The organism is Microbacterium yannicii (assembly GCF_024055635.1).
Lineage (GTDB): Bacteria > Actinomycetota > Actinomycetes > Actinomycetales > Microbacteriaceae > Microbacterium > Microbacterium yannicii.
This window is the reverse complement of the sequence record NZ_JAMXMB010000036.1, coordinates 56575-171917: the sequence shown is the minus strand read 5'-3', so window position 1 is coordinate 171917 and position 115343 is coordinate 56575. Positions and strand designations below refer to the sequence as shown.

General features: G+C 71.1%; 103 protein-coding genes and 1 riboswitch (2 of these 104 only partly in view). Of the genes, 39 read left to right on the top strand and 64 right to left on the bottom strand.

Going from position 1 to position 115343, the window contains the following annotated elements; all coding sequences use genetic code 11:
• On the bottom strand, positions 1–703 hold the 5' portion of the coding sequence (locus NCG93_RS15300) for a GntR family transcriptional regulator (RefSeq protein ID WP_194413732.1). Its footprint begins 77 nt before the window's first position; only the first 703 of its 780 coding nucleotides appear in the window; it begins with the start codon at positions 701–703; its stop codon lies off the left edge, out of view.
• Between the two features lie 164 nt (positions 704–867).
• On the opposite strand from NCG93_RS15300, the gene NCG93_RS15295 reads away from it, so the two are divergent.
• From NCG93_RS15295 to NCG93_RS15280, 4 genes are read left to right on the top strand one after another with little or no spacing between them, the layout of a single operon-like run.
• On the top strand, positions 868–1791 hold the full coding sequence (locus tag NCG93_RS15295; RefSeq protein ID WP_194412625.1) for an ABC transporter ATP-binding protein: 924 nt from the start codon (positions 868–870) through the stop codon (positions 1789–1791).
• Complete coding sequence (locus NCG93_RS15290; protein WP_194412624.1) at positions 1788–3407, top strand: ABC transporter permease; 1620 nt, start codon at positions 1788–1790, stop codon at positions 3405–3407. Before NCG93_RS15295 ends, NCG93_RS15290 begins: the two co-directional genes overlap by 4 nt.
• 17 nt (positions 3408–3424) lie before the next feature.
• A complete protein-coding gene (locus NCG93_RS15285; RefSeq protein ID WP_252787573.1) occupies positions 3425–3895 on the top strand; it encodes a GbsR/MarR family transcriptional regulator in 471 nt (156 codons plus the stop codon).
• A gap of 10 nt (positions 3896–3905) precedes the next feature.
• Positions 3906–4436 (top strand): ribonuclease H family protein, encoded by a 531-nt coding sequence (locus tag NCG93_RS15280; protein ID WP_194412623.1) that lies wholly within the window; start codon positions 3906–3908, stop codon positions 4434–4436.
• Positions 4437–4597: 161 nt separating this feature from the next.
• Here NCG93_RS15280 and NCG93_RS15275 read toward each other — a convergent pair whose 3' ends face one another.
• The gene (locus NCG93_RS15275) at positions 4598–6064 is read right to left on the bottom strand and encodes an aminotransferase-like domain-containing protein (RefSeq protein ID WP_194412622.1); all 1467 of its coding nucleotides are present in this window, start codon (positions 6062–6064) and stop codon (positions 4598–4600) included.
• A gap of 19 nt (positions 6065–6083) precedes the next feature.
• Here NCG93_RS15275 and NCG93_RS15270 point away from each other — a divergent pair, with 19 nt between their 5' ends.
• Positions 6084–6464, top strand: coding sequence for a hypothetical protein (locus tag NCG93_RS15270; RefSeq protein ID WP_194412621.1), 381 nt, complete (start codon positions 6084–6086; stop codon positions 6462–6464).
• Between the two features lie 419 nt (positions 6465–6883).
• Here the strand turns inward: NCG93_RS15270 and NCG93_RS15265 are convergent, their stop codons facing one another.
• The 7 genes from NCG93_RS15265 to rlmN all read right to left on the bottom strand — a co-directional run bounded on the left by NCG93_RS15265 (position 6884) and on the right by rlmN (position 16158).
• On the bottom strand, positions 6884–7246 hold the full coding sequence (locus tag NCG93_RS15265; RefSeq protein WP_194412620.1) for a VOC family protein: 363 nt from the start codon (positions 7244–7246) through the stop codon (positions 6884–6886).
• 108 nt (positions 7247–7354) lie between these two features.
• Positions 7355–7840, bottom strand: a complete 486-nt coding sequence (locus NCG93_RS15260; protein WP_194412619.1) for an NUDIX hydrolase — start codon at positions 7838–7840, stop codon at positions 7355–7357.
• Between the two features lie 17 nt (positions 7841–7857).
• Positions 7858–8871, bottom strand: a complete 1014-nt coding sequence (locus NCG93_RS15255; protein WP_194412618.1) for an aldo/keto reductase family protein — start codon at positions 8869–8871, stop codon at positions 7858–7860.
• Between the two features lie 146 nt (positions 8872–9017).
• The gene (locus NCG93_RS15250) at positions 9018–11168 is read right to left on the bottom strand and encodes an ABC transporter ATP-binding protein (protein WP_194412617.1); all 2151 of its coding nucleotides are present in this window, start codon (positions 11166–11168) and stop codon (positions 9018–9020) included.
• Entirely contained in the window at positions 11165–12898 is a 1734-nt protein-coding gene (locus tag NCG93_RS15245) for an ABC transporter ATP-binding protein (protein ID WP_194413730.1), read from the bottom strand. The genes NCG93_RS15250 and NCG93_RS15245 overlap by 4 nt, the downstream gene beginning before the upstream one ends.
• A 294-nt stretch (positions 12899–13192) precedes the next feature.
• Positions 13193–14851, bottom strand: a complete 1659-nt coding sequence (locus NCG93_RS15240) for a DUF4407 domain-containing protein (protein WP_194412616.1) — start codon at positions 14849–14851, stop codon at positions 13193–13195.
• Positions 14852–14916: 65 nt separating this feature from the next.
• Complete coding sequence (rlmN, locus tag NCG93_RS15235) at positions 14917–16158, bottom strand: dual-specificity RNA methyltransferase RlmN (protein ID WP_194412615.1); 1242 nt, start codon at positions 16156–16158, stop codon at positions 14917–14919.
• Between the two features lie 127 nt (positions 16159–16285).
• On the opposite strand from rlmN, the gene NCG93_RS15230 reads away from it, so the two are divergent.
• Genes NCG93_RS15230 through NCG93_RS15220 form a run of 3 tightly spaced genes read left to right on the top strand, consistent with a single transcriptional unit; the run spans position 16286 to position 18393 of the window.
• Positions 16286–16780, top strand: a complete 495-nt coding sequence (locus NCG93_RS15230; RefSeq protein WP_194412614.1) for a GNAT family N-acetyltransferase — start codon at positions 16286–16288, stop codon at positions 16778–16780.
• A 9-nt stretch (positions 16781–16789) separates the two neighbouring features.
• Positions 16790–17428: a LysE family translocator gene (locus NCG93_RS15225; RefSeq protein WP_194412613.1), complete on the top strand. Its 639-nt coding sequence runs from the start codon at positions 16790–16792 to the stop codon at positions 17426–17428.
• Complete coding sequence (locus NCG93_RS15220) at positions 17428–18393, top strand: HAD family hydrolase (RefSeq protein ID WP_194412612.1); 966 nt, start codon at positions 17428–17430, stop codon at positions 18391–18393. Before NCG93_RS15225 ends, NCG93_RS15220 begins: the two co-directional genes overlap by 1 nt.
• 10 nt (positions 18394–18403) lie before the next feature.
• On the opposite strand, the gene NCG93_RS15215 is transcribed toward NCG93_RS15220, so the two are convergent.
• The 10 genes from NCG93_RS15215 to NCG93_RS15170 all read right to left on the bottom strand — a co-directional run bounded on the left by NCG93_RS15215 (position 18404) and on the right by NCG93_RS15170 (position 29591).
• The gene (locus NCG93_RS15215) at positions 18404–19408 is read right to left on the bottom strand and encodes a LacI family DNA-binding transcriptional regulator (RefSeq protein ID WP_194412611.1); all 1005 of its coding nucleotides are present in this window, start codon (positions 19406–19408) and stop codon (positions 18404–18406) included.
• A complete protein-coding gene (gene lacZ / locus NCG93_RS15210; protein WP_252787572.1) occupies positions 19409–22468 on the bottom strand; it encodes a beta-galactosidase, LacZ type in 3060 nt (1019 codons plus the stop codon).
• A complete protein-coding gene (locus NCG93_RS15205) occupies positions 22465–23271 on the bottom strand; it encodes a carbohydrate ABC transporter permease (protein WP_252787571.1) in 807 nt (268 codons plus the stop codon). Before NCG93_RS15205 ends, lacZ begins: the two co-directional genes overlap by 4 nt.
• A complete protein-coding gene (locus NCG93_RS15200; RefSeq protein WP_194412610.1) occupies positions 23264–24241 on the bottom strand; it encodes a carbohydrate ABC transporter permease in 978 nt (325 codons plus the stop codon). Before NCG93_RS15200 ends, NCG93_RS15205 begins: the two co-directional genes overlap by 8 nt.
• A gap of 81 nt (positions 24242–24322) precedes the next feature.
• Positions 24323–25624, bottom strand: a complete 1302-nt coding sequence (locus NCG93_RS15195) for an extracellular solute-binding protein (RefSeq protein WP_194412609.1) — start codon at positions 25622–25624, stop codon at positions 24323–24325.
• Between the two features lie 424 nt (positions 25625–26048).
• The gene (locus tag NCG93_RS15190) at positions 26049–26435 is read right to left on the bottom strand and encodes a VOC family protein (RefSeq protein ID WP_194412608.1); all 387 of its coding nucleotides are present in this window, start codon (positions 26433–26435) and stop codon (positions 26049–26051) included.
• 44 nt (positions 26436–26479) lie between these two features.
• Positions 26480–27319, bottom strand: coding sequence for an SDR family oxidoreductase (locus tag NCG93_RS15185; protein WP_194412607.1), 840 nt, complete (start codon positions 27317–27319; stop codon positions 26480–26482).
• A 17-nt stretch (positions 27320–27336) separates the two neighbouring features.
• A complete protein-coding gene (locus tag NCG93_RS15180; protein ID WP_194412606.1) occupies positions 27337–28113 on the bottom strand; it encodes an enoyl-CoA hydratase/isomerase family protein in 777 nt (258 codons plus the stop codon).
• 85 nt (positions 28114–28198) lie between these two features.
• On the bottom strand, positions 28199–28960 hold the full coding sequence (locus tag NCG93_RS15175) for an SDR family NAD(P)-dependent oxidoreductase (RefSeq protein ID WP_194412605.1): 762 nt from the start codon (positions 28958–28960) through the stop codon (positions 28199–28201).
• 121 nt (positions 28961–29081) lie between these two features.
• Positions 29082–29591: a hypothetical protein gene (locus tag NCG93_RS15170; protein ID WP_194412604.1), complete on the bottom strand. Its 510-nt coding sequence runs from the start codon at positions 29589–29591 to the stop codon at positions 29082–29084.
• Positions 29592–29648: 57 nt separating this feature from the next.
• On the opposite strand from NCG93_RS15170, the gene NCG93_RS15165 reads away from it, so the two are divergent.
• The 3 genes from NCG93_RS15165 to NCG93_RS15155 all read left to right on the top strand — a co-directional run bounded on the left by NCG93_RS15165 (position 29649) and on the right by NCG93_RS15155 (position 31367).
• Positions 29649–29999, top strand: a complete 351-nt coding sequence (locus tag NCG93_RS15165) for a DUF488 domain-containing protein (protein ID WP_194412603.1) — start codon at positions 29649–29651, stop codon at positions 29997–29999.
• A gap of 124 nt (positions 30000–30123) precedes the next feature.
• A complete protein-coding gene (locus tag NCG93_RS15160) occupies positions 30124–30849 on the top strand; it encodes a phosphotransferase (protein WP_194412602.1) in 726 nt (241 codons plus the stop codon).
• Positions 30846–31367 (top strand): SRPBCC domain-containing protein, encoded by a 522-nt coding sequence (locus NCG93_RS15155; RefSeq protein WP_194412601.1) that lies wholly within the window; start codon positions 30846–30848, stop codon positions 31365–31367. The genes NCG93_RS15160 and NCG93_RS15155 overlap by 4 nt, the downstream gene beginning before the upstream one ends.
• A gap of 19 nt (positions 31368–31386) precedes the next feature.
• On the opposite strand, the gene NCG93_RS15150 is transcribed toward NCG93_RS15155, so the two are convergent.
• From NCG93_RS15150 to NCG93_RS15140, 3 genes are all read right to left on the bottom strand, one after another.
• Positions 31387–32193: an energy-coupling factor transporter transmembrane component T family protein gene (locus tag NCG93_RS15150; RefSeq protein ID WP_194412600.1), complete on the bottom strand. Its 807-nt coding sequence runs from the start codon at positions 32191–32193 to the stop codon at positions 31387–31389.
• Entirely contained in the window at positions 32190–33722 is a 1533-nt protein-coding gene (locus tag NCG93_RS15145) for an ABC transporter ATP-binding protein (RefSeq protein ID WP_194412599.1), read from the bottom strand. Before NCG93_RS15145 ends, NCG93_RS15150 begins: the two co-directional genes overlap by 4 nt.
• 2 nt (positions 33723–33724) lie before the next feature.
• Positions 33725–34369 carry an ECF transporter S component gene (locus NCG93_RS15140; RefSeq protein ID WP_194412598.1) on the bottom strand — a complete coding sequence of 215 codons (645 nt, stop codon included), beginning with the start codon at positions 34367–34369 and terminating at the stop codon, positions 33725–33727.
• Positions 34360–34471: riboswitch (TPP riboswitch) on the bottom strand. It overlaps the preceding gene by 10 nt.
• Positions 34472–34507: 36 nt before the next feature.
• On the opposite strand from NCG93_RS15140, the gene NCG93_RS20385 reads away from it, so the two are divergent.
• The gene (locus NCG93_RS20385; RefSeq protein ID WP_194412597.1) at positions 34508–36232 is read left to right on the top strand and encodes a D-alanyl-D-alanine carboxypeptidase family protein; all 1725 of its coding nucleotides are present in this window, start codon (positions 34508–34510) and stop codon (positions 36230–36232) included.
• Between the two features lie 15 nt (positions 36233–36247).
• On the opposite strand, the gene NCG93_RS15130 is transcribed toward NCG93_RS20385, so the two are convergent.
• Together NCG93_RS15130 and NCG93_RS15125 are read right to left on the bottom strand one after the other, a co-directional pair.
• The gene (locus NCG93_RS15130; protein ID WP_194412596.1) at positions 36248–37225 is read right to left on the bottom strand and encodes an aldo/keto reductase; all 978 of its coding nucleotides are present in this window, start codon (positions 37223–37225) and stop codon (positions 36248–36250) included.
• A complete protein-coding gene (locus NCG93_RS15125) occupies positions 37212–38507 on the bottom strand; it encodes an L-fuconate dehydratase (RefSeq protein WP_194412595.1) in 1296 nt (431 codons plus the stop codon). The genes NCG93_RS15130 and NCG93_RS15125 overlap by 14 nt, the downstream gene beginning before the upstream one ends.
• A 134-nt stretch (positions 38508–38641) precedes the next feature.
• Between NCG93_RS15125 and NCG93_RS15120 the strand changes: the two genes are divergently transcribed.
• The 3 genes from NCG93_RS15120 (at position 38642) to NCG93_RS15110 (ending at position 41146) form a co-directional block, all read left to right on the top strand.
• Positions 38642–39502 carry a fumarylacetoacetate hydrolase family protein gene (locus NCG93_RS15120; RefSeq protein ID WP_194412594.1) on the top strand — a complete coding sequence of 287 codons (861 nt, stop codon included), beginning with the start codon at positions 38642–38644 and terminating at the stop codon, positions 39500–39502.
• Positions 39499–40257 (top strand): SDR family NAD(P)-dependent oxidoreductase, encoded by a 759-nt coding sequence (locus NCG93_RS15115; RefSeq protein WP_194412593.1) that lies wholly within the window; start codon positions 39499–39501, stop codon positions 40255–40257. Before NCG93_RS15120 ends, NCG93_RS15115 begins: the two co-directional genes overlap by 4 nt.
• Positions 40258–40465: 208 nt before the next feature.
• Positions 40466–41146 (top strand): FadR/GntR family transcriptional regulator, encoded by a 681-nt coding sequence (locus tag NCG93_RS15110; RefSeq protein ID WP_194412592.1) that lies wholly within the window; start codon positions 40466–40468, stop codon positions 41144–41146.
• Between the two features lie 141 nt (positions 41147–41287).
• On the opposite strand, the gene NCG93_RS15105 is transcribed toward NCG93_RS15110, so the two are convergent.
• Together NCG93_RS15105 and NCG93_RS15100 are read right to left on the bottom strand one after the other, a co-directional pair.
• Entirely contained in the window at positions 41288–43768 is a 2481-nt protein-coding gene (locus NCG93_RS15105) for a X2-like carbohydrate binding domain-containing protein (protein ID WP_194412591.1), read from the bottom strand.
• 106 nt (positions 43769–43874) lie between these two features.
• Positions 43875–46100 (bottom strand): alpha-galactosidase, encoded by a 2226-nt coding sequence (locus NCG93_RS15100; RefSeq protein ID WP_194412590.1) that lies wholly within the window; start codon positions 46098–46100, stop codon positions 43875–43877.
• A 136-nt stretch (positions 46101–46236) separates the two neighbouring features.
• On the opposite strand from NCG93_RS15100, the gene NCG93_RS15095 reads away from it, so the two are divergent.
• Genes NCG93_RS15095 through NCG93_RS15085 form a run of 3 tightly spaced genes read left to right on the top strand, consistent with a single transcriptional unit; the run spans position 46237 to position 50821 of the window.
• The gene (locus NCG93_RS15095; RefSeq protein ID WP_194412589.1) at positions 46237–48645 is read left to right on the top strand and encodes a glycosyl hydrolase family 95 catalytic domain-containing protein; all 2409 of its coding nucleotides are present in this window, start codon (positions 46237–46239) and stop codon (positions 48643–48645) included.
• Positions 48635–49612: an acetylxylan esterase gene (locus NCG93_RS15090; RefSeq protein ID WP_194412588.1), complete on the top strand. Its 978-nt coding sequence runs from the start codon at positions 48635–48637 to the stop codon at positions 49610–49612. The genes NCG93_RS15095 and NCG93_RS15090 overlap by 11 nt, the downstream gene beginning before the upstream one ends.
• 42 nt (positions 49613–49654) lie before the next feature.
• Positions 49655–50821, top strand: coding sequence for an ROK family transcriptional regulator (locus NCG93_RS15085; protein WP_194412587.1), 1167 nt, complete (start codon positions 49655–49657; stop codon positions 50819–50821).
• 139 nt (positions 50822–50960) lie between these two features.
• Here the strand turns inward: NCG93_RS15085 and NCG93_RS15080 are convergent, their stop codons facing one another.
• The 7 genes from NCG93_RS15080 to NCG93_RS15050 form a co-directional block, all read right to left on the bottom strand.
• On the bottom strand, positions 50961–52595 hold the full coding sequence (locus NCG93_RS15080; RefSeq protein WP_194412586.1) for a type 2 periplasmic-binding domain-containing protein: 1635 nt from the start codon (positions 52593–52595) through the stop codon (positions 50961–50963).
• Between the two features lie 62 nt (positions 52596–52657).
• Positions 52658–53650, bottom strand: coding sequence for a carbohydrate ABC transporter permease (locus NCG93_RS15075; protein ID WP_252787570.1), 993 nt, complete (start codon positions 53648–53650; stop codon positions 52658–52660).
• Complete coding sequence (locus tag NCG93_RS15070) at positions 53647–54621, bottom strand: ABC transporter permease (protein ID WP_194412584.1); 975 nt, start codon at positions 54619–54621, stop codon at positions 53647–53649. The genes NCG93_RS15075 and NCG93_RS15070 overlap by 4 nt, the downstream gene beginning before the upstream one ends.
• A 190-nt stretch (positions 54622–54811) precedes the next feature.
• On the bottom strand, positions 54812–55738 hold the full coding sequence (locus tag NCG93_RS15065) for a J domain-containing protein (protein WP_194412583.1): 927 nt from the start codon (positions 55736–55738) through the stop codon (positions 54812–54814).
• Between the two features lie 59 nt (positions 55739–55797).
• Positions 55798–56349, bottom strand: a complete 552-nt coding sequence (locus NCG93_RS15060; RefSeq protein ID WP_194412582.1) for a hypothetical protein — start codon at positions 56347–56349, stop codon at positions 55798–55800.
• Positions 56346–57188 carry an LssY C-terminal domain-containing protein gene (locus NCG93_RS15055; RefSeq protein ID WP_194412581.1) on the bottom strand — a complete coding sequence of 281 codons (843 nt, stop codon included), beginning with the start codon at positions 57186–57188 and terminating at the stop codon, positions 56346–56348. Before NCG93_RS15055 ends, NCG93_RS15060 begins: the two co-directional genes overlap by 4 nt.
• 24 nt (positions 57189–57212) lie before the next feature.
• Complete coding sequence (locus tag NCG93_RS15050) at positions 57213–58286, bottom strand: enoyl-CoA hydratase/isomerase family protein (RefSeq protein WP_194412580.1); 1074 nt, start codon at positions 58284–58286, stop codon at positions 57213–57215.
• Positions 58287–58437: 151 nt separating this feature from the next.
• On the opposite strand from NCG93_RS15050, the gene NCG93_RS15045 reads away from it, so the two are divergent.
• Together NCG93_RS15045 and NCG93_RS15040 are read left to right on the top strand one after the other, a co-directional pair.
• Positions 58438–60468: an ATP-binding cassette domain-containing protein gene (locus tag NCG93_RS15045; protein WP_194412579.1), complete on the top strand. Its 2031-nt coding sequence runs from the start codon at positions 58438–58440 to the stop codon at positions 60466–60468.
• Positions 60465–61283, top strand: coding sequence for an ABC transporter permease (locus NCG93_RS15040; protein WP_194412578.1), 819 nt, complete (start codon positions 60465–60467; stop codon positions 61281–61283). Before NCG93_RS15045 ends, NCG93_RS15040 begins: the two co-directional genes overlap by 4 nt.
• Before the next feature lie 45 nt (positions 61284–61328).
• On the opposite strand, the gene NCG93_RS15035 is transcribed toward NCG93_RS15040, so the two are convergent.
• Positions 61329–61793, bottom strand: coding sequence for a hypothetical protein (locus NCG93_RS15035; RefSeq protein WP_194412577.1), 465 nt, complete (start codon positions 61791–61793; stop codon positions 61329–61331).
• A gap of 103 nt (positions 61794–61896) precedes the next feature.
• On the opposite strand from NCG93_RS15035, the gene cofG reads away from it, so the two are divergent.
• From cofG to cofC, 4 genes are read left to right on the top strand one after another with little or no spacing between them, the layout of a single operon-like run.
• Positions 61897–64497: a 7,8-didemethyl-8-hydroxy-5-deazariboflavin synthase CofG gene (cofG, locus tag NCG93_RS15030; protein ID WP_252787569.1), complete on the top strand. Its 2601-nt coding sequence runs from the start codon at positions 61897–61899 to the stop codon at positions 64495–64497.
• The gene (locus NCG93_RS15025) at positions 64494–66050 is read left to right on the top strand and encodes a flavin-containing monooxygenase (protein ID WP_194412575.1); all 1557 of its coding nucleotides are present in this window, start codon (positions 64494–64496) and stop codon (positions 66048–66050) included. Before cofG ends, NCG93_RS15025 begins: the two co-directional genes overlap by 4 nt.
• A gap of 10 nt (positions 66051–66060) precedes the next feature.
• Positions 66061–67095 carry a glucose-6-phosphate dehydrogenase (coenzyme-F420) gene (gene fgd / locus NCG93_RS15020; protein ID WP_241741571.1) on the top strand — a complete coding sequence of 345 codons (1035 nt, stop codon included), beginning with the start codon at positions 66061–66063 and terminating at the stop codon, positions 67093–67095.
• Positions 67092–67826 carry a 2-phospho-L-lactate guanylyltransferase gene (gene cofC, locus NCG93_RS15015; RefSeq protein WP_194412574.1) on the top strand — a complete coding sequence of 245 codons (735 nt, stop codon included), beginning with the start codon at positions 67092–67094 and terminating at the stop codon, positions 67824–67826. Before fgd ends, cofC begins: the two co-directional genes overlap by 4 nt.
• On the opposite strand, the gene NCG93_RS15010 is transcribed toward cofC, so the two are convergent.
• From NCG93_RS15010 to NCG93_RS14975, 8 genes are all read right to left on the bottom strand, one after another.
• Complete coding sequence (locus NCG93_RS15010; protein ID WP_194412573.1) at positions 67827–68327, bottom strand: hypothetical protein; 501 nt, start codon at positions 68325–68327, stop codon at positions 67827–67829.
• A 117-nt stretch (positions 68328–68444) separates the two neighbouring features.
• The gene (locus tag NCG93_RS15005) at positions 68445–69158 is read right to left on the bottom strand and encodes a DUF624 domain-containing protein (RefSeq protein ID WP_194412572.1); all 714 of its coding nucleotides are present in this window, start codon (positions 69156–69158) and stop codon (positions 68445–68447) included.
• 84 nt (positions 69159–69242) lie between these two features.
• The gene (locus NCG93_RS15000) at positions 69243–70904 is read right to left on the bottom strand and encodes an ABC transporter substrate-binding protein (RefSeq protein WP_194412571.1); all 1662 of its coding nucleotides are present in this window, start codon (positions 70902–70904) and stop codon (positions 69243–69245) included.
• A 56-nt stretch (positions 70905–70960) separates the two neighbouring features.
• A complete protein-coding gene (locus NCG93_RS14995) occupies positions 70961–71890 on the bottom strand; it encodes a carbohydrate ABC transporter permease (RefSeq protein WP_194412570.1) in 930 nt (309 codons plus the stop codon).
• Complete coding sequence (locus tag NCG93_RS14990; protein ID WP_194412569.1) at positions 71884–72912, bottom strand: ABC transporter permease; 1029 nt, start codon at positions 72910–72912, stop codon at positions 71884–71886. The genes NCG93_RS14995 and NCG93_RS14990 overlap by 7 nt, the downstream gene beginning before the upstream one ends.
• A gap of 59 nt (positions 72913–72971) precedes the next feature.
• A complete protein-coding gene (locus NCG93_RS14985; protein WP_194412568.1) occupies positions 72972–74033 on the bottom strand; it encodes a Gfo/Idh/MocA family protein in 1062 nt (353 codons plus the stop codon).
• Positions 74030–74758 (bottom strand): cupin domain-containing protein, encoded by a 729-nt coding sequence (locus tag NCG93_RS14980; protein WP_194412567.1) that lies wholly within the window; start codon positions 74756–74758, stop codon positions 74030–74032. Before NCG93_RS14980 ends, NCG93_RS14985 begins: the two co-directional genes overlap by 4 nt.
• Positions 74758–75888, bottom strand: a complete 1131-nt coding sequence (locus NCG93_RS14975) for a Gfo/Idh/MocA family protein (protein ID WP_194412566.1) — start codon at positions 75886–75888, stop codon at positions 74758–74760. The genes NCG93_RS14980 and NCG93_RS14975 overlap by 1 nt, the downstream gene beginning before the upstream one ends.
• Positions 75889–76003: 115 nt before the next feature.
• Here NCG93_RS14975 and NCG93_RS14970 point away from each other — a divergent pair, with 115 nt between their 5' ends.
• Together NCG93_RS14970 and NCG93_RS14965 are read left to right on the top strand one after the other, a co-directional pair.
• A complete protein-coding gene (locus NCG93_RS14970) occupies positions 76004–76993 on the top strand; it encodes a LacI family DNA-binding transcriptional regulator (protein WP_194412565.1) in 990 nt (329 codons plus the stop codon).
• Between the two features lie 79 nt (positions 76994–77072).
• Complete coding sequence (locus tag NCG93_RS14965; RefSeq protein ID WP_194412564.1) at positions 77073–77504, top strand: cupin domain-containing protein; 432 nt, start codon at positions 77073–77075, stop codon at positions 77502–77504.
• 25 nt (positions 77505–77529) lie between these two features.
• On the opposite strand, the gene NCG93_RS14960 is transcribed toward NCG93_RS14965, so the two are convergent.
• The 7 genes from NCG93_RS14960 to NCG93_RS14930 form a co-directional block, all read right to left on the bottom strand.
• Positions 77530–78273, bottom strand: coding sequence for a sulfite exporter TauE/SafE family protein (locus NCG93_RS14960; RefSeq protein ID WP_194412563.1), 744 nt, complete (start codon positions 78271–78273; stop codon positions 77530–77532).
• Position 78274: 1 nt separating this feature from the next.
• Positions 78275–79273, bottom strand: a complete 999-nt coding sequence (gene cofD, locus NCG93_RS14955) for a 2-phospho-L-lactate transferase (RefSeq protein ID WP_194412562.1) — start codon at positions 79271–79273, stop codon at positions 78275–78277.
• 6 nt (positions 79274–79279) lie between these two features.
• Positions 79280–80125: a uroporphyrinogen-III synthase gene (locus NCG93_RS14950; RefSeq protein WP_194412561.1), complete on the bottom strand. Its 846-nt coding sequence runs from the start codon at positions 80123–80125 to the stop codon at positions 79280–79282.
• A gap of 184 nt (positions 80126–80309) precedes the next feature.
• Complete coding sequence (locus NCG93_RS14945) at positions 80310–80588, bottom strand: hypothetical protein (protein ID WP_194412560.1); 279 nt, start codon at positions 80586–80588, stop codon at positions 80310–80312.
• Positions 80578–80979, bottom strand: coding sequence for a phage holin family protein (locus NCG93_RS14940; RefSeq protein ID WP_194412559.1), 402 nt, complete (start codon positions 80977–80979; stop codon positions 80578–80580). The genes NCG93_RS14945 and NCG93_RS14940 overlap by 11 nt, the downstream gene beginning before the upstream one ends.
• A gap of 4 nt (positions 80980–80983) precedes the next feature.
• Positions 80984–81373 carry a hypothetical protein gene (locus NCG93_RS14935; RefSeq protein ID WP_194412558.1) on the bottom strand — a complete coding sequence of 130 codons (390 nt, stop codon included), beginning with the start codon at positions 81371–81373 and terminating at the stop codon, positions 80984–80986.
• A 100-nt stretch (positions 81374–81473) separates the two neighbouring features.
• Positions 81474–83138 (bottom strand): protoporphyrinogen/coproporphyrinogen oxidase, encoded by a 1665-nt coding sequence (locus NCG93_RS14930; RefSeq protein WP_252787567.1) that lies wholly within the window; start codon positions 83136–83138, stop codon positions 81474–81476.
• Positions 83139–83200: 62 nt separating this feature from the next.
• On the opposite strand from NCG93_RS14930, the gene NCG93_RS14925 reads away from it, so the two are divergent.
• The 3 genes from NCG93_RS14925 (at position 83201) to NCG93_RS14915 (ending at position 87323) form a co-directional block, all read left to right on the top strand.
• The gene (locus NCG93_RS14925) at positions 83201–83782 is read left to right on the top strand and encodes an HhH-GPD-type base excision DNA repair protein (RefSeq protein ID WP_194412556.1); all 582 of its coding nucleotides are present in this window, start codon (positions 83201–83203) and stop codon (positions 83780–83782) included.
• Positions 83782–84204 carry a DUF1801 domain-containing protein gene (locus NCG93_RS14920; protein ID WP_194412555.1) on the top strand — a complete coding sequence of 141 codons (423 nt, stop codon included), beginning with the start codon at positions 83782–83784 and terminating at the stop codon, positions 84202–84204. Before NCG93_RS14925 ends, NCG93_RS14920 begins: the two co-directional genes overlap by 1 nt.
• A gap of 62 nt (positions 84205–84266) precedes the next feature.
• Positions 84267–87323, top strand: coding sequence for an ATP-binding protein (locus tag NCG93_RS14915; protein ID WP_194412554.1), 3057 nt, complete (start codon positions 84267–84269; stop codon positions 87321–87323).
• 96 nt (positions 87324–87419) lie between these two features.
• Here the strand turns inward: NCG93_RS14915 and NCG93_RS14910 are convergent, their stop codons facing one another.
• The 4 genes from NCG93_RS14910 to NCG93_RS14895 form a co-directional block, all read right to left on the bottom strand.
• Positions 87420–88241 carry an ABC transporter permease gene (locus tag NCG93_RS14910; protein ID WP_194412553.1) on the bottom strand — a complete coding sequence of 274 codons (822 nt, stop codon included), beginning with the start codon at positions 88239–88241 and terminating at the stop codon, positions 87420–87422.
• Positions 88238–89254 (bottom strand): ATP-binding cassette domain-containing protein, encoded by a 1017-nt coding sequence (locus NCG93_RS14905; RefSeq protein ID WP_194412552.1) that lies wholly within the window; start codon positions 89252–89254, stop codon positions 88238–88240. The genes NCG93_RS14910 and NCG93_RS14905 overlap by 4 nt, the downstream gene beginning before the upstream one ends.
• A gap of 151 nt (positions 89255–89405) precedes the next feature.
• Positions 89406–90188, bottom strand: coding sequence for an SDR family NAD(P)-dependent oxidoreductase (locus NCG93_RS14900; RefSeq protein WP_194412551.1), 783 nt, complete (start codon positions 90186–90188; stop codon positions 89406–89408).
• A gap of 76 nt (positions 90189–90264) precedes the next feature.
• Positions 90265–91650 carry a glycine--tRNA ligase gene (locus NCG93_RS14895; RefSeq protein ID WP_194412550.1) on the bottom strand — a complete coding sequence of 462 codons (1386 nt, stop codon included), beginning with the start codon at positions 91648–91650 and terminating at the stop codon, positions 90265–90267.
• A 238-nt stretch (positions 91651–91888) separates the two neighbouring features.
• Between NCG93_RS14895 and NCG93_RS14890 the strand changes: the two genes are divergently transcribed.
• The 5 genes from NCG93_RS14890 to NCG93_RS14870 are packed head-to-tail and all read left to right on the top strand — an operon-like array spanning position 91889 to position 96198.
• Positions 91889–92155, top strand: coding sequence for a hypothetical protein (locus NCG93_RS14890; RefSeq protein ID WP_194412549.1), 267 nt, complete (start codon positions 91889–91891; stop codon positions 92153–92155).
• Entirely contained in the window at positions 92155–93474 is a 1320-nt protein-coding gene (locus tag NCG93_RS14885) for a putative T7SS-secreted protein (protein WP_194412548.1), read from the top strand. Before NCG93_RS14890 ends, NCG93_RS14885 begins: the two co-directional genes overlap by 1 nt.
• On the top strand, positions 93471–94118 hold the full coding sequence (locus NCG93_RS14880) for a hypothetical protein (protein ID WP_194412547.1): 648 nt from the start codon (positions 93471–93473) through the stop codon (positions 94116–94118). The genes NCG93_RS14885 and NCG93_RS14880 overlap by 4 nt, the downstream gene beginning before the upstream one ends.
• Positions 94115–95167, top strand: coding sequence for a hypothetical protein (locus NCG93_RS14875; RefSeq protein WP_194412546.1), 1053 nt, complete (start codon positions 94115–94117; stop codon positions 95165–95167). The genes NCG93_RS14880 and NCG93_RS14875 overlap by 4 nt, the downstream gene beginning before the upstream one ends.
• Positions 95164–96198: an SseB family protein gene (locus NCG93_RS14870; protein ID WP_194412545.1), complete on the top strand. Its 1035-nt coding sequence runs from the start codon at positions 95164–95166 to the stop codon at positions 96196–96198. The genes NCG93_RS14875 and NCG93_RS14870 overlap by 4 nt, the downstream gene beginning before the upstream one ends.
• Positions 96199–96229: 31 nt before the next feature.
• Here the strand turns inward: NCG93_RS14870 and NCG93_RS14865 are convergent, their stop codons facing one another.
• Positions 96230–97252 (bottom strand): hypothetical protein, encoded by a 1023-nt coding sequence (locus tag NCG93_RS14865; protein WP_194412544.1) that lies wholly within the window; start codon positions 97250–97252, stop codon positions 96230–96232.
• 10 nt (positions 97253–97262) lie between these two features.
• Positions 97263–99122, bottom strand: a complete 1860-nt coding sequence (locus NCG93_RS14860) for a vWA domain-containing protein (RefSeq protein WP_241741570.1) — start codon at positions 99120–99122, stop codon at positions 97263–97265.
• 98 nt (positions 99123–99220) lie between these two features.
• Here NCG93_RS14860 and NCG93_RS14855 point away from each other — a divergent pair, with 98 nt between their 5' ends.
• Entirely contained in the window at positions 99221–99919 is a 699-nt protein-coding gene (locus tag NCG93_RS14855; RefSeq protein WP_194412543.1) for a hypothetical protein, read from the top strand.
• 12 nt (positions 99920–99931) lie between these two features.
• Here NCG93_RS14855 and NCG93_RS14850 read toward each other — a convergent pair whose 3' ends face one another.
• The 5 genes from NCG93_RS14850 to NCG93_RS14830 all read right to left on the bottom strand — a co-directional run bounded on the left by NCG93_RS14850 (position 99932) and on the right by NCG93_RS14830 (position 105055).
• Entirely contained in the window at positions 99932–101317 is a 1386-nt protein-coding gene (locus NCG93_RS14850) for an alpha-hydroxy-acid oxidizing protein (RefSeq protein ID WP_194412542.1), read from the bottom strand.
• A gap of 184 nt (positions 101318–101501) precedes the next feature.
• Positions 101502–102359, bottom strand: coding sequence for a hypothetical protein (locus tag NCG93_RS14845; RefSeq protein WP_194412541.1), 858 nt, complete (start codon positions 102357–102359; stop codon positions 101502–101504).
• Between the two features lie 144 nt (positions 102360–102503).
• Positions 102504–103637 carry an o-succinylbenzoate synthase gene (menC, locus tag NCG93_RS14840; RefSeq protein WP_194412540.1) on the bottom strand — a complete coding sequence of 378 codons (1134 nt, stop codon included), beginning with the start codon at positions 103635–103637 and terminating at the stop codon, positions 102504–102506.
• 38 nt (positions 103638–103675) lie between these two features.
• On the bottom strand, positions 103676–103975 hold the full coding sequence (locus NCG93_RS14835; RefSeq protein WP_194412539.1) for a hypothetical protein: 300 nt from the start codon (positions 103973–103975) through the stop codon (positions 103676–103678).
• Between the two features lie 159 nt (positions 103976–104134).
• Positions 104135–105055, bottom strand: a complete 921-nt coding sequence (locus tag NCG93_RS14830) for a cyclase family protein (protein ID WP_194412538.1) — start codon at positions 105053–105055, stop codon at positions 104135–104137.
• Positions 105056–105208: 153 nt separating this feature from the next.
• Between NCG93_RS14830 and NCG93_RS14825 the strand changes: the two genes are divergently transcribed.
• Both NCG93_RS14825 and NCG93_RS14820 read left to right on the top strand, forming a co-directional pair.
• Positions 105209–106015: an SDR family oxidoreductase gene (locus NCG93_RS14825; RefSeq protein WP_194412537.1), complete on the top strand. Its 807-nt coding sequence runs from the start codon at positions 105209–105211 to the stop codon at positions 106013–106015.
• A 2-nt stretch (positions 106016–106017) separates the two neighbouring features.
• The gene (locus NCG93_RS14820; protein ID WP_194413835.1) at positions 106018–106236 is read left to right on the top strand and encodes a hypothetical protein; all 219 of its coding nucleotides are present in this window, start codon (positions 106018–106020) and stop codon (positions 106234–106236) included.
• A gap of 132 nt (positions 106237–106368) precedes the next feature.
• On the opposite strand, the gene NCG93_RS14815 is transcribed toward NCG93_RS14820, so the two are convergent.
• The gene (locus NCG93_RS14815; RefSeq protein ID WP_194412536.1) at positions 106369–107088 is read right to left on the bottom strand and encodes a GNAT family N-acetyltransferase; all 720 of its coding nucleotides are present in this window, start codon (positions 107086–107088) and stop codon (positions 106369–106371) included.
• Positions 107089–107214: 126 nt separating this feature from the next.
• Here NCG93_RS14815 and NCG93_RS14810 point away from each other — a divergent pair, with 126 nt between their 5' ends.
• On the top strand, positions 107215–108618 hold the full coding sequence (locus tag NCG93_RS14810; RefSeq protein ID WP_194413726.1) for an MFS transporter: 1404 nt from the start codon (positions 107215–107217) through the stop codon (positions 108616–108618).
• 85 nt (positions 108619–108703) lie between these two features.
• On the opposite strand, the gene NCG93_RS14805 is transcribed toward NCG93_RS14810, so the two are convergent.
• Complete coding sequence (locus tag NCG93_RS14805; RefSeq protein WP_194412535.1) at positions 108704–109957, bottom strand: FAD-dependent oxidoreductase; 1254 nt, start codon at positions 109955–109957, stop codon at positions 108704–108706.
• Positions 109958–110066: 109 nt separating this feature from the next.
• Between NCG93_RS14805 and NCG93_RS14800 the strand changes: the two genes are divergently transcribed.
• Positions 110067–111689, top strand: coding sequence for a peptide MFS transporter (locus tag NCG93_RS14800; RefSeq protein WP_206687284.1), 1623 nt, complete (start codon positions 110067–110069; stop codon positions 111687–111689).
• 24 nt (positions 111690–111713) lie between these two features.
• Here NCG93_RS14800 and NCG93_RS14795 read toward each other — a convergent pair whose 3' ends face one another.
• Positions 111714–114440, bottom strand: a complete 2727-nt coding sequence (locus NCG93_RS14795; protein WP_194412534.1) for a family 78 glycoside hydrolase catalytic domain — start codon at positions 114438–114440, stop codon at positions 111714–111716.
• Positions 114441–114746: 306 nt separating this feature from the next.
• Positions 114747–115343, bottom strand: the 3' portion of a protein-coding gene (locus NCG93_RS14790; protein WP_194412533.1) for a fumarylacetoacetate hydrolase family protein. It continues 273 nt past the right edge of the window; the window shows 597 of its 870 coding nt (coding positions 274–870); its start codon lies beyond the right edge, outside the window — the gene reads right to left on this strand; the stop codon is at positions 114747–114749.

Sequence of the window (115343 nt, the reverse complement as noted above, 5' to 3'; positions counted from 1 at the left end):
CCGCGGGGGCCGTGCCGGTCGCCGAGCCTGTCGAAGCGCGGAGGGACTCGAGGATGCTGTGGAGCGCGTTGTGCAGGTGCACGTGCGTGGCGTGGGCGGCGAGGTCCGCGTCGCGCGCGCCGATCGCGGCCGCGATCAAGCGGTGCTCGGCGACCGATGCGGCAAGCCGGGCGGGATTGTCGCGCGCCAGCCGTCGCACGCGCACGAGGTGCGTGCGCACGGTGCGCAGTGCGGCCGTCAGGTAGTCGTTGGCGACCGCCGCGTCGAGTGCGAGGTCGAAGCGCTCGATGAGGGCGTAGTAGGCGTCGGTGCCGTCCGCGCTGCGGGAACGGTCGGCGGCGTCCGCGGCATCCGTCTCCGCGGTTGCGAGGTCGACGCGCGCGAACGAGTGAGCGAGCTCCGAGAAGGCGGCGGCATCGCCCCGCTCGGCGGCGAGACGGGCGGCGGACTCCTCGAGGGCGCGACGCACCTCGAAGATCTCGCGGATGTCACCCGCGTCGATCGCCGTCACCACGGTCACACGCGGCGACTGCTGGGCGACGAGCCCGTCGGCGGCGAGGCGGCCGAGCGCTTCGCGCAACGGCGTGCGGCTGACGCCGAGCCGGGCGGCCTGCTCGACCTCTCCGAGGACGGCGCCGGGGCGCAGGACTCCGGACTGGATCTCGTCGAGGAGGGTCGCGTACGCGCGGTCGCTGGCCCGCATCCGCATCACCTCCTCGTTCCACACCTCGGCCAGTGTATACATAAGCGGGCCGCAGCGCACCGTCAACGCGAACTACGGGCACCAAGGTATACAACGTCGGCGCGATCGTGAGGAAAGCGTGAGGAATATTCAGGAATTTGTGAAATCGGCGTAGCCTCAGCGCCATGTCCACGATCATCCGCACCAGCGGCCTCACCAAGCACTACGGCCGCGTCCACGCCCTCGACGGGCTCGACCTCAGTGTCGACGAGGGTCAGATCCACGGGTTCCTCGGACCCAACGGAGCCGGCAAGTCCACCACGATCCGCGTGCTCCTGGGGCTCGCGCGCAAGACGGACGGCGAGGCATCCGTCTTCGGTCAGGATCCGTGGCGCGACGCCGTGGCGCTGCATCGCCGCATCGCGTATGTGCCGGGCGATGTCAGCGTGTGGCCCAACCTCTCGGGCGGCGAGGCGATCGACCTGATGGCACGGCTTCGCGGCGCCTCGCGGCACGACCCGGCCTATGCGGCGCAGAAGGAGCGTCTCATGGAGGCGTTCCAGTTCGACCCGCGCAAGAAGGGCCGGGCCTACTCGAAGGGCAACCGCCAGAAGGTCGCACTCATCGCCGCCTTCGCGGTGCCGGCGGATCTGTACATCCTCGACGAGCCGACGAGCGGCCTCGATCCCCTCATGGAGGTCATGTTCCGCCACGAGATCGCGCGCGTGCGGGCGGCAGGCGCCACCGTGCTGCTCTCGAGCCACATCCTGTCGGAGGTCGAACAGCTCTGCGACCGCGTGTCGATCATCCGCTCCGGCCGCATCGTCGAGGCGGGCACGCTCGCGGAGCTCCGCCACCTCACTCGCACCGAGGTCTCGTTCCAGGGGACGGATGCCGCGTCCATCGCCGGCATCCCGGGCGCCCACGACGTCGTGGTCGAGGAGGGCCGCATCAGGTTCACGGTCGACAGCGACGCCGTGACATCCACGCTCCCCGCGCTCGCCGCACGTGACGCGGCCGGCTTGCGCATCGCGCCGGCCTCGCTCGAGGAGCTCTTCCTGCGCCACTACGGCGACGAACTGGCCGAGATGGACGGAACCGGGCGATGACGCGATTCCTCGCCCTGCTCGGTCAGCGCATCCGGCGGGACTGGGTGCAGGTGCTGCTGTGGGCGGTCGGCACCGGCCTGCTGGCCTACGCGTCGTACGTCGGCGTGGCCGACTCCTACGGCACCGAGCAGGACCGCACCTCGCTGCTCGCCGCCGCTCTCGCGAACCCGGTGATCCTGCTGTTCCGCGGCCTGCCTTCGGGCGCCGATCAGGGCGCCTTCATGGTCTTCCTGATCTTCCCGTGGCTGGCCATGCTCGCGGCGTTCATGAGCACGTTCCTCGCCGTGCGGCACACCCGGGGCGACGAGGAGTCCGGCCGCGCCGAGCTGGTCGCCGCGACTCCGGCCTCGCGCACGCTGCCGTTCGTCGCCACCGCGGTGCACGGCCTGCTCGCCAACCTGCTGCTCGGGGCGCTGACCGCCGGGGCGTTCGTCGCCGTCGGCCTCGGCGTCGAAGGGTCGCTCCTTGCGGGCGCGGCCGTCGGCGCGGTCGGCGTGACGTTCCTCGGCGTGGGGCTCGTGGCGGCGCAGCTCATGCGCACGTCGCGCGGAGCGAACTCGCTCGCCGTCTGGACGCTCCTCATCACGTTCGTGCTCGCGGGGATGGGCAACGCGATCGGCACGCCGAGCGACGACCTCACCCGCATGGAGAGCTCGTGGCTCACCTGGGTCTCCCCCTTCGGATGGGGCGAGAACACGCGGGCCTTCGACGAGAACCTGTGGTGGCCCGTCGTGCTCTGCCTCGCCGTAGGCCTCGTGCTGGCAGCGGTCTCGGCGGTGCTGGTCTCGGCCCGCGACCTCGGCGGAAGCTTCATCGCGGAGCGGCCGGCACGAGCGGATGCCTCCGCTGCCCTCTCGACCCCGACCGGCCTCGTCTGGCGCCTCACGCGGGGCGCGGTCATCGGCTGGACGGTCGGCGGCCTGCTCGTCGGCATCCTCTCGACCTCGCTCGCCTCGATCGTGCAGGAGATCGGCGCCGCCAACCCGTCGGTCGAGGAGATCCTGCAGCAGATCTCCGGCGAGGGCAGCCTGGAGCAGGGGACGGTGGCCACCTTCTTCACCATGCTGGGCATCCTCGCCGCATGTGCGGCGGTGCAGGTGGTGTGCCGTGCCCGGCAGGAGGAGGCGCACGGCACGGCCGAGCCGCTGCTCGCCGCGCCGGTCGGCAGGGTGCGGTGGCTCGCTGACTACCTCGTCGTGGCCGTCCTCGCCATCGTGCTCGTGATCCTTGCCGCGATCGGCGGCGCGGCGATCGGCATCGCGTCGCAGGACGGCGACATGGACCTCATGCGCACGGTCCTCGTGACCGGGGCAGGGCAGGTGGCCGCGGCATCCGTCTTCCTCGTCCTCACGGCGCTCGTGTTCGTCCTCCTCCCCCGGCTGACGATCCCCGTGGGCTGGACGCTGGTCGTCATCGGCATGATGCTCGGTCTCTTCGGCCCGCTGTTCCAGTTCCCTGACTGGCTGGTGCACCTCTCGCCCATCGCCGTCACCCCCCTCCTGGACGGGGACGACATCGACGTGCGCGGGCTGTGGTGGCTGCTGCTCGCGACCGCCGCCGGCGCCGTGGCCTCCCTCGGGCTGATGCGCCGTCGCGAACTGGAAGCGGGAGGATAGTCATCGAAGGGGGCGATGTGACCAGCGAGCATCCCGGCGTCGACGCCGCCGAGCAGGCGGCCGCGATGCTGACCGGCGCCGGCATGGCGCGCATGCCCGCACGCGTGATGATGGCCCTCGTCGGCTCACCCGACGAGGGCTACACCGCGGCCGAGCTCGGCGACCGCCTCGGAGTGTCGGCCGCGGCGGTGTCGGGGGCGGTGCGATACCTGGTGTCTATGCGGCTGATCCAGCGGCTGTCGCGGCCCGGTGACCGGCGCGACCGTTACGACCTGACCGACGACGCGTGGTCGGGGATGATCACGGCGAACGCTCCGCTCTACTCCGCGCTCGCCGGCCACATCGACCGCATCGCCGATGCAAACGACGGCGCGCCGGCATCCGTTGCGAGAGCGCGCGACGTCGCCGACTTCCTGAGGTATCTCGCGGAACGGATGCCGCACCTCGCGGCAGAATGGCGGGCCGAGCGCTCCTCGGGCGCACGGTAGCCTTGCCCGAGTGACTGACACGACCCCCTACATCGTTGCCACCGACGGAGCCTGCAAGGGCAACCCCGGGCCGACGGGGTGGGCGTGGGTCGGCGAGGACGGGCACTGGGCCGCCGGGGCCATCCCGCTCGGCACGAACAACGTCGGCGAGCTGATGGGTCTTCTCAAGGCGATCGAGGACCACGCCGACATCGAGAACCTCGTGGTGCAGGCCGATTCGAAGTACGCCATCGACACCTACACGAAGTGGATGGACGGCCACCGCCGCCGCGGCTGGAAGACCTCGACCGGCGCGCCGACGAAGAACGTCGACATCCTGGAGCAGCTGATCGTCGCGCGCGACGCCCGCCGCGCGGCCGGTCTGCCCGACGTCGTGCTCGAGCACGTCCGCGGGCATTCGGGCCACGTGCTCAACGCGTGGGCCGACGAGCGCGCCGTCCGAGCCTCGGAGCATGCGGCGAAGGGCACGGCGAGCGCGTGGTCGTCGCTGGGCGCGCAGGACCGCATCGACGTCTCGACGCGCCCCAAGAACGGCCGCTGAGCTCGCAGCCGCCCGCGGCACTCCTGCCGGGCCGCGTCGACAGTTGCCGAACGTCGGCGATCTGCCCGCGATCGGACGCTTCGGGCCGACAAACCCGTATTCCGGCGGATATCCGAGTCACGGCGGCGGCGGGCGACTCGCGACCGACGCCCGCATCGAGCTCAGAGCTGCGCCCGGTACTCCCGCCACGCCACGCCGAGCCGTCGCACGCCCTCCTGCAGCTGCGCCTCCGGTGCCGTGTAGGGAACGCGGATGTGGTCGTCGTAGGTGATGGATGCCGTGAACTCGGTGCCGCCCGCGACCGCCACGCCGCGCATCGAAGCGATGCGGGAGAGCGCGGTCGCCGATCCCCTGGGCAGCCGCGCCCAGACCGCCAGCCCGCCGCGCGGCGGTGTCACCTCCCATTCCGGCAGGTGCTCCGCCATCGCGGCGATCAGCTGCGCGGATGCGACCGCGTGCGTCTCGCTCACGGAGCGCCGCAGCGCCCGCGCCTCGTCGACGAGGTCGAGGGCGAGGAGCTGAGCCGGAACGCTGGTCGACTGGTCCACGAGCTGGCGCAGCGCCCGCAGCCGGCGCACCAGCACCGGATCGGCGCGCAGCCAGCCGACGCGCAGCCCTGACCAGCACCACTTCGACAGCGAATCGGCGACGATGATCGGGGCGTCCGGGCGCAGGGCGGCGAGCGTCGGCGGCACGACGCCGTCGAACGAGACGTGCGCCAGCACGCGATCCTCGAGCACCGGCACGCCGTACTCCGCTGACAGGTCGGCGATCCGCTGCCGGCCCGCCGCCGGCAGGCGGGTGCCCGTCGGGTTGTGGTGGTGCGGGTTCACCGCGACGAGCACCGGACGCAGCGCGACGATCGCCGCCTCGAGCTCGTCGACGTCGATGCCGTCGGGGCCGATCGTCACGCCGTGCACGCGCCCCCCGCGCCGGCGCACCGAGTCGGCGAGACCGGGCCAGGTGACCGACTCGGTGAGCACGACATCGCCGGGTGAGACGAGTTCGTCCACGACGAGGCTGATGGCCTGCTGGGCGCCGTGCGTCACGAGGATCTGAGCGGCGGTCGCCGGCGTGCCCTCCTCCTCGAGCAGCGTGGCCAAGCGCGCGCGGAGGACCGGCAACCCGGCGGGGTCGGTCTCGGCCAGCGTCACCGGATCGAGGGTCGGGGCGTGCGCACGCACGATGTCGAGGGCCAGCGACGGCATCGCCGGCACGGCGCGGAGCAGGTCGATGCCCGACGGCAGGGCCGAGAACAGGCTCTCCCCGCGGGCGGTGCGCTCCCGCGTCGGCAGCGGACCGCCGAGGTGCCCGGCGACACGGGTGCCGCTGCCCTGCCGCCGCTCGACGAGCTCCTCCTCGCTCAGCAGCGCGTATGCCGCGACCACGGTGCCGCGCGAGACCGAGATGGCGGCGGCGAGCGCTCGCTCCGCCGGCAGGCGGTCGCCGGAGCGCAGTTCGCCGCCGTGGATGAGCGCGGCGATCGCCTGCGCGAGCTGGACCGTGAGGGTGCCATCGCCGTGCGCCCATCGGCCGAGGCGACCGGCCAGCCGGGAAGCCTCGACGGCGCCGCCGAGTGCCACCCGATGGTCCACCAGCCGCTCATTGGCCCTGTGAACAGTCGTCATAGCATCGCATTCTGGTCCAATGTTCACGTCAGACGCCACCGCATCCGTCACGATCGGGCCAGTTTCACCGGATTGGACCATCGACCAGCTCGTCGAGTGGATCGGCGCCGACGACGTCCGCTCACACGACGAGGCGCTCAGGGCCCTGCTCACCGCGGTCTTGGCCGGCCTCGCACCGGACGCCGCGTCGGCCCTGACCCCCCGCTCCCCCGTCGCGCTCGTGCGCGCGGTCGCCTCACACCTCCGTGCGGCGCCGGCACTGCGTGATGTCCGGCTCCGGGATGTCGCGGGCGACGCGATCGCTGTCGCGCCTCGACCCGTCGGCCCGGCGACCACCGGCCGCCGCGCGCCCACGCCGGCCGCGGCATCCGTCCGCCGCCCGCGGCTCCGGCTCACCTGAGCCCGCGGACCTCCGGCTCACCCGCGCCGGCGCACACGCGCGAGCGCTGCAGTTCCCGGCGACCGCGGCGTCTCGCGATGGCGCGGTCGCCGGAAACTGCCGCGTTCGCTCGCCGACCGCGTCAGCGACTCGCCTGATCGCGGGCACCACGCCGGCCGCGGCATCCGTCCACCGCCCGCGTCTGCGGCTCACCTGAGCCCGCGGGCGGGCAGGCCTGCGACTCACCTGCGCCGGCGCACACGCGCGAGCGCTGCAGTTCCCGGCGAGCGCGGCGTCTCGCGATGGCGCGGTCGCCGTAAACTGCCGCGTTCGCTCGCCGACCGCGTCAGCGACTCGACTAAGCGCGGGCGCCACGCCGGCCGCGGCATCCGTCCGCCGCCCGCGGCTCCGGCTCACCTGAGCGCGCGCGCGACCGCGGGTCAGCTCTCGGTGGTGCCCTCGTACAGCCCGATCGCGTTGCCGTCCGGGTCGCCGATGACCGCCCACCAGCTCGTGGGCGAGATCTGGTTCTTCTCCATCAGCACCGTGCCGCCGGCATCCAGCGCCGCGGCGACCGTCTCATCGATGGAGTCCACCTCGACGTACGAGCGAGGCTGGGTGAAACCCTCCTCGCGAGGCGCGAGGCCGCCGCCCGAGATCTGGTTCGGCGCCCGCCACATCGGGTAGCCCTCGAAGCCGGGCAGCTCCGCGATCTGCCAGCCGAACAGTCCCGAGTAGAACTCGGACGCTCTGCCGAGATCCGTGACGGGGATGTCGATGTGCGTGATGTCGCCGTGAGCCATGGTGGTTCCTCTCGTGCGGATCCGACCCGGTCAGTCTCCGCCGCCCGCGCCCGACCCACAAGAGCCCGCGAGAGTGCGGCGGGGGGACGGGGGGCGAGGTCGACGGGATCACGGGGACGACGGCGGGGACGCCTCGGCGAGGTGCGCCTCGAGCGCGTCGACGGCGGGACGCTGGCCCTTCACGAGGCGCTCGCGGGCGGCATCCGGGCTCGTCCACTCGACGCGGTCGACCTCGGGGAACGACGCCGTCCGCCCCGACCGCGGCGGCCACTCCAGCTCGAACTCGCCGAACACGAGATCATCGAGCGAGAAGCCGGTCCCATCGGCGACGAACACCGTCACCCGCTTGCCTGACGAGTAGGCGAACGTGCCGAGCTCGGCGTACGGCGGCTCGGGCGGGTCGACGCCGAGCTCCTCGCGGAACTCGCGGCGCGCGGCATCCAGCGCGCTCTCGTCGCCTTCGGCGAACTCGCCCTTCGGGATCGACCAGGCGCCGGCATCCTTGCTCGCCCAGAACGGCCCGCCCATGTGTGCAAGGAGCACCTCGAGGTCGGGCGCGAGCCGATAGAGCAGGATGCCGGCGCTGGTGATCACGGTCGTCTGCCGGAGCGTCAGACCACGCGGGTCTTCGGGGAGACGGTGTAGGTGTCTTCGGCGTCGTCGTACACGACACCCGACAGGGCGGCGTCGATGGCGGCCATGGTATCGGCGTCGAGCACGACGCCCGAGGCCTTGACCGTGTCGGCGAGCTGCTCGGGACGTGATGCCCCCACCAGCGCCGAGGCGACATTCTTGTTCTGCAGCACCCACGCGATGGCGAGCTGCGGCATCGAGAGGCCCGCCTGCTCGGCCACCGGCTTGAGCGCCTGGACCGCCTCGAGCACCTCGTCGCGCAGGAAGGACTTGATGAATCCCGCGCCGCTCTTCTCGTCCGTGGCGCGCGAGCCTTCGGGCACCGGCTGACCGGGCAGGTACTTGCCCGACAGCACGCCCTGCGCCATCGGCGACCAGACGATCTGCGAGATGCCGAGCTCTTCCGACGCCGGCACGACCTTGCCCTCGATGACGCGCCAGAGTGCCGAGTACTGCGGCTGGTTCGAGATGAGCTGGATGCCGTAGCTCTTGGCGAGCGCGTGACCCTCGCGCAGCTGCTCCGCCGTCCACTCCGACACGCCGATGTAGAGCGCCTTACCCTGGCGGACGACGTCGGCGAACGCCTGGAACGTCTCTTCGAGCGGCGTCTCGTAGTCGAAGCGGTGCGCCTGGTAGAGGTCGACGTAGTCGGTGCCGAGACGCTTCAGTGACCCGTTGATCGACTCGAAGATGTGCTTGCGGCTGAGGCCGGTGTCGTTGGGGCCCTTGGGGCCGGTCGGGAAGTAGACCTTGGTGAAGACCTCGAGCGATTCGCGACGCTGACCCGTGAGCGCCTTGCCGAGGACTTCTTCCGCCACCGTGTTGGCGTACACGTCTGCGGTGTCGAAGGTGGTGATCCCGGCGTCGAGTGCCGCGTGGACGGTGGCGATGGCGGCCGAGTCGTCGACCTGCGAGCCGTGCGTGACCCAGTTGCCGTAGGTGATCTCACTGACTTTGAGACCGCTGTTTCCGAGGTACCGGTAATTGACCATGGGAAAACGCTACCTGCCTCAACGGGGTCGCCGGCGCGATCCCGCTCCGCCGACGCCGTAAGCCGGCGGGCGATGACAGGCCGGAACGACGGATGCCGCGACCCGGCGCGTGAGCGCGGGTCGCGGCATCCGTCGTCAGAGGTGGGTCAGACCACGCTCGCGGACTCGTCCTCGGTCGCGTCGTCCGCGGTCCCCGCCGGCGGCTCGCTGTGCTCGGCCTCGGCCAGTGCGCGCGCCTCCTCGTCGAGATCGGTCGCCGCCTGCTCGAACTGCGAGTTGTAGAGCCGGAAGTACGCGCCCTGGGCGACGATGAGCTCGTCGTGGGTGCCCTTCTCGACGATCCCGCCGTTCTCCATCACGAGGATGAGGTCGGCGTCGCGGATCGTCGACAGGCGGTGCGCGATCACGAACGACGTGCGGCCTTCACGCAGCGCTGCCATGGCGTGCTGCAGCAGCAGCTCGGTGCGGGTGTCGACCGAGCTCGTCGCCTCGTCGAGGATGAGCACCGACGGCTGCGCGACGAATGCGCGCGCGATCGTGATGAGCTGCTTCTCGCCGGCCGAGATGTTCGACGCGTCCTCGTCGAGGAGCGTGTCGTAGCCGTCGGGCAGCGAGTGCACGAAGCGGTCGACGTACGTGGCCCGCGCGGCAGCGAGGATCTCGTCGTCGGTCGCGTCGGCGCGTCCGTAGCGGATGTTCTCGCGGATCGTTCCCGCGAACAGCCACGGGTCCTGCAGCACCATACCGGTCTTGGCCCGGATGTCGCGCCGCGTCAGCAGCGCGATGTCCTGTCCGTTCAGGAGGATGCGACCGCCGTCGAGCTCGTAGAAGCGCATCAGCAGGTTCACGAGCGTCGTCTTGCCGGCGCCGGTCGGACCGACGATCGCCACCGTCTGGCCGGGCTCCACCCGGAACGACAAGTCGTGGATGAGCGGGCGCTCGGACGTATACGAGAAGGCGACGTCCTGGAACTCGATGGTGCCGTCGCCGTCGACCGGTGCCGGGGCATCCGGTGCGTCGGGCTCTTCTTCGCTCTCGTCCAGGAGCTCGAACACACGCTCGGCCGACGCGGTGCCGGACTGCACGACCGCGGCCATGCCGCCCAGCTCCGACAGCGGCTGGGTGAACTGCTGCGAGTACTGGATGAACGCCTGCACGTCGCCGAGGCGCAGCTGACCGCTCGCGACCATGAGCGCGCCGAAGACGGCGATGCCGACATAGGTCAGGTTCCCGATGAACATCATCGCGGGCATCATGATGTTCGACAGGAACTGCGCCTTGAAGGATGCCTGGTAGAGCTCCTCGTTCTCGGCCCGGAACGCCTCGCGCGCCGCCTGCTCGCGACCGAACACCTTGACGAGCGCGTGGCCGGAGAAGGACTCCTCGACGCGTGCGTTGAGGCGGCCGACCTTGCGCCACTGGATGCCGAACGCCTTCTGCGAGCGCGGGCCGATGACGCCGAACAGCACGGCCATGAGGGGGAAGCTCACCAGCACGACGAGCGTCAGCTGCCACGAGATCGTCAGCATCATGATGAGCACGCCGATCACGGTGAGCACGCTCGTGAGCGCCTGCGACAGTGACTGCTGCATCATCTGCGTGATGTTGTCGATGTCGTTCGTGACGCGGGAGATCAGCTCGCCGCGCTGCACCCGGTCGAAGTAGCGCAGGGGCAGACGGTTGATCTTGGCTTCGACGTCTTCGCGCAGGCGCCACATGACCCGCACCATGATGACGTTGATGACGTAGCCCTGCACCCACATCAGCAGGGACGACGCGAAGTACAGCGCGAGCACGATCAGCAGGACGCGGCTGAGCGCAAGGAAGTCGACGCCGGCGCCGGGGACGAAGTGCTCCATCGCCGCCACCATGTTGGCGAGATCCTGCTCGCCGGATGCTTCGAGGCCCTGGACGACCTGCGCCTGCGTGGCACCCACGGGTGCCATCGACGACACGACGCCCTCGAAGAGGATATTGGTGGCCTCGCCGAGCACCTTGGGCGACAGCACGGCCAGCACGACACCGATCGAGCCGAGGATCGACACGAAGATGAAGCCGACCGCGTTGGGACGCAGCAGCCCGATGAGCCGGCGGAACGACGGCCCGAAGTGCGCGGCCTTTCCTGGGGCTACCGCGCCGCTCCAGTCGTCGGCCGAGATGCGGGCCTGCTCGCCGAGCTCGATCTCGAGCTTCTCCTCGGGGCTCAGCTCCGCGATGGCGTCGCGGGCCCGACCCCGGCGGGGTGACGTGCCGGTGTTCGGCTGCTGTTCGGGGCTGGACTGCTGTTCGGGGCTCATCGGGCCACCTCCGCTCCGAGCTGGGATTCGACGATCTCGCGGTAGGTCTGACTCGTCTCGAGCAGCTGCTCGTGCGTGCCGAGGCCGACGATGCCGCCGTCGTCGAGGACGACGATGCGATCGGCGTCGGTGATCGTCGAGACGCGCTGGGCGACGACGATCTTCGTGACGTCCGGCAGCTCGCGCCACAGCGCCTGCCTCAGTCTGGCGTCGGTGGTGAGATCGAGCGCCGAGAACGAGTCGTCGAAGACGAGCACGCGCGGCTGGTGAACGATGGCCCTCGCGATCGCGAGGCGCTGGCGCTGCCCGCCCGAGACGTTGGTGCCGCCCTGCGAGATGGGCGCGTCCAGTCCGCCGTCCATCTGGCTCACGAAGTCGCTCGCCTGGGCGATCTCGAGGGCCTGCCACAGCTCGGCATCCGTCGCCTCCTCCCGCCCGAATCGCAGGTTCGACGCGATCGTGCCGGAGAACAGGAACGGACGCTGCGGCACCAGCCCGATCGTGGCCCAGAGGGCGTCGAGATCGGCGCGACGGACGTCCAGGCCGCCCACCTCGACGGCGCCGTGCGTCACATCGAACAGGCGCGGGATCAGCGAGATCAGCGTGGTCTTGCCGGCGCCGGTCGAGCCGACGACGGCGACGGTCTCGCCCGGCTCGGCGCGGAAGCTGATGCCGGAGAGGATGGGGTGCTCGGCACCGGGGTAGGTGAAGGTGACGTCCTTGAACTCGACGGCGCCCGGCGCGGGGAACTCGGCGGGTGCACCCGCGGGCCGCTCGAGCGACGACGCCGTGTCGAGCACCTCTCCGATGCGCTCGGCCGACACGGCGGCGCGGGGGATCATCAGCGTCATGAAGCTCGCCATCATGACGCCGGAGAGGATGATCATGGCGTACTGCATGAAGGCGAACAGCGTGCCGATCTGGATCTCGCCGGCGTCGACCTGCATGCCGCCGAACCAGATGACTCCGATGACGGTGACGTTGAGGATGAGCATGACGGCCGGGAACAGCACCACGAAGAGCGAGCCGACCTTGCGCCCGACGACCATGATCTCGGTGTTGGCCACGCGGAAGCGCTCCTCTTCGAGAGGCTCGCGGACGAAGGCCCTGATGACGCGGATGCCGGTCAGCTGCTCGCGCATCACCCGGTTCACGCCGTCGAGCTTCGCCTGAAGGCTGCGGAACAGCGGCACCATGCGCGCGATCACCAGTCCCGCGACCACGAGCAGGACGGGCACGGCGACCGCGATGATCCAGGCGAGGCTCGCGGCCTGCTCGATGGCGAGGACGATACCGCCGATCGCGAGCAGCGGCGCCGTCACGAGGAAGGTGGCGGCCATCATCGTGAGCATCTGCACCTGCTGCACGTCGTTCGTGTTGCGGGTGATCAGCGAGCCGGCGCCGAATCCCGTGACCTCGCGCTCCGAGAAGCCCGAGACGCGCTCGAAGATGTCGTCTCGGACGTCGCGGCCGAGCTTCATCGCGGCACGCGCCGCGAAGTAGGTCGCGATGATCGAGGCGACGATCTGCGCGAGCGACACCGTCAACATGATGGTGCCGGTGCGCCAGATGTACTCGGTGTCGCCCTTGGACACACCGTTGTCGATGATGTCGGCGTTCAGGCTGGGCAGGTAGAGCGAGGCGAGCGCGGAGGCGGACTGGAACAGCAGCACACCGAGCAGCAGCCAGCCGGATGGTTTGAGATAGCGGACGAGGAGTTTGGCGAGCACGGACTTCTCCCAGAAGTGACGATGCCATGACGAAGCACCGCCTGATGCGGTGTCCATGGATGCCGACCCACCATTGCACGCCCCGCCGACATCGCGGCAGACACGTTCACGGAGGGCGAACGACGAAGGCTGAGGGCGTTCCCGGACGCCCGCCGGTCACTCTAACACGATATATCGCGTGCGCGCGAGTCGCGGCCGACCCGTCTGCAATCGCGAAAGGGCACGTTTCCGCGCATCCGACTGCGGAAATATCCTCTCGCGATTCCTGGCAGGGAAGGCGGGGGATGCCTCGGGCTAGGCCTGGCCGCCCTGTGCGATGTCGGCGCGCTCCCGCCAGCTGCGGGCGGTGACGCGATCGAGGGCGACCTGGCGGCGCAGCGCGTCGGCCTTCTCGTACAGCGTGGGGTCGCCGTAGCTGGTCAGCACCTTCACGAGCACCGGGAGCAGCTCGATCATGAAGAACAGCGCGGCGATCAGCCCGTGCGCCCACAGCAGCGTCGGCTCGCGCTGCGACAGGCGCTCCAGACCGCTGATCTGGCTCAGCAGCCCGGTCGCGCCGGCGTTGCCGCCCGCGACCTCGGCGGCACGCGCGTTGTACGCCGCAAGCGCCGCGTCGTACTGCTCGCGAGCGGCGGGCAGCTCGTCCTTCGCCTGCTTCTTGTTCTGGGCTTCCGATGCGCCCGCGTCGGCCGTGCCGGCCGCCTGCGCGGCAGCGAGATCCGACTGCGCGGTGGTCAGCTGAGCGGCCAGATCGTCGTATGCCGACTGGGCCGCGGCCAGCTGATCCTGGGCAGCGCCGGAGCTCGCTCCCTCGCCGGCGACGCCGCTGCACCCCGCGACCTCCCCGGCACCCTGGCCGGTGAGCTCGCACTCATAGATGGCGCGCGCCTGATCGATGACGGTCTGCTGCGCGGCGAGCTTGGCCGTGAGGTCGTCGACGGTCGCCTGCGCCGACGCCGTCGCACCGGAGGTCGTGTCGGCGCCCGCCACCACACCACTGGCCGCCTGGCTCTCGAGGGCCGAGACGCGTTCGCTCGCGGCATCCAGCGCCTGCTTCTCGGGGCCGGAGGTCACGGCGTCCTGATCGGACTGCGCCTGCACGAGGTTGGTGGCGGTCACCTCGCGCGCGATGTCGTTGTGGAACACCTGCAGCACGAGCGGCTCGGCGACCACGATGCCGATGATCGCGGCCATGATCACGCGCGGGATCGCCAGCCCGATGAGGCGCCAGACGTTGCGCGTGGAGCGCATGGTCGAGGTGAGGAAGCGGTCGAGATTGAAGATGATGAGCGCCCACACGATCGCGAGCGGCACGGCGACCCAGGCGCCGACGCGCACGCCGGTCATCAGCGCGAACATCATCGAGATCGCCGAGACCAGGGCGGTGCCGGCGAGCACGAAGAACATCTGCACGAATCGCGGCGTCTCGGTGGGGACCTCGTCCAGCACCGTGCCGTCGGCACCGCCGAGGATCGCGACCCGGCGCCAGCCCGCACCGCGTTCACGCCGACGCGCGGCGCGCTTCGAGCGACCCGAGCGGGCGGGCTCCGTCGGCGCGGGTTCCGGCTCGGGCTCCTCCGCGACCAGCACGTGGGCGGTCGCATCGGGCTCCGCCGCAGCGCCCCACTCCCCGATCGGCGTGGTCGCGGTGATCGCCGGCTCCGTCACCCTGTCATCCAGTGCAGCCCTGTCGTCCACCGCAGGCTCGTCGCGGACCACCGCGACCGGCTGCGTCGGGTTCATCGCCAGCGCGTCCTCGAGCAGGTCGCGCGTCACGGGGTACGGGTCGTCCGGGCCGCCGGCATCCTCCCGGTCGTCTCGCGGCTCGCCGGCCGCCTGCTGGGCCCGCACATCGTCGAGATACAGATCCTCGGCGCGCGCCTCGTCGTCCGCCTCGAACTCGATGCGGCCGTCGGAGCCGAACCGGCCCGGTCGGTGTGCGGAGAAAGACATCCCGACACCCTAGACAGGGCAACCTGTGCGGCAGGTGAGTCTCCAACCGCGGAGCGGCGGTGAGGTCAGTCCTCGAGCGGCGTGGCGGCGGCGACCGCCTCGTCCTCTTCGGTGGCGACCAGCTGACCGCAGGCGCCGTCGATCTCCTTGCCGCGGGTGTCGCGGAGGGTCGTCGGGATGCCGGCATCGTTGAGCCGGCGGACGAACTCGTTCTGCACCGGCACGTCGGATGCCGTCCAAATCGAGCCGGGGGTCGGGTTGAGCGGGATGGGGTTGACGTGCACCCAGCCGCGACCGCGCGCGTTGAGCTTCTCGGCCAGGAGGTCGGCCCGCCAGCCGTGGTCGTTCATGTCCTTGATGAGCGCGTACTCGATCGACACGCGGCGTCCGGTCTTGTCGAAGTAGGCGCGTGCGGCGTCGAGCGCTTCGTCGACCTTCCAGCGCGAGTTGACCGGGATGAGCTCGTCGCGGAGCTTGTCGTCGGGGGCGTGCAGCGAGAGGGCGAACGTCACCGGGATGTCCTCGTTCGCCAGTTTCGTGATCGCGGGCACGAGTCCGACCGTCGACACGGTGATGCCGCGGGCGCTCATGCCGAGGCCGTGCTGCTTGTCCGTCATCACCCGCACCGCCTGCATGACCCGCGCGTAGTTCGCGAGCGGCTCGCCCATGCCCATGAAGACGATGTTCGACACCCGCTCGGCGGAGTGGTCGTCCTTCTTCTTGCCGCCCAGTCCGCCGTCGGCGATGAGGCGGTTGGCGCGCACGATCTGCTCGATGATCTCGGCCGCCGACATGTTGCGGGTGAGGCCCGCCTGTCCGGTCGCGCAGAACGGGCAGTTCATGCCGCAGCCGGCCTGGCTGGACACGCACAGTGTGATGCGGCCCGGGTAGCGCATGAGCACCGACTCGACGAGGGCGCCGTCGTGCAGCTTCCACAGGAACTTGATGGTGTCGCCGCGGTCGGTCTCGAGGCGACGTACCTCGGTGAGCAGCGGCGGCAGCATGCCGTGGACGAACTCCTCACGCCCTTCGGCGGGGAGGTCCGTCATGTCGGCGGGGTTGTGGGTCCAGTGCTGGAAGTAGTGCTTCTCGAGCTGCTTCGCCCGGAAGCCGGGAAGCCCGAGCTCCTTGACCTTCTCGACGCGCTGCTCGGGGGTGAGGTCGGCCAGATGCACCGGCGGCTTGCCCCGCTTGGGGCTGGCGAACTGCAGAAGAGGCCGGCCCTCGGCATCCTTCTTCTGGGTCCAGCCCTCCGTCGCCGGACGCACCTGCCTGGGTTTGGTCGTGCGCACGGGCGAATCGGTCATGAAATCCAGGGTAGGGGACGCGCCTGGACGGATGCCGATGCCGCCGCCTCCCGCCTGCCCCGCGCACTCGCACCCGCGCGTGGTCAAGCCCCCTCGGGCAGTTGGGCGACGCCGCTAGCCTGACCCGATGAGCGACGACACCGACCTGACGATCCGCCCGATCGAGCCCACGGACGCCGGCGAGGTGCTGACGCTGCAGCGCGCGGCGTTCGTGCAGGAGGCACTGATCTATGGGTCGCCCGATATGCCGCCCCTCACCCAGACGCTGGAGGAGCTCCAGGCCGAGCTGGCCGAGAACCTCGGCGTCGTCGCCGTCGACGGCGCTCGCATGGTCGGCGCACTCCGCGCGCGTGTCGATGGCGACCTGCTGCTGGTCGGCCGCATCGCGATCGCGCCTGATCGTGCCGGCGAGGGGATCGGCAGTGCTCTGCTGGAGGCGGTCGAACGCCGCGGCGCCGCCGCCGGTGCGAGCGAGGCCGAGCTGTTCACCGGCTCGCTGAGCGAGGCGAACCAGCGCCTCTACGAACGCGTCGGCTATGCCGAGACCCAGCGCGTGCCCGAAGGCGACGGCACCGAGCAGGTCTTCCTGCGCAAGCGGCTCGACGCGAGGCGCCGCGGCTAGGCTCGCGGTGTGGTCCCGCTCGAGAACCTCCTCGCCTTCACGCTCGCCGCGCTGGTGCTGATCGTGATCCCGGGCCCGAGCGTGCTCTTCACGATCGGGCGCGCGCTCGCGCTCGGACCGATCGGCGGGCTCCTCAGCGTGCTCGGCAACGCCCTGGGCCTGCTGCCGGTCATCGGCCTCGTGGCCATCGGCGTCGGCGGCATCGTCGCGCAGTCGATCGTGCTCTTCACCATCGTCAAGGTCGCCGGCGCCGTATACCTGATGTATCTCGGCGTGCAGGCGATCCGCCACCGTCGCCGGGCGGCGGACCAGGCGACCGGCGCCGCACTGCCGCGCTCGGCCTGGCGTCAGCTCGGTGAGGGGTTCGTCGTCGGGGTGACCAACCCGAAGACCATCGCCTTCTTCGTGGCGGTGCTCCCCCAGTTCGTCGATCTGAACGCCGGCATGGTGCCGCTGCAGATGATCGAGCTCGGCCTCGTGTTCTTCGTGATCGCGCTGATCTCGGACGGCATCTGGGCGCTCGTCGCCGCCGGCGCCCGCACCTGGTTCGGCCGCTCCCCGAAACGCATCTCGACGCTGTCGGCCACGGGGGGCGGCCTGATGATCGGCCTCGGCGGCATCCTCCTCTTCACCGGGAACAAACACTGATGACCCCTTCGACAGGCTCAGGGACCGAAGCCACCGGACCGAGCGCGCAGGCGACCGGACCGAGCGCGCAGGCGACCGGACCGAGCGCGCAGGCGACTGGACCGAGCGCGCGAACCGCCCGGCGGCGCATCGTCTTCCTCGACGTGGACGGGACGATCCTCGAGCACGGCGCCCACATCTCCCCCTCGACGCCGGCCGCCGTCCGCGCCGCGCGCGCGGCGGGGCACCTCGTGTACCTGAGCACCGGCCGCTCGGCCGCCGACATCCATCCGGTGGTCGCCGAGATCGGCTTCGACGGCGCGGTCACCAACTCGGGCGCCCTCGTCACCTCCGGCGGCGAAGTGATCGCCGAACGCCCCCTGTCGCCGGCGGCGGCCGACCGCATGCTGACCGCGCTGCGGAGTCGCGGCATCCGCTATTTCCTCCAGACCGGCGACGGCGTCTACGCGAGCGATGACATGGCCGAGCTGATGCGCGACTATGCCGCCGCCCTCGAGGCACGGGTGCAGGCGGGCCAGGAGGTGCGCCCCGAGGATTCGCTCGTGGGCCTCGCACAGCGGACGTTCCCGAGTGCGGACGAGGCGGACCTCAGCCGCATCGACAAGGCAGTGTTCGTCAGCGACCACGAGGAGGGCCTCGACGAGCTGCGTGCCGACCTCGGCGACGAGTTCCTCATCGTGCCGGGGAGCATGCCGCTGCCGGGCGGATCGAACGGCGAGATCAGCGAGCGCGGCACGACGAAGGGCTCGGCGATCGAGCTGCTGCTAGCACATCTCGGAATGGACGCCGCGGATGCCGTCGCGATCGGCGACAGCTGGAACGACGTCGAGATGTTCGAGGTGTGCGGCGTCGCGGTGGCCATGGGCAACGCGCAGCCCGAGCTCAAGCAGCTCGCCGATTTCGTCACCACCGACGTGCTCGACCACGGCGTCGCCAACGCCCTGCGCCGGCTCGGGCTGATCTGACAGCCCGCCGTCAGCCTGCGCGGGGTGGCGCAGTGGAGTCGCGAACGACGAGCCAGGTGGGCAGCTGGACGTTCTCGGGCGGAGCGCCGCGCTCCATGTCCAACGCGACACGGAGCGACTCACGACCGAGGAGCCCCCATTCCTGGCGGACGGTGGTCAGCGGCGGCGCGAACATCTCGGCCTCGTCGATGTCGTCGAAGCCGACCAGCGAGATGTCCTCGGGGATGCGCAGGCCCGCCTCGGTGATCGCCCGGTAGGCACCGAGCGCCATCTGGTCGTTCGCGGCGAGGATCGCGGTCGGGCGCTCCTCGCGCAGCAGGCGTCTGGTCGCCTCGTAGCCCGACCCCGGAGTCCAGTCGCCGGGCCGGGGCGGCGGGATCTCCCGTCCGCGCTCGGTCAGCACGTCGTGCCACGCGCGATGCCGGGCTGCCGCGGAGAACGAGCCGGACGGGCCGGTGATGTGATGGACCGTCTCGTGCCCGAGGTCCAGCAGGTGAGCGACCGCCTCGCGCGCGCCGCTGTCCTGCTCGAAGTCGACGGAGGCGACGCCGTCGACCAGCGGCGGGCCGAGGACGACCGTCGGCACGCCCTCCGGCAGCTGCAGCGTCTCGTCCACGCCGAAGGGCGCGGGCAGGATGACGATGAGCACGTCGACGGCCATCTCGCCCAGCCGTGTGAAGGCGCCGTTGGCCGCCCGCCCGGAGGTGGCGGCCAACGGCATCAGCGTCGTGGCATAGCCGCTCTCGGCGGCCCGCTCCGAGATCGCCTCGAGCGAGCGGTGCGTGCCGACCGAGTGCAGGTTGTAGTAGACGACACCCACGGTGCGGAACGACCCGCGACGGATGGCCCGCGCCGCGGCGTTCGGCCGGTAGCCGAGCTCGCGCATGGTGCTCAGGATCAGCTGGCGCTTCTCGGGCGCCACGTTGGGCTCGCCGTTCGCCACGCGGGACACGGTCTGCACCGAGACGCCGACAGCCTGCGCGACATCCCGCAGCGATGTGCGGCGTTCAGCCATTCACACCCCTCGGAAGGCGAAGCGGAACTCGAGGTCGCCGCTCGTCGGCAGGTGGTACTGCGCCAGCGTGCGCGCGCCCCACGAGTCGTCGCCGCCGACCCCGCGCCGCATGAGCGCCGGGCGCAGCACGGTGCGATGGATCGGGGGCAGCTCGGTGTGGTGCAGGGCGTTCTCCACCTCGTCGGGCGTCCAGGGCAGGGCCGAGAACTCCATGCCCTCGGGCGATTCGACGCGGAGGCCCGCGCCGCGCCCATCGGTGACCTCGGCCCAGCGCACGCCCGTGCGGCTGCCCGCTTCCTGTGGGCGCAGGTAGGGGGTGAGTTCGGTCGCCACGTCGCGATCGTATACGCCCAGTCGCGCGCCGCCGCGGCGATCCACGTAGCATTCCTCGGGCCCGTCGCCGTACCACCGCAGCCTGCGGAACTCGGGCAGCGTCGTCAGCAGCATCCCGAATTCGGGGAGGCTCGGCAGCCCGTCGACGAGTTGCAGGGTCTGGGTCACCTCGACCCGGCCTGCACCGTCGACGCGGTACGCGACATCGCATGTCGTCGCCGGTCGCGTGGGCAGCTCGTACGAGAGCGTCACGGTCACCGAGGTCTCATCCGTCTCGACCCGCGTCGTGGTCAGCGGGTCGCGCACCCGGCCGTAGCGGCTCGCGAGCAGCCACTGGCCGTCCTCGAACGGCGCCTCCCACCCGCGTTCGTTCGCGGTGGGCGCGTGCCAGAAGTGCGGGCGCGGCATGGACGTCAAGAGCTCGCGCCCGCCGTCCGAGGTCATGCCGAAGCGGTACGAGGCCAGTCCGCCGTACAGGGTCGAGAACAGGACGCTGAACCCGGCGCCGCGCACGCCGATGTTGTGCGCACCGCGGACGAGCTCCGGCGCAGGCGCCGCCACGACCGCCGGCGGCGACCCGACCCGGACGACGCGCTGCTCGCGAGCGACCTCATGGCCCTCCGGTGCCCACGCCGTCGCCGACCGCAGCCGGAACGAGACGTCGATCGTGTACTCCCCCGGCGCCGCCGGGACGGCGAGCGGGAGGGCGACAGTGCCCGTCTCGCCGGCCGCGATGTCGGTCTCGACCTCGGCCTGACGCAGCACCTCGCCCTCGCGCGCGAGCGTCACGACGCAACGATAGGCCGCGCTGGACGTCGCCATCAGCCGGTTGTGCACCGTCATGGCGTCGTCGTCGATGCGGATGCGCAGGCCCTGATAGACGTAGGCGACCTCCTGCAGCTTGGGCGTCGGCGTGTGGTCGGTGAAGAAGATGCCGTTGCCGCAGAACTCGCCGTCGTTCGGCGCATCGCCGAAGTCTCCGCCGTAGCCGAAGTACTCCTCGCCGTAGCGGTCGGTCAGCGCGATCGCCTGGTCGGCGAAGTCCCAGATGAACCCGCCCTGGAACAGCGGCTCACGGTAGGCGAGCTCGATGTACTCGTCGACGGCGCCGAACGAGTTGCCCATCGCGTGGGCGTACTCGCAGAGGATGAACGGCTTCTCGCGGTGCTCGCGCAGGAACTCCTCGACCTCGGCCGCGGGCGTGTACATCTGGCTGACGACATCCGTCGTCTCCTCGTGGCGCGGGTCCCAGTGCACTCCTTCGTAGTGCACGGGACGCGTGTCGACGTCGCGGAAGTACGCCGCGACGTCGCGCAGGTTGGTGCCGCCGTAGGACTCGTTGCCGCACGACCACATCACGATGCTGGGGTGGTTCTTGTCGCGCTCGTACATGCTGGCCGCGCGGTCGAGCAGGGCGGGCAGCCACTCGGGGCGATCGCCGGGGACGGCCTCGTCGATCGGCGCGCCGAGCTTGCGGATGCGGTCCCACACACCGTGGCTCTCGAGGTTCATCTCGTCGATGACCATGAGTCCGTGCCGGTCGGCGAGGTGGTAGAACGCGGTGCTGTTCGGATAGTGGCTCGTGCGCACCGCGTTCACGCCGGCGGCTTTGAGGAGCAGGATGTCGGACTCGATCTCGGCCGCCGTCTGCACGCGGCCGGCCAGGCCGAATTCGTGACGGTTCACGCCGAGGAACACCACGCGTCGTCCGTTGAGCGAGAGCAGCCCGTCCTCGATCGCGAAACGCCGCACGCCGACCCGCTGCATGATGACCTCGACGAGGGCTCCGTCACCGTCGCGCACCTCGATCTCGACGTCGTACAGCGCCGGATGCTCCGGGCTCCACAGCAGGGGATTCTGAAGACGGATGCCGAAGCCGCCGTCTCCGCGATGCTCGAGCTCGCCGACCCCGTCGATGCGGGCGCGCACGCGTCCGTCACCGCGCAGGGCGACGCGCAGGGTCACGTCGGCGACCTGGTTGCCGGGTGCGAGGTCCACATCGACCCGGATGTCCTCGACGTGCACCACCGGCCGGCGGGAGAGCACGACGTCGCGGAACAGGCCCGAGAAGCGGAAGAAGTCCTGGTCTTCGAGCCACGAGCCGCTCGAGAACTTGAAGACCTGCGCCGCGAGCTTGTTCTCGCCCTCGACGAGCGCATCGGTCACGTCGAACTCCGACGGCGTGAAGCTGTCGGTCGCGTAGCCGAGGTACCGGCCGTTCAGCCAGACGGCGATCGCGCTCTCGGCGCCGAGAAAGCTCACGCTCACCGTCTCGCCCGTCTCGAGAGGGCGATCCAGCACGAAGCTCTTCACGTACGAGGCCACCGGGTTGTAGCGCTCGGGCACCTGTCCCGGTGAGATCTCCTCCACGCCGTCCCACGGGTACTGCACGTTGACGTACTGAGGGCGGTCGTAGCCGTGCAGCTGGATGTGCGCCGGGACGGGGATGTCGTCCCAGCTCTCGCAGTCGTACCCCGGGTCGAAGAACCCCGCCGGCGCGGCGGCCGGATTCTTCGCGTAGTGGATCTTCCACCGGCCGCTCAGCGACTGCTCATATCCGCTGCGACCGTCGGCCGCCTCCTCCGCCGAGCGGAACCAGCGGTGATCCGAGTGCGCGGGGCGGCGGTTCTCCCGCACGAAGCGGGGATCGGCGATGCGTGCGGCGTCGAACGCGGCGTCATCGTCGCGGGAGCCGGCATCCGCCCTGTCGATCGTGTCCAGCGTCACTTGACCGCCCCCGTGATCCCCTGCGCGAACTGCCGCTGCAGCAGGAGGAAGATGATCATCGTCGGCAGCGACGACAGCAGCACCGCGAGCATGAGCACCCCGTAGTCGGTGACGTAGCCGGCGCTGATGTTCGCCGTGAGCATCGGCATCGTGAGCACGCTGTTGTTGACGAGGATCACCTTGGGCCAGAGGAAGTTGTTCCACGCCATCATGAACGTGATCACGGCGCCCGCCGCGAAGGTCGACCGCATCGTGGGGACGTAGATGCGCGCGAAGATCGAGAGCTCGCTGAGGCCGTCGATGCGCGCCGCCTCGATGAGCTCGTGCGGGAACGACCGCGATGCCTGGCGGAACAGCAGGATCAGGAACGGCGTCGAGATCATCGGGATGACCACCGCCCAGAGCGAGTTGACCATTCCGACCCGTGCGAACAGCTGGAACAGCGGGATCATCGTCGCGGCGAACGGGATCATAATCGCCAGCAGCAGGATCGCCATGACGACGTCCTTGCCCCGGGAGTGATACACCTCGAACCCGTATCCGGCGATCGAGCACACCGTCAGCGCGAGCAGCGTGGTGCCCACGGCGATGAGGAACGAGTTCGTCATGGCGCCGACGACGTTCTGCGTCGAGAACAGCACGGTGAGGTTCTCCAGCAGCGCCGCGCCGGGCAGCATCCGCGAGGAGAGGACGTCCTTGCTCGTGTTGGTGGCCGAGACCACCATGAAGTAGAGCGGGAACACCGAGAACAGGGCCCAGACCGCCAGCAGGGCGTATCCGGGAAGGCTGCGGAGCTTAGTCACGCTTGTCACCGACCTTCATCTGGATGAACGAGAGGATGGCGACGAGCATCAGGATCACGTACGAGATCGCCGCGGCGTAGCCGAAGTTCGGGTTCTTCTGGAACGACACCTCATAGAGGTAGTGCGCCATCGACATGGTCTGGTGGGCGGGGCCGCCCTGCGTGAGCGCCCAGGACTCGTCGAACATCTGCAGGGTGCCGTTGATCGACAGGATCGCGGTGAGCACGATCATGGGCTTCAGCTGCGGGATGGTGACGTACCAGAACGTCTGGAACGCGTTGGCGCCGTCCATGCGTGCTGCCTCGATGCTCGAATGGTCGATGTTCTGCAGCGCCGCGAGGTAGAAGACCATGTTGTAGCCGGTCCAGCGCCACAGCAGCCCGAGGATGATCACGAAGCGGGCGGTGTCGGCCTGGCCGAGCCAGTTGATCGGGCTGTCGATGAGGCCGATGCCGGCCAGCATGTCGTTGACGAAGCCGTCGCCGGCGAAGAGGGTGCGGAACACCAGCGAGTACGACACCAGCGACACGGCGCACGGCAGGAAGATCGCCGTCCGCCACAGTCCCTTGAACTTCAGCTTGGGGTTGTTCAGAAGATTCGCCAGCACCAGTGCGAGCGCGAGCATGATCGGCACCTGGATGATCAGGTACAGGAAGGTGTTGGTGAGCGTCAGCCTGAAGACATCGTCGCTCAGCATGCGCTGGTAGTTGTACCAGAGCGGATCCGCGAACTCGAGCCGCGTGCCGCGACCGGTCTGCAGCGACAGGACGAACGCCTGCGCCATCGGGATGAAGCTCATGAAGAGGATGAGCAGGGCGGCCGGGAGCAGGAAGCCCCAGCCGGTGAGGCTGCGGCGACGCGCGGGATTCAGCCAGGGCTTGCGGTCGCCGATGTAGTTGGGCAGGGGCGGCGGATCGTTCCGTCGCGGTGTCTTCGTGCGCGTCTTCGCGTCGGAGGCCACGGGTGTCATCTCTTTCCTCGGGCGGTGGGAAGCATCGCTGACCGCCGGCCGGGCGACGTCACCGCCGCCCGGCCGGACGATCCGTCCCGCTTACTCCATCGCGAACTCGACGTTGGCCTGCGCCTCGGCGAGAGCCGTGGCCGTGTCGGTGCCGCCCATGATCTGCGTCATGGCGGTGCTCACCGCGTCGCGGGCCTCGTAGTAGTACGCACCGGTGTTGTTCGACGGCACCTCGGGGCCGAACGAGACGACGTCGGCGAAGATCGCCTGCCCGCCGAAGAACTCGCTCGGCTCGTTGTACACGTCGCTGTCGCCCGCCGGGGTCCAGTTGGCGACCGCGCCGGCCTTCGGCAGGATCGTGTCGTACAGCTCCGTGGAGCCGGCGAACGTCGCGCCGAGGAAGTCGGACGCGAGGTCGACATCGGCGGTCGACGAGATCGCCCACGAGGAGCCGCCGTTGGCCGAGTAGTTCGTCGCGCCGGAGATCGTGTCGAGCTTCGGGAGGTTGGTGATCCCCCAGTTGCCGGCCTGGTCGTCAGCGGTCTGGATCGAGCCCACGATCCAGATGCCGTTGATCGTGCCTCCGACGTTGCCGTTGACGATCGTGCCGATGTACTCGTCCCACGAGTTGACCTCGATGAGCACACCCGCGTCGACGAGCTGGGTGTAGACGTCGATCGCCGCCTCCAGCGCATCGTTGTCGACGATGGTGGGGTTGCCCTCGTCGTCGAACAGGCTGGCGCCGGCGGACTGCAGCATCATCATCGGGATGTCGGCCGAGCCGGCCTGTCCCGACAGCAGCGGCTGACCCGTCTTGGCGAGGACGTCCTTGCCGATCGTGAGGTACTGGTCCCACGTGATGTCCGTGAAGTCGTCGACCGTGTAACCGGCCTCGGCGAGGACATCGGTGCGCAGCGCGGTGACCGCCGTGCCGGCGTCGAACGGCACGCCGTAGTTGACGTCGTCGATGGTGGAGTAGTCGACGACCGACTTCGGGAACTCCGAGAAGTCGATGTCGGAGTCGCTGAAGTCCGAGAACAGGTCGGGATAGTTCAGCCCGTTCTTCTGGAATGCGTTGTTCTGCATCAGGAAGATGTCGGGCAGTTCGTCGAAGGCCTGGGACTGGGCGATGGTCGTGAGCTTGGTCTGCAGGTCGTCCCACGGCACTTCGACGATGTCGAGTTCGAAGTCGGGGTGATCCTCCTGGTAGACCTTCTCGGCCTCCTGCATCGCATAGATGTTGAACGCGGGGTCCCAGGTCCAGACGGTGAGCTTCTCGTCACCGTCGCCTTCACCGCCGGAGTCGCCTCCCCCGCTGCACGCCGTCAGTGAGAGGGCGAGGGGCAGTGTGAGGGTGAGGGCCGCCGCGGTGAGCTTCGCAGAGCGTTTCATGGAGTGCAGATCCTTCCGTGGATTCCGTGATGCCGAGTGATGCCTCGGCGTCCGACGTGGCCCGCGCATGGTGCCGCACGGGGGTCGGCGGATCAGCCGGCGCACGTCGGAACGCACGCCGAACAGGCAGATGGCTCCGGGAGATCCTTGGCGGATGCAACATCGCATCCCCTGCGCTCTCCGGTGAGCACATCAGCTTCTGAGTCCGAGGGAACGGTAACACTGGTAACGTCACCACGCCAGTGTTCACGCGGATTCGTTACTTTCCGCGTGTGCTTTGCACCGGCACCGTGCCGCGCTGCGCGGCGGGCAGCGGCGTCAGGCTCGGGCGCGCACGGAGGCGCTCACGCGCCGTCAGACGGACACCGCAGCGGGACGCTCATGCGCCGTCAGACCGACACCGAGACCGCGCGCTCTCGCGTCGTCAGCTGGACGCAGCTGCGGGCGCTTCCATCCCGAGGTTGACGAGGGTGCCGCCGGGGTCGCGCACCTGCGCGACGCGCTCTCCCCACGGCATGTCGGCGGGCGCCTCATCGCCCCGGCCGCCGGCATCCAGCCATGCCGCGTACGTCGCGTCCACGTCGTCGACGTAGAACCAGAGCGCGACGCGGTCCCCCACCGACGGCGGGAGCGCATCGGGGTCGCGGCCGATGCCCAGCGACGTCTCGCCGATCTTCAGCGAGACGTAGTCGTCCTCGCCGCCGCTGCCGAACCGGTACGCCACTGTCGCGCCCAATGCGCTCTCGTAGAACCGCACGAGTCGCGGCAGGTCTCGCGCCAGCAGGATCGGGAACAGGCTCCGCACTCCCATGGAGCCCACCCTACGTCGCGTCGGCAGGTCGAGAAAGGGAGTGCTCAGTCCAGGAAGATGTCGGGGAACAGGGCCGAGTCGGGGGTTCCGGGGACGGCCGCGTACGCCGAGAAGTCGGTCACGCCGGCCGCTTCCAGCACGTCCTCCACGATGAGCGTCTGGCCGGTGTACTCGCGCGCCGGCCGGGTGAGCACCTCGTACGCGGCGTCGGCGTAGATGTCGGGCGTGCGGCTCACCTTCATCATGCGATCGCCGCCGAGCGCGAACTGCACCGCCGCGGTCGCGATGGTCGTGCGCGGCCAGAGCGTGTTGGCGGCGATGCCGGCCGATGCGAACTCCGCGGCGAGCCCCAGCGTCGCCATCGTCATGCCGTACTTCGCGAGCGTGTAGCCGGTGTGACCGCCGAGCCACTTCGGCGACAGGTTGAGCGGCGGTGAGAGCGAGAGGATGTGCGGGTTCGCGGCATCCTTCAGGATCGGGATCGCGGCGCGCGACAGCATGAACGTGCCGCGGACGTTGACGTCCTGCATCAGGTCGTACTTCTTGGCATCGAGCTCGAGCGAGCGCGACAGGTCGATCACCGAGGCGTTGTTCACGACGATGTCGATGCCGCCGAACTCGCCCTGCGTCTTGAGCACGGCCTCGGTGACGTCGTCGTCGTTGCGCACGTCGCCGACGATGGGCAGCGCGTTGCCGCCGGCGGCGCGGATCTGCTCGGCCGCCGAGTGCACGGTGCCCTCGAGCTTCGGGTGCGGCGTATCGGTCTTGGCCAGCAGCGCGACGTTCGCGCCGTCGCGCGCCGCGCGCAGCGCGATCGCGAGGCCGATGCCGCGGCTGCCGCCGGACATCAGGATGGTCTTGCCGGCCAGGGACGTGTCGCTCATCTCGGGTTCTCCTCGGGTCAGGAACGGGACTTGGCGGATGCCGCGGCGAAGGCCGCGACGCGCGCCCGGGCGTCGTCGGTGTCGAAACGGGCGCCGATCGAGGCGGCTTCGTCGTCGAGGTTCTCGGCGAACGAGCGCCCGCCGCCGGTGCGGACGAGCCGCTTCGCCTGGCCGAACGCGCCGGTGGCGTTGTCGAGCCAGAACCGCGCGACCGCTTCGGCACGGGGGGCGACCTCGGCCGACGGCACCACTTCGGTGACGAGGCCCCAGTCCAGCGCCGTCTCGGCGTCGATCGTGAGGTCCTGCAGCAGCAGCTGCAGCGCCCGGCGCTGGCCGACCGCCGCCGGCAGCAGCGTGGAGACGCCGAGGTCGGGCGTCAGCCCGATGTTGGCGTACTTGCTCACGAACCTCGACTGCTCCGACGCGACGATGTAGTCGGCGGTGAGCATGAGCCCCAGACCGCCGCCCGCCACCGCGCCCTGCACCGCGGCGACGATCGGCTTGTCGGATTCGACGAACGTGCGGATGCCGTCATGGATCGTGTGCGCCGCTCCGGTGACGTCGGCACCCGAGGCGCCCGACGTCGCCATCTCGAGCACGTCGCCGCCGGCGCAGAAGGCCGGGCCCGCGGCATCCAGGATCACCGCGCCGACCGAGTCGTCGGACGTGAGCTCGTGCGCGACGTCACGCCAGCGGCGTCCCATCTCGAAGCCCATCGCGTTGAGGGACGCGGGCCGGTTGAAGGTGACGCGCGCGAGGGCGCCGTCGCGCGTGACGAGGATCGAGTCGCTCATTGGTCTCCTTGGATCGTGGGCCTGCGTGGGTGGCACCGGATGGCTCGGGCTGAGGTCGGAACCATCCGAATGGCAAGACGAGGGATCAGCGGGGAGCCATCCGGATCGCACCGTCGAGACGGATGGTCTCGCCGTTGAGGTACCCGTTCTCGACGATCGACATCACCAGCCGCGCGTACTCGTCGGGCTTGCCGAGCCGCTGCGGGTAGGGCACCTGCTCGCCGAGCGAGTCCTGCGCGGCCTGCGGGAGGCCCATCAGCATCGGGGTCTCCATGATGCCGGGGGCGATCGTCACGACCCGGATGCCGTAGCGCGCGAGCTCACGCGCGATCGGCAGGGTCATCGCGTGCACGCCGCCCTTGCTCGCGGCGTAGGCGGGCTGGCCGATCTGGCCGTCGAACGCCGCGACGCTCGCGGTGCTGACGATGACGCCACGATCGCCGTCGGCAGTCGCGTCGGTCTTCGCCATCGCGGCCGCGGCCTGGGCGATGACGTTGTAGGTGCCGACGAGGTTCACGCGCACGATGCGCTCGAAGCCCTCGAGCGGCGACGGGTTGCCGTCGCGGTCGAGGACCTTGGCGGGCGGCGCGATGCCGGCGCAGTTGACCACGACACGAAGGGGACCGGATGCCGCAGCCGTCGCGACCGCGGCAGCCACCTGCTCTGCATCGGTGACGTCGGCGGGCGCGAACGAGCCGCCGAGTTCTGCGGCGATGTCGGCGCCGGCGGAGGTCGGGAGGTCGACGATCGTGACTGCCGCACCGGCTGCGGCGAGGCGGCGGGCCGTGGCGAGGCCCAGCCCGCTCGCACCGCCGGTGACGAGCGCGGAGGCACCGGTGAGGTCCATGGATTCTCCTTCGAAGTCCGGATGCTGCGGAACCGCGTATCAGCATACGCGGGACTCAGTCCCAACGACACCGCGGCGCACCCGCCTCACCCAGGCTAGTCGCGGCCGCCTCGGCCGGTCACTACGTGATCCTCGGGCGTCCGCGGAGAAGCAGCGAGATGCGCTCCAGCAGCTCGGTGGGCCGTCCCAGCAGCACCCGCGCTTCAGGGTGCGCGACGAGATACTCGGCGAGCCGCGTGGCCGCGCGCGCGTCGCCGCGGCGGTAACCCGACAGGTAGTGCTGGGTCGCGTGCCATTCGAGGCGGTCGCCCGCCGTCGTGACGATGCCGACGGGGAAGGTGGGGGTCTGCTCCATGTCGCCGAACCCGCCGCCCAGGACGCCCTCCAGCAGCGGCCCGATCGAGTCGCCGAGCGCGGGCGACGGCCACCACGTGCTCGGGGGCCCCACCGCGAGGGTGCGCACGGCACTCCAGGGGACGAAGCCTCCGTGCGCGTCGGCGAGGTAGGGCGCGAGGCCATCGGGCGTCAACCTCACATGGCGCACGGCGACATCGCCGATGGCGAGAGCCGGCTCCGCCCCTTCGAGGGCCGTGAGGGGTCCTTGGCGGCGCGCGGCACGTGCGGTCGGCATGCATCCATCCCACCACGCACCATGGCGCGCTCCCGGTCAGCGGGCTTGGATGGGCGCATGGAGATCAGAGGGAAGCGCGTGTACGACGAGCCGTCGCCCGACGACGGGTTCCGCGTTCTCGTGGACCGGCTGTGGCCGCGCGGCCTCTCGAAGGAACGCGCCGCGCTCGACCTGTGGGCGAAGGAAGTCGCACCCTCGACGGAGCTGCGCCGGGCGTTCCACCAGGACGGCCTGTCGTGGGCCGACTTCGACTCCGCCTACCGCGCCGAGCTCGAGGGTTCCGCCCGCGACGCCGTCGCGGCGCTGCGTGCCGAGCTCGCATCGCACCCGGTGGTCACGCTCCTGCACGCGGTCGCCGACGAGGAGCACAATCACGCGGTGATCCTGCACGAGGCGCTGGAAGCCTGACGGCGACCGGCGTCAACTCCTCAGCTTCGGCTCTCGGCGACCCGCTCCTGGCCCGAGTCCGGCGCGACGCCCCAGATCTGAGGAGTTCGTGCCGCCGGTCGCGGAGTCCAGGCAGGATGGGACGGTGACGATCCCGGTCGATGACGTGGAGGTCCCTCCGCAGGTGCGCGATCTCGCGCGCGGCGCCGCTCTGACGCCGGTCTGGCGCAACGACTACGGCGGCGTGACGTTCCGCACCGACGACGGCCGGTTCCTCAAGCACGGTCCGCGCAACGCCGAGTCGTCGTTCGCCGGCGAGGCCGCGCGGCTGGCGTGGGCAGCGCCGTACGCCCGTGTGCCGCCACTGCTCGAGGTGGGTGGCGACGACACCCACGAGTGGATGGCGACCGCCGCGATCGCGGGCTCATCGGCGGTCGATCCGCGGTGGGTGGCGGAACCGGCCGTCGCCGTCCGCGCCGTCGGCGAGGGGCTGCGGGCCCTGCACGATGCGCTGCCGGTCGAGGACTGCCCGTTCGACTGGCGCGTGCCCTCGCGCATCGCGAATGCGGAGGGCCGCGGCATCCGTGTTCCCGATGCGCTGCGCGAGCCGCCCTCCGTCGACCGGCTCGTGGTGTGCCACGCCGACGCCTGCTGCCCCAACACGCTCATCGGCGACGACGGCCGCTGGAGCGGGCACGTCGACTTCGGCGCCCTCGGCCTCGGCGACCGCTGGGCCGACATCGCCGTGGCGTCGATGTCGACGACGTGGAACTATGGCGAGGGATGGGAGGACGCGCTCATCGAGGCGTACGGGGTCGAACCCGACCGCGAGCGCCTGTCGTACTACCGAGACCTCTGGAACGCGACATGACCGAGAACAACGGCCCCTCGATCACCGGCACCGTCTGCAAGATCGACGGGCACCCGAACCTCGTGATCCTGCGGCGCTTCCGCGCGACCGCGGACGAGATCTGGCGGGAGCTCACCGAGTCGGCACGGCTCGAGCGCTGGATCGGCCGGTGGGAGGGCGATCCGGCGAGCGGGAACGTCACGTTCTACATGACGTCGGAGAGCCAGGATGCCGCGCCCGAGGAGTACACGATCCTCGAGTGCGACCGGCCCCGCCGCTTCGCGGGCGACACGTCGGCGGCAGGCGGAGCGTGGCACCTGTGGTTCGAGCTCGCCGAGGAGGTTCCCGGGGACACCGTCCTCACCTTCGGCCAGCGACTGAACCCCGGTGAGGATGTCGGCTCCATCGGTCCGGGCTGGGAGTACTACCTCGACCGGCTCGTCGCGGCCCAGGCGGGTCTCGCTGCCGACACCGTGGCGTGGGACGACTACTTCCCCGCCCTGCAGCCCGCCTACGAGCGGCTCGTCGCCGCCGACTGACGCGGCGGCCGGACCGGAGTCAGGACCAGACGAAGCGGAAGGTGCCCGCTGCCACCGCGGCGGCGATCGCCAGCGCCATGATCGCCGCGGCGCCCAGCAGGGCGACCAGGTCGCGAGGGTGCAGCCGCGAGGGACGTGACCACGTGCGCGGGATGCCGGAGCCGAAGCCGCGCGCCTCCATCGCCATCGCCAGCTTGGTGCCGCGTCGCACGGCGAACACGAGCAGCACGAACGCCATCGAGAAGAAGCGCCGGATCGCACCGCTGTCGCCCACTCCGCGCGCGCGGCGCGCGAGGCCCATGCTGCGCCAGTCGTCGAGGAAGAGCCCGAGCGTGCGGGTGCCGGCGAGCACCCCGAGAACGAAGCGGCTGGGCAGCTTGGCGACCTGGGCCAGGGCATCGGCGAGCTCGGTGGGGTCGGTGCGGCCGAACAGCAGGATCGTCGGCAGCGCGAGGGCGAGCACACGGACGCACACCGCGACCGCCAGCGCGATCGAGTCGTCGCTGATCGTGGCGTACCAGAACGACCAGTAGACGGTTCCGCCGGGTTCGGCGTACAGCAGCATGCTGACACCCGCGATCGGCGCGAAGACGAGGATGGGCAGCATCCGCTTCAGCACCGTCAGGGCACCGAGGCCCGTCAGCGGGATGCACAGGAGCTGAAGTGCGATGGCCACCAGGGCGCTCGTGACGTCGATCGACGCGAGCAGCGGCACCGACAGCAGCAGTGCGAGCACGATCTTGGTGACGGGGTTGACGCCGTCCAGCCACGCCGACCCCTCGGTCTCGACGTCCTCAGCTCCGGCCCGCGCGTCGACGGCGGTCACGATCGCACCCCCACCGGCCGGACCGGCCTCGGCCGCACCCGCCCCGGCGCGTCGAGGGGGGTCGCGGGGAGCGAAGGACCGGCGCCGAGGTCGATGCGGTGGCCGCCGAGGTGGTGCAGCACGTCCTCGTCGTGTGTGACGGCGACGACGGTGGTGCCTGCGGCGATCTCGGACTGCAGCAGCTGCACGAGCTCGATCCAGCCGCGGCGGTCCTGTCCGAACGTGGGCTCGTCGAGCACGATGATCGGCGGCGCGTCGGCGAGCACGGTCGCGACCGAGAGCCGCCGCTTCTGCCCACCCGACAGCGTGAACGGGTTGGCGCCTGCCAGCGGTGCGAGGTGCAGGCGCTCGAGCAGTTCGCCGACGATCGCGTCGATCGCGGCGGCGTCGACACCGCGCGACCGCGGCCCGATCGCGAGCTCGTCGCGCACGGTCGAGGCGAGGAACTGGTGCTCCGGCTCCTGGAACACCGTCCCGATGCGCGTGAGCAGCTCGCGGGACGTCCAGCGCGACGGCCGGCGGCCCGCGCGGCCGGCGAGCTCGACCGCAGCGACCACTTCGCCCGCCGCCTCGGGCAGCAGCCCGGCGAGGGTGAGCGCGAGCGTGGACTTGCCGGCGCCGTTCGGGCCCGTGATCACCGTCGCCGCGCCGCGCGGCACGGTGAGGTCGAGCCCGGCCCGCACGACAGTGCGTCCGTCGCGAGAGATCGAGAGAGCGGATGCCGCCACCGCCGCCACGGCGTCGGCCGGCGCCGCGGGCAGGGCCGGCAGCTCGACCGGGCGACCGGGCACCCACACGCCCGCCGCGGCGAGCGCCGCGCCGTGGCGCGCGAACACCTCGGCCGGAGGGCCGTCGGCGAGCAGCCCGCCGTCGGAGCCGACGACGAGCACGCGGTCCATCAGGTCGGCCCACACGGCGGTGCGGTGCTCGATCACCACGAGGGTCGCCCCGGTCTCGGCGACGGCGTGCTCGATGCTCGCGCGCACCTCGCGGACGCCGTCGGGGTCGAGGTTCGCCGTCGGCTCATCGAGCAGCAGCACGCCCGGGCGCATGGCCAGCACCCCGGCGAGCGCGAGACGCTGCTTCTGACCGCCGGAGAGCGCCTTGGTCGGCCGCGCGAGGGGCACCGCGAGCCCCACCGCGTCGAGCGCCTCGGCGACGCGCGCCGGGATCTCGGCGGCCGGCACCCCGAGGTTCTCGCAGCCGAAGGCCACGTCGTCGCCGACCTTCGACAGCACGACCCCGGAGTCGGGATCCTGCAGCACGAGCCCGACGCGCCCGCGCTGCGCCTCGGCACGCGCGCCGTCGACGAGGAGCGAGCCGGTCTCGTCGCCTTCGTCGGCGCCGCCGAGCAGGCCCGCCATGCCGGCGAGGAGGGTCGACTTGCCGGCGCCCGAGGCGCCGAGCAGCAGCACGCGCTCCCCCGGCTCGATGGTGAACGAGACGTCGCGGATCGCGGGCGCGCGCCGCCCCGCGTAGCGCCACCCCCAGCCGGCCGCCGTGATGCGGGCCGGACCGGTCGCCGGCATCGTCAGACCTCGCGGCGCGCTTCGCGTCCTGCCGCGAAGCGGTTGAGCGCGCCCGTGGCTGCCAGCGCCCGCACGGCGAGCCAGCCGACGACACCGGCGAGCAGGGCGCCCGAGACGATGAGCGACACGAGATAGATCGTGTTGAACTCGAGCGTCTTGAGGATGTTGGGCGAGCTGCCGTAGAACAGCTCGAACACCCAGGCGCCGGCGGCCGCGCCCGCGCCGGCGAGCATCGCAACCGGCAGCGTGAAGCGGCGGTAGAGGAAGAGCGCGAAGATCAGCTCGGCGCCGAGGCCCTGCACCAGCCCGGACAGCAGGGTCGACACGCCCCACACATTGCCGATGAGCATCGAGACGATCGCGGCGATCACCTCGACCAGCAGAGCGGCGCCGGGCTTGCGGATCACGAGGCCGCCGATCACGCCGCCGATCAGCCAGATGCCGACGGCGAGACCGCCGAGGCCGGGCGTGAGGCCGTCCATCGCGGTGAACCAGGCGTAGCCCACCGTGTTCCAGGCCCAGAAGACGAGACCGATGGCGACACCGAGGACGGCGGCGACGACGATGTCGACGACCCGCCAGCGCAGGCTGCGGGTGCTCGTCGAAGGGGCCGCAACGGGGGTGGATGCGGACGTGGACGTGTGCATGTGAACTCCTCCCTGCGCCGGCATGATCCGGATCAGGTTCGACGGTCGAAGCGTGGATCGCTTCCTCTCAGCCCGGCTCACCGGACTCCCGTGGTTGTGGCGTCAGTATACCGCCGCGAAGGCGGGTATTTTGGGTGGGTGACTCCGGACGACACCCCTGTCCCCACGCGCCGCGCGCGTCGGGCGCAGACCGGTGCCGTGTCGACCCCCGCCACGGCCGAGGGGTCGGAGGGCGGCATCCTCACCGTAGCCACCGGCGAGACCGACACCGTCCACCCGGCCAGCAGCACCGCCCCCGTGGATGTGCCCGCCGTCGCGCCGACGATCGCCACGGTGCCGCTCCATGACGGTCCCGCCGCGATCGCGCCGACGATGCCGTCGTTCGACGCCGCACCGCAGCGCGCACCCGTGATCCCGGGGTTGCTCCCTGAGCCATCGGTCCCCGTCGCCACGTGGGATCCCGCGAACCTCGACACACTCGCCGAGGTCCCCGGTGCCGACGACCCCCTGCCCCCGGCGAGCAGCGGACGCACCGCGCTGGGCTGGCTCGACGACACCGCGATCGGACTCGGCGCGGCACCCGGCGACCTCGCTGCCGCCGCCACCTCCTACGTCACCGTCGACGCGGACCTGCTCTCCGACGCTCCTCGGCGCTCGCCGCTGCGTGCCGGCGTCATCGTTCCCACCGTCGCGATCGCAGCCGTGCTCGGCGCGTATGCCGCGACCACGCTGCTCTGGCCGCTCCACGCCGTCGCGCCCACGGTCACCGCCATGGAGGTGCAGCCGGTCGCGGCGCCGGCTGCCGCGCCGGTGTGGCCGGCACAGGGCAGTGCGGCCGAGGCGGTCGCCGGCATCCCGGGCACGCTCGCGACCACGGCCGATCCCGACTCGATCGCCAGCATCACCAAGGTCGTGACCGCGCTGGTCGTCCTCGAGGAGATGCCCCTCGCGGTGGGCGAGCAGGGCCCCGAGTTCCGCTTCACCTCTGCCGACCGCTCCCGCTACTGGCAGTACCTCAGCAACGGCGAGTCGGCCATGAACGTGCCCGCCGGCGGCTCGCTCACCGAGTACCAGATGCTCGAGGGCATGCTCGTCGGCTCGGCGAACAACTACGCCGACCGTCTCGCGCAGAGCCTCTGGCCGTCCGACGCGGTGTACGCGTCGGCGGCCGCGGCCTGGCTCTCGGGGCACGGCGTGCCCGGCGTCACGGTCTACGAGCCGACCGGAATGGACCCGCGCAACGCCGCGAGTCCCGAGGCGCTCGTGGTGCTGGCGCAGAAGGCCCTCGCGAACCCGGTCATCGCCGAGGTCGTCGCGAAGCAGTCGATCGATCTGCCCGGTGCCGGGCACGTCGAGAACACCAACGGACTGCTCGCCGACCCGGGCGTCGTGGGAGTGAAGACCGGGACGCTGGATGCCTGGAACGTGCTGTCCGCGAAAGACGTCACGATCGGCGACACGACGGTGCGCCTGTACGCCTCAGTGCTCGGGCAGCCCGACGACGAGGCGCGGCTCGCGGCGTCGCGTGCGATCTACGCACAGCTCGAGGCCGAGCTGCAGCTGAAGCCCTCGGTGACGGCGAACACCGTCGCCGGCCAGGTGGAGACCCTGTGGGGCGACGAGGTCGACATCGTCACCTCCGGCGACGCCGCGGTGATCCTGTGGAACGGCGGCTCGGGCACCGTGGCCACGACCTACGACCTCGGCGACCACCGTGACGCCGGCGACGTCGTCGGCTCGCTCAGCGTCACCGGCCCCCTCGACGACACCGTCGTCGACCTGCAGCTCGCCGACGACATCACCGACCCGTCGCCCTGGTGGCGCCTCACGCACCCGCTGGACCTGTTCGGTCTCAACGACTGACGCCACGCCGCTCGGTCAGCGGATGAGGCCCTCCGCGGCCAGGTCGTCCCACATCGCGTCGGGAATGGGGAGCGCCATCAGCTCGCCGTTCCGGCGCAGCTGCTCGGGGCGGCTCCCGCCCACGACGACCGAGCGCACGGCCGTCTCGCGCAGCGCGAACTGCACCGCCGCCGCCGGCAGCGGCACGTCGTGGGCACGACACACCGCGACGACGCGCTGCAGCCGCTCCCACAGCGGCTCCGGCATCCGTCCGTACTCGTACCGGTCGTCGCGCGAAGGCTCGTCCTTCGCCAGCAGCCCGGAATTGAAGACGGATGCGGCGACCACCCCGGTGCCGCGCGCATGGCACGCCGGCAGCACCTCGTCGGCGGCGGGCTGCTCGAGCAGCGTGTAGCGGCCCGCGATCATGATGAGGTCGAGGTCGGCGCCGCGCACGGCGGCGGCGAGTGCGTCCGCGGTCATCGAGCCGATGCCGACCGCGTCGAGCGCGCCGTCCGCGCGAAGCTGCTCGAGCGCCGGGAACGCCTCCCGCAGGGCGAGGTCGAGGTCGTGCCGCTCCGGGTCGTGGAGATAGAGGATGTCGACCCTGTCGAGCCCGAGGCGCTCGAGCGACGCGTCGAGGCTCGCGCGGATGCCGTCGGCCGAGAAGTCCCACTCACGGCGCAGCGTCGTGCGGACGTGGAAGTCCGCGGCGAGGTCGAGACCGCCGTCGTCGTCGGGGTTCGGACGAAGCAGGCGCCCGGCCTTCGTGGAGATCACGAACTCGTCGCGGGGCTTGGTCTGCAGGAACGCGCCGAGCCGCCGCTCCGAGAGGCCGAGCCCGTAGTGGGGGGCGGTGTCGAAGTAGCGGATGCCGCTGTCCCAGGCCGCATCGAGGATGGCCCAGGCCTGATCGTCGGTGAGTTCCCGGAACAGGTTGCCGACGTTGGCCGCGCCGTAGCCGAGGCGCGTCAGGGCAGGGGTGTGGCCACCGCGGGCGTCAGGCAGCGGCATCCGAGCTCCCGAACTGGTACGCGGCACGGCTGGCCGCCTTCATCTCCATGCCGATCCCCGGCGCGAGCGGGGCACGATAGGCGCCGCCCTGCACGTCGGTCGGCACGACGAAATGCTCGTGCAGGTGGTCGACGTACTCGATCATGCGACCGTCGAGGCTGCCGCTGACCGCCACGAAGTCGAACATCGACAGGTGCTGCACCGCCTCGCACAGCCCCACGCCGCCGGCGTGTGGGCACACCGGCACGCCGAACTTGGCCGCGAGCAGCAGGTTCGCGATGTTCTCGTTGACTCCGCCGACGCGCGCGGCGTCGATCTGCATGACCGCCAGGGCGTCCGCCTGCAGCAGCTGCTTGAAGATCACGCGGTTCTGCGCGTGCTCGCCCGTCGCCACGCGCACCGGCGCGACACCCCGGGCGATCTCGGCGTGGCCGAGCACGTCGTCGGGGCTCGTGGGCTCCTCGATCCAGGCGATGCCGAACTCTGCGAGCGCGTTGACCCACGCGATCGCCTCCGACACCTCCCAGCGCTGATTCGCGTCGATCGCGATCGGGAAGTCAGGACCGCACACCTCGCGGGCGACGCGGAGGCGGCGGATGTCGTCATCGAGGTCGGCGCCCACCTTGAGCTTGATCTGACCGAAGCCGTCGGCGATCGCCTCGCGGCACAGCCGCGCGAGCTTCTCGTCCGAGTAGCCGAGCCAGCCGGGGCTGGTCGTGTAAGCCGGGAAGCCCGTGGCGAGGAGCTCCTGCTCCCTGACCGCTCGGCCAGGCTCTGCGTCCCGGAGGATCTGCAGCGCGTCCTCGGGTGTGAGGGCGTTGGTGAGGTAGCGGAAGTCGACGAGGGCGACGATCTCTTCGGGGCTCATGCGCGAGAGCAGCTGCCAGAGCGGCAGCCCGGCGCGCTTGGCCTTGATATCCCACAAGGCGTTCACCACCGCACCGATCGCCATGTGCATGACGCCCTTCTCCGGGCCGAGCCAGCGCAGCTGCGAGTCGCCGATGAGCTCGCGGTTCGTCGCACCCATATCGTCGAGGAGCGGCTCCAGCTCACGGCCGACGAGGTGCCCCGCAAGGGCGTCGAGGGCTGCGACCTGCACGTCGTTGCCCCGGCCGATGGTGAAGACGAAGGCATGCCCGTCGATGCCGTCGGCGCTGCTGGTCACGATGCGCACGTAGGCGGCGGAGTAGTCGGGATCGGGATTCATCGCGTCCGAGCCGTCCAGGCTGAGCGACGTGGGGAATCGGATGTCTGTCGTCTCGAGGGCGACGATGCGGCTCACGGGGCGGTCTCCTGCAGTTTCGCGGTCCGAAGTGGAACCGCTCGCAGTGTAAACATCCGATGTCTATACTGTCAATCACGCCCGCGGGCCGCGGCGGCATCGACGCCACCCCGCATGGAGAATCCAGGAGAGCAATGAAGTTCGCGCGCCTCGGCGAGTCCGGTAGCGAGATCCCTGTCGTCCTCGACGGCGATCGTCGCCTCGATCTGCGCCCGCTCACATCCGACGTCGACGGCCGGTTCCTCGCGGACGATCCCGTCGGCCGCACGTCCGCCGCCATCGCCGCAGGACTGCTGCCCGAGCTGCCCGACGCCGACGGCCTCCGCATCGGCGCCCCCATCGCGCGGCCGAGCGCGGTCATCTGCATCGGCCAGAACTACGCGGCGCACGCGCGCGAGTCCGGCGCCGAGCCCCCGACCGTGCCCATCATCTTCTTGAAGACCCCGAACACCGTCGTCGGGCCGAACGACACCGTGACGATCCCTCGGGGCAGCGAGAAGACGGACTGGGAGGTGGAGCTCGGCGTCGTGATCGGTCGCCGTACCGCGTACCTCGACAGCGTCGACGAGGTCGACGCGCACATCGCCGGCTACGTCGTCGCCAACGACGTCTCGGAGCGCACGTTCCAGATGGAGGTCTCGGGCGGGCAGTGGTCGAAGGGCAAGATCGCGTACGGCTTCAATCCCACGGGACCCTGGCTGGTCACCCCCGACGAGGTCGACGCGCAGAATCTCGAGCTGAAGAGCTTCGTGAACGGCGAGCCCCGTCAGCACTCGAACACGAGCGACATGATCTTCGACGTGCGCACGATCGTGCACCACCTCTCCCAGTTCGTGACCCTCGAGCCCGGCGATCTCATCCTGACGGGCACTCCGCAGGGCGTGGCGTTCGGCGGCAGGTTCCCGTATCTCCGGGCCGGCGACATCGTCGACATCGAGATCGGCGGCCTGGGTGCGCAGCGCCAGGAGTTCGTGGCGTGGGAGGCAGGACGATGAGCGGACAGCTCGACGGACTCGTCGCCGTCGTCACCGGCGGCGCATCGGGCATCGGCGCCGCGATCGCGAACGCGCTGGCCGATGAGGGCGCCGACGTCGCTGTGCTCGATCGCGACACCTCGGGCGCCGACCCCCGGTTCGCCGCCTTCGCCGCCGACGTGTCGGATCGCGCCGGCGTCGACGCCGCGATCGCCGCGGTCGCCGAGCGGTTCGGGCGCATGGACATCCTCGTCAACAACGCCGGCATCGGCGCCCAGGGCGACGTCGCCGCGAACGACGACGACGAGTGGGCGCGTGTGCTGTCGATCAACGTCACCGGCATCGCGCGCGTGAGCGCCGCCGCGCTGCCATGGTTGCGGCAGTCGCCGGCCGCAGCGATCTGCAACACCTCGTCGATCGCCGCGACCGCGGGCCTGCCGCAGCGCGCGCTGTACAGCGCGTCGAAGGGGGCGGTGCTGTCGCTCACGAGGGCGATGGCGGCCGACCACCTGCGCGAGGGCATCCGCGTCAACGCCGTCAACCCGGGTACCGCCGACACCCCGTGGATCGGGCGTCTGCTCGCCAGCGCGCCGGATCCGGCCGCCGAGCGGGCGGCCCTCGAGGCCCGTCAGCCGCACGGGCGCCTGGTGTCCGCCGACGAGGTCGCCGGCGCCGTGCTCTACCTCGTCAGCCCGCGCGCCGGATCGACGACGGGCACCTACGTCGAGGTGGACGGCGGGATGTCGCCGCTGCGCCTCCGCCCCGCCGGCTCCTAGCCCCGACGAGCACATCAGGGATGCCGGGGCTCGGTCCGCCGACGGCCGAAAGGTCGGAGCGGCGGACCGGGTCCCGCTTCGTGGGCGACATCTGCCGGCCGCGCGGAGGTCGCGTCGCCTCCAGGACCGGCGGGTCCGGATCGTTCTGCGGACGCGCGGCGGTGGCAGCATCCGTTCGCGCCTGACATCCGATGTCTATGATGGGCGCGTGGCCGTCACCGACGAAGCGATCGAGAAGATCAAGGGCATGATCGTGCGCGGCGAGCTGGTTCCCGGCTCGCGCCTTCCCCCGGAGAAGGATCTGGCCGAGCGCCTCGGGCTCTCACGCAGCTCGATGCGCGAGGCCGTCAAGGCGCTCGAGGTCATCCGGGTGCTCGATGTGCGGCGCGGCGACGGCACGTACGTCACGAGCCTCGAGCCCAAGCTGCTGCTCGAGGCCATCTCGTTCGTCGTCGATCTCCACGACGACGACTCGCTGCTCGAGATCTTCGCCGTGCGCCGCGTGCTCGAGTCGCACGCGACGGGCCTGGCGGCGCAGCAGGCCGGCGACGACGACATCGAACGGCTGGATGCCGAGATCAGCGGTGTCGCGCCCGACACCGACATCGAGTCCCTGGTCGAGCACGACGTGCGCTTCCACAGCGCCATCGCCCGGCTCGCCGGCAACGACTACCTCGCGAGCCTGCTGGACAGCCTGACCAGTCAGACCGTGCGGGCCCGGGTGTGGCGCGGGCTCACCCAGGCGGGCGCGGTCGAGCGCACCCTCGCGGAGCACCGCGCGATCCTGGACGCGATCGCCGACCACGACACGGAGCTCGCCACCTCGATCGCCCAGGTGCACATCGCGGGCATCGAGCGCTGGCTGCGACAGGCGCGCGAGCGCGCCTGAGGCGGTTCGGCTGCCTCCCCTCGCCGAGAGCACGTGATGTCGACGAGCGGCGCGCTGCGGGAGGCGCAGCTGAGCCCGTGAGCGGTGCCCGCAGGTGAGCCCGGGCGGCGAGGCTGTCGCCCGGGCTCACGTGGGCCGGTGTCAGCGGGTCACGTATGACAGGGCGTCGACGCGCAGCACGTCGCCCGACGCCTTCACGAGCCGCAGGGTGTGCTCGCCCTTGCCGAGGCCGTCCTGCGAGAAGACCTCACGCTGCGTGAGCCGTGCGGCACTGTGCAGGTCGACGGTCTCGACCAGCGCACCGTCGAGATAGACCTCGACCTCGCCCTGGTCGGGTGCGGCCGGGCCCGTCACCGTGACGGCCGTCCCCCGGAAGGTCAGCTCGACAGCCGCGCCGTCGTCCTCGGTCCAGTGGACGTCGTCGCGCCGGTCGCCGCGGAACCGGACCTCGAGGGACGTGTCGCCGTCGGGAAGCGTCGACAGGTACGACGCGCTGAGGGTGACGGCATCCTCCTCCACTGTGTAGTCGGTCCCGCTCTTCAGGGCGGTGCCGTCGCGGGAGATGCTGTCGAGCTCGCCCGGGTCGCGCAGGATGTGGACTGTCGCATCCGCGGGCGTCGCACGGTCGAACACGACTGCGCCGACGTCGATCAGACTCTGCTGCACCACGTCGAGGCGGTCCAGCAGCATGAACTGCCCCGACTTCTTGACCACCCGGAGGGTGTGGCTGCCGTCGGCGAGGTCGCGCACGCTGTACACCACCTGCTGCACGCCACGACCCTGTGCCGGATCGAGATACGTGTCGACGGTGTCGACCAGCACGCCGTCGAGATAGACCTCGGCCTCTCCCTGCGACGAGTGGGTCTCGGTCACCCAGTCGATCCCGGTCCCGACGAATGTGTACTCGAACGCCGCGCCGTCCGCCTCGCCGTAGTGCACGTCGTCCTGGTGATCGCCCAGCCCGCGGCCCGTGCTGTGCCCCCAGTTGCCGCTGTAGGCGATCGCCGAGTCGCTGTCGTTGACGGCCACCACGTTCGACGCACCCGGCTCGGGTGCCGTCCCGCCCTGCGACGAGTCGTACGACGACACGGTCAGCGCCTGCGAGGCCGCAACGACCTCCTTGCCGCCGTTGCGCGACCAGTCACCCTCATACGACAGGCGGGCATCGTCGTCGTTCAACGCGATCTCGCCGCCCCTCGCGGGCGTGACGGTGAACAGGCGCGTGCCGTGCACCGGGACGTCGTCGGCGGTGAACTCGCCGTCGAAGCTGCCGAGGTTCTTCTGCGCCCAGAGGTCGCGCACCTTCGCGGATCCCTGGAGACCCAGGTCGGCGAACGACACCTTCATGTCGGCGTCGGTGCGACCGAGGTTGAACAGCGCGACAGTGATCGAGCCGTCGGGGTTCATCGCGTACCAGGTCTGCTGCTTCGTCGCCGTCGACACCGGGTGGGCCGGGCGGCCCGCCTGGTTCACCGCGATGACCTCGGGGTTCGTCAGCAGCTCGATGCCGTAGTCGTCGAGCCGCGTCAGGTCGTTGCCCACGTACATCGGCGCGGCCGCGACCGCCCAGAGGGTCGTCGCCGTGCGCCGCTCGTCGCGGGTCAGCCCGTCCATCGAGCCGTTGCCCACATTGAGCGAATCGAAGTCGTTCCAGCCGCGGTCGGGCCCCGCGAAGCGCCACCAGTCGGCCGCGCGCGGGAAGAGGCGGGCGATGTTGTCCCACGTGGTGAGGGCTTCGTCACCGCAGTAGCACTCGACGTCCCATTCGACGCGCCAGCCGTTGGCGTGCTCGGCCCAGTAGTCGGCATAGCGGATGTCGAGCGCCCAGGAGAGCTCGAACCAGATGCCGTTGCGCTTGAGCGCCTGCGACCAGGCCGCGACGTCGTCGCGGGCGTCGAGGGAGAGGTCGCCGATTCCCGACCCCGGCGTGACGCTGTCGAACTTGAGGAAGTCGATCCCCCACTCGCCGAACATGTCGGCGATCGAGTCCACGTAGGCCTGCGCGCACGGGTTCGCGAAGTCGAGGCGGTAGCCGATGTTCCAGTAGTCCGCCTGCTGGATCGGCTGCGTGACGATGTCGGCCGTCGAGCAGTCGGGGGCGCCGTAGATCGGCAGGTCGGCCTCGTACACGCCGGGCGAGATGCCGGGGATCGCGTAGAGCCCGACCTTCTGTCCGTTGCCGTGGATGTGGTCGATGACGGCCTGCAGCCCGTTCGGGAACAGCGTCGTGCTGGGCGTCGGGCGGCCGTACTCGTCGGTGCCCCCGTTCCACGCGGCGTCGATGTTGATGTACTCGTACCCCGCCGACTGCAGCTTCTCGTGCATGGCGTCGGACTGGGCGATGATCTGGTCGGCGGTGATCCAGGTGGATCCGCTGCCCGAGTACACCTGCATGCTGTAGCTGCTCCAGCCCATGTAGGGGCGGGCGCCGAGCTCTCCGTCGGGCGCGGGCTTCGTCGCGGCGGGCGTCGTGGCGGCGGGTGCGGTCGTCGCCGGGGAGACGGATGCCTCCGCCGGCGGCGCTGCGTACGCCGCCGTGGCGCCGACCCCGAGGGTCAGCGCGCTGACAGCGAATGCCGCGAGCCAGCGTGGCCGGCGGGCATGGCGATCGTAGGTGTCCATGGTTTCCTCTCTGCGGTGGGTTCGACGGTGAACCCCGCGCGCGTGCCCAGGCCCCAGTGGCCGCTGTACGCGCAGGTTCCCAGAAGGTGGAGGGGACGTCAGCGGCTCATGCGAGCCTCTCGACGTCGAACAGCAGCGCCTGCTGCGGATTGAGGGTCGGAAGCGGCACACCGGCGACGCCGAGCACCGACCCGGGAAGCTCGATGCCACCGTCGAGGGCCAGTCGCATCCAGTCGGGATCCGACACCTCGTGCCTGCTGGCCGGGCCGAGCTCGGACCTCACGCGCACGCGGTAGACCGCTCCGGCGTCGAGCCCGGGGAAGCGCACCCGGCCGCTCTGGCCGTCGGCGGACGTCGCAAGACGGGTCCAGGTGAACAGCGCCCGCTCCCCGCCCGCCGCGACGATGCCCGTGAGCATGGTCGCGTCGTCGGCGAGGTCGGCGTTGACGACGTCGCCGGTGTGGATGAGCTCGCGCAGCTCCCGGTACAGCGCCGCCCAGGCGGTGATGGTGTGCAGGTCTTCGGCGCTCGACACCGTCAGGTCGGTCTCGATGCCCGCGTGCGCGGTGAGGGCCACCGCGAGCCGGAACGACAGGTCGGTCTCTCGGGAAGTGGTGTGGGAGCGGCGGGCCCCCAGGTGCGAGCCGATGAGCTCGGGCGGCACCAGCAGGCGCGTCCAGCGCTCGATGCGGGCGCGTTCGACCGGGTCGTTGCAGTCCGACGCCCACACCCGGTCGGTGCGGTCGAGGATGCCGAGGTCGACGCGACCGCCGCCGCCCGAGCACGTCTCGATCTCGAGCCGCGGATGGCGGGTGCGCAGCTCATCCAGGAGGCGGTACAGGGCGAGGGTCTGCTCGCGAACCAGGGGCCGGTCGCCGCCGTCGCGACGCGCGACGGGCTCGACGAGGTCGCGGTTGTGGTCCCATTTGAGGTAGTCGATGTCGTACTCGGCGACGAGCGCGCTGATGCGCTCGAGCACGAGCGCGTAGGCGTCGGGGTTGGCGATGTCGAGGACGTGCTGGTTGCGGGCGGTGGCTCCGGCGCCCTGGCCCGGCGCGAGCACCCAGTCGGGGTGATCGCGGGCGAGCTCGGAGTCGGGGCTGATCATCTCCGGCTCGAACCAGAGTCCGAACTGCATGCCGCGCTCGCGCACGGCCTCGACGAACGGCCCCAGCCCGTCGGGCCACACCCGCTCGTCGACGAGCCAGTCGCCGAGCCCGGCGTTCGCGTCGCGGCGGCCGCGGAACCACCCGTCGTCGAGCACGATCCGCTCGACGCCGACCTCGGCGGCGCGATCGGCGATCTCGACCAGGCGATCGAGGTCGTGGTCGAAGTACACCGCCTCCCAGGTGTTGAGCACCAGCGGTCGCGGGGTCGAGGGGTGACCGCGGCGAGCGCGGAGCCGGCGGTGGAACCGGGCCGAGAGCCCGTCGAGCCCGCGGTCCGACCATGTGAACAGCACGGTCGGGGCGTCATAGCGCTCACCGGGCTGCAGCACCACCTCGCCCGAGCGCAGCAGCTCGCCCGCGCCGATGACACGGGACTGCGCCCCTGCGCCCTCCGGAAGCCGCTCGACGAGGTACTCGCCGTCGCCGCTCCAGGCGAGGTGGACGCCCCACAGCTCGCCGTGCGCGAAGCCGAAGGCCGGCGTGCCGGCGACCAGCAGGAACGGCGTGTCGTGGCCGGGCTTTCCCCGGCGTGCGCGACGGGCGTGCGTGCCGAACGAGAACGGCAGCCGCTGCGGCGCGCGCTCCCGGCACCACTTGCCGGTGAAATCCAGCAGCTCCCCGGCACGGTCCGGCACCGGCACGAGCGCACGCAGCCCATCCACGAGATACGCGGATGCCGCCTCCGCCGGATTCTCCACCGACAGGTCGACCGACAGCACGCCCGCAGCATCCAATCGGTAGGTCAGGTGGGCGCGGGTGCCGGCCACCTCATCGTCGAAGCGGAGCGCGATGCGTCCACCGCCGTCGGATGCGGTCTCGGTGTCAGCGTCCACGAGGCGCGGACGCGGGGTGGTCGCGGTGCCGCCGCGGTGACCGGCCTGTGCGGGCGTCCCGGCCCAGCCGTCCTGCTCCGTCGGCCACACCGAGAAGAGTCGCGGGACGTCGGGCGCGTTGTTGAGCACGGCCGGCACGGATGTCGCACGCAGCGCCTCGATCCCCGGCGCGTCCAGCGCGCCGAGATCGGCGCCCCAGTGCAGCACTCGAGGCATGGCGCCCCCGAGATCCACGACCAGCGCCGCCCCTGCCGCTCGCAGCGTATGGACGGCTGCCGGCACGACTTTCGTGGCCGACAACGTCTGGACGGCGCCTTCACCGTTGACCATTCGAACTCCTCCATAGAGTTTCTTGACATTGGTAATTAATCACGTTTACGCTGGCGTCGCAAGCAAAGATCCGAGGTCTGCAGGCGTCGTCGCTGCGGACACTCGAGATCTCGGACACCGCCGACCGAGGATCGAGATGAGCGACACCCTGCGACTGTCGTGGACAGCACCCGCCGCCCGGTGGGAAGAGGCCGCGCCCTTGGGCAACGGCCGTATCGGCGCGATGGCGTTCGGCGGCGCGACCGGACGATACGCGCTCAACGACGCCACCGTGTGGTCGGGCACCCCCGACGGTCCGGCCGCGGCCCTCCGCGATGTGCTCGCCGGCGGCGCCGGACCGGAGCGGCTCGAGGAGATCCGCGCGGCGCTCGATGACGGCGACATCCGCACCGCCGAGGACCTGCTCATGTCGTTCGAGGGCCCCTACTCGCAGGAGTTCCTCCCCCTCGGCGACCTCGTGGTCGAGATCGCCGGCGCGACCGCGCTCACCCCGGCGCGCATCCTCGATCTCGACGAAGCCGTGCTGACCGAGACCCTGCAGGTCCCCGGCGGCACCGTCCGCCGGCGCTCCTGGGTGTCGGCGCCCGCACAGGCGCTGATCGTCGAGCTCACCGCGGACGTCGAGTTCGCGGCATCCGTCTCGCTCTCGACGCCGCTCCGCGGCACGGCCGACGGTCTCGGCCTCGACATCGAGATCCCCGTCGATGGGGCACCCTTGCACGAGACCTCGGTCGAGCCGCCTCTGCGGTATGCCGAGGCCGACACCGACTTCGACGCCTTCGCGGCCGTCGCGGTCGCGCTGGACACCGACGGTTTCGTGGATGCCGCGCCTGCACGCGCGGCAGTTCACGGGGCTCGCCGGCTGCTGATCGCCCTCTCCACATCGTCCCGCGCCGAGTTTTGGTGGGCCGACGCGGACGGGGAGTGGCGGACCGCCTCCCGCGAGGCGATCCGGGACCGGGCCAGAGAGCGGGCGGATGCCGCGGCACACCGCGCACCGTCCGCGCTGCTCGCCGAGCACCTCGCCGATCGTCGGCGTCACGCTCGGACTCGGTTCGCGATCGGCGGTCGACGGGAAGGCACGTGGAACGTCGACCGCGACGTCCTGCACGGCGACGACGCGCAGTTGAAGGCGACCGTCGCCGCGGAGTTCGGGGCGTATCTGCTCGCCTCGTCGTCGCGGGCGGGCGCGCCGGCTGCGAACCTCCAGGGCATCTGGAACGACCAGCTGCGTCCCGCGTGGTCGTCCAACTACACGATCAACATCAACACGCAGATGAACTACTGGGCAGCGCCCGTGCTCGGCCTCGACGACGCCGCCGAGCCGCTGCTCGCGCTCGTCGAGCGTCTGGCCCGCACGGGTGCCGATGTCGCGCGCGATCTCTACGGTGCCCGGGGCTGGGTGGCTCACCACAATGCCGACATGTGGGGCTGGAGCCTTCCCGTCGGCGGCGGCCACGGCGCGCCCAGCTGGGCGATCTGGATGATGGGCGGCGTGTGGCTCACCCACAACCTGTGGGACGAGTACGAATTCGGCGGCGACCTCGACCTGCTCCGGTCGCGGATCTGGCCCGTCATGCGCGGCGCCGTCGAGTTCTGCCTCGACTGGCTGGTTCCGGGACCGGACGGCATGCTGCGCACCTCACCCTCGACGGCGCCCGAGAACTCCTTCGTGCGGCCCGACGGCACCTCCACCGCGATCGGCCTGACTGCGGCATCCGATGTCTTCCTCATCCAGGCGCTCTTCGAACGCGCCCTCACCGCCATCGATGCGCTCGGTGTCGACGACCCGCTCGCAGCCGAGATCGACCGCGCACTGGCCGCGCTCGCCCCGGTGGGGATCCGCGCCGACGGTCGACTGAGCGAATGGTCGGCGGACGTCGTCGAGGTCGAACCGCTGCACCGGCACCTGTCGCCTCTCGTCGGGATGTATCCGCTCGACACGCTCACGCCCGACCGCGACCCCGAGCTCTTCGACGCCGGCGTCCGCCTGCTCGACGCCCGCGGTTCCGGAGCGATGGGCTGGTCGTGGGCGTGGAAGATCGCGCTGCGCGCCCGCATCGGCGACGGCGATGCCGCCGCGGCGCTGCTGGACGAGGCGCTCGCCCCGTTCGAGGGCGACGCCACCCGCCACGGGCCCGTCGACGGCTCGGAATGGGGCGGACTGCTGCCCAACCTCTTCAGCACGCACCCGCCGTTCCAGATCGACGGAAATCTGGGCTTCCCCGCGGGCATCGCCGAGCTGCTGGTGCAGAGCCACGGCGGCGTGGTGCGGCTGCTTCCCGCTCTGCCATCCTCCTGGACCGACGGCGACGCACAGGGCCTCGGCGCTCGGACCGGCCTCGCGGTCGACCTGGTGTGGCGTGACGGCGCGCTGTCGTCGGCGACGTTGCGCAGCATCCGTGGCGGCGAGCGCGACGTGATCGTCGAGTACGCGGGCCACCGCGTGGTGCTCCCTGTGCCGGCCGGCGGGAGTGCCGATGTGCCGGCGGCCGCTCTCGTCGATGCCGCCGGTGCTGCGATCGGTGCTTCCCGTGCGCGGTGAGCTCAGCCTCGTCGACGAGCCCACCACCCAGACCGAGCCGGCCGACTTCGACCGCTTCTGGGCCGACACCCTCGCCGAGACATGGCGCCACCCGCTGGACGTCGCTGTCGAGCCGCGGGAGACCGGCCTCGCGGTCATCGACGTGTTCGACGTCACGTTCCGCGGCTTCGGGGGCACACGGATCCACGCGTGGCTGCGGGTCCCCCGCGGCGTGAGCGCTCCGCTTCCCGGGCTGGTGCAGTTCTTCGGCTACGGGAACGGCCGCGGCCACGCGCTGCGCGATCTGCGCTGGGCGGCGGCCGGCTACGCACACCTCGTGGTGGATGCCCGCGGCCAGGGCCACGGCGACACCGACGACGACCACGCGGACGGCGGGCCTTCGGCCGGCGGGTTCCTCACCCGCGGCATCCGCTCGCCGTACGAGTACTACTACCGGCGGGTGTACGCCGACGCCGTGCGGGCCGTCGAGGCGCTGCGCTCTCTCGACGGCGTCGATCCGGCCCGCGTCGGAGCCGTCGGCGCGAGCCAGGGCGGCGGAATCGCGCTGGCGATCGCGGGGCTCGTGCCCGACCTCGCGGTCACGATCGTCCAGGCGCCGTTCCTGTGCGAGCTGAACCGCGCCGCCCGGCTCAGCGATGAGCACCCGTACGCCCTGCTGACCCAGCACTTCGCCGACCGGCGCCTCGACACGGCCACGGCGCTCGAGACGCTGCGGTACTTCGACGGCGTCAACCACGCCAAACGCGCCACGGCACCGGCCCTGCTCAGCACCGGACTGCGCGACGGCATCGCACCGCCGGCATCCGTCCTCCCCGCCTTCACGGCCTACGCCGGGCCCAAGCAGGTCGTGCTGTGGCCGTACAACGGCCACGAAGCCGGCGGCGACCTCGACGAGGAGAACGCCCTCGAGTTCGCCGCCGCACACCTGGCCCCGCACCGACTCACCGCCGGCCGCCCCAGCGCCTGACCCGCGGACTCGCTACCGTATCGACTGAGACCGAAGGAACCGATGGATCACGACACCGCTGCGCGCACGACGCTCATCCGTTCGGCGTCGGAAGCAGGATCGAAGGTGTTCGCCACCATCCTGACCCGCAGCCCCATCAGCCGCATCGACATCGCCCGCCAGACCGGGCTGTCGCAGGCCGCCGTCACCAAGGCGGTCTCGCCGCTCGTCGCCGCCGGGCTCGTCGACGCGCCGCCTGCGACGCACCGCGACGGCAACCCCGGTCGCCCGGCGGCGCCGGTCTCGATCGTCCCCGACGCGATGGTGCTGCTGGGCATCAAGGTGAACGTCGACGAGGTGATCGGGGTCGCCACCGACCTCGCCACCACGGTGCTCGCCGCCGAGAACCAGCCGCTGGCCGCGCACGATCCGGTGTCGGCGGCCGACGCGATCATCGAGGTGGTGCGCCGGCTCGAAGAACGCCTCGGCGACAAGCGCGACGCCATCGCCGGCGTCGGCGTCTCCGTGTCGGGCGACGTCGACACGTCCACCGGCGTGGTCCGGGAGTCGGCGATCATGGGGTGGGCGGACGAGGACTTCGGCGGGCAGCTGCAGGAGCGGCTCGGCCGGCCCGTGACGCTGGAGAACGACGTGCACGCCCTCACGGTCGGCGAACACTGGTTCGGCATCGGCCTCGGCATGGAATCGTTCGCCATCGTGACCATCGGACGCGGCATCGGCAGCGGCCTGCACCTGAACGGGCAGGTCGTGAGCGGCGCCTTCGGGGTCTCGGGCGAGATCGGCCACCTGCCGCTCGCCGATCCGTCGCGCATCTGCTCGTGCGGCCGCCGCGGCTGCGTCGAGGCCGTCGCCTCGACGGCAGCGATCGCGGCGACCGTCTCGGCCGCACTCGGCCGAGACGTGGACATCGAGGAGGCGGTGCACCTCGCGCACGCGGGCGACCCCGCCGCCGAGGCCGCCTTCCGGGAGGCCGCCGGGCTCATCGGCACCGCGATCGCCACGCTCGTCAACCTCGCCGGACCGGAGCTCGTCATCATCGGCGGCGAGGGCGTGTCGAACTTCGACCTCTTCGAGACGAACCTGCGCGACGCCTTCGAGGCCCACGCCTTCGGCGCCGCGGCCCGCTGCCGCATCGTGACGCGCCCCCACACCTTCCAGGACTGGGCCCGCGGCGCCGCCGCGGCCGCCATCCAGTCGCTCGTCCGCTGACGCCGCGCCGCGGCATCCGTCCTCCCGGCGCCGCAAGGTTCGTCAGCCCTCGCTCGCGCCATGCACCGAGCCGCGACGCGAAGATGCCCGGCGGTCTCGCGACCGCCGGGCATCTTCGTGGACTGGCGCCCGATCCTGCCTACTTCAGCGCGTCGTACAGGTCCTGCTCCATCTGGAGGAACTGCGCGAGACCGAGGCCGTCCAGGTCGTCGAGGTACGCCTGCCAGGCGGCGTCGTCCTCGATGTCACGCTGGCCGGTGACGAACTCGGCCTGCGCCTGCGTGACGTAGTTCGCGATGTTCGTCTGCAGGTCGGCGAGCTCGGCCGACGTGTCGGCGTCGGGCCACAGCTTCTCGGCGGGGAACACGATGCTCTCGTCGGGCATGTAGGGCTCGTACTCCTTGGACGCGATGAGCAGGCGCCTCTCGTAGCCGTCCGGCGAGTAGACGTCCTCGGGCACGACCTGCGAGTTGCGGTACTCCAGCGAGTCCCAGTACTGCGCCATCGAGCGCCAGGCGGCGTTGGAGGTCTCGTCGTACGTGAGCGGCTTGAAGGTGGGCTCCAGCTCCGGATCGAGCGCCACGTCGCCGTCTTCCGCCGGCACCCACGCCTCGCCCTCCGGGCCCATGGCGCCGCGCTTGTCGCCCTCGTCCGTCACCAGGTAGTCGATCAGCTTGATCGCCTTGATGCGCTCGTCCTCGGTGGACTTGTTGGTCAGGGCGAAGATGCCGAGCGGGTTCACGGGTGACCGCCACGTCGCCAGCTGCGTGCCGTCGGGACCGGCGACCGGCGCGACGGCGTCGTAGTTCTTGTCACGGCCGTCCGGGGACTCGGCCGTCACGAAGTCGTACGGATGCAGGTCGACCGCGGAGCCGAGGATCTCGGTACCGGAGTTGTCGCCCAGCGCCTTCAGCGCGTCGCCGTTCTGGGTGAACGCCGCGGTGTCGAGCAGGCCCTCCGACGCGAGGGAGTTGATGTACGCGAGGCCATCACGCCACTCGTCCGAGGCGGCGGCGAGCTGCACTTCGCCGTCCTGCATGACCATCGGCGGCGGGCTGGACGGCCCGGCGACCGGCGCGTAGGCGAACGCGTTCATGAGGTAGTTGATGATCGGCTGCGTGGCCGAACCGCTCAGCGGCACCTCGTCCTGCACACCGTTGCCGTTCGGGTCGTCGTTCTTGAACGCCCGCAGCACCGTGCGCAGCTCCTCCGTGGTGGTCGGCTGCTCGAGGCCGAGGTTGTCCAGCCACGTCGTGTTCATCCACAGCTTCGACGGGAAGCTGCAGTGGTAGCACTCGCTCCACTGCGTGATCGCGTAGATGTGTCCGTCAGGAGCCGTGACCGACTCCTTCCAATCCGGCTTCTCCTCGAAGCGCTCCTTGAGCGTCGGCGCGTACTCATCGATGAGATCCTCGAGCGGCAGCAGCACCCCCTGCTGGCCGTACTTGAGGATCTCGCTGCGCGAGAACGCGTCGACCCACGGCACGAGGAAGTACGCGTCGGGGTAGTCGCCGCTGGCGAGCGAGACCTGCCGCTTCTCGCCCGCGACGCTGCCGTCGTACGTGGTGGTCTGCCAGTCGAAGTCGATGTCGAACTTCTTCTCGACCTCCTTGGTGAAGCTGTTGTCCTCGAGCGTGCCGTTGTCGCCCTGCGGACCGAAGGCGACGAGCTGGCCGTTGTCGTTGTCGGCCGAGGGCGTACACGCCGCCATCGCGAGCGTGGTCGCCGCGATCGCGATCGCTGCGACGGCTCCCCTCATCAAGCTGTGTCTCATTGCCGGAATCTCCTTTGCCCGGGTCATTCTGCGTGGTGGTGGGTCTGTAGCGGGAAGCATGATCAGCCCTTGACGGCGCCGACCATGATCCCCTTGTTGAAGTACTTGGCGACGAACGGGTACACGACGAGCATCGGCACGGTCGCGATGACGACCGTCGAGTACCGGAGCAGATCGGCCAGCTCGCGTCGCCGGAGCTGCTCGCCGACATCGCCGCCGCCGCCGGCGTCGTTGAGCACGAGAAGGCCGCGGAGCACGAGCTGCAGCGGCTGCAGGTCTGCGTTGCGGAGGTAGAGCAGGGCGTCGAAGTACGAGTTCCACTGCATGATCGCGTACATGAGCGCGATGACGGCGATCAGCGGCTTCGCCAGCGGCAGCACGATCGACCAGAGGATGCGCAGTTCGCTGGCGCCGTCGAGCTGCGCCGCCTCGTACACCTCGTCAGGGATCGAGGCGCGGAAGAACACCATCGCGATGATGACCTGCCAGACGCCGATCGCGTTCGGCAGCAGCATCGACCAGCGGGTGTCGAGAAGCCCCAGCGACTGCACGACGAGGTACATCGGGATCACGCCGCCGCTGAAGAGCATCGTGAAGACGACGGCGCCGGTGATGACCTTGCGGCCGAACAGGTTCTGGCGTGACAGCGGGTAGGCGATCGCGACCGTGCCGGCCACGCTGATGAGTGTGCCGATCACGGTGTAGAAGACGGAGTTCGCGAACCCGCGCACGATGGCCGGATTGCCGAGCGCCTCGACGTAGCCGCGGAACGTGATGTCCACCGGCCAGAACAGCACCTGGCCGGACGAGACGGCGTGCGGGCTCGACAGCGAGCTGGCCACGATGTTCAGGAGCGGCAGCAGCACCACCAGCAGGAAGATCGCGAGCAGCACGTAGGCCACCGCGACGAAGGCGCGGTCTCCCCTCGTCTCTCGGATCTTCACGCCGCGCGGCTCCGACCGCCGGCGCCGGACGCTGGGGAGGGATCGCGCCGCGACGGCGCCGACGGCGGCCTCTTCGGCGAGGACGGCCTCCTTGCTGATGACGTTGCTCACCACAGCCCGCTTCCCGTGACCCGCTTGGACACCGCGTTGACGACCAGCAGCAGCACCAGGCTGATCACGGCGTTGAAGAGGCCGATCGTCGCTCCGAGGCTGAAGTTCGCGTTGAGGATGCCCGTCTTGTAGACGTACGTCGGGATGATCTCCGACGTGGAGAGGTTGAGCGCGTTCTGCAGCAGGAACGCCTTCTCGAACCCGATGGCCATGATGTTGCCGACGCCCAGGATGAGGATGATCGTCGCCGTCGGCATGAGCGCCGGCAGATCGACGTGCCGGATCTTCTGCAGACGCGAGGCGCCGTCGATCTTCGCCGCTTCGTACAGCGAGACGTCGACGGACGCGAGCGCCGCGAGGTAGATCACCGCGGAGTACCCCGTCGTCGTCCACAGGTCGGTCGCCACGTAGATGTGGCGGAAGAAGTCGGCGTCGGCCAGCAGATCCACCTGACCGGCGCCGAAGAAGCTGAACGTGCGCCCCAGCAGGCCGACGCGAGGTGACAGCAGCAGGATCGTCATCGACACGATCACGACCGTCGAGATGAAGTAGGGGGCGTACGTCATGAGCTGCACCGTGCGCTTGAAGAAGCGCAGCCGCACCTCGTTGAGCGCCAGCGCCAGGATGATCGGCAGCGGCAGGCTGGCGATGAGCGTGTACGCGGCGAGGATGAACGTGTTGGCGACCAGCCGAGGGAACACGGGGTTGCGGAAGAGCCGCTCGAAGTTGTCGAAGCCGACCCAGGGGCTCCCCCACACGCCGTCGATCGGGTTGTAGTTCTTGAACGCGATGATGGCGTTCGCCATCGGCACGTAGCGGAACACGATGAACCACACGATGGGCAGCAGCAGGAGCAGGTAGAGCTGCCAGTACCGCCGCACGCTCCGGGAGAACCGTGCGCGGGTGGTGAGCCTTCGTGACGGCGGAATCACCGCCGCGGCGGGTCTTGCGTGCTCAACGTCGAGCGTCATCCGGATCCTCCAGGGATTACTTTACGACGTAATGTTATGTCCTCGATCGCGATTCCGCTACTGGACATCCGATGTCTGGGATTTCCGCATCGCCCGCCGACCGTGCGTGAACGACGAGCGCCGACAGCGCGCCGCGCCGGTCCTCGCGCGTGCCGCGGTCGCCGGCATCCGACGGGAGCCGGCGCAGGACCTACGCGAAGCGGACGGTCTGCTGGAGCCGGGTGCGGATGTCGAAGACCTCGTTGCCGCCGATGTCGCGCGCGCCGGTGATGCCGCGGCGCAGCACGGTGGCCAGGGCGCTGCGCGAGGTCACCGCGACCCGCACGCCGCGTACGCGTCCGAGCTCCTGGATGGGGTCGACGACGTCCTCGTCGGGGAGCACGACGATCGCGCCGCTGAAGCGGACGCCGGCCGCGCGCGCGATGACGCGCATGCGCGCGAGCAGCTCCGCGAGCGGCGCGCCGGGTACTCCGTCGCCCACGAACTCGCCGCGGCGCAGCCGCGCCGGACCGCCGAAGTCCTCCGACAGCAGGCCGTACAGGCCGCTCGGACCGAGCACGATGTGGTCGATCTTGGCGTCGGGGTCGGCATCCCGTCCCGATGCCGCGACGTCGTGCCACACCGTGTACCCCATGCCGAGGTCGGCCACGATGCGGGCCGTCGCCTCCTCGGCGAGCGCGTCCGCGAGCAGGCGCCGCAGTCCCACGGGAGCAGAGCGCACGAGCGCCGGGTCGTACGGGTCATCGAGGGTGACGCCACGGCCGGCCCACTCGCGCATCAGGGTCAGATAGCGCTCGCGGCGCCAGCCGCCGGGGTGACCGTACGAGCGCGCGCGGGGGCGGGTGTCGGTGCGGGCCGACGGCGGCCGCCACCCCGACCATTCCGGTGCCGCCGCCTCGCCGAAGCCGTGGCCCCGATCGTAGGCGGCCCGGGCGTCGGGGCTGCCGACGAGTTCCCAGGCGCGCTGCACCTGGATGAACACCGCGGCGTCGCCGCCGGTGTCGGGGTGGGTCTGCCGCAGGCGCAGGCGGTAGGCCTTGCGCAGGGTCTCCTCGTCGACGGCGGGGTCGACCGCGAGCACCTCGTACGCCGACGCCGAGAGCGGACTGTCGAACACGCACCCTCCCCGGGAGCCTCTGCCGCCCGGACCGGCCGTGCGGAACACCGCAGATCAGGCTACGTCACCGCCGGACCGTCGGGCTCGTCGCGCCGCTCGTTGCGTCGCGCATAGGCGGCGGCGCTGCGGCTGGACAGGGCGAGGAGGACCAGGATGTCGAGACTCAGCGACACGTATGTGCCGTCGATCTCGATCTCCTGTCCCTGCGCCCACCATGCGGTGAAGGACGTGCTGATCGAGAGCACCGAGATGAGCATCACGACCACGCGCGCCCAGTTGATCCCCCGGTATACGAGGAACGCCAGCGCGAGGTCGAGCAGCAGCACCACCGCGCCCGTGCCGAGCACCAGCCACAGCGCCGCCTGCGTCCCCTCGGGACTCGGGTCGAAGCCCTCGAGCACGGAGTCGGGGTCCGCGAGGATGTCATTCCACCCCGCCGCGATGCCGACGAGCACGGCGACACCGGCGAGGACGCGCAGCAGGATCAGGGCGGCGCCGGCGATCGTCGAGATCGGCCGCTTCATGTGCGGGTCGTACCGCGGCGGCTTCAGCAGTCGCGCGGCCGGCTCGTACGCGGCACGCTTCTGCGGGGCGGGCGTCTCTGCGCTCACGCCGTCACCTCCCCGGACGCGCCGACGCGGGGCGCGACCGCCCGCACGTCGACGATCGGCAGGTCGCCGTCGGTGCGGATGCTGTCGCCGCCGCCGTTGCGGGCGTGGTACCCGGTGGCGAAGTCGGCGATGACGTCGACCACGACGCGGGGATCGGCATCCGTCACCGTCCCGACGATGTGGTCACGCTCGACATCGGTGTCGGCGTCGATCTTGTGCGTCACCTGCAGCGTGAACAGCGACAGGCCGACACTCGTGTCGAAGGTGCCCGCCGCGAGCCACTCGACGCGGCGGCCGCCGGGCAGCAGCCACTCGTCGGGGCAGCGCCAGAACCGCACGTGGTGACGCTGGGCCGGGTTGCCGTCGACCTCCTGCTGGTACGCGAAGTCCTGCTGCCGGCCGAAGAGGAAGAGCGGGCTCACCGGCGCCTCGTCGTAGCTGCGCCGCGACAGCGTCGACGCGACGATGTGCCACGAGGACCCGAGCGTGACGGGTTGGGCGCGGGTCCACCCCGCGGCCTCGAGCGCGGCGCGGATCTGCTCGCCGCTGCCTTGGAACGCCAGGTTGACCGGATCGCCGAGGAGTCCGTCGCTCGTCCGGGTACGTCCGATGAAGTACTCGGGCACGTAGACGGTGGTGAGGATGCGGTGCAGGCGCGGCAGCACGAGGTAGGCGAGCAGCAGCCAGAAGGCCAGGAAGAAGGGGATGCCCCACCATCCGACGTGGAAGGTCTCGGTGAAGCTGAGGTAGGCCAGCCACAGCGCGGCCGCCCCTGCGAACACGAAGAAGAACCAGTCGATCGCGACCCCGATCGAGTAGGCGCGGCGCCGGTTGCTCATGATCCCTCCTCGTGCAGTGGGGATTCAGCCCCAGAGCGGGATGCCGGGGCGGTGGGCGAGGGCGGTCTCACCGACGTCGGGCGGCAGGTCGGCGAGCGTGGCGGGCTGCCAGCGGGGCGACCGGTCCTTGTCGATGACCTGCGCCCGGATCCCCTCGGCGAGATCGGGCTGCGTCGTGGCGAACCACATCACGAGCCCGTACTCCTGATCGAGCGCGTCGCGCAGGCTCGGCAGCTCGCGCGCCCGGCGGATGGCGGCGAGGGTCACCGCGAGCCCGGTGGGTGAGAGCTCGCCGAGCAGATCGGCGGTGGCGGATGCCTCGGGCTCGGCGCGCCCCCGCAGCCGCTCGACGATCTCGGGAACGGTGTCGGCGGCGAAGGCGTCATCGATCCACGTCCGTGCCGCCTCGAGCTTCGACCGAGCGGGCGTCTCGTCGAACAGGAGCACCAGCTCGGTCGGAGAGGAGGGGTCGGCGCGGGTCTCGAGCGCGTCGCGGACCGCGTCGAGATTCTCGTGGGGCACGTAATGGTCGGCGAATCCGGCGTAGATCGCGTCCGAGGCATCCATCACCGCCCCGGTCAGGCCGAGGTACTCGCCCAGGCGTCCCGGCGCGTGTGCGAGCAGCCAGGTACCGCCGACGTCGGGCGTGAAGCCGATGCGCGTCTCGGGCATCGCCAGTTGCGACCGGTCGGTGACGATGCGGATCGCCGCGTGCCCCGCGACGCCGATGCCGCCACCCATCGTGATGCCGTCGGCGAAGGCGACGAAGGGCTTGGGGTACTCGGCGATGCGGGCGTTGATCGCGTACTCCTCGCGGAAGAAGACACCGGCGTCTTCGGCGCGGCCGCTCGTGACCTGCTCGGCGAGGCCGCGCACGTCGCCCCCGGCGCAGAGCCCCCGCTCGCCCGCCCCGTCGAGCAGCACGACGTCGACCTCGGTGTCGTGCTCCCAGCCGTCGAGGGTCGCCTGCAGCTGCCGGACCATGTCGAGATCGAGCGCGTTGATCGCACGGGGACGGTTCAGCGTGAGCCGGCCGAGCCCTCCGCTGGTGCTCACGAGGACGGTGGGCTCGGCAGCGGCGTCGGCGAGGTCGGTCACGAGCGCAACGTTACCGGCCGGGCGAAGTTCTCCCACGCTGACGCCGGATTTCCGCCAGGATGGGACTCGGTTCCGCAAGGAATCCGCAATGACGCGGCCCCGACCTATGCCCCCCGGGGTGTCTCGCTCACGTCCACGGGAAGGGTTCGGCATGCCCCACGGCCATTCGCTGGAGTTCTCAGGAGTCACCAAGCGCTTCGGCGCCGTCACTGCCGTCGCCGGGTTCACCGCCCGCGTGGAGCCAGGGCAGGTGACCGGATTCCTCGGCCCCAACGGCGCCGGCAAGACCACCACGCTGCGGATCCTCCTGGGCCTCGTCCGCGCCACGGACGGCCACGCGACGATCGACGGCCGGCGCTACGCCGAGCTCGATCACCCGCTGCAGACGGTGGGGGCCGTGCTCGAGGCATCCAGCTTCCATCCGGGCCGCACGGCTGCGGCGCACCTCACCATCTACGCGCAGGCGGCGAGCATCGCCCGGTCGCGGGTGGACGAGGTGCTCGACCTCGTCGGGCTCACGGATGCCGCGAACCGCAAGGTCGGCGGATTCTCGCTGGGCATGCGCCAGCGCCTCGGACTGGCCTATGCGCTGCTGGGCGACCCGGGCGTGCTGGTGCTCGACGAGCCGGCGAACGGCCTCGATCCCGAGGGGATCCGCTGGATGCGCGGCTTCCTGCGGCAACTCGCGGGCGAGGGCCGCACGGTGCTCGTGTCGTCGCACCTGCTCGCCGAAGTCCAGCAGACCGTCGACGCGCTGCTGATCATCTCGCGCGGACGCCTCGTGTTCCAGGGCTCGATCGACGAGCTCACCGACCCCGACGAGCACGCCACCGTCGTCGACGCCCCGGATCGCGCCGCGCTCGTCGGAGCGCTGCGGGCGGCGGGCGTGCCGTTCGAAGTCCTCCGCTCCGGACTCACCGTGCGCGGCCTCGAACCGGCCGCCGTGGGTGCCGCGGCCGCCGCCGGCGGCGTCGCGCTGTCGTCACTGCACCGCCGCGGCCCCGCGCTCGAGGAGGTCTTCCTCGACCTCGTGAACGGCAGCCGCGTGCATGCGAGCGCGACGGGGGCGGTCGGTTCGCTTTCGCCGGTGGAGGGGGCGGATGCCGCACCCGCCGGTGTTGCGGCCGCCGGTGCCGCCGCGGCTGTGGCCTCGGAAGAGTCGCCCGGCGACCCAGGGTCTCGCGCAGACGCCCGCTCGGAGGCGGACGAGGCCGACGAGTCGGCGCTCAGCGCCGCGGCGCTGGATGCCGAGGCGACGGGAGCGCCCGGCGCTGCGGCCGCGCTGGCCGCCGCCGCCGGTGCGGCGTGGGCGGCCGAGCCCCAGGAGGAGCGCGACGAGCACGAGCGCCACGAAGAGCCGTTCGCCGCGTCGGGCGTCCCGGCCGAGACCTTGGAGGCGAGGGACGTCTCGAGCGAGGAGCCCTCCGCCGGGCTGGGCCTCTCCTCCGTGGAGACCGCGCGCCCGGCCGAAACGCCGGAGCCCGCCGCGGTGCCGAGCGGCGAGGCGCAGGAGGGCCTCGGCGCGATCGAGTCCCCCGAGTCCGCGTCTGCGCCGTCGTGGTACGCGGTCGCCGGAACAGGTGTGATCGACATCGTTCACGCGGCCGGCCGGCCGAGCGAGCCGGAACCCGCGGACACCGAGGGCGACGACGAGCCTGCTGCCTCACCCGCCGACGACCCCTGGGCGCCCGAGGACGCGAACCCCGACGTCGACGCGCTCGGCGAGATCGACGACGAACTCTCGGAGCCCGAGCCCGCCGACGCGGACGACGACCGTCCGTGGGAGCACTACGTCAAGACGGAGTCCGACGTCGAGGCCGACGCCTTCTTCGCGGCGTTCGACGCCGATGGCAACCCGCGCGTCGCGCCGGAGCCGGGCGCCGCATCCGAACCGCAGACCGACCCGGGCAACGACCCCGAACCCGAATCCGAATCCGAGCCGAGCCCAGCGCCCGACCCGGGCAACGACCCGGAACCCGAATCCGAGCCCGAGCCGAGCCCCGTGCCCGACGCCGGACCGGAACCAGACACCGACCCGCAACCCGACGCACCCGGGCCCGACGCGATGGCGGAGGACGCGGCATCCGTCCCCTCGCCTGAGAATGACGCAGCTCGCGCCGCCGACGAGAACGCGGCCGATGACCACCATGAGGCCGTCGACCAGGAAGGCAGCGACCGATGAGCCTGACCGCGGCGACACGCTCCGAGACCACGAAGCTGTTCTCGACGAGCATCTGGTGGATCCTCGCCATCGTCCTCTTCGTCTACGTCGCCTTCACCGCAGCGGCCCTCGGCTTCGTCTTCGCCGCGGCGGCGACAGGCTCCTTGCCCGGTGACGCGCCGCCCCTGCCCGAGGACGGACTCGCGGCGACGCTGTACAGCACGGGCACCGCGGTCGGGTACGTCTTCCCCCTCCTGGTGGGCACGCTCATGGTGACCGCGGAGTTCCGGCACAAGACACTGACTCCCACGTTCCTGGCGACGCCGCGGCGCGGCCGGGTGCTCGCGGCGAAGCTCGCCGTCGGCGTGCTCATCGGCGTGGTGCTCGGCGTGATCGGCACCGTCGCCGCCGTCGGCACCTCGGCGGCGTTCCTCGCGGGCTTCGGCCTCAGCACCGAGTTCACCTCGGCGGACACCTGGGCGATGCTGGGACGGATGCTGCTGGCCTACGTCCTCTGGACGCTCATCGGCGTCGGGGTCGGCGCGCTGGTGCGCAACCAGGTCGGCGCCATCGTCGGCGTGCTGGTCTTCACACAGTTCGTCGAGCCGATCGGCCGCACGGCCGCGGCCTTCGTCGAAGGCCTCTCGAACTACACGCGCTTCCTCCCGGGCGCCGCGAGCGACACCCTCGTCGGAGCCAGCGTGCTGTCAGCGAGCATGCCGCAGGGGTCGGCCGAACCGCTCGAGTGGTGGGCAGGCGGCCTGGTCCTGCTCGGCTACGCCGTCGTCTTCGTGGTGCTCGGCCACCTGGTGAGCTGGCGACGCGACGTCAGCTGAGGACGTTTCGCCGAGCCTCGACCGACTCCGCGTCCCGCTGGCTGCTCAGACGGCGGGAGCGGGGGCCGGAGTCTTGCGCTTGCGCGGCTTCTTCTCGGGCACGACCGGGATGGTGCCGGTCTCGGCGGCGATCTCGACGACGTCGGCGGGTTCCGCGGCCAGCTCGACGCGCAGCGCCTGCACGAGAGCAAGGCCGTGGCGCGTGGTCAGGATGATCCGCTGGAAGTCCGGGTGCCCCTCGAGGTCGATCACGACGCTCGGCCGGTGACGGCGGATCAGGGCGAAGTCGTCGCCGCCCGCCGACCGCCAGGTGCCCATCGCGATGATGCCGCGCACGTGGGTGCCGGGGTTCGGGATGCCGCGCAGCCACGTCCACGCGTCGTCGGTGAGCTGAACGCGGGTGATCGTCGACCGCTCGATGACGACGTTGCTCTTGCGGAACGACAGGGCGCGCTCCGACATCGACAGCACGACTTCGAGCTGCGTCGAGTCGAGCAGCAGCGTCACCATGCGACTAGTCTGCCAGCGGCTTCACCGGGAACCGGGCTCATTTGCTTACGGGAGGGCAACGATCCGCGACCCCGGCGCCCCCGCTCGGTGCGAGACTGGATCGGTGACCGTCGCGTCCCCCTCCGTCACCGCGCCCTCTGCAGCTGCCTCTCCCGCCGCCGTCGACGCAGCGCTCGCGCGCGCCGCTGCGGGCGAGCGGCTCGATGCGACCGACGCCGAGACGCTGCTGTCAGCCCAGGGCGAGCGATTCGATCGCCTGCTCGCGATCGCCGGCGAGGTGCGGGATGCCGGGCTCGCGGCATCCGGTCGTCCCGGTGTGATCACGTACTCCCGCAAGGTGTTCGTGCCGTTGACCACGCTCTGCCGCGACCGCTGCCACTACTGCGTGTTCGTCGACACCCCCGGGCAGCTGCTCAAGAAGCACAAGCCCGCCTACATGTCGCCCGAACAGGTGCTCGCCGTCGTGCGGCAGGGTCAGGCGATGGGCTGCAAAGAGGTGCTGCTGACCCTGGGCGACCGGCCCGAGGACCGCTGGCCCGAGGCACGCGCCTGGCTCGACGAGCACGGGTTCGCGTCGACCATCGAGTACGTCGCGCACATCGCCCGCCTGGTGACGGCCGAGACCGGCCTGCTCGCGCACGCGAACCCGGGCGTCATGAGCGCGGAAGAACTGCGGATGCTGCGGCCCACCGCCCCGTCGATGGGCATGATGCTCGAGACGACGTCGCGCCGGCTGTTCGAGGAACCGGGGCAGGTGCATTTCGGCTCGCCCGACAAGGACCCGGCCGTGCGGCTCGCCGTGATCGACGCCGCGGGGCGAGAGCGCGTGCCCTTCACCACCGGCATCCTGGTCGGCATCGGCGAGACCGCGAGCGACCGCGCCGCGTCGCTGATCGCGATCCGCGACGCGCACGAGCGGCACATGGTCGACGGCCCGTCCGCGGGCGACCGGCAGGGTCACGTGCAGGAGGTGATCGTGCAGAACTTCCGCGCGAAGCCCCGCACCGCGATGCAGGCAGTGGCGGACGCCGATCTGCTCGAGTACGTCGCCGCGGTCGCGGTAGCGCGGCTGGTGATGGGACCGCGCATGCGGATACAGGTGCCGCCGAACCTCTCGGATCCGACGGAGTTCGACCTGCTCGTGCGCGCCGGCGCCGACGACTGGGGCGGGGTCTCGCCCCTGACGGTCGACCACGTGAACCCCGAGCGCCCCTGGCCGCACCTCGACGACCTTGCGCGCATGACCGCGGAGCTCGGCTTCGAGCTGCGCGAGCGCCTGACCGCCCAGCCCGAGTTCGTCGTCGACGCCGAGACGTGGATCGACCCGGGATTGCGTCCTGCTGTCGCGGCGCTGGCCGACCCCGCGACCGGTCTCGCCGCGACGGCGGTGAAGAATCCGGGCGAGATCGCCGCTTTCGGTCCGCGCGGAGCCGATTCGGGTCGATCCCGCCCGGATTCTTCACGCGATGGCGTCAAGGATTCAGGAGACTCGCGGGCAGACTCCGGCGTCGGAGACTCGGCACCGTCCGATCTCCTGAATTCTCGACGCGAGCCGGCGGACATCCGCCGCCTGGCGGAGGCCGCGGCGGCCGACCCGCTGTCGCTCGACGACGCCGAGTGGGTGGCGCTCCTGGAGGCGACGGGCGATGACGTGGACGCGCTCGCGGCCACGGCCGACGACGTGCGCCGCTACACCGTGGGCGAGGCCGTCACGCTCGTCGTGAACCGGAACCTCACGTCTTCGGGGCTCCGCACCGCGCCGACCGGCGACCCGTCGACGTTCACGCTCGACGACGTCGGCGCGATCGCCGCCGACGCGTGGGACCTCGGCGCCACCGAGCTCTGCGTGCAGGGGCTCCTGCCGCCGGAGCAGGACCCGTCGGGCTATCTCGACATCGCGCGCGCGGTGAAGGCGGCGGCACCCGGCATCCACCTCCATGCCTACCGCCCGCAGGATGTGCGTGACCTCGCGGAACGCACGGGCCTCGGACTCGACGCCGCCCTGGCGGCGCTGCGCGACGCGGGCGTCGACACCGTCCCCGGCACGGGCGTGAAGGTCCTGAGCGAGCGCGTCCGCCGCCTCGTCGCCCCGGGCGACCTCGAGATCGACCGCTGGATCGAGGGCATCACCGCCGCGCATCGCGCCGGCTTCCGCTCGACGAGCGTGCTCTTCTACGGGCACGTCGAGACCGCCGGCGAGCGCGTCGCGCACCTGCGGCTGCTGCGGGAGATCCAGGGCGCTTCGACGAGCTCAGCGACCGGTGGAAGCTCGGCGAGCGGTGGAAGCACGGCGACCGGCCGAAGCGCAGCCACCGGCGGCGCGGGCGGCTTCACCGAGTTCGTGCCGATCCCCCTCCCCGGCCCGGCCGGCGGAGTACCCCTCGTTCCCGGCCGCGCGACGCCGGACGAGCACCGCGCGATGGTGGCGGTGTCGCGCCTGATGCTCTCGGGCAGCATCCCGCACGTGCAGATCCCGTGGACGCGCGTCGGGCGCGACGCGTCCGTCGTGCTCCTGCAGTCGGGCGGCGACGATCTCGGCGGCACGCTGCTCGACGGCCGCGTCAAGCCGGAGGCGGGCATCGAGCACGGCCTCGAACTGCCGGTGACGGATGCCGCGGCCATGGTCGCCCGCATGTTCCGGCCGTTCCGCCGGCGCACCACAGTGTACGGCGCCGTCCGGCAGCCTCCGGGGTCGAACGGATGACGCGCGTCGAGGTCGCGATCATCGGCGCCGGATTCGCAGGGATCGGCATGGCGATGGCGCTGCGCCGAGCGGGCCGCGAGGATTTCGTCGTGCTCGAGCGCGCGGCATCCGTCGGCGGAACCTGGCGCGACAACACGTACCCGGGCGTCGCATGCGATGTGCCGTCGCACCTCTACGGCTTCGCGGCCTATCCGAACCCGTCGTGGTCGGGCACCTACGCGAAGGGCGCGGAGATCCACGCCTACCTCCAGCACGTCGTCGACGCCGAGGACCTGGGCGACCGGCTGCGCCTTCGCACCCCGATGAGATGGGCCCAGTGGGATGCCGAGCACGAGGTCTGGCGCATCGGCATCGGCGCGTCCGGCGCGTCGTCGTGGCCGGCCGCGCCAGGGGCCGACGGGCGCCACACCGGCTCCGCCGACGGCGGCTCCGCCGACGGCCTCCCCGGCGAGGACGTCCTCCTCGCCGACGTGCTCGTGCTCGCGTGCGGGCGCCTCACCGAGCCGACCATCCCGCGCGTCGCCGGGCTCGAGACGTTCCCCGGGCCGATGTTCCACTCGGCACGGTGGGATCACTCCGCCGAACTCGCGGGCGCACGCGTCGCCGTGGTCGGCACCGGTGCCAGCGCGGTCCAGATCGTGCCCGAACTCGCACGCACGGCATCCCACGTCACGCTGTTCCAGCGCACCCCGGCCTGGATCGTGCCGCGCGACGGCAGCGAATACTCCGACGCGGACCGCGCCGGTTTCACCGCCGATCCCGCCTCGCTGGAGGCTCTGCGCGCCGAGCTCTACGCCGAGGGCGAGGCGCGCTTCGCGTCGCGCGCCGGAGATTCCGACGCGGCGGCGGAGGCGGAGGCGGTCGCCCGGGCGCACCTGGAGCGCCAGGTCCGCGATCCCGAGCTGCGCGCCGCGCTGACGCCCGACTACGCGTTCGGCTGCAAGCGGGTGCTGCTCTCGGACGACTTCTACCCTGCCGTCGCGTCCGACGCGGTCTCGCTGGTGACCACCGCGCTCTCCTCCGTGGAGGGGTCGACGCTCGTCGCCGCGGACGGCTCGCGCCACGAGGCCGACGCACTCGTTCTCGCGACCGGCTTCGCCTCGACTCGTCAGCCCTACGCCGAGCTCATCACCGGCGAAGCGGGCACGACGCTCGCCCAGCACTGGTCCGGTGGGATGACGGCGTACGCCTCGACGGTCGTCGCGGGGTTCCCCGGTCTCTTCGTGCTCAACGGCCCCAATGCCTCGCTCGGCCACTCCTCGTCCGTGCTCATGATCGAGGAGCAGGCCGGCTACGTCGCGCGCGTCCTCGACGCCCGCGGCGGCCGCGTGCTGCGAGTGGACCCCGCTGCCGAGCAGGCGTACACCGACGAGATCGCCCGTGCCGCGGCATCCACCCGCTGGATGACCGGCGGATGCCGCAACTGGTACGTCGACGAGCGCTCCGGCCGGCTCACGCTGCTGTGGCCGGGCACCGTCGACGCCTTCCGTGCGCGGCTCGCCCGCGCCGACGGCTCGGAGTTCCTGCCCGAACCCGCCCCCCTTACCCGCTGAGAGGAATCGCATGACCGCCCTTCGACAGGCTCAGGGACCGATGCTGCGCTTCGGATACAAGGCGTCCGCCGAGCAGTTCGGCCCCGCCGAACTGCTCGACTATGCCGTTCAGGCCGAGGAGGCCGGGTTCGACTCGGTGTTCATCTCGGACCACCTGCAGCCCTGGCTGCACGAAGGCGGGCATGCCCCGGCATCCGTCCCGTGGCTCGGCGCGCTCGGCGCCAAGACCTCGCGCGTGCTGATCGGCACCTCGGTGCTGACGCCGACGTTCCGGTACAACCCGACCGTCGTCGCTCAGGACTTCGCGACGCTCGGCGTGATGTATCCGGGACGCGTGATCCTCGGTGTCGGCACCGGCGAGGCGCTGAACGAGGCGAACCTGGGCATCGCATGGCCCGACCCGCCCGAGCGGTTCCAGCGGCTGAAGGAGGCCATCGGCCTCATCCGGCGACTGTGGTCGGTGGACCGCGTCAACTTCGACGGCACCTACTACCACGCGCGCAACATCACGATCTACGACAAGCTGCCCGAGCCGGTGCCGATCTACATCGGAGCCGCCGGGCCTGCCGCCACCCGCCTCGCCGGCCGCATCGCCGACGGCTTCATCACGACATCCGGCAAGAAGCGCGAGCTCTACACCGACACCCTGCTGCCGGCGCTGCACGAGGGCCTTGAGAAGGCCGGCCGCCCCGCCGACGGGATCGACACGCTCATCGAGGTCAAGGTCTCGCTCGACGCGACGCTCGAAGCCGCCCAGGAGAAGACGCGATTCTGGGCGCCGCTCGCGCTGACTCCCGAGGAGAAGATGGGCGTCGACGACCCGATCGAGATGCAGCGCCTGGGCGAGCAGCTGCCGATCGAGCGCGCCGCATCGCGGTTCATCGTGTCGGACGACCCCGACGAGCACGTCGAGCGCATCGCCTGGTACATCGAGCTCGGCTTCCGGCACCTGGTCTTCCACGACCCCGGACACGACCAGAGCGCCTTCCTGGGGCTGTACGGCGAGGAGATCCTGCCGCGCCTGCGCGCGCGGTTCGGCGCGTGACCCCGCTGTTCGGACGGCGTCGCGCGAACTCCTCAGACACGGCGGCGCGCGCGGCTTCTTCCGGACCGGCGGGCTCGCACGGCTCCGGTTCTGAGGAGTTGCGATCGCCCCGCTGGGTCGTCGTGGTGCCGGTCAAGCCCTCGGCGCACGGCAAGTCCCGGCTCGACGTGCCGGGAGTCGCCCGCAAGGACCTCGCCCGAGCCATCGCGCTCGACACCCTCGAAGCGGCCACCGCGTGCGACGTCGTCGCGCAGGTCGTCGTCGTGACCGACGACGCGACCCTCGCCCGTGAGGCCGCGCTGATCCCGGCGCTCCGGTTCGTGCCCGAGGGCGACGCGGGCGGGCTCGACGCCGCCGTCGCGGTCGGCGTGGCCGCGATCGATCCGGAGGGACGGATGCCGCGCGCGGCCCTGCTCGGCGACCTGCCGTCGCTGCGGCCGGACGATCTGGGCGAGGCGCTGCGGGCCGCGGCATCCCTCCCCCGCGCCGTCGTGCCCGACGCGGAGCGCACCGGCTCGACGCTGGTCACCGCGGGTGCGGGCGTGGCGTGGACGTCGTCGTTCGGCGAAGGCTCGTTCGCGCGTCACGTCGCGCGGGGGTTCGTGGCGCTGCAGATTCCGGATGCCTCGACCCTGCGCCGCGACGTCGACACCGCCGCCCAGCTCGAAGCCGCGCGGGTGCTGGGTCTCGGCCCGCGCACCGCGGCGCTCCTCGCGAGCGCCACCGCCTGATCAGCCACCCGGACAGTCGCAGATGCCTCCGCTGTAGCACGCGCACGGCGGCGGACCGGGATCGACGTGCTCGACCGGCGCCACGGGAGCCACCATCGGACGCACGTTCGGAAAGAGCACGAGCGCGAAGAACCCGCACGCCGCAGCGATGATCAGCGCGAGGAAGAAGGCGACCCATCGTCGGGCGACGACCGCCGCGACGGCGGCGACCGTGAGACCGATCACGATGCCGACGAACGTCCACCACACCGTGACCTGATCGTCGACCGACGGCCCGCCGCCGAGCGCCAGTCCGAGGGCCAGCGCGAGGAGGTGCCAGAAGTTCATGAGGCCGAGGACGAAGCCCGCGACCACCGCGGTCCAGGCGCCGAGCGCCACCCAGAAGCGCCAGCCCGGCTGGGTCGCGGCGACCGTCGGTCCGCGGCCACCCGGCACGGCGGTGGTCGTTGCGGCGGTGGTCGTTGCGGTCGTGGTCGATTCCGGACCGGATGCGGACGCCATCCGGTGAGGCTATCCCGATCCACCGCGGGGTCCGCAGTTTCTTTGTACGGCTTCTACAGCCGGCCCTCTTCCACGCGCCAGACAGCGCGGCCATCTCGATATCTCCTTCGCCGGCGTTCAGGGCCGGGAAGGGGCGGCACCCTCACGCGTGAACCTGTTCGCGACCTCGTCGATGACCGGCCGGGCCATGAGCGCGAGAAGGACGGTGAACGCCCACAGGAGCACGAGCAGGACGAGCTCGGATGCGGCGAGGACGACGAAGGCGGCGACCACCAGCAGAGCGAGGATGCCGACGGAGAAGCGCCAGCCCGGCAGCAGCTGGACGAGGGCGATGCGGGCGGCATCGCGGGTCCGGAACCGGAAGGCGGCGGTGAGGACCACCATGTGCCCGCACCAGACCACGATGCTCGCGGCGACGAGGAGCATGACCGGCCGGAGCGCCGCTCCGCCGTCGACGTCCCCGAGATGGGTGAGGTTGAAGCTCAGCACGGCGAGGGCGACCGCCGCGGGCACGGCCCAGCGCAGCGTGGGCACCAGATCCCGTCGGTACGCGCGGAGGAAGTGCCGCGCCGGCGCGAGATCGGGACTCGCCGCTGCCGCACGGACGGCGGCGACGCCGGCGACCAGTGCCGGAGCGACGGGGATGAGGGCGAGCAGGAACAGCGGAAGGTTGGACGCGTCGCGGTCCAGCAGCACGACGACGAGTGCCGTGGGGAGCAGCGCGAGCAGCAGCTGCGCCTCGAGCACCAGCATCCGGTAGATCACCGCGGCACCGCGCGACAGCGGCCCGCGTCCGATCTCCGTGGCCGCATCGTTCTTCGTCTCAGTCATGCGTGTCCTCCTCCCGCTCGCGAGACTTCGCAGATGTCACGAGATCGGTGTGACAACGCGACACCTGCGAAGTCTCGGCGGGTGTCACCTGTTCAGTGCCGTGTTGATGGTGTCGATGAGCTGGGTGGACCCGAGCCCCTCGATCTCAGCGACGTACGCGTCCCAGTCCGTGTCGATCGAGCGCTGGCCGGTGATGAACGCAGCCGTCGCCGCATGCACGGCGTCGGTCAGCTGGGTCTGCAGCAGCGACGTCTGCTCCAGCTCGATCTCGTCGAGCAGCGGGGCGGGAGGGACCGGCAGCTGCTTCTTGGAGTCGAGCTGCTCCGCGGTCCACGCGGCGACCTCCTCCGTCATCAGCGAGAGCAGCAGCTCCTTCGATGAGCCGTTCGCGGGCAGGAAGACGCCGTTGCTGTAGCCGAAGTCGGCGTTCAGCTTCTTCGGTGCGCCGGAGTTGACGGCGCTCCAGCCGATGTCCTCCTTGAGCGTGCGGGTGCCGTCGGCATCCTTCGTGTACGTCTCACCCTCGACGCCCCACTGTGCGAACTCGATGCCCTCGTCGGAGTAGTACAGCCAGTCGACGAACTGCAGCAGCGCCTTGAAGTACGGCTTGTCGGCAGCATCGCTGCTGAGCATGAGTCCAGAGGTGAAGCGTCCGCTCGCGAGGTTCGACCCGGCAGGCCCCGCAGGGATCGAGATCAGGCGGATCGGCACGTCCGGCTGCCCGGCGTCCGCGAACTTCGTGCGGTACTCGGTGAGCGTCTGGGTGTTGCTGGAGATCGCGGCCGACTGGCCCGAGATGAACTTCTGGGTCGCCTGGTCGTCGCTCTGCGTGATCTCGGGGTCGAGGAGGCCGTCCTCGACGAGCCCGGCGACGTCGGAGACGAGGTCCCGGTACTCGTCGGTGGTGCCGGTGAAGACGTACTCCTCAGCATCCTCGTCGTACCAGGTGTTGGCGTACTGCCAGCCGGCGGCGGTGCCGTAGTTGGGGCCCATCACGTTGAGCAGCGAGCCGAGCGGCGTCGAATCGGTCCAGCGATCCGACATCGCGTAGGCCAGCTCGGGGTTGGCCTCCTGCACCTTGGCGAGCTGCTCGGCGAACTCCTCCCAGGTCTCGGGGTCCTCGGTGATCCCGGCCTTCTCCCAGAGGTCCTCGCGGATCGCGACGCTGTACTCGACGTTCGGCGTCTCGCGCAGGCCGGGAAGAAGGTAGATCTTCTCATCGGCCTGGCGGCGGTTGTCGAGTTCGTCCTTCAGGCCCCACTTCTCGACCTTCTCGCTGAAATTCGGCATGTACGCGAAGTAGTCCGAGACCGGCAGGATCGCCCCGCCCGAGACGAACTTCGTCTCGCTGCCGGAGTACGACACCGAGATGATGTCGCTCGCCTCGCCGCTGCCGATCAGCAGCGACTTCTTCTGCTCGAAGTCCGACATGGGGATGTCGGTACGCGAGAACGACACGTTGTTGTCGTCCGCCAGGTGCTGGAAGACGGACCAGTCGTTCTTCACCGGGTAGCCGGGGTGGTCGCGGTACATCAACGAGAACTCGACCGGTTCTGTCGCCTTGAAGGTCGTTCCGGCGTCGAAGTCCTCCATGGCGCCGACCGACTGCGCGTCGTCGATGGTGACGGCGTCGGTGGCGTCGGTGCCGCCGGTCGGTGCGGACGAGCACGCCGTCAGCGCGACGGCGAAAGCCGCGACGCCCGCGAGGCCTGCGAGGCCCGCGAGGCGATGGCGAGTGATGGTCATTGTTGTCTCCTTCGTGTGAACGTCGTCGTTCGACGTGGGTGTGTGCGGGGGGATGTTCAGCCTTTGACCGACCCGAGCATCACGCCCGAGACGAAGAACCGCTGGATGAACGGGTACAAGCAGATGATCGGGAGCACGGTGAGCAGCATCGTCACGGCCTGGATGTTCGATGCGATCTGGACCGATTCGCCGCCGGAGATCTCAGACGTTCCGGTGGCCGCGGCGATCAGGTTGCGCAGGTAGATCGTCACGGGGAACAGCGACTTGTCGTCCATGAACAGGAAGGCGTTGAACCATGAGTTCCACAGAGCCACCGCATAGAACAGGGTCATCGTCGCGAGCACGGCCTTCGACAGCGGCAGCACGATGCGGAAGAAGATCCCGTACGTGGACAGACCGTCGATCGCGGCGGCCTCCTCGAGCTCGACAGGGAAGCTCTCGAAGAAGGACTTCATCACCAGCAGGTTGAACACGCTCAACGCGCCGGGGACCACGACGGCCCAGATGCTGTTGCGCCAGCCGAGGTAGTTCGCGATCAGGATGTAGTTCGGGATCAGTCCCCCGCCGAAGAACATCGTGAAGACCGCGATCCCGACGAAGAACGTGCGTCCTTTGAGATAGGGCTTGCTGAGGGCATAGGCATACGTGGTCGTGATGATCATCGCGATGATCGTGCCGACGATCGTGTACAGGAACGTGTTCCCGTAGTTCGTCCAGAACAGCCCGTCGCCCATCACCGCACGGAAGGTGTCGATGTTGAACCCGCGCGGGATCAGGGTCACCTCGCCGGCCGCGATGTAGCCCTCGGAGGAGAAGGCCTTGGCGACGAGGTTCACGAACGGGTAGAGCGTGACCACGCAGATCAGCACGAGCGCGATCGCATTGACGACCCGGAAGGTCCGGTGGCCACGTGACTCTCGGATCACGCCGGTCTGGCGGCGGACGTGCGCCACGTCGGGCGTCGGGGGCAGGGCTTCGGTCACCACAGCGAGGCTCCAACCAGTCGGCGTGAGATGAGGTTCGCGAAGAGCACGAGGACCAGACCGATCAGGGCCTCGAACAGTCCGATCGCGGTTCCGTAGGAGAACTGCGCGGATTGGATGCCGACGCGGTAGAGGTACGTCGAGATGACGTCGGCCGTCGAATAGATCAGCGGATTCTGGAGCAGCAGCACCTTCTCGAACCCGACCGACATGAATGAGCCGATGTTCAGGATGAGGAGCACCATCATGGTCGGGCGGATGCCGGGCAGGGTGATGTGCCACGTCTGCTGCCAGCGGTCGGCACCGTCGATGCGCGCGGCCTCGTACAGCTGGTCGTCGATCGTGGTGAGCGCCGCAAGGTAGAGGATCGTGCCCCAGCCGACGGTCTGCCAGGCCTCGGAGGTCACGTAGATGGTGCGGAACCACTCCGGTCGCTGCATGAACGGCACGGGATCGCCCCCGAATGCCTCGACCACCTGGTTGATCGTCCCGTTCAGCGACGTCAGCTGCAGCACCAGGCCCGCGACGATGACGATGGACATGAAGTGCGGCAGGTAGGACACCGTCTGCACCAGCCGCTTGAATCGCCGGGAGCGGAGCTCGTTCAGCATCAGCGCAAGGATGATCGGCAGCGGGAAGCAGATCAGCAGGGTGAAGGCACCGAGGATCACTGTGTTCCAGAACACCGTCCAGAACTGCTGATTCGTGATGAACGCCTCGAAGTAGTAGAAGCCCACCCACTCGTCGCCGAAGATCGACCCGCCCGGGCGGAACCTCCGGAACGCGATGATGTTCCCCAGCATCGGGATGTAGCGGAAGATCAGCAGGAACAGGATCGGGGCGATCAGGAACGTGTAGATGCGCCAGTCCCTGGCCAGCGCCCGGCGCCACGACTGTCGGGCACGCGGGGTGCGGTCGCGTCGGAACGGGCGGCGCGGGGGTCGCGCCGTCGTGATCAGCCGCGTCTCGCCGGTCGGCTGAGCAGTGTCTCTCAGCAACGGGGGCGCTTCGACGGTTTCAGGCATTCAGCTCCACCTCCTCGTGGGTTCTGTGCGGGTCGGCGTTCAGCGCCGGCCATCTCTTGTCAGGGCGTGAGCACTTCCGCGAGCGCCTGGGCCTGCAGGCTCAATTCGGCGGCCTTGAAGGCATGCGCCTGGGTCATCGCGTTCTCGGTCCGGTCGAGGCAGTCACGGATGAGCTGACCGAAGTACGGGAAGCCGGTCATCCCGTTCGCGTTGAATCGGTACTGACCGTCGTGGTTGACCAACAGGACCTGCCCGCCGCCGTTGTCGGTGCCGATGTCGGTGTACTTGCGCAGCTCGAGATAGCCATCGGTGCCCAGGATGATCGTGCGTCCGTCGCCGAAGACGTCCAGCCCGTCCGGGGTGAACCAGTCGACGCGCACATACCCCGATGTGCCGTTGTCGAGCACGACGTGCGCGTCTCCGAAGTCCTGCAGGCCGGGGGTGTCGGCGTGCGCGTAGTTCGCGACCGTCGAGCTGACGATCCGACCGTCGGAGGCGCCGGTATACGAAAGGATCTGGTCGAAGTTGTGGCTGCCGATGTCGCAGAGGATGCCGCCGTACTGGGCGGGATCGTAGAACCAGTCGGGTCGTCCCGTGCCGACCCGGTGCGGACCGAACGAAGCCACCTGCAGCGCCCGCCCGATCGCGCCCTGCCCGATCAGCTGACCGGCGAGGATGGCCGACTCGGTGTGCAGGCGCTCGCCATAGTAGACGGCGTACTTCCGCCCGGTGCGAGCGGTCGCCTCCCTCGCGGCCTCGAGCTGGTCGAAGCTCGTGAGGGGTGCCTTGTCGACGAACGCGTCTTTGCCTGCTTCGATGGCGCGCAGGCCGATCGGCGCGCGTTCGGACGCGATGGCGGCGGTCGCCACGAGACGCACGTCGGGGTCGTCGAGGATCTCCTGCTCGGAGGACGCGACGCGGGCCGTCGGGTAGCGCTTCGCGAATTCGGCCGCCTTCGCGGCATCCCGGTCGAACACCCACGTGACGGTCGCACCAGCGTCGAGAAGGCCGTCCGTCATGCCATAGATGTGGCCGTGGTCGAGACCGACCGCGGCGAAGCAGAACTCGCCCGATGCCACGACGGGCTCGGGAAGCGGGTCGAAGGTGTAGGGGTGGTTCACTTCTGGTTCTCCTGGTCGGTCACGTCATAGGTGCGGAGGCGGCCGCACATTCCGAAGCTGCGCTCGCCGGTGGATGCCGCGGCCTGCTGCACTCTCGCTTCCCCGAGGTGGGCGACGTCGCCGCCTGCGACCGCCTGGGCGAGAGCCAGCGAACGCTCGGCCTGCGCGAGGGGCCGCTCGCGGATGAGGTCGCTCCAGGCGGCTGCGCGATCGCGTACCAGTGCGCCGGCTGCGGCCCGGAACGCTTCGAGCGGGGACGGGTCGCCCGCGAGCACCGCGTCGCGCAGCACCTCGAACCCGGCGACCGCAAGGTCGCGGCGACGCGATGCCCGCTCTGCGCGCCCTTCGGGCTCACCCAGCGATGCCGCCTGCGCGTAGGCCGCAGCATCCGTCACGATGTCTGCGGGAAATGTCATCACCGCGTCGCCCGCTTCGGGGAGCCCGGCGTTGCTCATCAGCACGACGACCTTGAGCTCGTCGTGGTTGACTGCGCGGTGAATGGTGCCGGGCGTGAACCACACCACCGATCCGGCGGAGAGCGGCGTCTCGTGGAATCCCTCGCCGTCGATGGTGTGGAGCGCGCCGGTGCCCGAGACGACGACATACGCCTCGGTGGACACGAGGTGCATGTGGGGGCTGCCGCCGCAGACGCCGTCGGGGGCGGCGTCGCCGTAGATGTCGAGATGCGACAGCGAGGTGCCGCCGGGGAACGAGGATGCGCTCATCAGGCCGCGACCTCGGCGAGCGAGAGCTGCTCCGCGTTGAGGTGCGGCGCGTGGGCGACGAGATGGCCCGCGCGATAGTACGGGTCGTCGACAGCGAGCGGCAGAGACACCAGCTGGTGCTCGATGCCCGCCTTGTAGATCGCGGTGACCACCTCGATCGCGTCGCGGCCGTCCCGCCCGTCGGCGACCGGCGCACGACCGTCCCTGATGGCAGCGAGCAGGTCGCCGATCTGGCCCTGGTGGCCGACGTGAACCAGCGGCTCTCGTGCCGCAATGATCTCCTCGATGGCTGCGACCCGCTCCGGATCCCCACCCTTGGCGGGGAAGCCGCCCGCGTCCGACCGCTCCGCCACGACCTTCCATGGCTGCGAGACGCGGGCGTATTCGCCCTGGATGACGATCTCCTGCTCCTCGCCGTGGTGCACGACAGAACTCGTCAGCTGTGCGAGGCCCCGCTCATACCGGAACACCGCGACCGAGATGTCTTCGACCTCGCTGTTGTCGTGCAGCGCGTTGGCGAGCATGGCGGCGATCTCGGTCGGGCTTCCCAGCAGCCACAGGAGCAGGTCGATGTGGTGGATCGCGTGGTTCAGCGTGCAGCCGCCGCCTTCCTTCTCCCACGTGCCGCGCCACCAGAGGTCGTAGTACGGCAGACCGCGCCACCACGCGGAATCCACCCGGACGTGCGCGATGCTGCCCAGCAGGCCGGAGTCGACCACGGCCTTGAGGGCGGCGAGGTCTTCGCGGAAGCGGTTCTGTGCGACGACGGACAGCAGTCGGCCCGAGCGCTGCTGCGCCGCGAGCATCGCATCGCACTCCTCGAGCGACGGGGCCATCGGCTTCTCGACGAGGACGTGGATGCCGGCGTCGAGGGCGGCGATCGACAGCGCCGCGTGCGTGGACGGCGGCGTGGCGATGCTCACCAGGTCAAGGCGCGCCTCGGCGATCATCCGGAGGGGATCGTCGTAGCCTGCCGCGTCCGTCAATCCGAGATTCTCGGCCGTGGCCGCGGCCTTGCCCGGCACGACATCGGCGAGCGCGACGATCTCGCACTGATCGGGGAACGCGCGATACCCGTTGATGTGGGCAGTCGCGATGCTGCCTGTGCCGATGATCCCGATTCTGAGCATTGCTTCCTCGCAGCGATTAATACGTATGACTAAGACGTAGTAGGTAGTATCGATGTGGGGCCATCCCCCGTCAAGCGTTTTCCAAACGCTTTCTGGGGGAAGTGAGGAGTCGAGGATGGAGAGGCGGCCGACCAGCCGGGATGTGGCGGCGCTGGCGGGGGTGTCGCAGTCCACGGTGTCTTTCGTCTACACCGGGCGCGACGGCATCTCCGAGGCGACGCGCAAGCGTGTGCTCCTGGCGGCGTCAGAGCTCGGCTACCGACCCAATCTCGCTGCGCGCGCCATGCGCACGCGGCGGACCGGCCGCCTCGCCGTGGTGATCCCTGTCAGCGCGCTGAACCCGCTCAGCATGCTGCGCGGAGCTACGGCGGCCGCACAGGAGACCGGCTATGTGGTGGAGGTCGTGAGCCTTCCCGACGACCCGATCGAGCGTGCCGCTCGCGTCGCGGAGATGGTCGACGCGCGTCAGCACGAGGGGATCCTCTCCTTCACGCCCTTGCAGGTGCCGGAAGTCACGGGGGAGGACGCCCCGACGGTGCTCTCCGTGTCGGAGTTCGATGATGAGATGCACGCGACGGGTCACCTCACGGACGCGCAGCCCATCGTCCTGATGATGCAACGCCTCGTCGAGCTCGGCCATCGCCGTTTCCTGCACATCACGGGTCCGCTCGAGTATCCCGCGGCGGTCGCACGACGCGACGCCTACCTCGACACCGTCGAGCGCCTCGGATTGGAGTCCCTCGGCGCCATCGAAGGCGAATGGACGGGCGAACTCGGTATGGCGGTCGTGGGCTCCCTGTCGGAGGAGGCGCCGCCGTTCGCCCTGATCGCCGCCAACGACTACGTCGCCGCCGGCGCGATCCGTGCCGCGACGCTCCGCGGCTGGTCCATGCCTGGAGACATGAGCGTGACCGGGTGGGACGATGTCGGGCTCAGCGCCTTCCTCGTCCCCTCTCTCACCAGCGTCGTGCAGGACCGCGAGCGCCTCGGCGACTACTCGATGCGCCGACTCATCGCCGCAGTACGAGGCGAAGAGCCGCCGGAGCGACCGACCGGCCTTCAGCGGATCATCTGGCGCGAGTCGATCGGCGCGCCGGGCGCCTGACATCGCCGCGAGACTAGGCTCGCACGGAGGCGGGCATCGAGGCATCGAGCCCGCGGCCACACGTCGCTAGCCTGGCGGGATGAGCGACTACCAGGTGCTGGAGATGGGCGGACTCGACGAGTGGCGGGGGCACTACGGCGGGTTCCGGCCCGACAGTTCCCGTGACGGACGCCGCGTCGTAGACCACGAGCTGACCATGCAGTACATCGGCATGACGGCCAACGCGTACGAGCCGGGTGAGGAAGCGGGCTACTGGCACGTCCACTCGGAGGTCGAGGAGGTCTACGTGTTCCTCGCCGGGCGCGGCCAGATGGCGCTCGACGACGACATCGTCGACGTCGGCCCAGGTACCGCGGTGCGCGTCGGCCAGGGGGTGCTGCGCACGTGGCGCGCGCTGCCCGACAGCCCGGAGGAGCTGCGCTGGCTCTGCATCCGTGCGGGTGGGCGCGAGCTGCCGCACCTCCCCGACGACAGTCGGCGTGCTCCCGAGCGCCCGTCCCCCTGGACGTGAACCCCGAGGACGCCACCCTCTTCGCTCAGGCCAGCAGCAGGTAGACCGCGCCGACGATCGTGAAGACGATCACGAGCTTCTCGAACACGGACTGCGGCATGCGGTCGGCCAGCCAGCGGCCGAGGAAGGCGGCGACGACGACGAGGGGCACCAGGACCAGGTCGATGAGCAGCCCGGGCACCGTGATGATGCCGATGCCGATCGAGAACGGCACCTTGAAGAGGTTGACGATCGCGAAGAACCACGCCGCGGTGCCGAGGAACGCCTTCACCTCGAACCGTGCAGCGAGGAAGTACATCGACATCACCGGACCGGCCGCGTTGGCGACCATCGTCGTGAATCCGCCGAGCGACCCGTAGGTCGCCGCCGCGACCCGATGCGGTCCGGCGGTGTCGACCTGCGACATGAACCGGCGGCGCAGCAGCGTGATGGCGATGACGGCGAGGAGGATCACGCCGATCGTCTTCTTCACCCAGATGTCGTCGGCGAACCACAGGAAGACGACGCCGAGCAGCACCCCGATGACGACCGCCGGCGCGAGTCGCGCGAGTGTCCGCCAGTCCGCATGGCGGCGATACATCGTGACCGCGAAGATGTCGGCGACGATCAGGAGCAGCAGCAGCACCCCGGTCGACTGCTTCGCGGGCAGGACGGCCGCGAAGATCGCGACCGCGATGGTGCCGGCTCCGGGCACGGCCGTCTTCGAGAGACCGACGACGAGGGCGCCGATCCCCAGCAGCGCCCAGGCCCACCAGGCGAGGTCGGGCACGTCAGCCGGCTCGACCGTCGGCCGTGGCAGCGGTGAGCGCCGCCTCGCCGAGCGCGGTCCGGCGCGCGTCGTCGGTCATCCACAGCGGACGGACGAGCGCACGGATGCCGAGCCCCGCCACTTCGGCGGCGATGGCCTCGTCCTCCTCGGCGATCAGCCAGGCGTCGAGCAGGCCGCCGTCCGCGCGGGCGCCGTAGAGGCCGGCGACCGCCGCGGCCGAGGTCGCGACCCCGATCGCCGTGAGACACACGTCGGCCATGCCGCGCACGACCTTCCCGCCGATGATCGGCGAGACCCCGACGATCGGCGCGGCCGTCGCACGGAGCGCCTCGCGCACGCCGGGAACGGCGAGGATCGGGCCGATCGACACGACGGGATTCGACGGAGCGAGGAGCACCACGTCGGCCTCCGCGATCGCCTCCACCACACCCGGCGCCGCGGCGGCGCGCTCTATGCCGGGGTTCTCGAACCGCGCCGGCGTGAGGGTCGCGCGGTGACGCGTCCACCATTCCTGGAAGTGCAGGCGCGAATCGTCCTCGAGGACGACGACCGTGTCGACCTCGGCGTCGGTCATCGGCAGCAGGCGCGCGCCGAGGTCCCAGCGGTGCGACATCCGCTCGAGCACCTGCGTGGGAGTGAGGCCGTCGCGCAGCCAGCCGGTGCGGGCGAGGTGCGTGCCGAGGTCGAGGTCGCCGAGGGTGAACCACGGCCACCCGGCGCCCCACGCCTGCAGCTCCTCGTTCACGCGCTCACTGTCGCCCTGACGACCCCAGCCTCGTTCGGCGTCGTTCACGCCCGCGAGCGCGTAGGTGATCGAGTCGACGTCGGGCTGCAGCCGGACGCCGGACAGCCACAGATCATCGCCGGTGTTGACGACGACGGTGAGCGTCGATGCGGTGTCGTCGAGGCCGCGGGCGCGCAGGGCCGCGCGGATGCTCAGCACGAAGCGGGAGCCGCCGACGCCGCCCGCGAGCACGACGATGCGGGGCGTGCCGGTCATCCCGCGTCAGCCCCGGGTGTCCATGCCGAGCCGCGGCAGCGCGCCGGTGCGCGGCGCGAACTCATCGGCCGCGTGGGGCAGCGAGAACTTGGCGACGGCGTCGATGAGGGCATCCACCGTCTGGGCCTCGGCGACGACATCGACGTCGAGGCCGGCTCGACGCGCGTCCTTGGCGGTGCGAGGGCCGATCGCGGCGATCAGAGTGGTGGCCGGGATGTGCGCGAACTGCTCGTGGACCTGCTCTGCGACCGAGCCGCTGGTCACGAGGATGGCGTTGATGCGACCGGATCGGACGTCTTCGGCGATGCGATCGGTCACGGGCACCCCGACGGTGCGGTAGGCGACGACACTGCGGACCCGGTGCCCGGCATCGGTCAGCATGCGCGTGAGCACCGGCTTCGCGATCTCGCTGCGGAGGGTGAGGATGTCGCGGGGCTGCGGTTCGAGGCTGATCATCTGCTCGGCCATGCCGGCCGCCGAGTTGTCCCGGTCCGGCACGAGATCCACGTGGTAGCCCACCGCGAGAAGCGCTGCCGCTGTGGTCTCACCCACGGCCGCGATCTTCGTGCTCGCAGGGACGACAGCCCGGTAGGCGTACAGCACGTCGACGGTCGTGGCGCTCGTGACGGTCAGCCAGTCGAACCGGCCGGCCGCCAGATCGGCGAGCGACTGCTCGAGCGCCGCCTGATCGTTCGTGGGAGCGAAGTTGATGAGGGGGGCGATGACCGGGGTGGCGCCCTGACGGCGCAGAGTGGCCGCGACGCCGTCGCCCCAGGGACCGCCCCGGGGGACGAGAACGCGCCAGCCGGTCAGAGGTTTGACGGACTGGTGCTGTGCTGCGGCGGTGTTCATAAGGGGGTCGACTCTCGATGGTGCTCAGCCGGCCGCCCACCACGTTCGAGCAGCCGATGCGCGATGGGAATCGGGTTCGCGCGATCGGCAGCATACGCACCGTTGCACTGCCTTGTCTCCCGAGCATACCCCTCATCTCGGAAGCGGTGTCCCTCCCCTGTGGAGAGCATGCTCCGAGGCGGCCTCAGCGCGTGTAGAGGCGGACGAAACCCCAGACGGCGGCGCCGATCGCAACAGCGCCGACGACGACGGCCACCGCGGCGAGCGCAGGGTTGCGCCGCTGGAAGGCACGCGCCTGCTCCACGCCGTCGTCGACCGCGCGGCCGACGCGCCGAGGCACGTTCGCCTTCTCCTCGATGGCGGCGAGCGCGGCCTTCAGTTCGGTCCTCGCCTGCACGACGGGATCGGCGATGCCGAGCGGAACCGCCGTGCGCGGCACGGGTACGACGGCGTCAGAGCTCATCGCGCACCTCTTTCACGTCCAGGGCGATCGACTGCACGGGGTTCTGCCGCTCGCCGATCTTCTTGAAGCGGAGGATGCCGAGCCATGCCAGCACCGCCGCGATGAGGAGCATGGCGAAGAACACGACGAGCGCCGAGAGCCAGACCGGCCACCAGGACGACAGTCCGGCGATCACGAAGGTGCCGAGGACCGGCACCGACCAGAACAGCACGAACAGCGCGGCGAACGCCCACAGCGCTCCCCACCCGCCGTCCTTCGCCGTCCGGGAGAGCCAGGCCTTCGCTGCGTCGACCTCCGCGATGACGAGGTTGCGGATGAGCTCCGGGATCTCGCCGACGAGGGTGAGCAGGCTGTCGTCGGAGCGGTCGCGGAAGCCACGCGGCGTGGTCATCACGTCAGGCCCCGCCGCGTCCGTTCTCCGACACGTCGTCGACCACGTCGTCGACCGCGTCCTTCACCGCCTCTGTGGAGGTGCGCGCAGCCTTCTGCACGTCGTCGGCCGAGTCCTGCCCGACCTTGAGCGCCGCGTCCAGCTTCTGCCCGGGGGTGCCCTTGGCGCCCGCGGCCTGGGTGACCTTGACGGCCGACTCCCAGAGCGTCGACGGCAGAGCCATCGCCTGCGATTTGGCGAAGTCCTTCACCTTGTCGACCTGCGCCTGGACGGGCTCGGCGTTCCACACCTTGAGCCACTGAGTCTTGATCTGCTCGTACCGCTGTCGGCCCGCCCGCGTACCGAGGACGTATCCGACTGCAAGTCCGAGGACGAGTCCTGCCTTGCCCCTCATGAGGCCTCCTCACGCTTGGTGTGCACCTGACGATCATCCCCAGGGTAGCCCTGTATGCCGATTCCGGCATCCACCCTTGACACGGATCGCGGCCGCGTGCTCATTCCGGTGCCGATGCACCCCAGAGCACCCGGCGGCGCAGCCGGTCGGTCTCTTCGCGGGCGTCGCCGACGACCTGTGCGAGCCCGCTTCCCGAGAGCCACGCGCCGACCGCCGCGATGCCGTGTTCGCGGGTGACCGCGGCACGGACCGCGGACGTGCGCTCGCCGTGCCCGAGAGCCGACGCGGGGGGCGCGAGGGTGAACGCGTCTCGATGGGCGTCGACGACCCGCGCGCCACCCGATCCAGCGCCACCGGATCCAGCCGCAGCTGATCCCGCACGATCGAGGCGGACGCCGAGGAGAGCGGATGCCTCCGCCACCGCGAGTGCGGTGGCGTCGGCGTCCGAGAGCGCCGCGGTGGCGGGGGCGACGCCCGGCCCTCCGAAGGAGACGCGGAGGATGTGGCGCCCGGCACCGACGGCGCGGGCGAGCCACGCCCAGCGCGCGGTCTCATGTACGAGTCCCGTCGCGCGGAGCGCTCCGGGCACGGCGTGCACCTGCGCACCCCGGGGCGCGGCGTCGAGTTCCGGTGCGTCGACGACGAGCGTCACCACCTCGCGGGCGATCCCCGCGGGCACCGCGTCGGCGAACGCGGGAGCGTCGAGCGCCGACGCGAGCAGCGCACGCGCGACGGCTTCGTCCGTCGCGACGATGACGGCATCGGCTTGGAGCTCCCCCGGCGCCGCCGCGCTCGACGGGGCGCCTGCCGGCTCCGCGGTGTCCGGCTCCGCAGTGTCCGGCTCCCCAGTGCTCGGCTGCGCTCCGCTCACAGCAGCGGCCTTCGGGGTCGCAAGCCCGACGGTCCATCCGTCGCCCCCGCGCACCAGCGCCGTGGCCCGCGCGCCGGTGTGCACCGCAGCCCCGCGCTCGACGAGCCGCTGTGCCAGCGCGGCCACGAGCTGCGGCATCCCCCCGTCCAGCCCTTCGATCGCAGGCCCGCCGGCGCCGACACGCACATCGGCGACCGCGCCGCCCAGCCACCCGGTGCGCGTGAGGGCGTTGCTGAGCCCGGGCGCCGCGATCTCGACGTCGACCTCGTCGGGGCCGAGACCGAACCGGTCCACCGTGAGCGGTGCGACAAGCCGGTCACGCACCTTCGCGCCCATGCGGCTGCGCACGAGGCGGCCGAGGCTGCGCTGGGCGCCGATCGTCAGCGGCGGTCGCAGGCGATCCACATACGCCCGCCAGGTGCCGTCCCAGCCGATGATGCGGCGGACGCTCTCATCCCACGGGTTCGCCGGGATGCCGAGCACCTGCTCGGGCGGGAGCGGCGCAGCGGCGCCCTTCGGCAGGCCGGCGATCCACTCGCGGTCATCGCGCGGCGTCACGATCGCGGCGCCGGGGAGCACCTCGTCCACGAGTCGCCGCACGGCGCCGCCGCGGGTCGACCAGCAGGTGACGCCCGTCTCGACATCGAAGCCGGCGAGGCGGGCCGAACCGATCGTGCCGCCGAGGCGATCGGATGCCTCGACCAGCGTGACGCTCATCCCCACCTTCGCGCACTCCCACGCGGCGACGAGCCCTGCGATCCCCCCGCCGATCACCACCACGCGGGTGTGCTGCGCGTGGTCGACGAGGTCCTGGAGCGGTTCGGCGGCCGGGCTCACCCGGCGGGCGACTCCCGGCGGCACGTCGGCGTCTGCAGGGGGCGTGGCGTTGCTCACGGCATCCATCCTCCCATTCGGCCTCTGCCGCGCCCGCGGTCCGCGGGTGCCAGACTGAATCCATGACGCTCCACATCACCGGAGACGACGAAGCCGATCGCCTGCTGACCGATGACCCGCTCGCCCTGCTCATCGGCATGCTGCTCGACCAGCAGGTCGCGATGGAGACCGCGTTCGCGGGCCCGCTCAAGATCGCAGAGCGCGCCGGGACGCTGGATGCCGCGGCGCTGGCGAGCTTCGACCCCGAGGCGTTCGCGGGGCTGTTCTCGGCGACCCCCGCGGTGCACCGGTTCCCGGGATCCATGGCGGCCCGCGTGCAGGCGCTGTGCGCGGCCGTCGGTCAGGACTGGGACGGCGACGCCTCGGCGATCTGGACCCGCGACGCACCCGACGGAGCCACCGTCCTCAAGCGCCTCAAGGCCCTGCCGGGGTTCGGCGAGCAGAAGGCGAAGATCTTCCTGGCGTTGCTGGGCAAGCAGTACGGGTTCGCCGGCGAGGGGTGGCGCGAGGCATCCGCCCCCTATGGGGAGGACGGGTCGTTCCGCAGCGTCGCCGACATCGTCTCGCCGGAATCCCTGACGAAGGTGCGCGAGCACAAGCGGGCCATGAAGGCCGCGGCCAAGTCCGGGGCCGGCGGCGCCTGATGAAGAAGTCCGGCGGTGACGTCGACGAGTTCCTCGCCGCGGTGACCTCGCCCAAGCGCCGACGGGATGCCGCGACCATGGTCTCTCTGATGCGCGATGTCACCGGGCGCGAACCCGAGCTGTGGGGCACGATCGTCGGCTTCGGGTCGTGCCATTACCACTACCCCACCGGCACGGAAGGCGACGCCCCCATCAGCGCGTTCGCCCCGCGTCGCCAGGCGACGACGGTCTACCTGCTCGACGCCGGGGCGCATGGGGAGCGGCTGGCGAGGCTGGGCCCCCACGAGATCGGCGCCGGCTGCCTGTACGTCAAGGACCTCGAGGCGATCGACGCCGAAGTGCTGCGAGAGATCGTGGCCGAGGACTACCGGCGCGTGATCGACGGAGACACCGGCTCGGCGACGCTCACCGTCACCGGCTGACGCGCCGGGTGGCGGGTTCCTGATCCGCGGGACGGGCGGGGACGGGTCCTAAGGTTGACGACGTGCGGCTGAGGTTCTTCGGTGGACTCGAGGCGGAGGCGGATGACGCCCCGATCGAGATCCGCGGTCGCGGCCAGGGGGCTCTCCTCTTCCGCCTGGCGCTGGACGCGGGCACGACCGTCGCATACCGCTCGCTCGCGGAGGACGTGTGGCCGGATGACCTGCCGGACGATCCGCGCGCCTCGCTGCAGTCGCTCGCCTCGCGCCTGCGCCGCGTCGTTCCCGCCGGGACGCTCGAAGCGGTGCCGGGCGGATACCGGCTCGCGGTCGCACGCGAGGACGTCGACGTCACGCTGTTCCAGGACCTCGTGGCGCGCGCCCGGCACGCCGAAGACCCGGCGGTCGCGGTCGCGGACGCCCGAGCCGCGCTGGCCCTGTGGCGCGGCGAACCCTGGACGCCGGGCGACGGCTTCGACTGGGTCGTCCGCGACCTGCTCGAGGACCGCGCGCATGCGGAGCGGATCGCCGGCGCCCGCGCCGGAGACCCGGGCGTCGGCGCCGCCCAGGCGCGGCTCGCCCGCGGCGCGGCTGCGGCGGCTGTGGCGGCGCCAGCACCCGCAGCACCCGAAGACGTGACGCCCGCCCCGGGGCCGGCACCGACCGTCCCTGCGAGCCTCACACCGCTGATCGGCCGCACCCGGGAGCTGGAGCTGATCGTGGCCCAGTTGCGCGCGGAGCGTCTCGTCACGCTCATCGGACCCGGCGGCGCCGGCAAGACCACCCTCGCGTTCGAGACCGCGCGGCGCACGCCGGGGTCGATCGTCGTCGAACTCGCGCCGGCCGCGCCGGGCGAGGTGTGGGCGGCCGTCGCGGGGTCCGTGGGCCGCAGCATCCGTGTCGGTGAACTCGTGTCGACGAGCGCGCGCGACCGGGTCGTCGAGGCGCTCGCCGGACGGTCGGTGCTGGTCGTCCTCGACAACTGCGAGCACGTCTCGACGGAGGCCGCGGAGGTCGCGCTCGATCTGCTCGGCAGCGCGCCGGGATCCCGCATCCTCGCGACAAGTCGCGAGCCGCTGGGTCTCGCCGGCGAGGCGTTCGTGGATCTGGGGCCGCTTCCCGGCGACGACGCCCGCGAGCTCTTCACCCGCCGCGTCCGGGCAGCGCGCGGCACTGCCCCCACCGCCGACGAGGCGGCCGCTGTCGACCGCATCGTCAGCCGGCTCGACGGCCTGCCGCTGGCGCTCGAGCTCGCCGCGGCGAAGTCCCGCACGCTCACGATCGCCGAGATCGACAGCGGCCTCGACGACCGTTTCGCTCTCCTCGCCACGGGCCCGCGTGCGCTCGAGGCACGCCATCAGACACTGCGCGCACTGATCGACTGGAGCTGGGAGACGCTGACGGATGCCGAGCGCACCGCCCTCCGTGCCGCTGCGGTCTTCCCCGACGGCGTCGACGCGCGTGATGTGCCGGCGGTGGCCGCCGCGTTCGAGGTCGACGGCGGATCGTTCGAGACCCTCGTCGACAAGTCGCTGCTGCGGCGGTCGGAGGGGCGCCTGCGCATGCTCGAGACGGTGCGCGAGTACGGCATCGACCGCCTGCGCAACGAAGGTCGCGAGGCGGAGTTCCGTGCGCGTGAGGCGCGAGCGATGTGCGAGCTCGCCGCTCGCCAGGACGCGCTGCTGCGCGGCCCGCGCGTGCGCGAGGGGCTCGCCTGGTTCGACGCCGACGAGGAGAACCTCAGCGCAGCTCTGCGCACATGTGCCGAGCAGCCGGGCCTGGAAGACGTCGGCATCCGGCTCGTGCGTGCGTGCTTCTGGACGTGGATCATGCGCGAGCGCTTCACCGAGCTGCAGTCCGGCATCCGACGGTTCGGCGAAGCTGCCGCGTCGCTCGACTCCGAGCCGGCCGTGGTCGTGCGGGCGATCGCGATCCTCGGATTCGCCTTCGCACCTGACGCCGCGGCGCCGGCGTCGGCCCCCGCGACGGTGTCGGTCCACGGCGGCGCGCGGGATGCCGCCACCCCGACCGCCCGCGCAGCGGCCGGTGACTCCGCCGCCCGACCCGGCGAGCCGACGCCGAGCGGTCTCGCACGTCTCGAGCGGGAGGCACCGGCTGTCGTCGCGGCCGCGCAGGTGCACCGCAGCGAGCTCTCGGCCGCCGTCCCTCCGCTCCTCCACGGGCTCCTCGAGGAGGCGCGGCGGCACGTGCCCGGTGCCCCCTGGACGCGCAGCTTCACCATCCGGGACGACGGTCTCGAGGACGCCCCCGCGTGGACCCACGCGTTCCTGAGCATGATGCGCTCGGCCCTCGCCCAGAACACCGGCGACACCGAGACGCTCGGGGCGGAGAGCGACCGGGCGCTGTCGATGTTCCTCGAGCTCGGGGACGTGTGGGGAACGGCGTTCGCGAGCCAGATGCGCTCGGAGTGGCTGCAGCTCGCGGGGCGGCTCGAGGAGGCCCTCGCCGTCGCGGACGCATCCACCGAGGGGCTCGCCGGGCTCACCTCGACGACGGACCTGGTGCAGCAGCGCTCGCAGAGCATCGGCCTGCTGCTGCGCCTCGGCCGCATCCACGAAGCGCGCGAGCGGCTGACCGGCAGCCGCGAGCTCGCGCGTTCGCTCGAGTCGCCGCGCGCTCTCGCGCAGACCGACATGGACGCGGCGATGATCGAGATCGCCGTCGGAGACGGCGCCGAGGCGCTCCGCAGTCTCGACGCGATCGACGCCGAGATGCTGCCGGCCTTCCCCGACCAGCTGACCGCGTGGTCGCAGTCCCGCCGTGCGCAGGCGCTGCTCCTGGAGGGGCGGGCCGACGAGGCCCACGACGCATTGCGCCGGGCATATCCCTCGGCCACGCGCAGCGGGGACCACCCGATCGTGTCGGATGTCGCCGTTTCGATCGCGGGCTGGCTCGCTCTGACGGGAAGGGATGCCGACGCCCGGCGCGCCCTCGTCGCGGGAGCGCGCCTGCGAGGCGGCGTCGACACCACCGACCCGTTCCTGCGCGTCATGCGTGCCCGGCTGGACAGCGACGCCCTCGCGCCGGAGGCCGCCGAGGCAGTGGAGCTCGGCGCCGACGGCGCCGACGAGCTCGCCGTGCTGGCGGCGCTCCTCGGCTGACCGCGCCGCGGCTCCGTGATCCTCGGGGGCACGAAAGAGCCGGGGCGGCTCCTGCCACCCCGGCTCCTCATCGCGGCCGCGGGTCGCGGCATCCGATCATGCCTTGCGCATGTAGGCGCGCACCGTGAGCGGCGCGAACACGGCCACGATCACGGCGGCCCCGAGCAGGGCGGTGAAGACGTCAGTGGTGACGGCGCCCTCGTTGACCAGGCCGCGCACCGCGGTGACCAGGTGCGAGACCGGGTTGATGTCGACGAACCACTGCAGCCAGTCGGGCATGGTGTCGGCGGGCACGAAGGCGTTCGAGAGGAACGTCAGCGGGAACAGGATGAGCATCGAGATGCCCTGCACACTCGAGGCTGTACGCGCGATCACGCCGAAGAAGGCGAAGATCCAGCTCATCGCCCACGAGCAGGCGATCACGAGGAGGCCGGCCGCGATGACGCCGCCGAGCCCGCCGCCGGGACGGAAGCCCATGATGAAGCCCATCGTGAAGGTGAGCGTCGTGGCGATCGTGTAGCGCAGCGTGTCGGCCAGCAGCGCGCCCGACAGCGGCGCGATGCGCGCGATCGGGAGCGAGCGGAACCGGTCGAACACGCCTTTGTCCATGTCTTCACGCAGCTGCACGCCGGTGACGACGGAGGTCGTGATGACGGTCTGCACAAGGATGCCCGGGATGATGATCGGCAGATAGCTCTGCACGTCGCCGGCGATCGCGCCGCCGAAGATGTACGTGAACATCAGCGTGAAGATGATCGGCTGGACCGTCACATCGATGAGCTGCTCGGGCGTGCGGCGGATCTTGAGGATGCCCCGCCACGCCATGGTGAGCGTGTTCTGAACCGTGAGCGCGAGGCTCGTGCGGTTGGAGAGGTGCCGGTCGGCGACCGGGACGATGGGGGTGGCGAGCGCGGTCATGCGCGGACTCCTTCGAGCTGGTCGGCCGTCGCGTGGGCGGCCGCGTCGTCTTCCGGCACGCCCTTGCCGGTGAGGGTGAGGAACACCTCGTCGAGCGTCGGCTGCTGGACGCTGAGCTCTTCGAGGTGCAGATCGGCGTCGCGGAACGCGACGAGCAGGTCGGCGACCCGGTCGGGATCGCTCATCGGCACCGTGAGGCGCGCCGCCTCCGGCGACACGATGGCCGAGACGCCGAGCAGGCGCACGATCTCGCGCTGCGCGGCGGCGATGTCGGAGCCGGCACGCAGGCGCAGCAGCAGCGACGCCTGGCCGACCGACGACTTGAGCTCGAGGGCGGTGCCCTCGGCCACCACGGTGCCCCGATCGATCACGGCGATGCGATCGGCGAGCTGGTCGGCCTCGTCGAGGTACTGCGTCGTCAGCAGCACCGTCGAGCCCGTCGCCACCAGACGACGGATCGTGTCCCACATCTGCCCGCGGGTGCGCGGGTCGAGGCCGGTGGTCGGCTCGTCGAGGAAGATGAGCGGAGGCTGTGCGATGAGGGATGCCGCGAGGTCGAGGCGACGGCGCATGCCGCCGGAGAACTTGGCCAGCGGACGGGTGGCCGCCTCGGTGAGCGAGAACTCCTCGAGGAGCTCGGCGGCCTTGCGCTTCGCATCGCCGCGCGACAGCCCGAGGAGACGCGCGAAGATCACGAGGTTCTCGGTGGCCGAGAGCGTCTCGTCGACGGACGCGAACTGGCCGGTGAGGCCGATCAGCTGGCGCACGATCTGCGGGTGGCGCACGACGTCGTAGCCGAAGATCTCGGCGCGGCCGGCGTCGGGCTTGAGGAGCGTGCCCAGCATGCTGATGGTGGTGGTCTTGCCCGCGCCGTTCGGCCCGAGCACACCGTAGACGGTGCCGGCTTCGACGGTCAGGTCGACGCCGTCGACCGCCCGGTTGCTGCCGAAGGTCTTGACGAGGCCTTCGGCGCGGACCGCGGGGGTGCGGGAGGTGGAAGTGGTGATGGTCATGGGAGTCGCCTTTCGACGTCACCCAGAGTGCGCCTCGCGCACTGTCGCATCCCTGTCGTGCTCGCCCGCTCGCTGCCGCCGCGCTGTCACGCCGCTGTCACGACCGGCGGGCAGCCACCCGCCGGTGCCTGGCGCCGGCCTCCCGTGCACCTCAGCGCAACACGCGCCCGCTCACGGCCAGCGTCAATCGCCGCGGCATGAGGCCCGCGAGCTTCGCACTGACCGCATTGAGCCAGCCCGACACGACGCTCGCGCGTCGGCCGCGATCGAGCTCGCGCAGCGCGAGTGCGACCACCTCGGCCGGCGTCTGGAAGCGCCCGACCGCGGCGTCCCGGGTGCCGACCACGTCGAAGAACTCCGTGCGCGTGGCCCCCGGGCTCAGCGCCAGCACGCGCAGTCCGCTCTCCCTGGTCTCGTACGCGAGCGCTTCGGTGAAGCTCAGCACGAAGGCCTTCGTGGCGCCGTACACCGCCATGTTCGGGCACGGCTGGTACGCGGCGGTGCTTGCGATGTTCACCAGCGCCCCTCGGCCGTCGGCGATGAGAGCGGGCAGGAGCTCGCGCGTCACCGCCACGAGGTTCGCGACGTTCACCTGCACCATCCCGGCGATCCGGCCCGGATCGGCGTCGGCGAAGGCGCCCTTCATGCCGAAGCCGGCGTTGTTGACGAGCGTCTGGACGCGGATGCCGCGCTCGTCCAGTGCCGCGCGGAGGGCGGTGGCGGCATCCGTTCGCGAGAGGTCGAGCGGGATCACCGTCGCGCGCACGCCGTGGGCCGCTTCGAGGCGCTGCGACAGCTCGCGCAGGCGCTGCTCGCGCCGGGCCACGAGCACGAGGTCGGCACCGCGAGCGGCGAGCTGTTCGGCGAACTCGGCGCCGAGTCCAGCGCTGGCACCGGTGATGAGGGCGGTCGTGCCGGAGTAGGTGATCGTCATGAAGCCAATGTAGACACGGCAGCGCAGGCGACGGATGCCGCGACCCGGCGAGGTCGCGGCATCCGTCGTTCTGCGGTCAGGCGCCGCGCAGGCGCTCGGCGAGGTAGGCGTGCAGCCCCTCGAGGGGCACGCGCTCCTGGCCCATCGTGTCGCGGTCGCGCACGGTGACGGCGCGGTCCTCGAGCGAGTCGAAGTCGACGGTCACGCAGAACGGGGTGCCGATCTCGTCCTGGCGACGGTAGCGGCGGCCGATGGCCCCGGCGTCGTCGAAGTCGATGTTCCACTCGCCGCGGAGGTCTTCGGCCACCTCGCGGGCGATCGGCGACAGCTGCTCGTTGCGCGACAGCGGCAGCACCGCGGCCTTGACGGGGGCGAGGCGCGGGTCGAGCTTGAGCACCGTGCGGGTGTCCGTGCCGCCCTTCGCGTTGGGCGCCTCCTCCTCGTGGTACGCGTCGACGAGGAACGCCATCATGGCGCGCGTGAGACCGAACGAGGGCTCGATGACGTAGGGGATGTACTTCTCGCCCGACGCCTGGTCGAAGTACGACAGCGACTGACCGGAGGCCTCCGCATGCGAGCCGAGGTCGTAGTCGGTGCGGTTGGCGACGCCCATGAGCTCGCCCCATTCCTTGCCGGCGAAGCCGAAGCGGTACTCGACGTCGATCGTTCCGTCGGAGTAGTGCGCGCGATCCTCTTCGGGCACGTCGAACCGGCGCATGTTGGCGGCATCGATGCCCAGGTCGATGAACCAGTTCCAGCACTCCTCGACCCAGTGGTCGAACCACTCCTGCGCGTCGGCCGGCGGCACGAAGTACTCGATCTCCATCTGCTCGAACTCGCGGGTGCGGAAGATGAAGTTGCCGGGGGTGATCTCGTTGCGGAACGCCTTGCCGACCTGGCCGATGCCGAACGGCGGCTTCTTGCGGCTCGCGGTGAGCACGTTCGCGAAGTTCACGAAGATGCCCTGGGCGGTCTCGGGGCGAAGGTAGTACAGGCCGCTCTCGTCGTCGACGACGCCGAGGTACGTCTTCACCAGACCCGAGAACTCCTTGGGCTCGGTGTACTGCCCCTTCGTGCCGCAGTGGGGGCACGGCACGTCGGCGAGCCCGTTCTCGGCCTTGCGGCCCTTGCGCGCCTCGAAGTCCTCGAGGAGGTTGTCGGCGCGGAACCGCTTGTGGCAGTGCAGGCACTCGACCAGCGGGTCGGTGAAGGTCGCGACGTGACCGGATGCCTCCCACACGCGCTTGGGGAGGATGATCGACGAGTCGAGGCCGACCATGTCGCCGCGGCCGCGCACGAACGTCTGCCACCACTGGCGGCGGATGTTCTCCTTGAGCTCGGTGCCGAGGGGCCCGTAATCCCACGCCGACCGGGATCCGCCGTAGATCTCACCCGCCTGGAACACGAACCCGCGGTGACGGGCGAGGGCGATGACTTTGTCGAGGCGAGACTGCTCGGCCACGGTGGCTCCAATGGTCGGGTGGGGATGCACGAGGGTGCGGATGCCACGGACCGCGGCATCCGTCGATTCTATCGAGCGGAACCACGTCGTTGGCCGTCCCGAGCGCAGCATGGGGAACTCTCCCCATCGAGCGCCAGGACGGGCCGACCTAGGATGATTCACGTCGATCGGAGTCACAGTGGACGGTGTCCAGCTCAATCTCGCACGGCTCCTGGAAGCCGGGTCGAGACTCACCTCGGTGAAGAGCGAGTTCGAGAACGCGTCGGCGAACGCGCGGGGACTCGCGGACGCCGTCGGCCACGACGGACTCGCGGACGCCCTCATCGACTTCGCCGACAAGTGGGACGACACGCGCAAAGACATGGTGGCGAACATCGGGACCCTGGCCGAGGCCTCGACCGGCATCGCCGAGGCGTTCGGGCAGCTCGACTCCGAGTACGCGAACGCCCTCTCGGGCGACGGCGCGGCGCCGCCCGCCGGCGGACATCGGCCGGAGGTGCTGTGATGTCCCGCCCCTTCGACTGGACGCCGCTCGACCGCGGCTCGGACCCCATTCCCGGCGAGCCGGATCGCGTCCGCGACGGCGGCCGTGACTACGTCGACGTCGCCGGTGCCATCGGCCGCGCCGTGCGCGCCCTGCGAACGATGGAGCTCGACGGCGATCGATCCGACGCGACCGATGAGCTCATCACCAACGCCGGCGACGTCGCGGACGACATCGAGCGTGCGCAGGAGCGCTACCGCGAGACCGGGCTCGCGCTGCTCGCGTACGCACCACGCCTCGCGAGCGCGCAGCAGACGTCGCTCCGGGCGCTCACGATGGCCGAGTCGGCTCGTGAGGCGGCCGAGGAAGCTCAGCAGTCGCGCCAGCACTACCTCGACCTCGCCGCCGACTCCGAGAGCGCCGACGGCGCCTCCGACTACCGCGATCGCGCGCGGGGATACGAGGAGGCCGGCGACGACGCCGCCGGCGCGCTGCGGAGCGCCCGCGCCCTGCTGGAGGACGCGATCGACGAACGGGACGGTGCCGCGCAGGACGCGATCGACCGCATCCGCGACGTCATCGACGGCGACGGCCTCAACGACTCGTGGTGGGACGACTGGGGAGCGGATCTGCTCGCCGCCATCACCGACATCGCCGGCTGGGTGGCCACCATCGCCGGCGTCCTGGCACTGTGCGTGTCGTGGATCCCCGTGATCGGCCAGGCGCTCGCCGGCGTCCTGCTGATCGTCGCCGGTGTCGCCGCGGTGATCAATGCGATCGGCAACGTCATCCTGGCCGCGAGCGGTGAACGCAGCTGGACCGAGGCGGTCATCAGCATCGCCGCAGCGGCGCTGTCCGTCGTCGGACTGGGCGCAGTCGCCCGGTCGCTCGGCAAGGTGGCCAGCGTCGCGCGGATCAACAGCGTCGCCCGACTCCAGCCGCTGCGCCAGGGCGAGACGATGATGCTGGTCCCGCTGCGCAACGCCAATCGCTACTCGGTCGCCTCGCTGCGCGAGTCCGAAGCGCTGTGGCGGTCGCCCGTCACCGAGCTCGCCGCCGACACGCCCCTCTACCGCCTCTACAGCGGGAGCAACCAGCTGGGCTCGTCCTTCGGCAGCGTGCCGCCGACGACGCTGCGATTCCCCCACAACTCGCTGGGGCTCCCCGCCGCGAACACGATGGAGCGCATGGCCACGTTCCAGATCGACGACATCGGACAGCTCGCGCTCCAGCGGCACGCGCTGCCCTACGAGGGCACGCTCGGCGGAGCGGCGGAGTACGTCTTTCCCCGCGCCTCGGGCGTCAGCGTCGTGAACGACGTGCCCTTCGTGATCCCATGACGCGCATCGACCGGCTGACCTTCCCGTATCCCGCGGCCCTGTACCGCGGCGACGGCAGCGGTGTCGCGGTCGTCCACCGGCAGGTCGCGATCGACGCCGGCCCGTCCTGGGCGAAGGTGATCGAGCCGGGAGGCGGGATCGGGCCGGGCTTCGTGTACCTGCAGTACCACAGCGGGGATGTCGCCGTCTTCGCGGTCGACGGAACGGCGTCCGACGAACCTCCCGCGCAGACGCAGCTCGATCCTCGACTGCGCGCACTGGGCGAGTACTTCGAATCGGCTGACGCCGACGAGGCGCGTCGCTCCGACAGCGCGAGCGGTGCGAAGCGTCGTGCAGACCTCGCGGCGATCCGAGCGGCCACCTTCGTCGTCACCGCGCACGCCGACGGCCGACGCTGGTCGGTGGAGATCGGCCCCGCGGTGGGGAGCAGCACGCAGCTCGTCCTGCGGAGCGACGCCGGCGACGTGCGCCTGATGGACACGACGGCGCCGCGCGAGCGGCTCGAGCAGGCGCGGACGACGACGGTGCCCATCGAGGCGACCGAGATGGTGAACCGCCGCTTCGGGTTCGGGACGGGGCGACGCGCGAGCACGGTGCAGCTCACGCTGGGCCCGGCGGAGGAACCTGCCGAGGGTGCCGAGTGATCAGCGCCCGGCCGGTCGCCGCGTCCGCGGACGTCGGATCGCCCGAGCTCGCGGCCGCGCTGGCCGCATCCGACCCGGTGGCGGTCGGTCGCGCACTGCAATCAGGGTGGGTGATCGTCGCCGTGACCCGCCACGACGACCGCACCGACATCCGGCTGTTCGACGGCCTCGATCCTGAACGCCCGGGCTGGGAGCTGCCGCTGTTCTCGACCACCGCCGCGCTTCGCGACTTCCTCGCAGACGATCCGGCGCGCGAGTTCGACTTCGTGCGGGCGGCATCGCTCGCCGGGTTCCTGGAATCGGCGCGCGAGACGATCGCCCGCGTCGTGTTCGACCCGGCGAGCCCGCATGCGGTCGCGGCATCCGTCGACGACATCCTCGACGCGATCAGCGACCCCGCCGACGAGCCCCGGCCGTTGGCGCGCGGCATCGCCGACACGGACCGTGCACTGGATCTCGAGCTTCCGCTGGGCGAGGACTGGTTCCGCATCGATCTGACCGACACGGCAGGGCGTGAGGAGCGGATCGGCGAGCTGATCGACCGCCAGCTCGCGGGGCTGGATGCCGGACCGGTGCTTCGGACCCAGCTGTCGCAGTGGTTGCGCCGTATGATCCGCGTGGCCGACGGCGGCCGCGGTCGCGAGACGGCGTTCCTGACACGCCGCAGCGACACTGCCGCGCTCGCCCTGTCGATGACGCGCTACTGGCAGCCGCTGGGTCCTGCGCTCGGGGGGCGCGACCACCTCGACGCGCTCGCCGATCGCCTGCGTGCCCAGCCCGGCGAGGACGAGCTGGTCATGGCCCAGACGCCCACCGGCCGGCTTCTTCGGCGAACGCACGAGTCCGAGGGCAGCGCCGAACTTCGAGCCCAGTCGATCCCCGTGCTGACGATCGACTACTGGCTGGAGTTCCCGGACCGCCGCGGCCTGTGCCTGGTGAGCTTCTCGACGCCGCACAGCACGCTGCGCGAGGCGATCAGCGAGCTCACCGATGAGATCGTGGTCGCGTCGTCGTGGGTGATCGCGGGCACGGATCCGGAGACGCGATGACCGATCCCGAGTCGATTCCGGTGACGCCCGCTTCGGCGGTCACCTCTGCCCGCCTGGCCGCTGCGCTGGCCAGCGGAGATGCCGACGAGATCGGCCGGGCCCTCCGCCACGACATCGTCGTGGTGCCGCTGCTCCGCGGCGCCGACGGCACGGCCCAGATCCGCGTGTTCCAGCCGGAGGGGGGCGGCACCGACCTCGCGCTGTTCTCGTCCTCCACGGCTCTGGCCCAGTTCCTCGCCGGCGACGGACAGCGCGAGTTCGACGTGCGGCGAGGCGTCGAGCTCGCCCCCTTCCTCGCGCAGCATCAGGCGACCCTCACGCGCGTGGTGTTCGATCCCGCCGGCCCCCATCCGGTCGCCGCCCCGGTCGACGCCGTCATCGACGCGTTGCGACCGCGGGCCGACGACGACGACCTCGCCTGGATCGCCGGCGCCGACCGGGGTGCGGGCGAGGTCGTCGACTTCCGGCTCGCCATGTCGCTCGGAGCGTGGGAGCGCGCGGTGCCGGCCGACCTGCTCCCCGCGAGGTCGCGTGCTGCCGCCCAGTTCGTCAAGCGAGTGCGCAAGGCGGCGCCTCCGGCACGTGACCTCGTGGCCGCGTGGGTCTCGGACACCGCGCGCGAGTGGGCGGCGCTCCCCGCCGCCCGAGAGGTCGATCTGCACGTGAGCGGTCGCGGCGGCGACGCCCTCGTCGTGCTCGCCTCCCGCTCCTGGCACGTCGGGCGGATCGACCCGGACAGCGCGGCCGGTCGAGCCCTCGCCGCTCACGGGGAGGGCTTCGCGCGGTTCGACGCGGGCGGGGCGATGCCGGGCGTGCGCGGCATCCATCCCCTTCCCGCACCGGGTGTCCCGGGAGGCCGCGGGGTCATGGTGGACTACTGGCTGCCGTTCCCCGACGCGAAGGGCGTCTGCCGCGTGCGCTTCGGCTCGCCGCAGCCCGAGCGCGTCGCCGATGTGCTGGCCGTGTGCGAGCCGGTCGTCGCGAACGGAGCCTGGGCGGAGCTCCGGCGCGACGGCGCCGGCGTCGGCTGATGCCGCGGATGCTGCGGAGGTCGCTCCGGGGCTAGTCGCCGCGCGGAGACGGGCCGGTCTCGCCGTCCGCGCTCTCGAACGCGCGGTCCCAGTCCTGGAGCTCCTTGCGCCGGCCCATGAGCCCGTCGAGCGACACCTGGAAGTGGAGCCCGCGGCGTGCGTTGACCTGTTTGATGTTCTCGACCAGCTCCGTGGAGAACGACGAGAGCGCGGTGCGGACTTCTCGGACGCGCTCCTCGGGGTCGTCCCACAGATCCGGGTGCTTCAGGATGTCGAGCAGGTAGTCCCGGTCGAGCGCACCCGTGAGCTTGCGGAGGGTCTCCCCGTACTCCACCGCCGCGATCGACCGCTGGCCCTCTTCGCCCTTGCGGTCCAGGCGGCCGAACAGCTCTGTGGTGTTCTGGGCGATGAGCCCGACCTGCGCGGCGACCTCGCCCGCCTGGGCGACGCCGCCCGAGCCCGCGCGCGCGTACTCGGCGGTCAGCGCCTGCAGGGTGTGGACGTGCGTGCGCACCGGCTCGGGGAGGGCGTGGCGAGCGGGCGCCGGCCGGTTGCGGCGGCGAGCCCGCAGGACGCCCCACGCCGCACCGGCTGCCGCCACCAGCACCGCAGCGCCGATCGCGATGCCGAGGAACGGCCCCGCGTCCGCCGATCCGGCCGGCGCGGGCGACGCCGCGATGACCCCCTGGATCGTCTCGGTGAGTGCCGCATCGAGGTCGCCCGCCGGCGTCTCCGCCTGGTTGGCGATCCGCATCGCCTCGCCCTGCTCGAGCACCCGCGAACCCGCCGAGAGGTCGTCCCCCACCGCGACGATGATCGTGTCGCACTCGGGATGGGCGGCGGCGAGCTGGGCGACGATCTCGGGACCGGATGCCTCGAAGGCCGCGTTGTCGGAGAACACCGCGACACCGATCGACTCCTCGCCGATCTGCGCCTGCAGCTGGTCCTCCAGAGCCGCCGCACCCGGCACCTCGGCCGAGACGTACACGCCATCCGCCCCGATGCCGTCGACGGCATCGTCGACGTAGCCCTGCCCGTCCGTCACCACGATCATGCGGTCGCGCCTAGAAGTTGTTGATCACGGACGCGAACACCAGGTCGATCTTCGCCGCGTCCGACGCGTCGAACCACTGCCCGCCGGTCGCCTCGGCGATGCGCTGCAGCGCGGCAGTGTCGGCGCCCTCGCCGTAGGCGATCGGGAAGATGCGCACCGGCGCCTCGTCGCCGCCCTCCTTCGACGCGGCGCCGATCCTGGCGACGAGGGAGTCGAGCGAGATCGACGAGTCGGTGTCCTGCCCGTCCGACAGCACCACGATCGCGTTGATGCGGCCGGGCTCGGCACGCGCCGTCATCTCGTCGTAGGCAGCGGCGATCGCGTCGTACAGCGGCGTGCCGTCGCGGTGGGCGTACCGCAGGTCGTCGAGCGAAGCATCCACCGACTCGCGATCCGAGGCGAGCGGCTCGACATCGCGCAGCACCACGAGGTTCTGCCCCGCCTCCGACTCCACCCCCGTCGTGAAGGCCCAGACCCCGACCTCGTCGGACGAGCGGAAGTGCCCGAGCGTGGACTGCGCGCCCTCGATGGCGCCGTCGAGCTTGGAGCGGCCGTCGCCGATGCCCTCGTCCATCGAGCCCGAGATGTCGATCACCTCGAGCACCGACGACGGCTTGCGGATCTGGGTCCACTGATCGATCGCCGCCGAGACCACGTCGACGGCGGGCTTGGGCAGCGTGACCGCCGGGCCGGCCGGGTCGACCCCGTACTCGGCGGTGAACAGGTCGCCGAGCGGGGCGGCGGCATCCAGCGGCCGGAACCCGTACTCGGGCAGGATCTTCTGCGCGGCATCCGTCTGCAGGAAGGCGGCGAAGGCCGCACCCGCGGCGGCCTGCACGTCTGTCACCCAGTCGGCGCCGAGCACGGTGATCGGGTTGTCGGACCACATCGAGCCGCCCGACGGGTAGACCGCGACCAGCTTCTCCTTCGGCGGCGTCAGCGTCTCGCCGGGTTGCACCGTGTGCGAGTCGGGGTTGCCCTGGTTGTAGTTGAGGAGCGATGTCTCTTCCAGCGCCACGGCCGAGACGTAGCCCGATCCCCCGGCGCCGTTCTGCGTCTCGTCGTAGAGCCGCGTCAGCACCTTGCCGGTGGTGTCGCCGTAGTGGATCACGCACTCCTCGAAGACACGCGAGAACTCCGACGCGGCCGCCACATCGGCGGCCGTCAGATCGGACGTCTTGCCGGATGCCTCGTACGACTGCATCAGGATCGCCGAGAGCCCGGTGGTCGAGGTGTTCGGGTTGGTCTTCGAGATCTTGAACGATCCCCACAACGGCTTGCCGACGCTCGCCCAGCCCTGCGGGTCCTGGCAGAGCGCCTCGAAGTCGGCGATGCCGATCTCGGTGCCGGGCCAGCCCAGGGCCTTGGCCATCGTCTCGGGCACCCCGAAGACCACGGGCGTGTGGGTGAACGATTCGGGTTCACCGACGAGGGATGGGGATGCCGCGGCCGCGACCCGGTCGGTCCAGACCGTGGACGCCGGCGACCACATCGTGGGCCAGCGGCGCTGGTTCTCGTCGGGCCAGTCCGCGCCCGAGGTGAGGAACCGCGTCGCGTCGCCCGACGAGACGTTGACGGGGTGCACCGTGGCGCACTCGTCGAGCTGCTCGTGCTGCGGCGACTCCTTGAAGGCGTCGGCGAGCGCGTCGAGCATGTTGACCTTCTCGGACGAGGTGGCGACGACCACGCTCGTGCAGCCGTCGTCGGCGAAGTCGCCCTCGCCGAGGTCGCCGCCGTCGGGCGCGCTGGCGGTGCAGGCGGCGAGCGCGATCGTCGCGGCGATGAGCACCGCTGTCGCGGCCAGTGCACGCGGTCGAGTCCGGGCGAACGGGGTGCTGTCGGCGGACGAACGCCGGGCTCGTGCAGGCATGGCAGAAGCCTACGGCCCCGCACCCCGCCCGCACAGACGCCGACCCCCGGCCGCGACGGCCGCGGCATAGCCTGGACCCGTCGATCGGAGGAACAGCGATGATCGAGCAGACTCCCACCCCGTTGCGGCGCACGCCGAGGTGCGGGCAGCGGCGCACGCCGAGGTGCGGGCAGCGGCGCACGCCGAGGTGCGGCCAGCGGTGGGCCGCCGTCGCCGCGGGACTCGCCCTGGTGGGCGCCCTGGCGGGCTGTACGACGAGCGGCGCGACGGACGACGACCTCTACGACGCCGCGCGCCAGACCAACCTGCTCTTCAAGTCGGCCGTCGGCACCGTGCAGCTGCATCTCTACGACGGCGACTGGCAGGTGCAGGAGTACGGCGACGCCCCGGTCGACTGCGGCAGCGGGTACTCCTTCATCATGGGCCGCACCACACCGGAGGGCTGGACCCTCGACGCCGACGCGATGTCGACCGCGCACCACCTCGCGCGCTGGCTGACCGCGCGGGGCTGGACCACGACGGATGCGGAAGCCTCCGGCGACGGGATCGTCGTGGTCGAGGCATCCAGTCCCGCCTTCGCCATCGCCTCGCTCGTCGTCGAGGTGCGGGATGGAGAGGCCGCCGCCGACGCGATCGGCGTGCACGCCGAGACGGCGTGTCAGGACGGCGACGCCGATGCGCTGACCGCGATCCTCTTCCCCGGATCACCCGACGCGGCGCACGACGCGCTGCCCGTCGCCGAGCCCGCGGGCGCCGTGCCGGTCTTCGGCTTCACGGCGGACGGCCGCCCGCGCTGACCGGACCGCGGCTCAGACCTCGCGCAGCGCCCGCCGGTCGACATCGGCGATCGAGGTGAACCCGGCAAGGCCGAGCGTGATGTCCAGCTCGGCGAGGACGTTGCGCAGCACCTCGGCCACACCCGCCTCGCCGGCGATGCCGAGCCCGTACGCGTACGGACGGCCGAGGGCGACGGCGGTCGCACCGAGAGCCAGCGCGATGAAGACGTCGGAGCCCTGGCGCACGCCCGAGTCGAAGACGATCGGCACCCGGCCCGCCACGCGCTCGGCGATCGTCGGCAGCACCTCGAGTGTCGGCACCGACTGGTCGATCTGGCGTCCGCCGTGGTTCGAGATCCAGATGCCGTCCATCCCCGCATCGAGGGCGCGGATCGCGTCGTCCGGGTGGACGATGCCCTTCAGGATGATCGGCAGCGACGTCCACCGCCGAGCCTTGGCCAGATCGTCCCACGTCAGCGCGGGTGTCGAGAAGACGTCGAGGAACGTCTCGACCGCGGCGCGCGGCAGCGGCGAGCGCAGGTTCTCGCGCATGCTGGTCGAGCCCGTCAGCGCGGCGCCCTTGCGGGCGATGCGCACCCCGGCGGCCACGGCTTTCGGAGTGAGCCTGACCGCCGGGGCGGCGCCGGCCGCGGCATCCGTTCCGTCCCTCGCGATGGCTGAGCCTGTCGAAGTGGCCGCCGCCGCAGCACGCGAGCGCTCGCGCACCAGCTGCCGGAACACGGGGTCGCTCGTGTACTGCGCGATGCCCATGGCACGCGTGAACGGCAGGTACGCGAGGTCCAGGTCGCGGGTGCGCCAGCCGAGCAGGTGGGTGTCGAGCGTCACGACGATCGCTTCGCAGCCGGATGCCTCGGCCCGCCGCAGCAGCGACGCGTTCAGCTCGTCGGAGGCCGACCAGTAGAGCTGGAACAGCCGGGGTGCGGTCGGCACCGCGTCTCGCACCTCCTCCATCGAGAAGGACGCCTGGTTCGAGAGGGTGTACGGAACGCCGTGGGATGCCGCGCCCCGCGCCACGGCGAGGTCGGCGTCGGGATGGGCGAGCTCCATGACGCCGAGCGGGGCGAGCAGGAGCGGCGTCGGGCGGCGGACGCCGAGGAACTCGATCGACAGGTCGCGCGACGACACGTCCCTCAGCGGTCTCGGCCAGACCTGCCAGCGGCCGAAGGCGGCGCGGTTGGCGGCGACCGTGCGCTCGGCGCCGGCGCCCCCGGCGAGGTACGCGAATGCCTCCGCGCTCAGCGCCTTGCGGGCGGAGGCTTCGAGCGCCGCGGCGTCGACGGGAACGCGCGGACGGGTGCCGCTGATGCCGGCGCGGTAGATGTCGGACTGAGCCCGGCGCGAGATGCCGCGCGAGGCGGCGGCCGGGTCGTCGGGGGGAGCGGCGCTTCCTTGGGCCATGCGGTCAGCCTACGCACCGGTGCACGCAGCGCCCCCGCGGGTTCGGGGCGGATGCCGTTTCCTCGGGGCGGACACGAAGCGCCCCGAACGGATACCACGCGCCCCGAACCCGATGCTGCGCCCCGAGCCCGCCGCCCCCGGCGAAGGCCTGGCCACGGGTGCGCATCGCATCCCTTCGCGCTGGTCAGCTGCCGAACCGGCACCAGTCGCCGACCCAGGTGAGGATCCGCGCGCGCATCTCCTCCCCGACGAACAGCTCGAACTCGCCGGGTTCGCCGTCGAGACGGACCCGCACGTCGAAGATCGTGCCGCGCTTGTCCTCCAGCACGGCGTGGGGATCGCAGCGGAACGGCGCGAGCGGAAGCTCGAGCACGATGGGATCGGCCTTCGCGGCGGCGATGTCCAGGTCGAGCGAGTAGAGATCCTCCTCGGGGGGCACCCCCGCGAAGCTGAGGAGGTTCGTGCCCTCCACCCCGACGACGGTGACCGCACCCCTCCCCGTGGGAGTGACGGTCAGCGCCAGCGCGGCGGGCTGGCCCGGCGGCGACGGCTCGAACCCGGTGAACGAGAGTGTCGCGGCATCCATCACCCGCTCCATCAGGCACTCGCGGGCATGCAGGCGCTCGAGGAACCCGAGCGCATCGGGAGCGGATGCCGTCGCCTCGGCCGTGCGTGAGTCCGAGACGATCTCGAGCGCCACCGTCCCCTCGCCCTCGTCGGCCGCCGGGCACGCGACGGGCGGCAGCTGCACGCGGATGTCCACGGAACCGCCCGCGGGGATCGTGCTCGTGCGATCGGCGACCACCCGTGTCGCCGGGCCGGCGAGCCGAGGATCCTCGACCCGCACCTCCCCCACCGCGATCGCGGTGTCGGATCCGTTCGTCACGCGCACCTGCGCCTGCCGCGGTCCCACATCGGCGCGGAGCTGCGCGAGCTCGACGGTGACGCCCGCCGGCAGGGTCGGCGCCGGGTCGGGGACCGGTGCGGGCGGTCCGGCGCAGCCCGAGAACACGAGCCCCGCGGCGACCACCGCCCCGGCCACTGCGGCCCGGATCGACCTCGTGCCCCGTACCGTTCTCAGGACCGGCGCAGGCTGCGCGCCCGCAGAGTCGGCGGGGCGCGGCATCCGTCGCCCATCGCTCCTGAGATCGGTACGCATGACGGGCATGGGTCGGACTCCCGCGGCCTAGCGGGTGAGGGTCTCGCGGACGACGGTGAAGTCGTCGAGCGCGACAGGGTCGATCTCGACTCCCAAGCCGTGGCCCGTCGGCACACGCACGTGGCCGTCGTCGAGCACGGCCGGCTCGGTCACGATGTCGCGCGTATAGAACCGGCTCGACGCCGACACGTCGCCGGGCAGCGTGAAGCCCGGCAACGCGGCCAGCGCGGCGTTCGCCGCACGGCCGATGCCGGTCTCGAGCATGCCGCCGCACCACACCGGCACGCCCGCGGCGAGGCAGCGGTCGTGGATGCGCACGGCCTCGAGGTAGCCGCCGACGCGGCCGGCCTTGATGTTGATGACGGATGCCGAGCCCAGCGCGAGCGCGTCGGCCGCCGCCTTGTCGGAGACGACGGACTCGTCCAGGCACACCGGGGTGCGCAGCCGCCGGGCGAGCGTCGCGTGGTCGACGAGGTCGTCCTCCTGCAGCGGCTGCTCGATCAGCAGCAGGTCGAAGCGGTCGAGCTCGGCCAGGGTGTCGGCATCCGCCAGCGTGTAGGCCGAATTCGCATCGACCTGCAGCGGGATCGTGCCGAAGGCGTCGCGCACCGCGGCCGTATCGGCGACGTCGCGGCCGGGCTTGATCTTGATCTTGATGCGCACGTACCCCTCGTCGAGGTAGCCGCGCACCGTGTCCACAAGGGCCGCGGGATCGCGCTGGATGCCCACGGACACCCCACTGGGCACGCGGTCGCGCACCGCGCCGACGTACTCGCCGAAGCTGCGCCCCTCCGCGCGCAGGGCGGCGTCGAGCACCGCCAGCTCGAGCCCCGCCTTCGCCATGCGGTGGCCCTTGAAGGGCTCGAGCGCACCCGCGACCTCCTCCGGCGCAAGGCTTCCCCGATCCAGCAGCGCCGGCACGAGGAAGCGCAGAGCGACATCCCACGCGCCCTGCGTGTACTCGCTGGAGTACAGCGGATCGGCCTGCGTGACGATCTCGCCCCAGCCGTCCCCATCGCCCGTGAGCGCGCGGACCAGGATGACCTCTCGCACGGTCTCGGTGCCGAACGACGTCGTGAACGGGGCGACGAGCGGCAGGTGCAGCACCCGCAGCTCGAATCCTTCGAGGGCGACGGATGCCGCCGGCCGGGCGATGGGCATGCGCTCAGCGTACGCCCGGCCGCCGTCGTGGCCAGGCGTCAGTGGGCGAAGCGCGCGTCGGGGATCTCGCGTCGCACGGCGACATAGGTCGACCGTGCGCGCCGCGGGCGGCGGCTGCGCGGCTCTGCCGGGGCGGCGTGCTGTGGGGGGTTTCGCATCAGGTCGCCCAGGGCGACGATCAGGGTCTCGATGTGCTCGCGCATGCTCTCTCCTCGTTCGAAGGAGAAGAGATGGCGAGGGTGCCGCTGATACAGCGCGGGCTCAGCCACGGGCACAAGTTCGTGGACGACCGGCGTCACTTTCACGCCGTCGATGCGCTCTCCCTCGAACCCGTCCATGACCTCACGCTAGGCGCAGGGTCCGACATCGGAATCGGGGGGCAGCCCCCCGGCGGATCCACGTTCGGTGGGGGCTGTCCCGCGGCGATTCCGGGCCGCGGCGGGGGGAGAGAACGGACGCCGTCGTGGCCGCCGTGCCGCGCCCCGCCGCAGCCGTCGTCAGGCGGGGATCTCGGCGAAGGCGCGCACGGGGAACGTGCCGAAGCCCTCGACGGCAGGCGGGGCCGCCGTGAAGCGCGCGCCGCGCGGCGGCAGCTCTTCCAGGCGGGTGAGGTGCTCGACGACATGCACTCCGGCATCCAGCAGCAGGCTGTGCGCCGGCCGCTCGCCTCCCGACTCGGTGTCGTCGATGTTGAGCGAGTCGATGCCCACCAGCACCGCACCCGCATCGATGAGCCACTGCGCCGCCTCGCCGGTCAGGAACGGCGCGCCGGCACCGTACTCCGGACGGCCGAACCAGCGGTCCCAGCCGGTGTGCAGCAGCACTGCCGCTCCGCGCACGTCGTGATCGGCGAGCGTGGCCGAACGGATGCCGCGGCGCGAGCCATCCCATGCATCCTCGAGGTGGAAGACCTCGGCGCGAAGGCCCACCAGCGACGACAGGTCGAGCCCCGCGAGGTCGCGTCCGTCGGCGTACCGGTGGAACGGGGAGTCGAGGTAGGTGCCGGTGTTGCCGATCATGTGGATGACATCCATCGCGAACTCGGTGCCGGGAGCGTAGCGCGCGCGTGAGTCCTCGCGGGTCAGATGCGGCGTGATCGTCGGCGCGGGCAGCCCGGGGTAGGTCACCAGCCCGGCCCGGATGGTGTGGCTGAGGTCGATGATGCGCCTGCTCGGAGCCTCGGCGTCCGCCGCCTTCTCGACGCCGCGGCTGCCGCGATGCGGCTCCTCGACGACGCGCAGTCCGCGCAGCGCGACCTCGTCGACGAGTGCGAGCCCGAGATGCGCGACCAGCAGGCGCGCGATTTCGTCCTCGGAGACGTCGCCGGTGGGCAGGTCCAGCCGGAATCCGGTGCCGGCGAGGCCGCCCCCGTTGGCGAAGCTGATGTCGAAATCGAAGTGGGCGCGATACTCGGGCATGCGAGCGAGCCTAGGGCCGGGGCATCCGCCGGTCGTCGCTTGCGACCGCCATCGTCCGTCGGATTCCGGTCGAACCGACGGTGCCTCTAGCGGGGCCGCTCGGGGCATGCAACCCCGTGCCCGGAGCGGTGCGGTCCTCGTACCGTCGGGCACATGGACACTTTCGACTTCGCACCGCGGCACGCGATCGTGACCGCATCGGACTCCGGCATCGGACAGGCGACCGCGCTGGCACTGGCGGATGCCGGACTGGACGTCGGCATCACGTGGCACAGCGACGAGGAGGGGGCGCAGCGCACCGCCGCCGGCGTGCGCGAACGCGGTCGCCGCGCCGAGGTCGCCCGCTTCGACGCCACCGCGCTGGACGAGGTCGCCGGCACCATCGACGGCCTCGTCGAGCGGCTCGGCGGCCTGGACGTCTTCGTCAACAATGCCGGAGGCGGATCGGGCGGGCCGTTCCTGGACCTCTCGATCGATGACTGGCGTCAGGTCGTCGCGCTCAACCTTGACGGCGCCTTCGCCGGGCTGCAGGCGACGGCGCGGCATATGGTGCGCTCCGGCCGAGGCGGGCGCCTGGTGGCGATCACGAGCGTGCACGAGACCCAGCCGCGCGTCGGATCGGCCGCCTACGTCGCCGCCAAGCACGGCCTGGGCGGTCTCATCGAGACGATGGCCCAGGAGCTCGGGCAGCACGCGATCACCGTCAACGCCGTCGCCCCGGGTGAGATCGCGACGCCGCTGACCAACCAGGACCCCGAGGACGCCGAGAACACCCGTCGCCCCGGCATCCCGCTGGGCCGACCCGGAAAGCCCGACGAGATCGCGGCGGTGGTGGCGTTCCTCGCCTCGCCGAGCGCGAGCTATGTGACGGGGGCGAGCTGGACCGTCGACGGCGGGATGCTGCAGATGGGCCCACAGGCCGGTTCGCATCTGAAGAGCGACGAATGGCGAGAGGGATGACCATGGACGAGCACAACGACGAGCACGAGCAGACCGATTCGACCGGCATGACCGACGAAGAGAAGCGGCGCGATCAGCTCACGTCCGCGCCGGACGCGGTCGAGTCCGACGCCGACCCGCGGATCGACGTGACGCACCGCGACGGCGTCACGCGCATCGACATCCGCGACGACGCCGACGTGCGGCCCGGCGACCCGACGAAGGAGCCATCCGATCGGTGAAGGAGCGAAGCGAGACGAAGCGTCTTCGGTGTGCTCGAGGCGTTTCGTCTCGCTCGCTGGCGCTCACTCGCTCAACGACCGGTGGGCGGGGCCGCCTCACTTGCTCAACGAGCGTGGGTAGAGCGCGCGGGATCAGCGGTCGGGCCGGACGAGCAGGTACCCGCGCGCATCGTCGAAGCCGCCGATCACCAGACCGTCGGCCAGGTGCCCGACCAGCTGGTTGCGCACGTGTGAGCGCCAGACCGCGGCATCCACTGGCGTCTCCCGGCGCAGGGTCTCGATGTCGCGCGGGATCTCGACCGACGCGACCACCCGCTCGTCGTCGGGCGTGGGCACCGGCGGCGCGGCGAGCGCCCACGACACCATGATGCGGTCGGTCTCGTCGCCGCGGTTGACGCCGTCGTCCATGGGTCCGTAGTGGTTCACGAGGTACTCGGTGACCCGCGTGCCGAGCACGCGCAGGTTGAAGTGCGCGTTGCGGGCGACCAGCGGGTCGAACGTCCAGGTGATGTTCCCCACCTCGCGGGCGAGCGCCCACTCCCGCTGGTGCTGCTTGAGCACGCGGCCGAGGCCGTGCGACTGGTGGCCGGGCAGCACCCCGGTGATGTGGCTGTGCATCGAGCGCGCGGCCGGAACCGCGAAGAACGCGACGGATGCCCCGACCATGTGATCCCCGTCGTACAGGCCGACCGCGTAGTTGCCGGAGTGCGCCAATGCCCGCAGCAGGTTCGGCGGCATCCCGCCGCGGTCGCCGCCCCAGACCTCGGCGAGGACGTCGGAGGCGCGGTGGACCTCCTCGACGGTGTCGAGCGGGCGGATGTGGATGCCCGGCGGCGTCGCGGTCTCGGCCATGCCATCACGGTACTCCGGCGCGTCCGTCCGGCTGCACCTTCGCGGCCCGGATCCCGAAGGCCGGAGCGCCGATAGCCTGAAGCGATGGGCACGGGTGATGAGGACGCGAGAAGACGACTCACCCGGATGCCGCGTCAGGGCGCCATCGTGGCCGTGCTGGCGGTCGCGGGCCTGTGCTCGTCGTTCATGTTCACGCTCATGGTGCCGATCCAGTCGAAGCTGCCGGAGCTGCTGAACTCGAGCCGCGAGGACACCGCGTGGGTGGTCACGTCGACGCTGCTCGCGGCGGCGGTGATCACCCCGATCTCGGGGCGACTCGGCGACATGTACGGCAAGCGCCGCATCGTGCTCGTGCTCGTCGCGGTGATGGTCGCCGGCTCCGTCGTCGCGGCGCTGTCGCCGGGCATCGTCGGGATCATCGTGGGGCGCACACTGCAGGGCGCCATCGTCGGCGTGGTGCCGCTGGGCATCTCGATCATGCGCGACGTGCTGCACGAGGACCGCGTCGATTCCGCGATCGCCTTCATGAGCGCGACGCTCGGGGTCGGCGGTGCGCTCGGCCTGCCGATCAGCGCGCTCATCACCGAGCGGAGCGACTGGCATCTGCTGTTCTGGATGGCGGCGGGGCTCGGCGTCGTCGTGTTCGCGCTCGTCCTCTGGATCGTGCCGGTGAGCGTCCTGCGCACCGCCGGCCGGTTCGACTACGTCGGCGCCTCAGGACTCGCGGTCGGCCTCATCGGCCTCCTGCTGGCGATCTCGCGCGGCAACGAATGGGGCTGGGGATCGCCGCCGGTGCTGGTGTGCGGGCTCGGCGGCCTGGTCGTTCTCCTGCTCTGGGGCTGGTTCGAGCTGCGCATCGACGAGCCGCTGCTCGACCTGCGCGTCGCCGCCCGGCCCGCGGTGCTGCTCACGAACATCGCGTCGGTGGCGATGGGGTTCTCGCTGTTCGCCTCGAACGTCGTGTACCCGCAGATGCTCGAGCTGCCGGTCGCGACGGGGGCGGGGTTCGGGCTGTCTCTGCTGGTCGCCAGTCTGATCGTCATGCCGTCGGGGCTGGTCATGATGGTGCTGTCGCCCATCGCCGGTCGCATCGCGTTCCGCACCGGACCGAAGCTCCTGCTGCTGCTCGGCGCGCTCTCGCTGATCGCCGCGTACGGCTTCACGCTGCTGTTCTCCTCCGAGGTGTGGCACATCCTCGTCGCGAACATCCTCATCGGCGCCGGCATCGGCTTCGGATACGCCTCGATGCCGATGCTGATCATGCGCTCGGTGCCGCAGAGCGAGACCGGCGCGTCGAACGGTCTCAACGCCCTGTTCCGCTCCCTCGGCACCAGCACGGCGGCCGCCGTGATCGGCGCGGTGCTCGCCACCTACACCGTCGACTTCGAGGGGATGCCGGTCCCTACCACCACCGGCTTCACGCTGTCGCTGATCCTCGGCGGGGCCGCCGCGATCGTCGCCCTCATGGTGGCCCTGTTCATCCCGCGCCATCACGCGCCCCAGGAGCAGCATCCGTCCCTGCGCGAGTAGCGAGCGCGGCACTTCGCTGCGACCGCTGCGACACACGATGGCGCGCTCGCACGAAACTGCCGCGCCCGCTACAGGGGGGCGTGCGTCACGTTCTCAGCAGGGCGAGACGCGGCGAATCGGGCGCGAGGCGTTCGGCGACGGCGACCGCCGACAGGATCGCGCTCTCGTGGGAGTCGGCGTCGGCGGTGTAGAGGCCCGCGAGCGAGATGCCGTGCCGCCCCTGCAGCGGGCGCAGCCGTCGCTGCGCGTCGAAATAGGCGGTGTCGATCAGACCGTGCTCGTAGGTCGCCGTGGCGTAGAGCGGCTCCGGCAGGACGTCGTCGTAGGTCACCCAGCTCTTGAAGACGGGCAGGCCGCGTGCGGGGTCCCAGATCGACAGCGAGCTGTGCGCCGCATCGGCGCGGATGTTCACGACCGACCACGCGGCCTGGTCACGCGGCATGAGCCGGCGATCACCGTGGATCGCGATCGTCGTCGGGAAGTACTCGAACCTCGCGAGCTGCTCCGTCAGCTCCGCGAGCTCGGGGCGGTGCGCGAGAAGCGCATGCGCCTGGCGCGCGTTGCACGCGAACACGAGATGGTCGAACGGATGCCGCATCCCGCCCACCTCGAGCGACAGGCCGCCGTCGGCCTCCCGCGTGACGGAGTCGACGTGGGCGCCGGTGCGCAGGGTGGCCCGCTCGAGGGAGGCGGCGAGCGCTTCGACATAGACCCGTAGCCCGCCGGTGATCTGGCTCTGCTCCGGCGGCCGGAGGCCCTCCGGGAGGTTGGCGCCGAGGTAGTAGAGCGCGTTGTAGGCGGCGAAGCGACGGAAGTCGGCGAGCTCGACGCACCAGAACGCGAGGAGCATCGGGAAGAGGAAGTCGACGACGAACGAGCGCGGCAGTTGTCTCCGCTCGACGTACTCCGCGATGGTGACGGTGGTGTCGTGTTCGGCGAGGAACGCCGGAAGGTCGGAGAGGAAGGATCGGAATCGCACGAGGTGCCCGAGCGCACGGGGTGTGAGCGACGACCAGACCGGGCGGCCACGCCGGAACGGCGGCATCGCGATCGGACGGGTGCCGTCGGCGCCGGCGACCGTGAGGGTCGCCGGGTATGCCACGCGGGTCACTTCGAGCGCGTCGAGCAGCCGGTTGAAGGTCGCGTACGCGGCGCTCGGGGCGAAGAACTGGAAGCCGGCATCGACGGCGAGCGCCTGCCCGTCGACCTGGATGTCGACCGTGTGCGCGTGGCCGCCCAGCCGGTCGTCCTGCTCGAAGAGGGTGACGTCGTGGTCGCGTTCCAGCAGCCACGCACTCGCGAGGCCGGCCGCGCCGCCGCCGATGATTCCGATCCGCATGTTCGCCCGTCGTCCGAGCCGGGCTCCGGACCGGGCTTCTGTCGACAGGTCTATCGGCTCGTGCGCCCGCTCGCTAGCCTGACGTCAACCGGGGCGACGGGAGCGGACCATGGATGGGCGTGATCAGGGCTTTCAGGACGGCGACAGGACTCGACGCGGACGTGGCGAGCCCGACCAGGTGCCCGTAGGGCCACCGGACGGCGCGACCGCCGCGAGCGACGCGACCAGGACCGGCACCGTCGCCGCGGCGAGCGGCACGGACGCGGCCGGGACGACCGCTCCCGACGACGGGGCCGACCATGACGCGCGATTCTTCGGGCAGCCGTGGGCGCTCGCGCACATCTTCGGCGTCGAGATGTGGGAGCGGTTCAGCTTCTACGGCATGCAGGGCATCCTGCTCATCTACATGTACTACTCGATCGCCGACGGCGGGCTCGGGATCCCCGAGGCGACGGCGACCGGCATCGTCGGTGCCTACGGCGGCACCGTCTACCTCTCGACGATCCTGGGCGCCTGGGTCGCGGACCGCCTGCTGGGCTCGGAGCGGGTGCTGTTCTTCAGCGCCTGGGTCATCATGGGCGGCCACATCGCGCTCGCCGTCCTCCCCAACATCTGGGGCCTGGGCGTCGGGCTGGTCCTCGTCGCGATCGGGTCCGGCGGCTTGAAGGCGAACGCGACGGCCGTCGTCGGGACGCTGTACACCCCCAAGGACCCGCGCCGCGACGCCGGCTTCTCGCTCTTCTACCTCGGCATCAACCTCGGCGCATTCCTGGGCCCCATCGTCACGGGGTTCCTGCAGAGCAACGTCGGCTTCCACTGGGGCTTCGCCGCGGCCGCGATCGGCATGGCGATCGGCCTCATCCAGTACTCGTTCGGACGCAAGCAGCTGCCCGCGTCGTCGCGCGTCGTCGCCAACCCGCTCCCGGCGAACCGGCGGCTGGTCGCGATCGGCGTCGGCATCGCGGGGCTGCTGGTGATCGTCGTGCTGGTGCTGACGGGCGTGATCCGCGCGGACAACCTGGCAGGGGTCGTGATCATCGTGACGCTCGGGGCGGCGATCGCCTACTTCTGCGTCATCATCGCGTCGCGCCACATCAGCGGCGACGAGCGCTCGCGCGTCATCGGCTTCATCCCGCTGTTCATCGTCAACGTCGGGTTCTGGTCGCTGTATCAGCAGCAGTTCACGGTGCTGACCATCTACTCCGACCAGCGCCTGAACCGTTCGATCCTGGGCTGGGAGATGCCGGTGTCGTGGGTCAACTCCATCAACCCGATCTTCGTGATCATCCTCTCCGGCGTCTTCGCTGCGATCTGGACGAAGCTGGGTACCCGAGCGCCCTCGGCTCCCGTGAAGTTCTCGCTCGGCGCGATGATCATGGGCGTCGCGTTCCTGCTGTTCCTCCCGTGGGCGAACGGCGCCCCCAACTCGACGCCGCTGCTGGCCATCGTGCTGATCCTGCTCGTGTTCACGATCGCCGAGCTCTTCATCTCTCCCCCGGGCCTGTCGGTGACGACGAAGCTCGCGCCCGAGCGATTCCACACGCAGATGGTGGCGCTGTACTTCCTGTCGGTCGCCCTCGGCACCGCGATCGCCGGCTGGCTCGCGCAGTTCTACGACCCCACGAACGAAGTGCCGTACTTCACGATCCTCGGCGTCATCGCGATCCTCCTGGGCCTCGCCCTGCTCGCGTCGGTGCGACCCGTCCTCAAGCTGATGCGCGGAGTGCGCTGAGGTTCGGCGGTCGTCCGCGGCCGGTCAGGAGACGGGGAGCCGGATCGCGTGGGTACTGCGACCCGGCTCGAGTGCGACGTCCACCCCTCCGGCACGGAGGTGAGCGGTCATGCCGTACGGCACCTCGGCGGTCACGGTCGCCACCTCATCCGTGCGCGTCCACTCCACGGCGAACCGGCCGAAGGGCGTTCCGACGTGCGCTCGGGCCTCGTCCACGCCCGCGTCGAAGTCGGGCTCGATCACGGCGGTGCGATAGCCCGGTGAGGTGGAGCGGATGCCGGCGACCCGGCGGTACAGCCAGTCGTCGACGCTGCCCGGCGCGTAGTGGTTGAACGACATCGGCCGGATCTCACCGTCCGGCGAGATCGCATCCCACGCCTCCCAGATCGTCGTGGCTCCGCGGTCGACCTCGTAGAGCCACGACGGCATCTGTGACTGCCACAGGAGCGTCCTCGCGACATCCGGGTGACCGTTGTCGCACAGCACGTCGAGCAGATACGGCGTGGCGAGGAAGCCGGTGTCGAGCCGGTCGCCCCGCTCCCGGATCAGTTCCACGAGCCGGGCCGCGGTGCGGGCGCGCAGCTCGGCCGGCACCATGTCGAAGGCGAGGGCCAGCACGTAGACGCCCTGCAGGCGCACGGGCAGGTCGCCCGCTGCGTCGGTGTACTCGGCCGCGAATGCCGCCCGCACCTCGGCGGCACGCGCGGCGAACGCTGCGGCATCCGCGTCCCGTCCGAGAACCGCCGCCGCCTGCGCGGCGATCGTCAGGGTCTGCGCCTGGAACATCGGCGCCAGGTACTCGCTCGTGAGCGCCGGCGCGATGCCGATCGCCTCGTGCGTCGGGCGGCCCTCCATCGTGCTCGGCGTCAGCCAGTCGCCGAAGTGCAGGCCGGTGTTGTAGAGCAGCGACTGCGCACGCCGGCGCGCGGCGGGCAGTTCAGCGCCGACGAGCGCCGGGGGCAGCTCCGCGGCGGCGGTCTGACGCTGGTACTCGATCCACCGGAGCATCGCGTCGTAGTTCTCCTCGAGCACGCGGCGATCGCCGGTGCGCTCGTAGAGGGTCCACGGCACGACGGCGATGGCATCGCTCCAGCCGGCCGCGGCGACGATCGAACCGATGCCCTGCGCTGTCGCGGCCGCCTCGGCGTCGAACGGCGAGCGTGGCGAGAAGATCGGGATGCGCCCGTCGGGCAGCTGGTCGGCGCGCAGGTTGTCGAGCCAGCGTGAGAGGAACGGCACGACCTGCGCATTGTTCGCGGCCGCACCGACGAATGCCTGGATGTCGCCGGTCCACCCGGCCCTCTCCCGCTGCGGGCAGTCGGTGGGCACCGTGAGGAAGTTGCCGCGCTGACTCCACACCACGTTCTCGTGCAGGCGATTCAGGCGGAGATCGGATGACGCGAACGAGCCGGTCTGCTCCAGATCGCTGGCGAGCACCACCGCGACCACGTCGTCCGCGGCCAGCGGGGCGGTCAGTCCGCTGATCCTCGCGTACCGGAAGCCGTGGAACGTGAACTCCGGCTCCCACTCCTCGACGCCCTCTCCGCCATCCCGGGCGGGACCGCCCGCGGTGACGTACACGTCGGTCTGCTCCTTGTTGATGCCGACGATGTTCGTGAACCACGAGCCGTCGGCGGCGAGCGTCTCGGTGTGCTCGATCACGATCCGCTGGCCGGGCGTCGCGTCGCGCAGCCGCAGCCGCAGGCGTCCGACGAGCACCTGGCCGAAGTCCACGATGGTGCCGCCCGCCGTCTCGACGAGCGCGACCGGCGCCACCTCGAGCACCCGGCGCACTGGTTCGCCGCGGAACGGCACGAGAAGCCGGTGGTCGGCGCCGACTTCGGTCACCGGCATCCAGTCGGCGTCATCGAAACCCGGGCGATCCCAGCCCGATGGCACTGCGCGGCGGTCGAAGCTCGCGCCGACGAAGAGGTCGGCGTACGCCCAGGGCCCGGTCGTGCTGCGCACGTCGGAGCCGGATGTCACGATCTGGGTCGTCCCGTCGGCATAGTCGACGTGCAGCTGCCAGATGGCGGATGTGCGCGTGCCGAACTGCGCGCTCGATCCGGTGAGGCCGAGGCGTCCGGCCCACCAGCCGTCGGCCAGCACCAGACAGAGGACGTTCTCCCCCTCCGCCAGCGCGGCGGTCACGTCTGCAGCGGAGAACGAGATGCGATGCTCGTAGCTGTCGAAGCCCGGTGCGAGCGCCTGGTCGTCCGCGCGACGACCGTTGACGAACGCCGAGTACACGCCGCGGGCGGTGGCGAACAGCCGGGCGCGGAGCACGCCGGGGCCGACCTCGAACCGCTGGCGCAGCAGCTGCGGCGGCCGCAGCCGCTCGTCGGGCGGAGAATCGGGGCCGAGCCCGCGGACCCAGTCGACGATGCTCCAGCGCTCGACGACGGCGTCCTGCTGCGCGGGCTCGATCCACTGCGAGACCCAGTCGGAGGCGTCGAGCAGCGACGTCTCGAACGTCGAGGCCGCCCACTCCGACCAGCCGTCCTCGGCCGATCGGCTGCGCACACGCCAGCGGTAGGCGCTGTTCGACGCGAGCCGCTCCCCCGCATAGGCGACGAGCCCGCCGTTCGGGGCCTGCACCGGGCCGCTCGCCCACAGGACGCGTCCGCCGGCGGACACCTCCAGTTCGAAGGCCTCCTGGAGATGGTCGACGAGCCATGAGAACCGAGGGTCGCGGGTGCCGACCCCGAGAGGCGTGCGGCGGTACTCGACGCGCAGGTCGTACGGGGTCATGGTTCCTCGCAGGGGGATGGGGGCGCTTCGACAGGCTCAGCGACCGGGTGGGGGGCGCTTCGACAGGCTCAGCGACCGGGTGGGCGCGCTTCGACAGGCTCAGCGACCGGGTGGTGGGGCGCCTCGACAGGCTCAGCGACCGGGTGGGCGCGCTTCGACAGGCTCAGCGACCGGGTGGTGGGGCGCCTCGACAGGCTCAGCGACCGGGCGGGGGGCGCTTCGACAGGCTCAGCGACCGGGTGGGGGGCGCTTCGACAGGCTCAGCGACCGGGTGGTGGGGCGCTTCGACAGGCTCAGCGACCGGGGCTAGCCGGCAGCGCGAAACCGGGTGGTGAGCGTGCCGATGCCCTCGATCTCGCTCACCAGCACATCGTCGGGCGTGAGGAAGCGCGGCGGCGTCCGGCGGTTGCCGATGCCGGCCGGCGTCCCCGAGAAGATGATGTCGCCGGGCAGCAGCGGGCAGACGGCCGAGAGCCGCACGAGCAGCTCCGGCACGTCGTAGAGCATCATCGACGTCCGTGAGGACTGGAGGGTCTCGTCCGACAGGCGGCACGAGATCGCCAGGTCGTCGCGATCGGCGAACTCGTCGGGGGTCACCAGCCACGGCCCGGTCGGACCGAAACCCGGGAACGACTTGCCCAGGCTGAACTGGGGCGCCGCGCCCTGCAACTGGGTGATCCGCTCCGACAGGTCCTGGCCGACCGTCAGGCCCGCCACGTGATCCCAGGCCTGCTCCCGCTCCAGCCGGTGCGCCGCGCGCCCGATCACGACGACGAGCTCGACCTCCCAGTCGACGTTGCCCTCGGGCAGCTCGACGACGGCATCCTGCCCGACGATCGACGACGGGAACTTCGTGAACGTCACGGGCAGGGCGTCCGGCGGATAGCCCGCCTCTGCGGCGTG

Coding starts and splice junctions, on each gene's coding strand:
- NCG93_RS15295 (WP_194412625.1), top strand. CDS start 868: ATGTCCACGATCATCCGCACCAGCGGCCTCACCAAGCACTACGGCCGC.
- NCG93_RS15290 (WP_194412624.1), top strand. CDS start 1,788: ATGACGCGATTCCTCGCCCTGCTCGGTCAGCGCATCCGGCGGGACTGG.
- NCG93_RS15275 (WP_194412622.1), bottom strand. CDS start 6,064: ATGACGACTGTTCACAGGGCCAATGAGCGGCTGGTGGACCATCGGGTG.
- NCG93_RS15270 (WP_194412621.1), top strand. CDS start 6,084: ATGTTCACGTCAGACGCCACCGCATCCGTCACGATCGGGCCAGTTTCA.
- NCG93_RS15265 (WP_194412620.1), bottom strand. CDS start 7,246: ATGGCTCACGGCGACATCACGCACATCGACATCCCCGTCACGGATCTC.
- NCG93_RS15255 (WP_194412618.1), bottom strand. CDS start 8,871: ATGGTCAATTACCGGTACCTCGGAAACAGCGGTCTCAAAGTCAGTGAG.
- NCG93_RS15250 (WP_194412617.1), bottom strand. CDS start 11,168: ATGAGCCCCGAACAGCAGTCCAGCCCCGAACAGCAGCCGAACACCGGC.
- NCG93_RS15240 (WP_194412616.1), bottom strand. CDS start 14,851: ATGTCTTTCTCCGCACACCGACCGGGCCGGTTCGGCTCCGACGGCCGC.
- rlmN (WP_194412615.1), bottom strand. CDS start 16,158: ATGACCGATTCGCCCGTGCGCACGACCAAACCCAGGCAGGTGCGTCCG.
- NCG93_RS15230 (WP_194412614.1), top strand. CDS start 16,286: ATGAGCGACGACACCGACCTGACGATCCGCCCGATCGAGCCCACGGAC.
- NCG93_RS15220 (WP_194412612.1), top strand. CDS start 17,428: ATGACCCCTTCGACAGGCTCAGGGACCGAAGCCACCGGACCGAGCGCG.
- NCG93_RS15215 (WP_194412611.1), bottom strand. CDS start 19,408: ATGGCTGAACGCCGCACATCGCTGCGGGATGTCGCGCAGGCTGTCGGC.
- NCG93_RS15200 (WP_194412610.1), bottom strand. CDS start 24,241: ATGACACCCGTGGCCTCCGACGCGAAGACGCGCACGAAGACACCGCGA.
- NCG93_RS15195 (WP_194412609.1), bottom strand. CDS start 25,624: ATGAAACGCTCTGCGAAGCTCACCGCGGCGGCCCTCACCCTCACACTG.
- NCG93_RS15190 (WP_194412608.1), bottom strand. CDS start 26,435: ATGGGAGTGCGGAGCCTGTTCCCGATCCTGCTGGCGCGAGACCTGCCG.
- NCG93_RS15185 (WP_194412607.1), bottom strand. CDS start 27,319: ATGAGCGACACGTCCCTGGCCGGCAAGACCATCCTGATGTCCGGCGGC.
- NCG93_RS15180 (WP_194412606.1), bottom strand. CDS start 28,113: ATGAGCGACTCGATCCTCGTCACGCGCGACGGCGCCCTCGCGCGCGTC.
- NCG93_RS15175 (WP_194412605.1), bottom strand. CDS start 28,960: ATGGACCTCACCGGTGCCTCCGCGCTCGTCACCGGCGGTGCGAGCGGG.
- NCG93_RS15170 (WP_194412604.1), bottom strand. CDS start 29,591: ATGCCGACCGCACGTGCCGCGCGCCGCCAAGGACCCCTCACGGCCCTC.
- NCG93_RS15165 (WP_194412603.1), top strand. CDS start 29,649: ATGGAGATCAGAGGGAAGCGCGTGTACGACGAGCCGTCGCCCGACGAC.
- NCG93_RS15155 (WP_194412601.1), top strand. CDS start 30,846: ATGACCGAGAACAACGGCCCCTCGATCACCGGCACCGTCTGCAAGATC.
- NCG93_RS15145 (WP_194412599.1), bottom strand. CDS start 33,722: ATGCCGGCGACCGGTCCGGCCCGCATCACGGCGGCCGGCTGGGGGTGG.
- NCG93_RS15140 (WP_194412598.1), bottom strand. CDS start 34,369: ATGCACACGTCCACGTCCGCATCCACCCCCGTTGCGGCCCCTTCGACG.
- NCG93_RS15130 (WP_194412596.1), bottom strand. CDS start 37,225: ATGCCGCTGCCTGACGCCCGCGGTGGCCACACCCCTGCCCTGACGCGC.
- NCG93_RS15120 (WP_194412594.1), top strand. CDS start 38,642: ATGAAGTTCGCGCGCCTCGGCGAGTCCGGTAGCGAGATCCCTGTCGTC.
- NCG93_RS15115 (WP_194412593.1), top strand. CDS start 39,499: ATGAGCGGACAGCTCGACGGACTCGTCGCCGTCGTCACCGGCGGCGCA.
- NCG93_RS15105 (WP_194412591.1), bottom strand. CDS start 43,768: ATGGACACCTACGATCGCCATGCCCGCCGGCCACGCTGGCTCGCGGCA.
- NCG93_RS15100 (WP_194412590.1), bottom strand. CDS start 46,100: ATGGTCAACGGTGAAGGCGCCGTCCAGACGTTGTCGGCCACGAAAGTC.
- NCG93_RS15095 (WP_194412589.1), top strand. CDS start 46,237: ATGAGCGACACCCTGCGACTGTCGTGGACAGCACCCGCCGCCCGGTGG.
- NCG93_RS15085 (WP_194412587.1), top strand. CDS start 49,655: ATGGATCACGACACCGCTGCGCGCACGACGCTCATCCGTTCGGCGTCG.
- NCG93_RS15080 (WP_194412586.1), bottom strand. CDS start 52,595: ATGAGACACAGCTTGATGAGGGGAGCCGTCGCAGCGATCGCGATCGCG.
- NCG93_RS15070 (WP_194412584.1), bottom strand. CDS start 54,621: ATGACGCTCGACGTTGAGCACGCAAGACCCGCCGCGGCGGTGATTCCG.
- NCG93_RS15055 (WP_194412581.1), bottom strand. CDS start 57,188: ATGAGCAACCGGCGCCGCGCCTACTCGATCGGGGTCGCGATCGACTGG.
- NCG93_RS15045 (WP_194412579.1), top strand. CDS start 58,438: ATGCCCCACGGCCATTCGCTGGAGTTCTCAGGAGTCACCAAGCGCTTC.
- NCG93_RS15040 (WP_194412578.1), top strand. CDS start 60,465: ATGAGCCTGACCGCGGCGACACGCTCCGAGACCACGAAGCTGTTCTCG.
- NCG93_RS15035 (WP_194412577.1), bottom strand. CDS start 61,793: ATGGTGACGCTGCTGCTCGACTCGACGCAGCTCGAAGTCGTGCTGTCG.
- NCG93_RS15025 (WP_194412575.1), top strand. CDS start 64,494: ATGACGCGCGTCGAGGTCGCGATCATCGGCGCCGGATTCGCAGGGATC.
- fgd (WP_241741571.1), top strand. CDS start 66,061: ATGACCGCCCTTCGACAGGCTCAGGGACCGATGCTGCGCTTCGGATAC.
- NCG93_RS15010 (WP_194412573.1), bottom strand. CDS start 68,327: ATGGCGTCCGCATCCGGTCCGGAATCGACCACGACCGCAACGACCACC.
- NCG93_RS15005 (WP_194412572.1), bottom strand. CDS start 69,158: ATGACTGAGACGAAGAACGATGCGGCCACGGAGATCGGACGCGGGCCG.
- NCG93_RS15000 (WP_194412571.1), bottom strand. CDS start 70,904: ATGACCATCACTCGCCATCGCCTCGCGGGCCTCGCAGGCCTCGCGGGC.
- NCG93_RS14990 (WP_194412569.1), bottom strand. CDS start 72,912: ATGCCTGAAACCGTCGAAGCGCCCCCGTTGCTGAGAGACACTGCTCAG.
- NCG93_RS14980 (WP_194412567.1), bottom strand. CDS start 74,758: ATGAGCGCATCCTCGTTCCCCGGCGGCACCTCGCTGTCGCATCTCGAC.
- NCG93_RS14975 (WP_194412566.1), bottom strand. CDS start 75,888: ATGCTCAGAATCGGGATCATCGGCACAGGCAGCATCGCGACTGCCCAC.
- NCG93_RS14970 (WP_194412565.1), top strand. CDS start 76,004: ATGGAGAGGCGGCCGACCAGCCGGGATGTGGCGGCGCTGGCGGGGGTG.
- NCG93_RS14965 (WP_194412564.1), top strand. CDS start 77,073: ATGAGCGACTACCAGGTGCTGGAGATGGGCGGACTCGACGAGTGGCGG.
- cofD (WP_194412562.1), bottom strand. CDS start 79,273: ATGACCGGCACGCCCCGCATCGTCGTGCTCGCGGGCGGCGTCGGCGGC.
- NCG93_RS14950 (WP_194412561.1), bottom strand. CDS start 80,125: ATGAACACCGCCGCAGCACAGCACCAGTCCGTCAAACCTCTGACCGGC.
- NCG93_RS14945 (WP_194412560.1), bottom strand. CDS start 80,588: ATGAGCTCTGACGCCGTCGTACCCGTGCCGCGCACGGCGGTTCCGCTC.
- NCG93_RS14940 (WP_194412559.1), bottom strand. CDS start 80,979: ATGACCACGCCGCGTGGCTTCCGCGACCGCTCCGACGACAGCCTGCTC.
- NCG93_RS14935 (WP_194412558.1), bottom strand. CDS start 81,373: ATGAGGGGCAAGGCAGGACTCGTCCTCGGACTTGCAGTCGGATACGTC.
- NCG93_RS14925 (WP_194412556.1), top strand. CDS start 83,201: ATGACGCTCCACATCACCGGAGACGACGAAGCCGATCGCCTGCTGACC.
- NCG93_RS14920 (WP_194412555.1), top strand. CDS start 83,782: ATGAAGAAGTCCGGCGGTGACGTCGACGAGTTCCTCGCCGCGGTGACC.
- NCG93_RS14910 (WP_194412553.1), bottom strand. CDS start 88,241: ATGACCGCGCTCGCCACCCCCATCGTCCCGGTCGCCGACCGGCACCTC.
- NCG93_RS14905 (WP_194412552.1), bottom strand. CDS start 89,254: ATGACCATCACCACTTCCACCTCCCGCACCCCCGCGGTCCGCGCCGAA.
- NCG93_RS14900 (WP_194412551.1), bottom strand. CDS start 90,188: ATGACGATCACCTACTCCGGCACGACCGCCCTCATCACCGGTGCCAGC.
- NCG93_RS14885 (WP_194412548.1), top strand. CDS start 92,155: ATGTCCCGCCCCTTCGACTGGACGCCGCTCGACCGCGGCTCGGACCCC.
- NCG93_RS14880 (WP_194412547.1), top strand. CDS start 93,471: ATGACGCGCATCGACCGGCTGACCTTCCCGTATCCCGCGGCCCTGTAC.
- NCG93_RS14870 (WP_194412545.1), top strand. CDS start 95,164: ATGACCGATCCCGAGTCGATTCCGGTGACGCCCGCTTCGGCGGTCACC.
- NCG93_RS14865 (WP_194412544.1), bottom strand. CDS start 97,252: ATGATCGTGGTGACGGACGGGCAGGGCTACGTCGACGATGCCGTCGAC.
- NCG93_RS14860 (WP_241741570.1), bottom strand. CDS start 99,122: ATGCCTGCACGAGCCCGGCGTTCGTCCGCCGACAGCACCCCGTTCGCC.
- NCG93_RS14855 (WP_194412543.1), top strand. CDS start 99,221: ATGATCGAGCAGACTCCCACCCCGTTGCGGCGCACGCCGAGGTGCGGG.
- NCG93_RS14850 (WP_194412542.1), bottom strand. CDS start 101,317: ATGGCCCAAGGAAGCGCCGCTCCCCCCGACGACCCGGCCGCCGCCTCG.
- menC (WP_194412540.1), bottom strand. CDS start 103,637: ATGCCCATCGCCCGGCCGGCGGCATCCGTCGCCCTCGAAGGATTCGAG.
- NCG93_RS14835 (WP_194412539.1), bottom strand. CDS start 103,975: ATGGACGGGTTCGAGGGAGAGCGCATCGACGGCGTGAAAGTGACGCCG.
- NCG93_RS14830 (WP_194412538.1), bottom strand. CDS start 105,055: ATGCCCGAGTATCGCGCCCACTTCGATTTCGACATCAGCTTCGCCAAC.
- NCG93_RS14825 (WP_194412537.1), top strand. CDS start 105,209: ATGGACACTTTCGACTTCGCACCGCGGCACGCGATCGTGACCGCATCG.
- NCG93_RS14820 (WP_194413835.1), top strand. CDS start 106,018: ATGGACGAGCACAACGACGAGCACGAGCAGACCGATTCGACCGGCATG.
- NCG93_RS14815 (WP_194412536.1), bottom strand. CDS start 107,088: ATGGCCGAGACCGCGACGCCGCCGGGCATCCACATCCGCCCGCTCGAC.
- NCG93_RS14810 (WP_194413726.1), top strand. CDS start 107,215: ATGCCGCGTCAGGGCGCCATCGTGGCCGTGCTGGCGGTCGCGGGCCTG.
- NCG93_RS14805 (WP_194412535.1), bottom strand. CDS start 109,957: ATGCGGATCGGAATCATCGGCGGCGGCGCGGCCGGCCTCGCGAGTGCG.
- NCG93_RS14800 (WP_206687284.1), top strand. CDS start 110,067: ATGGATGGGCGTGATCAGGGCTTTCAGGACGGCGACAGGACTCGACGC.
- NCG93_RS14795 (WP_194412534.1), bottom strand. CDS start 114,440: ATGACCCCGTACGACCTGCGCGTCGAGTACCGCCGCACGCCTCTCGGG.